The organism is Clostridium paraputrificum AGR2156 (assembly GCF_000424025.1).
GTDB classification, from domain to species: domain Bacteria; phylum Bacillota; class Clostridia; order Clostridiales; family Clostridiaceae; genus Clostridium; species Clostridium paraputrificum.
The window spans coordinates 115,343-218,398 of record NZ_AUJC01000007.1; the positions used below are offsets into that span (position 1 = coordinate 115,343).

Below are 103,056 nucleotides of genomic sequence, written 5' to 3' on the forward strand. Positions count from 1 at the left end.
GTTAAAAACATTGGCATTAGCTCTTTCCATATCTTTATTAGCACCTTTTGCTAGTAAGGTCCATGCCACAGAAAAAGTTAATACGCCAGAAATTATTTCAAAAGCTGGAGTCGTTGTTGATTATGATACTGGAGAAGTAATTTACGACAAAAATGGTAATGAAAAAATGTATTTAGCTAGTACAACTAAGCTAATGACAGCATTACTTTTTGCAGAAAACGCAAAAAAAACAGACCAAATAGTATATACAGAAACAGCTTTAGCACAACCACCATATACTATGCAAAGTGAACAAATGCTTCCTTATGGTAAATCATTCAAGGTAGGAGATACCATTGATGCTGATACAGCTATGAAGGAACTTTTATTATTCTCTGGTAATGATGCTGCATATATGATTGCAGAGCATGTTGGTGGAACCTCAGAAAAATTCATTCAAATGATGAATGACAAAGCAAAAGAGCTTGGATTAATAAATACTCACTTTGAAAACCCTAATGGTTTACCAGATTCCGTAACAGGAAAAGATGTAAACTATTCTACAGCTTATGAATTATCTATTTTAACTAAGAAAGCTTATGAAAATGAATGGATAAGAGAAACTATGGCACTTTCAAATGCTACAGTTACCTTACCTGGAGATACTATAATACACTTAGAAAATAGAAATACTGAATTAGGCAAAAATGGGAATATAGGTGGTAAAACAGGGGTTACTAATGATGCCGGAACATGTTTTGCTGGTCTATATGAAAGAAATGGGCGTAAACTTATTGGTGTAGTATTAAAGTCTGATAGAAACGATAATGATGCTAGATTTAGAGACTTAAATTCTATGATGGACTATAGCTATCCTGCTGAAAAACAAGTTATTAAGAAAGCTGGAGATGAGGTTGGTTCTCTTGAACTTGAATACAAACTATTTGGATTTTTTGGACCAACAAAAACAATAACAGCTAATGTAACCTTAAGCGAAGACTTGAAATTATATAATAATTCGCTTAATGTAAACAACTTGAAAATAACACTAAATCCAGAAAGCAACAACGCTTGGAAACTTGCTTCTAAAAACGATATTCCTTTAAGCGCAACAGTTTTAGATTCAGCTTTAGAAGTAAAAGGAAGCAGTGACTTAACAGTATTTAAGCTTATAAAGGCTAATATGTTTGTATATATTGCTATTGTCCTTGCAATTGTTATAGTAGTAATCTTAGTAGTTCTTATAATTAAGATTATTAATAATAGAAAGAGATATAGTCGTTCAAGACGTAGAAGAAGATATTAAAAAGGAAGGGTTAACCCCTTCCTTATTTTTTTAACTTAAATACATTTACCTCATTTTCGAGATTCTTACCTAAATCTTTAAGCTTACTTGCATAAACAGTAAATTCTTCTGAAGATGCAGATACTTCTTCACAAGATGCAGATACTTCTTCTGTTCCTGCTGCTGTCTCCTCAGCTATTGCAGATAAATTCTGTACTTGATTTACTAAATCATCTTTCTTTTCTGCCATTTCATCTAAAGCATTTGATATGTTATAAACCTTACTTGTAAGCTCCTTAACAGAACTAATAATATTATTAAATATTTTTTCAGCATCTAAGATAACATTCTGTTGGCTTTCCACAGTTTCATTTGTATTTTTAACTGTATCTACTGCTACATTAACTTTTAATGATACTTCTTGAACCACTTCATTTATCTCTTTTGCTGATTTTGATGTTTCTTCTGCAAGCTTTCTTATCTCTTCAGCAACTACAGCAAAACCTTTTCCAGCCTCTCCAGCTCTCGCTGCTTCTATAGCTGCATTTAAAGCAAGAAGATTAGTTTGTTCAGTTATTTGGGATATTGCTTGATTCATCACCCCAATTTTACTTACACTTTCTGACACTAAAGAAATAACTTTATTAACTTCCATCGCACTTTCTTTAGTTTCTGTCGTCTTACTCATTACAACGTTTATAATATTTATTCCATCTTCTCCTAAAGCATTTGTTTCTATAGCTTTATTATTAATATCCTTAGCTTCTTTATCTATATTATTAATATCTTGAGAAACACCCTCTAAATTACAAGATACATTTGTCAAACTCTCTGCAGATTCCATTGTACCTTTTGATATTTCCTCTGCAGTATTAGCAACCTCCCCAATAGCTAAAGCAACATCATTACTCATTTCTGATATATTAATAGACGAATCAGATACATCAATAATTGAGGACTGTACCTTTCCAATTAAATCTGATATCTTATATTGCATAATATTAAAGCTATTTGCTAGTTCCTCAAGCTCATCTCCTGTTGATAAAGATATTTCTTCTGAAAAATCACCTTTAGAAGCTTTATTAACTCCATCTTTAATAATTTTTATAGATTTACCCATTCTTCTTGAATATATACTTCCTAATGTAGTTACTATAACCCAAACCACAATTATAGTAATAATAATTGTAGTAATAAACTTCTTTATATTTTCTGTTAAATCAGTACTTGGAACTTCAAGCATTACTTTCCATCCTGTAATATCTGAAGTTGTAAAGCCAAAATTATATATAGTTTCTGATCCAGCTGTTCCTTTAACTAATCCACTATCCTCATTCTTTATAGTTTCCCACACTTTACTTTCAGAAATATCACTATTTCCAATATACTCCTTATTAGGATGAGCAATTGTTATTCCATTAGCATCAATAATACTACATATCCCATTATTACCAAAAGTAATATTGCTCAAAGCATTTGAAATACTTTCAATATCAAAATCTACGCCCAGAACAGCTTGGACCTCTCCATTTATTATTAGAGCTTTAGATAAAGTAACCATATTCTTTCCAGTCATAATATCTTTATATACATTAGACACTCCTAACTGTCCATTTGCCTCTTTTGCTTTTATATACCACTCTCTTGTTGTAGAATCAAGATTCGAAGGTATTTCAACATGTGGATAAATTAATGTTGCTTTACTTTTAGTTTCATAAATAAATGCAGACTTAGCATCTTTATCCCCTTCTGCTAATAGTATAAGGTCTTTTTCCAACTCTTCTTTACTTGAATTTTTCTCTAATCTTTTTATAACAATATCCATTATATTTTGAATTCCGTCAAACTTTTCATTAACCAATTGTTCTACAGCCATATCAATACTTTTAGCACTCTTCTTAAATTCATTATCACTTGAATTTTTGAATAATATTATTGATGATATACCTAATGTTACTATTGGTATTGAGGTACATATAATTAATAATTTAATTATCTGACCTCTAAAACTCTTTAAATTTGTTTTTAATTTTTTATCTTTAAAAATCATAGAAAAACCTCCCTCTGTATATTTTTCGACATTTTTTTCAAATTCTATATAGAGAACTAATTTATTTACAAAAAATTCATATTTATATGGTAAAATTTATATTATTAATTCGTCTTAAGGTGGTGTTCTACAATGATTTATTCATATTTGATAAAAATCACAGGAATAGTTCAAGGAGTAGGCTTTAGACCATATATATATAATATTGCAAAAAAATTTAGTTTAAATGGATGGGTTTTAAACGATAGTAATGGTGTGGAAATACATATTGAAGGTCATAAAGAAAGTACCTCATCTTTCATAAATCAAATAAAAACCTCCCCTCCAGAATTATCTAGAATTGAATCCATTTCTATTAAAGATGATAAAAACTATAACTTAACCTCATTTGAAATTAAAGAAAGTCTAAAAGCTTGTGAAAATCAAATTTTTATATCACCTGATATATGCACCTGTGAAAATTGTACAGCTGATATTTTAGATCCAAATAATAAGAGATATTTTTATCCATTTACTAACTGCACTAATTGTGGTCCTAGGTTTTCAATCATAAAAAGAGTTCCTTATGATAGAAAAGTAACCACCATGTCTAATTTCACTCAATGTAAAGATTGTTTTAAAGAGTATACAACTATGAGTAACAGACGGTTTCATGCACAGCCTAATTGTTGTCCAAGCTGTGGCCCTAAAATCTTTATAACTGATAATTCAGGAAAAGATATTACTCAAGAAATAATATGGGAAGAAAAAATCAATTCATGGAGATACAACAAAAAACTCATAAATTTCTTTGCTAAAAAAATAAATGAAGGCTCTATCTTTGCAATAAAAAGTTTATCAGGATTCCATCTTTGTTGTACTCCCTATTCTGAAAGCACAGTAATGACCCTTAGAAAAAGAAAAGTAAGAAAATCAAAGCCCTTTGCACTTATGATTAGAGATATCCAAACAATTGAAAAGTTTTGTTATGTAAATGAATCAGAAAAGCAACTTTTATTAAGTAAAGAACGTCCCATTGTTCTTTTAAATAAAAAACAGAATAACTCCTTACCAAATATAGTTGCTCCAAATAATAATTATTTAGGAGTCATGCTACCATCTACTCCTCTTCAAATTTTAATATTTCAGACCACTGATATAGACTCTCTTATTATGACGTCAGGAAATCTATCTGGACTTCCTTTAGAATTTGAAAACAAAAAAGCTATAGATAACCTTGGACAATTTTGCGACTTTTTCCTAATGAATAATAGAGATATATTTTTACCCTTAGATGACTCCATAATAAAATGTACCACTTATGAAAATATGATTATTAGAAGAGGTCGTGGATATGCACCTCTCCCTCTTCTTTATAAAGATTCAAAAGAAATTCTTGCTGTAGGTGGTGACATGAAAAACACCTTTGCTATTTCTAAGGGAAATTATATATACCAAGGACCTCATAATGGAGAACTAATTAACTATGAATCTCTAGAAAGATTTAAAAGCAATATAGAACACTATAAAAAATTATTTGAAATAAATCCAAAATTAATTGTTCATGATTTGCATACTGATTATGAAAGTAGTAAATATGCAAGTTCTTTAAATATACCTACTTTAGGAGTGCAACATCATCATGCTCATATAGTAAGCTGCATGGTAGACAACAAATATAGCAAAAAAGTAATTGGTGTGGCTTTTGACGGAACAGGATATGGGGATGATAACTCTATTTGGGGAAGCGAATTTTTCATTTGTAATTTAAAAGAATATAAAAGAGTTGGACATTTAGACTATGTTAGATTCTTAGGCGGAGATTCAAGTCTTAGAGATTGCTATAAAATTGCCCTATCATATCTGTACAACATAGATTTAAATAGGACTAAGGGGATTTTAGATACTAATTATAAAAAAACTTATGATATTATATATAAATTACTTTCTGACCCTAAAAAATCTTATCCCTCTTCTAGTATGGGAAGATTATTTGATGGAGTTTCATCACTTCTTAACCTTTGTCACAATTCATCTTTTGAAGGAGAAGCTGCAATAATGCTAGAGTCAATTTTAGAAACAGAAGCCTTAGATATTGGATATGATTTTAATATTAAAGATGATAATGGAGTATATATTATCTCTCCACTCCAAATTATAAACTCTATCCTTATAGATATAGAAAATAAAATTCCTATTGAAAAAATATCCTTAAGATTTCATTCAACCATAGTAAACTATATTGTAAAGATGTGTGAATTCCTCAGGTTAGATTTTAATATTAATGTAGTTGCTCTAAGTGGTGGGGTATTTCAAAATAACTTTATACTTAATAATACCTATTATGAACTTAAGAAGAAAAATTTTAAAGTTCTTACCCATAAAGACATTCCTACAAATGATGGTGGAATATCAATAGGACAACTTGTAATAGCTAAAAATAATTTTTAATGCTATAATTTACGGGATAACAAAAGAGTATTAATACAGAGGAGTTTTTATATGAGCAAAATGGATTTCAAAGGAAGTGTAGTTTTAAATCCAGTTCCAGTGGTTTTAATCACTTCTAAAAATAAAGAAGGAAAAGAAAATGTATTTACAGTAGCTTGGGCTGGTACAGTATGTACTAAACCACCAATGCTTTCTATATCTGTAAGACCTCATAGATTATCCTATGAATATATAAAAGAGTCTATGGAATTTGTGGTTAATATGCCCCACTCAAATATGACTAAAGCTGTAGATTATTGTGGTGTTAAAAGTGGTAGAACAAATGATAAAATTAAAGAAATGGGCTTTACAATGAAGGAATGTAGGCAAATTAACGCCTCATATATAGATGAATGTCCCGTTGCAATAGAATGTAAGGTTAAACAAACTATTCCCTTAGGGACTCACGATTTAATTATTGCAGATGTTTTATGTTCACATATTGACGAAAGCTTAATGGATGAAAAAGGGAAAATTCATTTTGAAGAAGCAAACTTAATTAATTATTGTCATGGAGAATACTATCCAATGACAAAAAAGAGCTTAGGTAGCTTTGGTTATTCCGTTAGAAAGAAAAAAAAGAAGAAATAATCATATTGAAACTCAAGGTTAAAACTTTGAGTTTCTACTATTATGGAGGTTACAATGAACTGGATTAAAGAAATTGAAAACTATGTTCCCTTTAACGCACAAGAAGAGTCAGATAAAAAAATAATTTTAGATGCAATAAGAAATCATAGTAATATTTTAACTAGAGACAATGAAATAATGCATATAACAAGTTCTGGCTATATTTTAAACAAAACTAGAGATAAAGTTCTTATGATTTATCATAGAATCTATAATTCTTGGTCTTGGACTGGCGGACATGCTGATGGTGATGATAACTTACTACATATTGCTATAAAAGAGGCAAAAGAAGAAACAGGAATTCAAAACCTAAACCTAATTATTCCAAACATCTTTTCTCTTGATATTCTTACTGTAGAAGGCCATTATAAAAAAGGAAAATTCGTTTCGCCTCACCTTCATCTTTCAGTAGCTTACCTATTTGAGGGAGATGAAAACACTAAGCTTATTCTAAATGAAGAAGAAACTAAGGGTGTTAAATGGATACCTATTTCAGAAATTCATAATGCTTGTACTGAAGATAAAATGATAAAACTCTATGATAAATTTCATCAAAAACTCAATGATTTAATAAAAAGTAACCTCTAGCAACTTTATTGCCAGAGGTTATTCCTACTTTTAATCTATTCACTATCTATCCATTCTTTCCATATTTCAGGTTTATAACCAACTGTGGCTTTTTTCCCATTTCTAACTACAGGTGTAACAATAAGGCTTCCATCCTTTAATAATATTTCTTCTTTAACTTCTGCACTTCTTATATTACCTAAGTTTGATTTTGAATAATTTTTAGCTTTTGTATTAATTAATTCATTAATACCTACAGCTGATTTTACAGAAGAAAGCTCACCTTTACTCATACCTTTTTCTTTCATATCTATTAATTGATACTTTATTCTTCTTTCTTTAAAGAATCTTTCCGCCTTCTTAGTATCAAAACACTTCTTAGCTCCAAATATTTGTACGTTCATATACCCTCCTATACAAGTTCCAAAATATCAGTAGGTTTTTTAACCATATATGTTGGCTTTACATCTAATAAATCTTTAATATCTAAAGCAGTATACTCAACTCCACAAGTAAAACATCCTGCATTTTTACCACATAACAAATCATAACTACTATCCCCAACCATAATTGCTTCTTTAGGCTCTACCCCCAATATTTCACAAGCTTTCATAGCTGGTTCTCCTTCTGGCTTATGCTTTGTAGTAGACTCTGGTGATATTATAACATCCATATATTCAAGTATGCCACCAAGCATCATTCCTCTTTCAGCTACTGCCTTTCTTTTAGAAGTCACTATTCCTAACTTAATTCCTTTACTATTAAGAGTTTGAAGTAGTTCCATAACCCCTTCAAATGGTGCGCACATTTCATCATGATGATCTGCATTATAGGATCTATATTCATTAATCATTCTTTCTAATTCTTCTCTATTGTTTGCATACTTTTCTAAAGATCTCTCTAAAGGCTTTCCATATAATCTAGTTATTTCAGTCTTAGGCAATTCTATATCTAATACCTCTTTAAACATATGGAAAAATGACTTATAAATTAATTCATTAGTATCTAATAGTGTTCCATCTAAATCAAATAATATTGCTTTAATCATTACTCTTCCTCTAACTTTCTGCTACATTTTATTTCTCTTTTATAGATTATAATATTTTTTTATCTTTAATTCAATTGACACAACTTATTCATAAATTAAAAGGAGGAGATTACTAAAAATCTCCTCCTAAAACTCTTCTATTACTTCTATACCAGCTTGTAACATATCCATAAAAGAATATTTGTTCATTTCCTCTGCACTATGACCAGGTGCATCAAAAGTATCTACACAATTTTTAATTACTATAACATCCATATCTAAATTTTCTTTATTAAAGTATGTTTTTAATGTTAAAGTAAATTGTTTTACACAAATATCAGTTACACATCCAGTAACATACCACTTCTTAACGCCTTTATTAATTAAGTCATTTACTTCTATTTGTGTCTCTTCTTCCAAAAATGCATTTGTAGAATTTTTCTTTATAACCTTCATATCTTCTTCATATGCCTTAATTTCATCTACCAATTCACACTCTGCTGTACCTTCTACACAATGAGGTGGAAAACTCTTAAATTCAGCTGCATCCTTTTTGTGACTATCTGTAAATGCCACAATTCTATCCCCATTATCTTTAAATTCTTCTATCACCTTTACTATATTAGGTATTATTTTCTCTACTCGTTCACTTGATAATGCCCCTTCTCTTGCAAAACCATTGTTCATATCAACTATAAATAAGACTGAATCCATAAACACTCCTCCTTTATAACGAAATAAAATTTATTACTTCTTTATTATCAATTATTGATCCTTTATTATATTCAACTTGGAACTTATATTTTCCTTCTTCAATTATATCCTTTTCTCTATACTCATAACATTTTGACACCATATTCAAACATACTTCATACACAAAAATATATAAAATATAATAATCTAATTTACAATTAAGTATTTCAATATTCTTTAAGCCTAGCTTATCCATTCCTACAGTATAGATATCCTGTTTAAAGTTTCCATTCATTCGCATTCTTATGTCCACCCATAATTCAATAGGAAGACTTTCTTCATCTAAACTTACAATTTTATTTTCAAATTCCTCCGGGGACCTTATTGTTTGTATATTATACCAATATACTCCTAATACATTAGTAGAATTTATTATAGCTACTATTACCTTGCTTAGTAAGATACAATTCCTAACTTGTTCATCTAACCTTCCATTAATAGATATAACTAAATGTGCAGTATGCTTACTCATCTTACTTCTTGCTTGTTTAAAGTACCATGCCCTTTCACAAGATTGATTAATCTCATCCCAATCAATTGGATGTGGCATTAACGTTATTATTACCTGTTTATCTTCTATATCTATAGTTCCTATATCCTCTTTCCACTTATTAATAAATATTCTTATGTTAAATTTATCATCTAAATAATCTTTAAAGTTACTTTTGTTAGGAAGTTCTCTATTTTCTAAAGCAACAAATGCAACAGTAGTTATATTTTTATTTTCTTGTTTAATAGTATTACTTTTTTTTCTCTTAAATAAGTTCTTAAACCACATATCCATCACCCTCTATTAATATTATTTTACTAACTTATGTAATATTACTTCTTCTATTTATATTGACAAATATAATTCAAGTAATATAATTGACATTGTTTTGTAATATTTATGTAATATTTTATATACAAGGGGAGGGGATTATTATTAAAACCAGGGATTATTATTTTGACAATCTTAAAGCCTTTTTAATTATTTCTGTAATTATAGGGAACTCTTTAGAACATGCACAACCGTCTTGTTTAAACACACATTACTTCTTACTGGTACTATACATGTTCCATATGCCCCTATTTACATTTGTTTCAGGATATTTTTGCACAAAAAGCAAAAGAACAACTCAAGAAAAAGTAATAAAAATATTCAAGATATATTTATGTGTACAAATTTTCTACTATCTTTTAAATAGATTTGTATTTAGCAGTTCATTAACTCTAGAATTTTTCACACCACAATGGACTATGTGGTATTTATTATCTTTAATATTCTGGTACATTTTATCAGATTATATAAAGGATAAGAAAAAGTGGCTTATACTATCATTAATTGTTTCTTTAGCTATAGGTTTTGATGATAGTGTTGGTAGCTATGCTAGTGTCTCAAGAACTTTTTTCTTTTTACCTTATTTTGTAGTTGGAATGATGTTCAAAAAAGAATACTTAGAAAAGTTAAAAAAATATAGAATTCACTTATTACTGTCTTCTATAGTAGTTTTATTTGTCCTTTACTTATTAAAGGATCAAACTATGCTAGAACTTCTATTTGAATATACTAAATATGAATTCTACTATGATAACCGTCTTTTCCCATTCTTTATTAGAATATTTCATTACGTCGGCTCATTTGTATTAGGCGGATTAATACTAAGTTATACTCCATCAAAAGTAACTAAGCTTCATACTATAGGACAAAATTCATTAATTATGTATATATTCCACGGAGCAGTTATAAAACTTATATATATAACACCACTTGTAAATTATTCAACACCTTTTAGGGTTGTATTATCTGAGATAACAATATTATTAGTTCTATTTATTATTACATTAGGTTCTGTAAAAGCTAAATATCTATATAAATCTAGAAAAATCATAGATAATAGTACATTTACTCAATCTTCTTAGATAAATTAAATAAATAGTAAAAAATCAAAATCTGACTTCTATATTGAATAGCAGTCAGATTTTGATTAAAACAATATACTTATACTATGTTAATTTGTAAACTTAAAAATAGTTTTTGCTTTATATTCCTCTCCCTTTCTAAGTATTGATCCATCTAAAAAAGTTTCATTTTTTCCTATAGGCATACCTTGCGTTTCAAAACATATTGCATAATTTTTCTTTAGAAAACCGCCACTATATAACTCCTTATTATCTTCTGGATAATTTGTAGTATATACAACTACAGCTTCTCTATCAGTATATACTTCCATAGATCTACCAGATTCCTTATCTTCTAATCTCACCTTAACATTATTATTTTTTTCTAAACTCCAAGGATGATCATATCCATTTCCTAATTTCAATTGATTATGTTCTCCATTTATATCTTTTCCTATTTCTTTAGGATAATTAAAGTCAAATTCAGTTCCATTAACATCTATCAATTTTCCTGATAAAGCTCCATCTTCTGTTATAGCAGCAAACTTATTAGATTTTATGGTTAGAAACTCATCTAAAACACTTCTCTTTAAGTTTCCAGATAAATTAAAATACGAATGGTTGGTCATATTAAGCAGAGTATCTTTATCGCTTGTCCCATAATACTCTATTGATAATTCATTATTATTATTTAAAGAATACTTTACCTTTAGAATAACATTTCCTGGATACCCTTCTTCTCCATCTTTACTTACACTTTCTAATATTAATCCAACTTCATCCTGGTCATTATATTTAGTAACATTCCATAGCTTTTTATTAAATCCTATATTACCTCCATGTAATGTGTTATTTCCTGAATTCTTTGATAACTGAAAGTTTTCTTTATTTATAGTAATCTTACCATCTGCAATTCTTCCTGCTGTTCTCCCTACCAAAGCTCCAGTATAACCACTATCCCATGTATAATCTTTATAATTTTTCCATCCTACAACTATATTTTCTAAAATTCCATTTCTATCGGGAACATATATCCCTGTAATAATACCTCCTAAATTCAATATTTTAACTTCAATATTTTTATCATTTCTTAATGTATACTCATATACTTTCCCATTCTTATCTTCAAATACAAACTCTTCATTAATTCTCATAAATACCTCCTAAGAAACCGCTTTCTATTTTTTTCTCTAAATAATATATATTAATCTTCTTGTTTATATAATACTCTTCCAAAACTATTGTTGTAAATATAATTATGTAAACAATTAATTAAATTCTTTTATTTAACAAAAAAGTATTTACTTTTTCATAGTAATCGCTTACTATAAAAGTAAATAAAGGAGGGTATTAATATGGAACTTATTGAAAACTTAAAAAATGACTTTACTGAAATCTTTAATGAAAATCCAACTAACATTTATTTTTCACCTGGAAGAGTAAATTTGATTGGAGAGCATACAGATTACAACGGAGGAAATGTATTTCCATGTGCACTTTCTATAGGAACTTATGGACTAACTACTAAAAGAGATGATAAAAAGGTTAGATTATATTCAAATAACTTTAAAGATATTGGAGTTATAGAATTTGATTTAGATCAACTTAAATTTGAAAAAGAACATGATTGGGCTAATTATCCTAAGGGAGTTATTAAAACCTTTAAAGACCATGGTTTTGATATTTCTAATGGATTTAACGTATTAATATATGGAAATATCCCTAACGGTTCAGGGCTTTCATCATCAGCTTCTATTGAATTATTAACTTCAATAATTCTTAAAGATACTTTCAATTTAGAAGTTGATATGATTTCTATGGTTAAAATGAGTCAGGAAGCTGAAAATAAATTTATCGGAGTAAACTGTGGCATAATGGATCAGTTTGCTATTGGTATGGGAACTAAGGACTGTGCAATCTTACTTGACTGTAACACTTTAGAATATAGATACAGCAAAATCAATATGGATGGGTACAAGCTAGTAATAGGAAATACTAATAAAAAGCGTGGACTTGTTGACTCAAAATATAATGAAAGAAGAGCTGAATGTGAAGAAGCATTAAGAATATTAAAGGAATATAAAACCATATCTTCTCTTGGTGAACTTACAGAGGAAGATTTTGAATCTTTAAAGGATAAAATAGGAAACCCTATCATTAGAAAAAGAGCTAAACATGCTATATTAGAAAACATAAGAACTCTAAAAGCTGTAAAAACTTTAGAAAATAATGATATAAAAACTTTTGGTGAACTTATGAACCAATCTCATATTTCTTTAAGAGATGACTATGAAGTTACAGGAATTGAACTTGATACTTTAGTTGAGGCTGCTTGGGATCAAAAGGATAAAGTCATAGGTTCACGTATGACAGGAGCTGGTTTTGGTGGATGCACAATAAGCATAGTAAAAGAAGATGCTATTGATGAATTCATAAACTACTCTACTGAAAAATATGAAAAAATTATTGGATATAAACCTAGTTTCTACGTAGTAGATATTTCTGATGGAACTAGAAAACTATTTTAGGGGGTTTTAGTATGTCAATATTAGTATGTGGTGGTGCTGGTTACATTGGTTCTCACACAGTTCATCAACTTATAAAAAGTAATGAAGATGTTGTAATTGTGGACAATCTTCAAACAGGACACTTAAAAGCCATTAATTCAAAAGCTAAATTTTACAAAGGTGATATAAGAGATCATGCTTTCTTAGATAAAGTATTCTCAGAAAATAATATTGAAGCTGTAATACATTTCGCCGCAAACTCATTAGTTGGTGAGAGCATGACTAACCCTTTACTTTACTTTAATAACAATGTATATGGAATGCAAGTATTACTTGAAAGTATGGTTAAACACAACATTGATAAAATTGTATTTTCATCCACAGCTGCTGTATATGGAGAACCAAAAAAAGTTCCTATATTAGAAGATGATGAAACAAACCCAACCAATACCTATGGAGAAACAAAGCTTACAATGGAAAAAATGATGAAATGGGTAAACAAAGCTAATGGAATTAAATTTGTTTCTCTAAGATATTTCAATGTTGCAGGTGCTTTAGAAGATGGTAGTATTGGAGAAGATCACTCACCAGAAACTCATCTTATACCATTAATACTTCAAGTACCTTTAAAGAAACGTGAGCATATAACAGTATTTGGTGATGATTATCCAACGGAAGATGGTACATGTATCCGTGACTATATCCATGTTTTAGATCTTGCAGATGCACACATAAAAGCTCTTAACTATTTAAGAGCCGGAAATGAAAGCAATATCTTTAACCTTGGAAACGGTAAAGGCTTCTCTGTAAAAGAAATGATAGATGCAACAAAGGAAGCTACCGGTGAAGAAATAAAGGTTGTCTTAGGAGAAAGAAGAGCTGGTGACCCTGCTATACTTATAGCTTCAAGCGAAAAAGCTCATAATCTTCTTAAATGGGAGCCTAAATATACTAACGTTAAAGATATTATAAAAACAGCATGGACATGGCATTCTAAAAATCCAGACGGATTTAATGATTAAGGAGGTTTTATTATGATAAACCATGAGATAAATCGACTTATAAATTTTGCTCTTCAAAAAGATTTAATCTCAGAAGAAGATAGAATATATTCAATTAACATGCTACTTGGAACTTTAAATCTAAATGAATTTGAAGAAGAAATCGTTAATGAAACTTTAAATAACCCTACAGAAATTTTAGAAAATATTTTAGACTACGCAGTTTCAAAAGCTATGATTGAAAACTCAACTACAGAAAGAGACTTATTTGATACAAAAATAATGAACTGTGTTATGCCTAGACCTTCTGAAGTAATTAATACTTTTTCAAGACTCTATAAAAAAGATCCAAAGCATGCAACTGATTACTATTTTGGTTTAAGTATAGCTTCTAATTATATTAGAAAAGAAAGAACTAATAAAAATATTGTATGGAAAACCTCTACCCCTTATGGTGATTTAGATATAACAATTAATCTTTCAAAGCCAGAAAAAGATCCAAAGGAAATAGCTAAGGCTAAGCTTCAAAAAGCTTCATCTTATCCTAAATGTTTATTATGCAAAGAAAATGAAGGTTTCTACGGAACCTTAAATCATCCTGCACGAGAAACACATAGAATAATTCCATTGAAGCTAAACGAAACAAAATGGTTCTTACAATACTCTCCTTATACCTACTATAACGAACATTGTATTGTTTTAAACAGTGAGCATGTTCCTATGAAAATCAATAGAACTACTTTTGAAAATCTTTTAGGATTTGTAGAGCAGTTTCCACATTATTTTATAGGGTCAAATGCAGACTTACCAATAGTTGGAGGATCAATTTTGTCACATGACCACTACCAAGGTGGAAGATATACTTTTGCAATGGAAAATGCATTATTAGAAAAATCTTATGTCATTCCTGGTTATGAAAAAGTAACTGTTGGACGTTTAAAATGGCCAATGTCTGTAGTTAGATTAGTAAGTGACAATAAGGATGATTTATTAAACTTAGCTGCCCATATTTTATCTACTTGGAGAAAATACTCAGATACTACTGTAGATATTCTAAGTCACACTAATAACGAACCACATAATACTATAACGCCAATAGCTAGATACAAAAATAATAAGTATGAGCTAGACTTAGTTTTAAGAAATAATAGAACTAGTGAAAAATATCCACTTGGTCTTTTCCATCCTCATGAAGAAGTTCATCATATTAAGAAAGAAAACATTGGTTTAATTGAAGTTATGGGACTTGCCGTTTTACCTGCTAGATTAAAAAATGAACTTAATATAATTAAGAACGCTCTTTTAGATGGTGAAAAAGATATATCAACTAATGAAATTGTTTCTAAACACGCTAAGTGGTATAATTACATCATTAACAAATACCCATCATTTACAGAGAATACTGTAATGGAAATTTTAAAAGAAGAAGTTGGACTAAAATTCCAAGAAGTATTATCTCATGCAGGTGTATTTAAAAGGGATGAAAAAGGATTAGAAGCCTTTGATAAATTTATAAAAACATTGTAAGGTGGAATAACTCTATGAACATAACTATCACTGAAGTAGCAAAAAAGGCAAATACCTCTGTGGCTACTGTATCAAGGGTAATGAATGGAAATTATCCTGTTAAAGAAGAAACTAAGAAAAGAGTTCTTAAGGCAATTGAAGAACTAAACTATATACCTAACATGCAAGCAAGGGAACTTACTCAAAGAAAGTCAACTACAATAGGTGTAATAGTTCCTAGTTTAACTAACTTATTCTTCCCAAGCGTTGTATATGGGATAGAATCAGAATTGAAGAAACATTCTTTATCCATTATATTAATGACCACATCTAATGATAAAGATGAAGAAAAAAAATGTGTTAATAATCTGCTTGCTCGAAACGTTGCAGGTATTATAGTAATTGACCCTACTACATCAAATATTAAAAATAAGTTTTATAACGAATTATCAAAAAAAATACCATTTGTATTTATAAATGGCTATACAACTGTTCCTAATATATCATCAGTTTCAAATGATGAATCTACAGGGTGCAAATTAGCCTTAAGATATCTACTTGATAAGAACCACAGAAACATTTTATTTATTCGTGGCAAAGATAGTTATTCTTATGATGTTAAGGAAGAGGTTTATAAAAAACTCATGATGGATATCGGTAACTTTCATCATGAAAACATTATAAATATAGGTGAGGGTAACAGCTTAAAAACTGTAGATAATACAACCTCTATGCTGATAGAACTTTTACCTAAACTAAATGTAACATCTATATTTGCTTGTAACGACCTTATGGGAGTTGGAGCAATAAATGCTTGTAAAAAGCTAAATATAGAAATACCTAAGGCTTTATCTATTATTGGATATGATAATATTCAATTAAGTAGCCTTATAGAACCAAAACTTACTACTATGGATCAAAATATGCACCTACTTGGAACTAATGCTGCTAGCTTAATTAAAGATAAAATTGATTGCAACAATGAATATAGCAAAAGAATTATTTTGAACAATACCTTAGTAGAAAGAGATACAGTAAAAAAATATAACTTTAAGGTATATACTTAACTATTATTCATGTATATACCTTAACTTTACTCACAATATTATTTATTTGTAACATAATTATTTTCTTCTAAAGGAATACTAACTAAGACACCATATAATAAGGAGAGATAATTAAAAATGGCAAGTATAACAGGAACAGTAAAATGGTACAATCAAGAAAAAGGATATGGATTTATTTCTTGTAATGATGGAAAAGATGTTTTCGTTCATCATTCTCAAATAAAAGAAAAAGGTCCTGAAAAAGATTTGCACGAGGGTGAAGATGTAACCTTTGATATACAAGAAGGCGAAAAGGGGCCTATGGCAGTAAATGTTCAAAAATTATAGTAAAAAGGAGCTATTATAACAGCTCCTTTTTTACTTCTTATATTTATATCGCCTATTTATCTAATCATTTCTTAAATTTTATTTTTACTTTAAATAAATCCCCATCAACTTCAACCACAAAACATCCACCTTGAAGCTCTACAAAACTCTTGGCTATTGCAAGTCCAAGTCCTGATCCTTCTGTATTTCTAGACTTATCTCCTCTTGTAAATCTCTCAACAATCTCTTCACCTGTAAAATCTATTTCTGTAGCAGACATATTCTTCAACTCTATATCTACACCATCTTCTTTATTTATAATATCAATAAATACTCTTGAATTTGGCATAGCATACTTAACTATATTTACTAGTAAGTTTTCAAAAACTCTAAATGTCTTCTGACTATCTAGCTTAACAATTACTTTTTCACTAGGTAGGTTCCATTTAAACTTCAATGAAGATTCTTCAATTTTATCACTTAATTCAAATTGTGTTTGCTTCATCAACTCTACTATATCCACGTCTACTATATTAAGCTGAACATTTTTACTAGTAGCTTTGCTCATCTCAAATAGGTCTTCGATCAAGTTCTTAAGCCTTTGAGATTTTCTTTCTATTGTTTCTATATATAATTTTCTCTCTTCTTCTGTAATATTTTCATTCTTTAATAAATCAACATAAGTTATTATTGAAGTCAATGGTGTTTTCAAATCATGGGAAACATTTGATATAAGTTCAGTTTTTAATCTTTGACTTTTCACTTCTTGTTCTACAGCCTTTTTAAATCCCGATTGAATCTTTTCTAGTTCTCCTTTTAGTGGATTAAATAAACCTAAGTCTTCCTTTATTTCTACATCTAAATTTCCTTCTGCAATCTTATTAGTTGCTTCAAGTAAAATATTATACTTTTGTTTTACGTCATCAAAATATTTCTTTAGCACAAAGAATAACACTATTGTATAAGCTATTGATATTCCTATACCAAAAAACCAAATACTGCACATTATACTTAATATAATAAAATTTACACCTAATATTTTTATAAGAGTCTTATTTGATTTATCATTTAAATCTATTTCTACAAGTCTATTATAACCTTCTTTAATCCAACCTTTAGATTTTAATAAGAGCATTCCTATTAATGATTTAGTTTTAAAATACTCTTTAGCTCCAATATAAAATATATTTTTCACTGCTATTATAACTAAATAAATTCCATATATAATAATTGATAAACCTAGTATATTACCAAACATAAATACTATTTCTGACGTTCTTTGGGATACACCTATACTCTTCATTATCTCTATAAAATTACTAATATTATTACCATATTCATATACTAACATTGGCAATAAAGCTATTAGTGAAATCATACAAGTTAATAAAACAACTAAAATTTCAAAGGGTATTCTTAATATATTTTTAATACCAATACATCTACTCCATATTCTTGAAGGAGTAAATAATGCTAAAATAATAATTATTACAGCTAATGCTCCTACATATAATAAAGAAATATCACCATATGCATTTTTGCTACTATTTTCTATACAATAGCTAATAGGATCATTATATTCTAAGAGCTTAGGTATTCCATAAGCAATAGTAACATCTTTAGGGCCACTTACGGTTATACTTTCACCATAACCATACTGTTTCCATTCTAGACCATAAAATAAATTTGTAATAACATCCTTCTCTGCACCTTTAATATCTACTATGGTATAATTACCAACCTCATCATATTTAATAACTATATAATATCCATAATGCTCATCTTCACTTGTCAATTCACCTTTTACTATCTTTTTAATGTTATCTTCACCTTTAGAAATTTCAAAACCACTTTTATTATTTATAATTATATAATCAAGATTTTTGATTCCTTTTTTAAGTAAATCTTCTGCATTATACACTTTTTGATCTATATTTTCTTTATAATCATTTCTATCATAGTTTTCATTTTCTCTATCTTTAATGAAAATATCAGAAGGTACTATATTTTTATCATATTCTTTTTCAAGTAAGTTTTTATATAGAACCATACTACTATCGTACATATATTTTTGAAGAGAATAATCTATATATGGATTTACAGATAAAGATTTCTCCTTAGCCACCCTAACCATTTTAGGATAAAAACTTACCATACCTATTGATACTGCTAAAATAATAATTCCTACTATTACACTTAATAATAAACTTTTCTTATTGTTTTTCAATTTTGTATCCAACTCCCCACACCACCTTTAAATACTTTGGATTCTTAGGATTAATTTCTATCTTCTCTCGTATATTTCTTATATGAACCATTATGGTATCAGTATTTATTGCTTGTTCATTCCACACCCTTTCATATATCTCTTCTGATGAAAATACTCTTCCTGCATTTTTCATAAGTAGATGTAATATCTTAAATTCTATAGGAGTCATTTTCACTTGTTTTCCATCTACAGTAACTTCAACTCTATCAACACTAAGTTCAAGACCTCCTATTGAAAACACATTTTCCTCAATTTCTTTATTGCCAACCAACTTCAAATATTTAGAATATCTTCTAAGCTGAGAATTAACCCTTGCAAGTAATTCTAATGGCGTAAATGGCTTTGTTACGTAATCATCTGCACCAATATTAAGGCCTGTTATTTTATCAAAATCCTCAGATTTAGCTGATAACATAATTACATGAAAATCATGATTTTCTCTAAGCTTCATTGTCATTTGGATACCATCCATCTTAGGCATCATTATATCCACGATAGCTAAATGTATCTCTTCTCTATCTATTATTTCTAACCCCTCTATTCCATTTGATCCTTTAAATACCCTATATCCTTGATTCTTCAAATATATTTCTATTGCATCTGCAATTTCCTTTTCATCCTCTACAACTAAAACATTATATGTATTCATCGCAATACCTCTTTTCTTATTAAATACATAGATAAAGATATCATTTATCGCCTATTAATTAAAGTATAAGTAACATTACTAAAGATAATATCTAGATAAATCTAAAGAATTTCTAAAGAAACTTCTCTAACTCTTTAGAATATTCTCTATAACCTCTTAAATCATCCTTTGTTACCACTCCAAAATTTACAGTATTTATTTTTATACTTGTAAATGGTAATGGTATTGAATATTTATCCCATCTTTTATTTAAGTATATCTTATTAGAATAATCTATTTTAAATCCTATTAATTCTTTACCAGATTCATTTGATAACAGAGGTGCTATTTTCTTTGGTTCACGGAAGGGTCCTAATGGTCCATCAAGAGCAATGGCTAGAGTTCCATTTTCCTTCTTACTTTCTGTTTTAAGTTCTTTTAAAAACCCCTTCATCTTTATACCATCTGGCATCCTCAGTGCTTTCCCTCCATAGTAATTTAGGATATTCTCAATATAATCTCCTCTTTTGTCAGCAGTAACCACAACCTGTAAATCTATATCCTTCGATATTAATTTATTAATTGCTAAATTCATAACATAGCTGTCACCATGCCAAAATCCAATTATACTGTTGGAAAAATCATTTATCTCTCCTTCATATTCAATAGAACTTGTTTTCCATATTAATCTTAAATAGCTTATATAAACTTTACTAAGTAATCTATTCCTATCCAATTTTAAATGCATACTCTTGTCCCCTTCTATAACATTCTAATATTACCTCTTCGTAATAATGTAGGGCCAATTTAGCAATTTTAGAGTTAGAGTATTCTTTTGATGTTCTAAAAGCTCCATCTTTAAGTTTTAACCTTAGATTATTGTTCATTATAATATCCAATATCCTCTTAGCCCAGTCTTCTTTGTTCTCAGTTGTCATATATCCATTAACATCATTCTTTACTACATCCATTACACCTGAAGCTTTAACTGCTACTACAGGGAGCTTTGATGCCATAGCTTCAAGAAGAACTATCCCCTGAGTTTCTGACTTTGAAGAAAAAAGAAATAAATCACATGCACCGTAATAGTCTTTTATCTTTTTATTATCAACTTTCCCTATAAAAGTAACATTATTATGAAGACCTAATCTCTGAACTCTTTCTTCTAGCTCTTTCTTTAATGGACCATCACCAATAACCATAGTATTAAAACAATCACCTATTTTATTTTTTAGTTCTAGTAATCCATCTATAAAAAAGTGTAAGTTCTTCTCTTTACTAAGTCTTGAAACAGTACAAAATAAATATTTATTATCTCCAATATAGGTATTTCTTATTTCTTTACTTTCATTTCCATTTAAATCGAAGTATTCATCTTCTAGTCCAGTAGGTAGTATTTCTATTTTACTTTCCGCACCACTCTGTAATAAATATCCCTTCATCGTTTCTGTGGGTGTAAAAACCAAATCGCACCTATTAACAAAGTGCTTTACTCTATTAGGTATAAACTTTTCTTTACTATAACTTAAAATTTTATCTCCTATCTTGTCTCCTCTACTTTCTAATAACTCAAAAGGTTTTAGGAAATGTAGATATTCTTCATATCTTGTATGATAAGTATATATAACTGGAATATTATATTTTCTTCCTAGATACTGAGCTATGTTCCCTAACAACATTGGATGATGTACGTGAATAACATCAAACTTTAAAGCTTTGAACTTTTTCTCTATTTCTATATCAAATATATTAGGAAGCACAACTCCTCCTGATATTTTTCCTTTTAGGGATTTATATCTTATTACAAATTCCTCATCACACTGATTGTCATAAGTTGGAGCAAAGATATAAACTTCATGTCCAAGACTTCTTAAAGACTTAGATAATCTTTCTATTGATATTGGAACCCCTCCAACAAAAGGCTTATAATTATTGGTTAACATTGCAATTCTCATTTTATATCCTCCTTATAAAAATGTTAGCTTTTGAAATACAGCTTCACCAAATATATATCCTGACCCTACAAATATTAAATTCCACACGAATATTCCTAACCCAGCACTACAAAAATATTTCATAAAATCAATCTTTAATACTCCAGCTGGAATTTCTATTAATGTTCTTGCCATAGGTATTAATTTACTAACAAAAACTCCTACACTTCCCTTTTGTCTTAAGTAGTCTAGTTTGTTATTTATTGTTTTTTCTTGACTAGGAAACTTATTTATTAATTTCTTTAAAAATATTTCTCCACCTATTCTAGCTATTGCGTAAAGAACCAAGCTTCCTAAAAGTCCAGCTATTACTGATATAAAAATAGCTGTAAAAAAACCTATTCCTTCATTAGCTGCCCATACACCTGCAAGAGGCATTACTATACCAGCTGCCAAGCCTGGTACATTTAGATATTCAAGAAAAATTATTATAAAGAAAACTATTAGTCCATATTGCGAAAAATAATTCATTAAGATTTCCATATTCATAGGTATTATCTCCTTCTCTTTCGTTATGTCTTTATTCTAAATAGTATTTCTTAATATATATTGTGAAAAAACTAAAGAAAAACTAAATAGATATTAAAAAAAGTTTAAGGATAATAATCCAAGTTTTTTATGTATAAATCGATAGTGAATTGTAAAAGTTAATATTGAAGTTTTTTTGAAGGGAGATATAACTATGGCTAACTTAAATCAATTAGAGCTACAAAACTTACGTCATTTAATTGGAGCTCACTGCACTATTGAGAAGAAGTTAAACTTCTATGCTCAACAATGTACTGACCCTCAATTAAAACAAATACTTACAAAAGATGCACAAGATGCAAAAACAAATAAAGATAAATTAATGACTTTCTTAGGATAGGAGGAATGTAAAAATGCAAGAAAAGGAAATGATTAGCGATTACCTTGCTGGATTAAATGCTAGTTTAGCAGGATATGGTGGAATAATTTCTCAAACTGAGAACGAACAACTTCGTCAACAAATAATAACTATGAGAAATGAAGATGAAACTCGTCAATATAATTTATTTAAAATAGCTAAAGAAAAAGGATATTATATTCCTGCACAACCTGCTACTCCTGAAGAAATAGCAACTGTAAAACAAGAAATGTCTCAAGGTTAATATAAAAGGACTAAATTAAAATACTTATAATTTTAATTTAGTCCTTTATATATATAAATTCTAATTATGATATTTTTTCAATTTTCTCAAATTATTATCTTCCATCTAAATATGCAACTGCTGATAGTGATGCTATATTCCCTTCACCAGCAGCTTTTATATATTGATATGGTTTTCCAACACAATCTCCTGCTGCAAAGCATCCTTTTAAATTTGTTCTCATATGATTATCAACCATTATATGTCCATCTATCTCTAGAAGTCCAGGCACAAGTTGAGATGGAGAAATTGCATCTTTTAAAAGAAATACTCCATCAGTATCTATTTTATTACTTTTTAATAATATCTTCTTAACCTTATCATCACCTATAATTTCCATAGGTCTGTCTTTTACCACTTCTATATTACTATTAATTCTGTATTCTCCATTATATAATGGAACATAGTATACTCTTTTTGCTAACTCCGATACATAATTAGCATCTCTTTCACCTTCTTCATTAGAAGATACTATTACTACATCCTTTCCACTATAAAGAGGTGCATCACATGTTGCACAGTAACCTACCCCTCTACCTAAAAACTCTAACTCTCCTTTTATAGGTTTAGAAAACTCTACCCCTGTTGCAATTATTATTGCTCTTGCCTCATACATCTTATCATTTACCATTAATGCAAAATAATCACCCATTGAATAAATATTATTTACTCTCTCTTCTGTAATCTCTATTCCCATGGAATTTATATGCTCCCTAAAAGCCATTCCCATTTCTTTACCACTCATGTTGGGAAAACCTAAAAAATTATTTATCTTAGGTGCTTTGGCTATTTTAGGACTTAGATTATTACTTCCAAACAATATAAATGATTTATTTCTTATTTTAGCATTTAGTGCTGCTGATAATCCTGCAGGGCCTGTCCCAATTATAGCTATATCATATCGTTCCTGCAATTTTTACACTTCCTCTACATAATCATTTGAATAATATTTTCTAATGTTTCTTTAGGCTGAAATCCTACTCTTGTAACTACCTCTCTTCCATCCTTGAATATCTTTATTGTAGGAACACTTTGAATACCATAATTCATTGCTAATCTCCTACTTTCATCTATATCTACTTTAACTACTTTTATATTTTCCATTTCATTATCTATACTTTCAAGTACTGGTGTAAGCATCTTACAAGGTCCACACCAAGTTGCATAAAAATCAACAATTACTACTCCTCTTTGGTTTAAAACTTCCGAATCAAATTCTCCTGTATTTATATACCTCATTATTTTATATCCTCCTAATTAATATACTTCTATAAACTCTCTTATTAATATTTATATGAAATAAATGTTAATTAGGCACCTAAAAAAATATATTTATAATTTATATTCCATAACTTTATTTCTTTCAACCATTCCTATGCTTTCATAAAAATTTATTGCTTCTTTATTAAAGGACCATACCATAAGTTCTAAACTTACAGCTCCCTTTTCTCTTAGTCTAAACATAATTTCATCACACAGCTTTTTTCCTATACCTCTTTTCCTACAACTTGCCTCTACACATAACACATCTAAGTATCCAACTTTTCTATCTTTTAGTACTGAATGATTTGAAACTTCCTTTATACTTGCCATGCATAAACCTAAAACCTCATTGTTTTCTTCTGATAATATTGATATACAATGGTTATCTTCTAAGATATTTATGAACTCATTCTTCGACATAGGATTAGACTCCTTATAAATATCATTCCTATTTTCTAAGTGGAGATTATGTACCTGATACATCAATTTACTTACTTCCTTAAAATCCTCTAAAACCATATCTCGTATTTTCATAATAACTCCTCTCATAAATAATTTAAATTACAATTGTTATATTAAAATTAGATTTGATTTTTAATTCCTATAACCCTTTTTATAATTACAACCATACGCTTCAGCTTTATAGGATATTATAACATAGGATAAGCCCCAATATATATTGTTATAAATATAAGAATATATATTTATTTTATTTAAAATTCAAAAAACCAACTGACTAAAAGCCAATTGGTTTTCTTTAGTTATGAATAAGATATAATAACTAAATTCAAAATTAACTACTTCTTATTTGCTTCTTTCCAGTCCTTAATAAATCTTTCAATTCCACTATTAGTTAATGGATGTTTAATCAAATTATCAATAACCATTGGTGGTACTGTAGCTATATCTGCTCCAGCTTTTGCTGCTTCAATAATATGAATTGGATGTCTAACAGAGGCAGCTATTATTTCAGTGTCAATTGAATGAATATTAAAAATCTCACTGATATCATTAATTAAAATCATTCCATTAGACCCTATATCATCTAACCTTCCAAGGAAAGGTGACACATATGTCGCACCTGCTCTTGCAGCTAATAGTGCTTGAGTAGCTGAAAATATTAAAGTCACATTAGTTTTTATATTCTTTTTTGAAAGATATGAAACAGCCTTTAACCCATCCTTTGTCATTGGAATTTTCACTACAATGTTTTTATGAATCTTGGCTAATTCTTCTCCTTCCTTAATCATGTTTTCATAATCTAAACTTATTACTTCTGCACTTATAGGACCATCAACAATATTTACAATTTCAGAAATAACCTCATGTATATCTCTTTTTTCTTTCGCAATTAAAGATGGATTAGTAGTAACACCTGCTAAAATCCCTAATTCGTTAATTTCTTTTATATCTTCAACATTCGCAGTATCTAAAAAAAACTTCATATATATCCTCCTACTTACCATTCAAATAAGTTATATCCTAATTTTCTATCAATATACTTTAACCCCTGTCTCTCATAATACCTAAATAGATAATTATTATTTTCAACAGCATTTAATCTTAAAATTTTATTATGATTCTTCGATATCTCTTTTGCATAATTTACTAATAATTCTCCATAACCTTTCCCCCAGTTATTATCACTAATAACTAGTCTATGTATAAAATAAGCCCCACTACAACTTGTCCATAATTTATAGTCAATGTCCTCCTCATTACCGAAGGACATTGAACCAACTATATTATCAAAATCATCTAATAACACATATAGCTTTTTTCTTTTGAAATCTTCTTCACAAATACTTATATTATAAATATTTAAAAATCTTTCCCACTGTGCTATTCCTCTAGACTGTAATAGCTTAGCAGCCTTAAGAATCATTCTTTCTACGTGGACAATTTCTTCTTTTTTAGCTAGTCTTATTTCCATTTTTCTACAATAGTATTACAGATAATATAAGTGTTGATACAACTCCAACTAGAATTGGAACCGAAGTACGTTTTACAATTTGCATCGGATTTGTACCTGTTATTGAACAAACTACTATTATACATGCTGCTACTGGTGAAATTGATCTAACTAAGTTTGCTACCATTTGCATTGGTAAAGCTATCATAGGTCCTGCAACTCCAACTGCTGCTGCAAGTTCAGGTATCATTTCTACTGAAGCATAGAATACTGATAATCCTCCACCACTAATTAATCCAATTAAGAAGGTAACTCCACTAAATGCAAGCATTAATATTGTTCCTGCACCATGAAGGTTTTGTACTGAATTTGTAATCATATCTACAACACCTAAAGCCTTTAATCCATCAACAAGAAGTGATGCTGCAACAAGTAATGAAACAACCATAGCAAGTCCATTACCCATACCTTTAAAGAACTCATTTATATCATTAGAAACCTTAACAAAATCTTTCTTTCTAATAAGCTCTAAAATTACTGCAACTATTAATGAGATAAATGCAATACTTACTAGTCCAATTTGTACTTCCTTCATAAAGATATTAAAGAATAATACCAAGATTAATGGTAATATTGGTAAAATAGCATAATATTTAGGCGGTAAATTGTTATTTAACTTAGCTAACTTACTTTCATCAATCTTTACCTCAGTAGATAATGATTGTTTTTTATCTAAATATTTTTGCCAGAAGTAATGAGCAACTGCCATAATTACTAAAGTAGGTATAGAAACCTTTGCATGAGCTATAACGTAATCCATAATATTCATTCCAAAAGTTTCAGCTGCAAGTACATTATCAGCTCCTAATGGTGTTGGCATTATTGTAGCTGTAGTTGCGATAACTGCACCAGCAGTTAAAGGTGTAACACCTACCTTTGTTAACACTGGATATAATGTTGCCATAAGTAATACTGCTAAACTTGAAGCACTTGGTACTACTAGAGATAATAAATTACCTAATAAAAATATTACTGGAACAATAAAATATTTTGATTTAATTTTCCCTAATGGTTTTGTCATAATATCAACTGTAACTTCATTTGCACCTATTAAGTTCATATAACTAGAAAAGCCAAATAGTGTCATAATAGTTAAACCTATGTTACCTAAATTCTTCAAGAAAGATATCTCTACCTTTTTAAAAGGATCTAACCACACAATTCCTGTAGTTTCTTCAGGTGATAAAACTGGATGACCTAAAATAACTGCTGCAAAAAGTAATATAATTCCTCCAACAGCTAAAGCAATTGTTGCATTATACTTTTTGTAAATTAAATAACCTACACCTAAAACAACTAATAAAGCAATAATAATCTCTAACATTTATAATTCCTCCTATGTAAAACTTATATATTAATATTTTTAAAAATATTTAACATCCATTCTCTAAATGCTTCTACATTAATTTCAGTACAGAATGTAGCATTATTGGGTTTATTATAAGTTCCTTTAAAATCAACAACCATAAATCCTGATGTATATTCTCCAGAAGTTTCTACATCAACAAAAGTATCAATTTTTTCAAACAACTCCGGCTTATCTAAATAAGCTATAGTTGTTAAATCATGCATCTTTAGCCCCCCCTTAGATACACTGCCTCCTCTATAATGGTTAAACATAGAATAGAACATATCCCCTACTTTATTCATAACTTTTAATTTATTTATTGTTTCTAAATCTAAAGTGGCTACTGATGTAACATCTAATGAACAAACTACTATTTTAACTTTAGACCCAAATACAATCTTTGCAGCTTCTGGATCTACATATATATTAAACTCAGCAGCTGGAGTATGGTTTCCCCTTCCAGATGATCCTCCCATTAAAACTATTTCTTCAATATTTTCTTTAACTTCTGGATAAGTAGTTAATAATAATGCAATATTAGTTAAAGGTCCAATAGGAACTAATGTAACTTTTTCTTTGGAATTTAAAATTACATCCTTCATTGCATCTACTGAATTCTTTGCAATTATTGTTCTTGTTGGTTCTGGAAAATCATACCCTGCCATTCCTGTTTCACCATGAATATTACTGCAATGCTCAACTTCCCTTGTTAAAGGTTTACAAGAACCTTGTGCAACCGGTATATCTTTTCCAAAAAACTCTACTAATTTTAAGGCATTGTTAGTAGTATAATCAATAGAAACGTTTCCAGCAACAGTAGAAATTAATTTTACATCAATAGAGTTGCTAAATACTGCAGCTGCTATAGCAACCGCATCATCAATTCCTGGGTCTGTATCAATAATTATTGGTCTTTTGTTATTCATAATCGTCATCCTCTTTCCCTTATTTATTTAAAATATTCATTTACTTCTTTTAGTGTAGGCATTCCTGATTGAGCACCTAGTTTCCTTACTGATAAAGAAGCTGCTATTCCTGCAAATCTTACTGCCTCTTCAATTTTAAACTCATTTGCTATGCAATGAGCAAATGCCCCATTAAAAGTATCACCTGCTCCAGTAGTGTCTACTACCTTAACTTCTATTGCATCTATAGTAATAACTTTTCCATCCTTCACATAGGAAGATCCATGCTTACCGCGTGTTACTATTAAGTTACAGCTATTATCTTCTTGCCATTTTACCATACTTTCTTCTAGTTCTTCACCATTGTTAAAAGATTGTCCACAGATTATCTCAAATTCAGTTTCATTAGGTGTAATAAAATCTACATTATTAATTATTTCTTTAGATAATGTCTTTACAGGCGCTGGATTTAGTATGGTTTTAACACCATGTTTCTTTGCTATTTTAAGTGCATACTCAACAGTTTCCATAGGAATCTCTAACTGTGTTATCACAACATCTGCGTCCTTTATTACATCTTCATAGGTTTTGATTAAATCTATATCACAAAAATCATTTGCTCCAGGTATCACCACTATAGAATTGTCTTCAGGTGTCTTAAATATTGTAGCTAGTCCAGTAAATGCACAATTATCTTCCCTAACACTCTCTACGTTAACACCGTCTTCCTTTAAATGCTTTAAAATTTTTTCACCAAATGTATCTTTACCAACACATCCTATGATTTTCACATTATCTTCTAGCCTTGAAGCCGCTACTGCTTGATTAGAACCTTTCCCACCAATAAAGTAACTCATCTTATTACCCTTTATAGTTTCTCCAACTTTTGGCATTCTTTCAACTTCCATCACCAGGTCCATATTAAGGCTTCCTACTACTACTACCTTCTTCATTTCTACCTCCAAATAGTAAACCGTTTAAATATTAGCGTTTTATTTTTACAAACATAGTAACTTCAATACCTAACAAACTTTTAACTCAAACAAATAACTCCAATGTGTAACCGGTTATATACATATATTATCATGGTGTTTTTTTCTTGTCAACCTGTTATGTAAACAAATACATATATTTTTTTTGCATAAAAAAAGCAGTGTAAACCACTGCCCATCTATCCTATAGTAGATACTCTTTTTATTAACTTAGCATTTAGTTTTATTTTTTCTTTTGATATATCCTCGTTTCCCTCTATCTTTTTTAACAACAATTCTACACCCTTTTGTCCGTATTCATACATTGGCTGAGCTATAGATGAAATTTCTAAGTAATTTATATTAGACTCTAACCCATCATAACCTATTAATTTAATATCTTTTCCAAGCTCATAACCCATCTCTCTTAATGCTTTATAAGATCCTATTGCTAAAATATCATTTCCAGCAAATATACCATCAATGTTATTTTCCTCTTGAAGGAGTTTTTTAGTAGAGCTATATCCTCCCTTTAAAGAAAATTCATCAACTTTAACCAAATCTGCTCTAAATAGATTCTCTTCTTTTAGCACTTCTTTAAAGCCATTAAATCTATCCTCTAAAGCCTCAATATACATAGGCCCTGTAATATGTGCAATATTTTTACATCCACACTCTAAAAGGTGCATTGCTGCATTCCTTCCACCATCTTTATTATCTCCAGTTATAGAAGGTATTTCATAATTAATAAACTCCCTATCTAATACAACTAAAGGCATACCTCTATCTATTAAAGCCAATAATTCTTCAGGTGTGGCCGTATAAGAACAAATCATAATTCCATCTACTTGTTTGTTAAACAACATCTCATAATATTGCCTTTCTTTTTCCCTACTATTATCAGTATTACAAAGAATTAAATTATATCCTAATTTATTTGCAGTGTCCTCTGCTGCTCTTGCCACCTCTGGAAAGAATGGATTTAATATATTAGGAATAATTAGTCCTATTGTTTTTGATTTTTTTCCTGCTAATCTTCTAGCAACATCATTTGGTGTATAATTTAACATTTTCATTGCATTTAAAATAGCTTCTTCAGTTTCTTTACTTACATAACCCTTTTTATTTATAACTCTAGATACTGTAGCTACCGATACTCCTGCCAATTTCCCCACATCTCTTATTGTAGCCATTTCACTCACCCTCTTTCCTAAAAATTCTATATTAATAAAGAGTTACTTGTCAATAATTTTAACTTTTTACTTGACAGAAACATTTTTTTCTTTTAAATTATGTTTATCAATACAAACAACAAACTTTTCTAACTTAAGCAAATTACTTACAAACTAAAAAGGTAGGTGAATTGCTTAATCTTAAGCATATATTTATGAAAAATCAAAATTTAAATACTATCTGCAAAACAATTCGTACAGATATTATAAAATCTATCGCAAGCGCTTCATCTGGACATCCAGGTGGTTCTCTTTCAGCAGTAGAAATCCTAACAACTCTATATTTTGAAGAAATGAATATAGTCCCTTATAATCCTAACAAACAAGATAGAGATAGATTTGTTCTTTCAAAAGGACACGCTGCTCCTGTTTTGTATGCAACCTTAAGTAATAGAGGATTCTTTTCAAGAGAAGAACTAATCAATTTACGTTCATTAGGTTCAAAACTACAAGGACATCCAAATATGAATTATGTTCCTGGAGTAGATATGTCTACAGGTTCCCTTGGACAAGGTATATCAACAGCTGTAGGTATGGCTTTAGGAAACAAAATAGATAACTCATCCAATAGAGTATATTGCCTTTTAGGTGATGGAGAACTAGAAGAAGGACAAGTTTGGGAAGCAGCTATGTGTGCAAGCCACTATAAATTAGACAATTTATTAGCAATTGTTGACTTTAATGGTCTTCAAATTGATGGAAACATTACAGATGTAATGAATCCTACCCCAATAGATGAAAAATTTAAAGCTTTTGGGTGGAATGTACTTACTGTTGACGGTCATGATATAGATGCTCTTTTAGATTGTTATGAAGAGGCAAAAAACTTTAAAGGAGCGCCTACTGTAATTATTGCAAGAACTATAAAAGGAAAAGGGGTTTCATTTATGGAAAACCAAGCTGGATGGCATGGTGCTGCCCCTAATAAGGAGCAGGTTGAACTTGCATTAAAAGAAATAGAGGAGGCTTTATAATGTCTAAAATTGCAACAAGAGAAGCTTATGGTAAAGCTTTATCTCAACTTACTAAAGAAAATAAAAATATAATTGTATTAGATGCTGATCTATCTAAATCTACAAAAACATGTGATGTAAAAGCTTCTTCACCAGAGTCTTTCTACAATATGGGTATTGCTGAAGCAAATATGGTTGGCGTGGCAGCAGGATTAGCCTCTACAGGTAAAATAGTTTTTGCAAGTAGTTTTGCTATGTTCTTAGCCGGACGTGCCTTTGAACAAATAAGAAACTCAGTAGCTTATACTAACTTAAATGTAAAGCTTTGTGCTACTCATTCTGGAATTTCTGTTGGAGAAGATGGTGCATCACATCAAGCTATTGAAGACCTTGCTTTGATGCGTTCTATTCCTAATATGAAAGTTTTCTCACCTTGCGATGAAAAGGAAACTGAAGAAATTATAAAGTATGTAGCAAACTGTGATGGCCCATGCTATGTACGTTTAGGTCGTTTAGCAGTAGATAGCGTAAATTCATCTAACTATAAATTTGAGTTTGGTAAGGGTGTAACTTTAAGAGAAGGTAATGATTGTACTATAATTACTACAGGTTCAATGGTGCAAGTATCTTTAGAAGCACAACAAAAATTAAAAGCTGAAGGTATCAATGTAAGAGTAATTAATCTTCATACCATAAAACCAATTGATACTGAAATCATTCTTAAAGCTGCAAAAGAAACTGGAAAAATTGTAACAGTAGAAGAACATAATGTTGTTGGAGGACTTGGTTCTGCTGTTTCAGAAGTTATATGTGAAAATCACCCTTCATTAGTAAAAAAAATTGGAATAAATGATATTTTTGGACAAAGCGGAAAACCTGAAGAATTATTCAAAGAATACGGCTTAACATCAGATAAAATTGTTAAAACAGTTAAATCAATAATATAGTTTTTTCCATATGACACATATTAAATGACCACAAATATAAAGAGACAGTATCTAAATAAATCTTATACTGTCCCTTTATATTAACTTAAATAAAAATCAATATCTAATTTACTACTTTTAATAAGAACAAGAAAAGTTTAATATCCCCTATCCAAACAAATCAATTACTATAACTATTTTTGATTAATATTCTTTATCATTTCCACATTTCTTTAACACTCTGACATTATCCGTCATAATATACATCATAAAGCATCTTTAATAATCATTAAGGAGAGGACATACGAACATGAGGAAAAAATCAAAACTAGCACTTTTCTTAGCACTTGTTTTTACCATTAGTTGTTCTTTTATTGGTTGTGGCAAGGAAAAAGAAAATTCAGAGCTACAAAAAGTCCGTCTTAACGAAGTAGTTCGTTCTGTATTCTACGCTCCAATGTATGTTGCTATAAGCGAAGGCTTCTTTGAAGAGGAAGGATTAGAAATAGATCTTTCAACTGGACAAGGAGCGGACAAAGTTATGCAAAATGTGCTTAGCAACAACGCCGACATTGGTTTCTGTGGACCTGAACAAGTAATTTATATCTATAATCAAGGAAGAGAAGATTACCCAGTACTATTTGCTCAACTTACTCAAAAAGACGGTTCATTCCTAGTTGGAAGAAATGACGAATCAAACTTCACTTGGGAACAGATAAAGGGTAAGAAGTTAATAGGCGGCAGACCTGGTGGCGTTCCTGAAATGGCACTTGAATATGTTATGAGGAACCATGGTATTATCCCTGAAAAAGATGTAGAAATGGTAACTAATATTGATTTCACTGCTACTGCTGGTGCATTTAAAGCTGGAAGTGGGGAATACGTAGCTCTATTCGAACCTACAGCTTCAATGCTAGAAAAAGAAGGTAGCGGAAAGATTGTTGCTTCAATAGGTAAAGACTCTGGTAAACTTGCTTATACTTGTTTCTTCTCAACAAAATCCTATATGGATAAAAATCCAGAAACAATAGAAAAATTCACCAGAGCTATCTATAAAGGACAACAATGGTTCCAAAGCCATTCAACTGAAGAAATAGCTGATTCAATTATATCTTTCTTCCCTGGAACTGATAGAGAAATTATGATTAATGTCATCGATAATTACAAAGAGATCGATGCTTTAGCTTCAGATCCAACATTAAAAGAAGAAGATTTAACTAAACTAATGGATGTTATTCAATCATATGACACATCACTTATACCTTCTAGACCTGAATATAAGACAATAGTAAATAACTCTTTTGCTGAAAAAATAGTAAATGAAAAATAGTAGAAATACAGGACGAACAAGTGTGGATGATGGAAGCCTTAATTTTAAGGCTTCCCACATCACATATATGACAATCCACCTATATACATAAAATAAAAAGGTGGTGATTAGATGTCTTTGCTTGAAATTCAAGATATATCTATGAATTATCACTCCTTAAAAGGAGAGACAAAAGCATTAACTAATATAAATTTTGATGTAAGTAATGAAGATTTTATTTGTATACTCGGACCTTCTGGTTGTGGGAAATCCACTCTTTTAAATATACTATCTGGAATATTAGAACCTTCTAGTGGAATAGTACTTTATAATGGTGAGGATATTCATAAAAATTTGAATAAAATTGGGTACATGTTTCAAAAGGATCATTTATTTGAATGGGAAACCGTTTGGACAAATGTAACTTTAGGATTAAAAATAAAGAAACTTATGACCCCAGAAAACAAAGAAAGAGTTGAAGAACTATTAAAAGATTATGATCTTCTAAAATTTAAAAATCATTATCCTAGAGAACTTTCAGGTGGTATGAGACAAAGAGTTGCTTTAATTAGAACCCTTGCTTTAAATCCTGATGTATTATTTTTAGATGAACCTTTTTCTGCTTTAGATTATCAAACAAGATTAAAAGTTTGTGATGATGTAAGCTCTATAATAAAAAAAGAGAAGAAAACAGCAATTATGGTTACTCATGATATAAGCGAAGCAATTTCCTTAGCAAATAGAATTTTAGTTTTAGCTAAAAGACCTTCTACCATAAAAATTGATGTTCCTATGGAATTTCAAAATAAAGATGCTACCCCTTTCCAAAGAAGAAAAGAGCCTGAATTTAAAGGCTACTTTAATTTATTATGGAAGGAGTTGGATGGATAATGAGTAAGGAACATGAGCTATATGTTAAGAAGGTTAAACGTGACAAACTAAAAGTTACCTTTTTTAGATTAGTAATTCTTCTTGGTTTTATATTGCTATGGGAATTAGCAGCAGATATGAAGTGGGTTGATCCATTTTTAACTTCAAGTCCTAGCAGAATGTTTAAATCTTTCCTATCTTTCTATGAAGATGGAACTATACTAAGGCACATTTGGGTTACATGTTATGAGACTATATTAGGCTTCTCACTTGGCACTATCTTAGGTACTATAATCGCTATAGTTCTTTGGTGGTTCCCATTTACAGCTAAGGTATTAGACCCTTATTTAGTTGTATTAAATGCTCTACCAAAGGTCGCTTTAGCACCCATTATAATATTCTGGGTTGGTAATGGTACTAGCGCTATAATTGTAATAGCACTTTTAATATCTATTGTAACCACTATAATAAGTGTATTTACAGGATTCCAGGATGTAGATAGAGAGAAAATTCTATTAATGAAAACATTCCAAGCTAACAAAATACAAATTTTAAAATATTTAATTATACCTTATACTATTCCTGTGTTAATATCAGCTTTAAAGATTAATGTAGGACTATCTTGGGTTGGTGTCATTATGGGGGAATTCCTAGTTGCAAGAGAGGGGATTGGTTTCCTAATTGTTTATGGCGGTCAAATCTCCCAATTAGATATGGTAATGATGAGTATAGTACTACTTTCAATAATTGCATTCTTGATGTATAAATTAGTTGCTATTATAGAAAAAAAATATATTAAAGAATCCTAACCTTTTAAAGTAATAGGCTATGAGAATCCCTCATAACCTATTACTATTACTATTTCTTTTCTATTGTTTGATTTATAATACTATTCATTTGATCCTTTGATAAAGCTCCACTTACATAGCCATATATCTTTCCCTCTTTATCAATCATAAAAGTAGTCGGAAGTGATCTTATGTAATACCTTCCAAATACATCCCCGCTTTCATCAAAAACTGTAGGAAAAGTATACCCATTACTATTTATAAATTCTTTTATACCAGAAATACTTTTTTCTTGCCCTCCAGGCTGAGCTACCCCTAATATAACAACATCATCTTTATTATAATTGTATTTCTTATAAAGTTCTTCTATATTAGGCATCTCCATTTTACAAGGAGAACACCAAGTTGCCCAGAAATTAAGAAATACTACCTTTCCTTTATAATCTGATAACTTATGCGTATTTCCATACTGGTCAACTAGTTCAAAGTCAACTGCACTTGGTGCTTCTTTCTCATCTCCTGCACTATCACTTTCTTTTTCTTCATCTTTAGGCTGTTCCTGTTGAGTGTTCTGATTATTTCCAGTTGAACTTAAATATCCTGTTATATTATTTACCCATCCAGTGAAGGTCATTACACCCATTATAATCATAATTACGCCACCAGCTCTTATTGTATACTTCATTATCTTCTTATTTTTCTTAATAAAATTTAAAGCTTGTGTAGTAAATATACCTAATAATAAAAATGGTATTGTAAACCCTACTGTATACAATAGTACTAACAAATTTCCCAAAGCAGCATTTTTAGCACTAGAAGCTAAAATTAATACTGATGATAACGCTGGTCCCACACAAGGAGTCCATGCAAAACTAAATGTAAATCCCATTATATATGCCATTAAAGGATTTATCTTCTTACCACTCAAATTAAGATTTATCTTTCTCTCTCTTTGAAGGAACTTAAAATCAAATATCCCAATTTGATATAATCCTAAAACTATAATTATAATTCCTGAAATTTTACTAAATAAAGCTTTATTTGTATTAAAGAACTTTCCTAAGGAAGTAAATGATAAACCTAACACAAAAAAGGCTGTTGAAATTCCTAATATAAAGAATATTGTGTGAAATAACACTTTTTTTCTTACATATGTTATACTTCCATCTTCATTTTCTTTCTTTGCATTACCTGCTAAATAACTAATATAAATAGGTATTAAAGGTAAAACACAAGGTGATAAAAATGATAATACCCCTTCTAAAAATACTAGAAAAAAACTTATATTCTCTAATGATGATAATCCGTCAAACATTTTAATACTCCTTTATTTGCATTTTAAATTTGCTTCTCCCCATACTATCATTCTTTCTATTATATCAAGTAGCTCTAATCCATTACTACTTAAATAATAATAAGATTCCAAATTATTATTTATCTCCTGCTTTTCATTAATTACTATATTATTTTCTATAAGTAAATCTAATTGTTGAGATAACACTTTTCTACTACACCCTTCTAAATACTTTTGAATCTCACTAAATCTTTTTTTATCTTCTCTTAAAAACCATATTATATTAAATACCCACTTCTTCCCTAATATATTTGATAAAGATTCAATAGGACACTTAAATTTATTATTATCCATACTTTGTTCATCTCCTATCTTATATATAGCTTGTTTTTAAGTATAACAATAATTATTTATACTATCAATTAGTAACTTTTAAGTAACTAAAACTCACAGCCATATATAGACATAATTAACTGTTTTCCGCATTTTTTCGTGGTTTACATTTATTTTCATAAATGATAAATTAAAAGAGATATAAAATAGGAGGCGCATTATGAAACTATTTAGAGAAGCAATTATAATATTTGGAATTTATCTAATGGGTGAACTAATATCTGGGCTTTTAAACCTCCCTATACCTGGAAACATTCTAGGAATGCTAATTTTATTGTTACTTTTATGCACAAAAGTAATAAAACTAGAACAGATTGAAACAGTATCAACATTTCTTTTAGATCATCTAGCATTTTTCTTCATCCCTGCTGGTGTTGGACTTATGTCATCTGTAGGAGTTATAAAAGATACTTGGTTAAAACTAATAATAGTATGTATATTAACAACTTCAATAGTAATAGCGAGCACAGGATTAATAGTTCAATTTATATCTAGAAAAGTTAGTAACAATAAAGGATGTGAAGTAGATGAACATAATAACTAATAATATTTTATTTGGTATAGTACTTTCACTAGCTGCCTTTGAAATAGGGTTATACATATATAGAAAGACAAACATTCCACTATTTAATCCATTACTTATTGCAATAGGAATTGTAGTAGCATTCTTACTTGCCTTTAATATTGATTTTGACACATATAATCAAGGTGGTAAATTTATAAATATGTTCCTTGGACCATCAACTGTAATACTTGCAGTCCCTCTATATAAACAGTTAGATTTATTAAAGAAACATTCTTTATCAATCTTTCTTGGAGTACTTCTTGGGTCTATTATAGGAATATTTGCAGTAATAGGACTTTCTTATTTATTAGGACTGGATGCTTCAATAATAAAATCACTATTACCTAAGTCAGTTACAACTCCAATAGGAATTGAACTTTCTAATCAATTAGGAGGTATTTCTTCAGTAACTGTTCTTGCAATAATTCTCTCTGGAATAATTGGAGCAGTTATGGGTCCTACAATTTGTAAAATATTCAAAATAAAAGACAGTGTTGCAGTTGGAATTTCTCTAGGAACAGCTGCTCATGCAGTTGGTACTACTAAGGCCTTGGAAATAGGTGAAACAGAAGGAGCTATGAGTGGTCTTTCAATTGGAGTTGCTGGAATAATGACAGTATTTATTGCTCCATTAGCCTACAACATATCTTTATATATTCATAGCTTAATAAAATAAGAGGAGAGTTTTGCCTTTGCAAAGCTCTCCTCTAAAACTTATAAATAAATTATTAAATAGCATTTTTTACAACACTAATTATCTTATCATAACTTGGTTCATTAGCTACTTCATCCAAATATTCTACAAATATAACTTTATTATTTTCATCTACAACAAAAGAAGCTCTTGTTAATAATCCTAGCTCTTTTATATAAGTTCCTGTTGTGTCTCCAAAACTTCTATACTTATAATCAGATAAAGTTGTTACTCTATTAATTCCAGCTGCTCCACACCATCTTGCCTGAGCAAATGGTAAATCCATTGAAACAGTATAGCAATGTACATTAGGTAAACTTTCAATTTCTTTATTAAACCTTCTAACTTCAGTATCACAAACAGGAGTATCAATTGATGGCACAGATAATATTACTCTAATACCATTTGTCTTTGTTAACTCAACTTCATTCAAATCATTTCCAACAAGAGTACAGTTCTTTAATGTATCTCCAACTGATAACTGATTACCTTCAAGAGTTATATCTTTTCCTTTAAAAGTTATTTTTTTCATTTATCTCACCTCACAAATAAATTTCCCTATAGAAAAAACATTATTCAAAAAAGAGAAATTGCAAAGCAATTTCTCTTAAATAAATTCTATCTCCCAATTATATCTTCCAGTTTCTTCATTCTTAATATATTTAAAATAAGCTGAAAAAGTATTTCCCTTTTTACTCTTCAAGTTCCTAAATCCAACCTTACCATTTTGAAGAAGAAGCTTCACCATCTCTTTAGTAACTTGTTTTCCAAAAGAAGCAATATACTTATCATCTTTCCAGATAGTAAACTTACATCCATTTTTCCAATTAGTGCATCCAAATCCCTTTTCTCCTTCTATAACTGGATTTCCACAAGTCGGACATCTTCCTACAACTTCTTTTCCTTCTGGAGCTTCAACCTTAAACTTTGATAATGCTCCTGTATCATTCTTTATCTTATCAACAGCAGTTTCAGTAAAATTACAAATTAAATTCATAAAATCAGATTTTTCAAATCTTCCTTTTTCTATATCTGATAATGTCTTTTCAAGTCTTCCTGTATACTCAAGGTCAAGAAGCTCCTTAACAGGAAATATTTCAACCATTGTCCTTCCAAGTTCAGTGCAAGTAAGACTTTTTCCTTTAGTTTTTATATATCCTATATCCTTAAGCTTTTTAATAGTTTCTGCTCTAGTAGCTGGAGTACCTATACTAAAACCACTTAAGATAGAAGCCATCATTTCCTCCGAGTCCTCTTTGTCCTCTACACCTTTACCACAGGTTTCCATGACTCTTAACAGAGTTTTTTCTGTGTGATATTTAGGGGGCTTTTTAGTAACTTTCCCTATTTTGTTAGCTACAAACTGTACATTTTCATCCTTACTTACCATTGGAAGAATTGTATCCTTTGTATCTATCTTCTCTACCTTTCTCCACCCTTCTACCAATTGAACCTTACCCTTAGCTATAAATTCACCTTTAACTTCTGGATTTTCAGCCTTTAATGTAATCTTAGTTTCTTCAAATTCTGCTATTGGCATAAATTGCATTATAAATCTATTTTTAATTGCATTATATACAATTTCTTCATCCTTACTAAGTCCAGTAGGTTTTATATAAGTTGGCGTTATAGCACTATGACTTTCTACTTTAGAATTATCAAATACCCTTTTTGATTTTATAAACTTAATTTCGTTTTCATAAGGTAAACCTGTTTTTAATGTATTTAATACTTTTCTTGCTCTATCCTCTAAACTTTCTTCAAGAACAACTGATGCCGTTCTTGGATAAGTTGTAAACTTCTTTTCATAAAGACTTTGAGCCACCTTCAAAACCTTATCTGATGTCCATCCCTTATATTTACTTGTTATATACCCTTGAAGATTTGAAAGATTAAATAGATATGGAGGATACTCTCTCTTCTTATCTGTTTGTTTATCAATTACCTTAGCATCTATCCCATCTAATAATGATACAATATTATCTAGTGCCTTCTTATCTTCAAACTTTTCAGATTCCTTTTCATAATATAAAGCATCAAATTCTTCATTTCTTGAAGTTTTAAATGTTGAAGTTAATTTATAATAGCTTGTTGCCTTAAAGTTTTCTATTTCAAGATCCCTATCATAAATTATTTTTAATGTTGGAAGTAAAACTCTTCCTATATTTAAAGTTTTATTTTTCTCAAAATTGTATTTCAAAGTAGTTACTGAAGTAAGATTTATACCTATAATCCAGTCTGTCCATTGCCTACCTATACCTGCATCTTGAAGTGACTTCATCTCAACATTATCTTTAAGTGCAGCCATTCCCTTCTTGACTTCATCCGGAGTCCATTCGTTAAGTAATAATCTATAAATTGGTTTTTGAACACTTAAATATCCAAAAAGTTCATCTGCTATAACTTGACCTTCTCTATCGAAATCCGTTGCAGAAACCACACCATCAACATCACTTCTATTAATAAGGGAACTTATTATATTAATTTGTTTGGCAGCACCTTTATCTTCGGCGCTTCTATTTACATTGTCACACTTTACCTTATACTTAAACTCTTCAGGAATAAAAGGGAATTTCTCCATTCTCCACCCCTTCATATTCTCATCATAATCTTTCGCATCATAAAGTTGAAGCAAATGACCAAAAGCCCATGTTATATAAAATCCTTCACCCTCGAAATATCCATCTTTTCTCTTTTTTATATTAAGGGCATCTGCTATATTTTTAGCTACAGATGGTTTTTCTGCAATAATTACCTTACTCATATAACAATCCTTTCTAAATCAAAAAAATAGGCAACTTAACTTATGTAAGTTAATATGCCTACTCTTATTATACTATAATTTATATTAATCTGACAAACTCACTCTAAATCTCTCAATATGAAGAGCTAAATATGCAATTTCCTCTTCACTTACCTTTACAGCTAAATAGTCTTGAATTATAAGTGCAACTTCTTTTGCTACCTTATATGATTCTTTATATCTAATTTTTATAACATCTGATAAATCATTATGAATCTTTGCTTTATTCATAATTCTTTCTATTGCAAATCTAATATGAGTAATAAATCTTGTATAATCAAGAGATTTTCTATCTATAGTTAAATGTAACCTTTCCTCTATATGTTTTATAATATTTCCACTTAAATAACTATACTTTACAGTATTGGATAATTTCCCATTATTTAATGCAGAATGTACATGTAATGCAATAAATCCAACCTCTCCTTCTGGAATTGCTATATTCATTGCCTTCCCAACTCTATTGGCTACTATTTTAGCTAATTCATACTCCTTTGGATAAAAACTTTCTATCTCTGCTAAGAAAGGATTTACTATCTCTTCTTTATTTTTAAGTCTTTTCACTGCAAAATGAAGGTGATCTATTAGACTTACGTGAATCTTTTCATTCAATTCACCTTCCACCTTTTTTGAAATATCTACAATAGCCTCTTCACAAACTGCAAAAAACTCATTATCAACTTTCTCTACTATTCTTTTTAAATTTTTAGCATTACTTTCATCTTCAATAGAGAATATCTTTTCTACAAAAGTATCCTTACTTATAATTTCTCCAAATTTTTTACCAAAACCTATTCCCTTAGCAAAGATTATTTTCTCTTTGCCATCTACTTTTACTAAGGCAAGGTTATTATTAAAAGCTCTAGTTATGACTGCATCTTTATTTAATACCCTACTCATATTATCCTCTCTTTCTAAAAATCACTTTAATGAAAATACATTTTTAGACTTTATATCATCGTATATAATATCATTTTTACATTATCATGTAAACATTTGATACTTATATATTATTATTCTAAATTTTTATCAAAACAAAAAAGCGCCAACTATCCTTAATCGATAGCTGATGCCTTTTGTAACACGCCATTATAAACTAACCATATTAAACTATATCTAATATTATCACATTCATACACCGAAATCAATAATCACCTATATATACATTTCGTTTTTCCACCAAACAAAGTAATTTAATACAGCTGCAAATATTAACCAAGCCATATAAGGTATAAATAAAAATCCTGCTATCTTATCTAGTTTGATAAATTTAATAAATGTAATCACCACAAATATGAACAGAACTATCAACTCTATAAAAGCCATTCCATATAATCTAAATGAAAAGAATATAACTGGCCACAAATAATTTAACAATAGCTGTATGATATAAAAGAACAAAGATGTTCCAATATCTTTACCACTATCTCTAATCATATATATCCTATATGACGCAAAACCCATAAGTAAATACAATATAGTCCACACAACTATAAAAACAAAACTAGGTGGTGAAAATATAGGTTTATCTAATTTTCCATATATATTTATAGAGTTTCTAATAAGATATCCTATCCCTACTCCACCTATCATTGGTAATATTGTTAGTCCAATAAAAGGCAATATCTTAAACTTACCATTTACCTTAAATATTTTTCCCATCTAATACACCCCAAAACTCCTATATTCTATATATTATTATGTTTATATAGAAAAAATATGCTTAAAGGTATATATCTGAAAATTCCATATCTACTTTTTCTTTTATATCAACCATCTCATGCTTATACTCTGCATTCTCTTCTTCGTAGGATTTAGGTAACTTAATTATAAACTCACTACCTACCTTACTGTTAGATTTAAGTTCAATCACTCCACCTTGTAACTCTAAAAGGGCTTTTACCAAGAATAAACCTAAGCCACTTCCTTCTCTTTCTCTATTTAATGACTTGTTAATTTTAGTGAATTTATCATATATATAAGGTTGCATGTCTTTATCTATAACATATCCATTATTACTAACATGAATTAATACTATATCATCCTCTTCTTCAATATATATATATACTTCCCCCCCTCTTTTACCATACTTCACACTATTTGATAAAAGATTTAACATTATTCTTTCCATCATATCCTTATCACATTTAACACAGATTTCTTCTTCAATAGAATCAAAAGTAATAGTTCCATCTATTTTTTCAAAATAACTTGTACATTCCATAGAAATATTTTCTATAACAGATACTATGTTATAAACCTTCATATTAGGCTTTAAAAAGCCTTCAGATATCCTATTAGTATCAATAAAATTGTTAATTGTTCTTATAAGTCTTAAACAATTTTGCCTAATTATCTTATTTCTTGCCATTAGTGGTTCTATAGATTCTTCCTCTAAATTAATTTCATTTAATTGAAGTGCTGAATAAATGAGATTTATGGGAGTTCTTAATTCGTGAGATATATTAGAGTAGAATTCATTTTTTAGTGATTCTTCCTTTAAATACTCTTCATATTCTTTTCTAATTTTTCTATTCCTATTTATTTCAGTATTATCTTTTATATATAGTAATCTATTATACTTGTCCATTTTTAATAAATATATTTCATACTCTTTATCGTTTCTTATTATATTCTCTATTTTAATATAATTATCTAAAAGCACATTCCCATTATTATCAAAATGGAAGCTATTTTCTGGTATTAACTCTTTAAGTATATACTTTAGCATTCTTCCAGTAACATGTGCATTTTCATTATAATCTAATATTTCTAGAGCTCCCTTATTTATATAAGAAAGCCTATCAAAATAAAAAATTATTATTCCATCTTTTATTGTATCAATTAGTTTGCCATATTTCTTTTCACTTTTTTCTATTTGTGATTTACACTCAATAAGCAGTTTATTTCTTTCACTCAACCTTCTATTTAAATCTACTTGCATTTTTTGTGCTTTTTCTAAGTCCTTCCTTATATCATTGTAAGATTTATATAATACAAATTTAGATATAGCCGCAAACATTATACAATAAGATGAATACTTAAATATTCCAACCTCAAACCCTAAAGTAAATCCACGAAACTCATTAAAAATACTAATTACTTGGCTTAATATTAATAATGTTAAATAGACATAAAGATAATTCCTTTCATTAACATTCAATCTACCTTTATTTTTACTAATGAAAATAAAAGTTATAATTATTAATGTTATTAAAATTATTATCTTCTCAAATTCCATGTTACTTCCTAAGTAGGATTTTTTTGTAGTACAATACATATTTACTAATAATATTGATATACTTATTAATATATATTCCCTTATAGAATCTATTAGATTACTTCTCTTTTTATCCAACCAAAATGACAATATAATTAAAATATAAGATAAACAATATGATGAAAATACAAAAATATCATTTATACTTTCACTCACGTTGAGTACAGATGAATTCAATAGAACTGCATGTATAAATGAAAATATACTTAAAAAGAAGAATCCTATTCCAATATAAAAATAGTAATTAACTTTTTTATCCTTTCTTATAATACATACTAGAAATAAGGCAGCCCCCATAGATGAGCAGAATATTTCTATAAGAATAGGATATAAGTTATAATAACCATCGCCAAAATAATTTAGCAGTATTGAAATTAATATTGGAACAGTAACAAATAAAGATTTTTTATATTTGTTATCATTATTATCATCTTGATACTCTATAGATTTAATTCTATTAAACATATTTCTAACACCTTTCTAAAACTCTATTAAATACTAAATCAAATCTTGTTCCTTCTCCTACTTTACTACTCACAGATATATTTCCATTTTGTATTTCCATCAATCTTTTTACAACAAACATACCAATACCTGTTCCTTTATTGGATTTTGCTTCATTATTTTTTCCCATAGAATATCTGTTGAATATATCTTTTATAAACTCTTCTTCCATTCCTATTCCATTATCTTGTACGGAGACCTCTACTTTCTTATCAGAAGCATGTACATTTATTTTTATCATTCCATTATAATCACAAAACTTTATAGAGTTGGAAATTAAGTTCACAATTATTCTCTGCATAAAATCTTCGTCTAATTCTACATATACCTCTTCTTCATTAGTATCAAAAATCAAATTTACATTATTATTATGAGCATAGTCTACTAATGTTGCGATTATATTCTCTATTATATCTACAATATTTTTAACTTTAAGGTTAGCAGATATATAATCAGATTCTATCCTACTAGTATCTATAAGGTTATTAGCTAATCTTATCAATGAAATACAGTTTTGTTTAGAAATAGTATTATATTTTTTCAATCCACTAATATTACTATTTTTTATTAAACACTCTTCTAGCTGCGTTGCTGAGTATATCACATTAATAGGCGTTTTTAGATCATGGGATATATTTGATAGAAAATCTCTTTTCAAGTTTTCTTCTAACATTTTATTTTGAATAGCTTCTTTCATTGAATCAACTTTAACATTTGATGTAACATCATTTAGTATTACTATTATTTCATCACCACTTGTACTACTATCAATTAACTCTATATCAAAATATTTTAAATCTCCCTTATTAGATATAGACCCCCTAAGTATTATCTTTCCTTCACTATAATTAAATTTATTTAATTGGCCTTCATCTACACTTATTACGGATGTAATTTTCTTATTTATAATACTTTTTAAAGATTTATTTTCTACAATATTAACAAAACTAGAATTTGCAAAAGAAATCCTTTGAGTTCCTTTATTCAAAATTATTAATGGTATAGGAACATTCTGAAAAAAACTCTTAAAAGCCTTCTCCTTTTTCATAACAACATTTTGAGAAAACTCTAATTCTCTATTCTTTTCAATTATTTTTGTATTTAAATTCTTCATTTCTATCCCTTTTTCAAAAAGGTCTTTAAATAATACCTTATAAGGATTATTAACTATATTTTTCATAAGAACTACCGTATACAGAATCATAGTAATTAAAAAAGCCTCATAGACATATATATACGTAGATTTAAAGCTACTTATAGTTATTAAAAGAAATGATATATTTCCTAACTTTGCAATATTTAACTTTTTATCTTCAATGAACTTAAAGTCAGCTAAAGTAAAATAGGATATTACTAACAGTATTATTGAAAGAAGTTTTATAATTATAAAACTTCTTCCAGTAAATTGATTACATATAAATATGACTATTATGAAATAGGATATTATTTTTATTTTTTTATTTTCTCTTTTGCCCATATTGGTATAAACAAGTATCAATGCAGAGAAAAAACACATATACATAAAGCTCTCAAAACCGACTTGTCCAAAAGTAATTTCCTTAAGGTACATTCTATGTTTGGGTAATAACTCTAGTAAAGCGAAAATAACTATTACTATATATAATAAACTGCTCAATTTAACAATTCTCTCAGGTAACAACATTGTTGTATTTATAATTATAATTGCAGAAACTCCAATAATTATTAGAAGTATGCTATTAATCATATCCAATATATCCTTATAATCTATAAATACAATATAAACAAAACTATATATAAAAATCATTATTAGCAAATAAAGTACAACATTTTTTATTTGCCAATAAATAATGTCTTTCCAATTCTCATTATCTAACAAATCATCATCTCCCCACACTCTTATTTTACATTATTTTCTAAAATATGTGAAGTTATGAAGTTTTTTATTATATATAAATTCTTTTAATGTCTAAAATTAGATTTTTTTATTTTTATGAAGACAGTTTAGTAAAAAAGCGTATATATATTTTTTATTATATTTAACATAGCCATAAAAAAAGAGACTCTTAAATTCAGAATCTCTTCTTTAAAGTTTTATTTATTTAAACAATCTTCCTTGTCCACTTTAAAATATCATTTATTACATCATCTTTATTCCATTCATTTAACATTTCATGTCTTCCACCTTTATACAGTTTATACGAAACATCCTCTATTTGAATTTCTTTATATAAATTAAATAAACTTTCTATTCCTTTTCCTTCATATCCTACGGGATCTTTATCCCCTGCAAATATATATATTGGTAAATTTCTTGGTATCCTATTTAATGATTCTTTTTCATGTATCTTCCATAATCCATTAATTAAATCATAATAGAAGGATGAAGAACAAATAAAGCCACACTTTTCATCTGCAATATATTTATCAACTTCTTCATCAACTGAACATAACCAATCATATTGTGTCCTATTAGGTTTAAAATTGCTATTAAAATCGCCAAAAGAAAGCTTATCCATAACTTTACTTATATGTTTTCTTCCATATAGTTTTATTTCACAGCCAGCAATTAGCCTTCCTATTTTAGTTATCTTTTTAGGTATTCCATTTGTTCCTGAAAGTATTAGTCCATCAATTTTATCGCCATAAAGTTGTATATATCTTTGGCTTAAAAAAGATCCCATACTATGACCAAATAATATTAATGGTACATTAGGATATTGCATCTTTATTATATCTGTAAGCTCCTTCAAATCCTCTACCATCCAATGAAATCCATCTTCATCTGCAATATATCCTAATTCTTCTTTTGTGCATGCAGTATTTCCATGCCCTCTATGATCATTAGCATATACCACAAACCCCGCCTCATTTAACTTTTCTGCAAAATAGCTATATCTTAAAGCTGTTTCTGTCATACCATGAGCTATTTGAATAACTCCTTTTATATTTTTCTCTTTAGGTTCCCACTTATAAACATAAATATTTTTACCCTCTGAATCCATAAATCTAAACTTTTCCATAGTTATCTCTCCTAAATTGATTTATAAAAATTAAGATGAAGAAACTCTTCATCTTAATTGCTTAGTGACCTACAATTTCACTTTCTTCTAATTTTCGTGAAAACTTATCTAAAGCTTTATTTAAATATTTTTTCCCTAATACTCCAATTACTAAAAATACTAAGAAAAATCCAGCTAAAACTATTGTATCTCTAGATAATAATTCTGGTACAATTCCTCCTACAGCTTCCCTTAAACCACCAATAGCATACTTAAATGGAAGTAATGGATGTATACTTTGGAAAAATTCTGGCATAACTTCTATTGGATACGTTCCACCAGAAGCAGCTATCTGTAATACAAGTAAAATTACAGCTAAAGCTTTGCCTACATTTCTAAACAGAGAAACTAAAGTATAAACTATTGTAACAAATACAATGCTTATAAAAGCTCCATATACAACAAATAGAATTGGATGTACAACATATGCTTTTAATATAAAGATATCTCCTAATGTTATAACAACAGATTGAAGTACTCCCATGGTTAAGAAGAATAAATATTTGCCTAAGTATTCTTCATAAGGTTTTAATTGTGTACCATCCTCAAAATCTTTAGCATGTGTAGTAAACAATGACAATAATAGCACTGCTCCTATCCACATAGAAAGAGCTGAGAAAAATGGGGACATTCCTGATCCATAGTTTGGAATTGGGAATACCTTAGTTTCATTTACTTGTATAGGACTTGATAAGAACTTACTTTGAGCATTTGCGTCTCCTGTAATTAAGTCTAATATCTTATCTATTTTCTCTTCATCATCAAGGTCTTTTATCTTTTCTACATATCCATGAAGCTTTTCTTTATAGGTAGGCATCTTTTCTTTTAAAACTCCTAGCTTCTCATTACCAAGTTTAGAGCCTTCTCCTATTAATGCTAGTATATCCTTTAAATCAGGTATACTTTTTTCTGCTTCATTCATTAGCATTGAAGTATTATCTGCTATTTTAGTTAACTGAGCTATACCAGTATTTAATGCTGGTACTATTTTACCATCATAATTATCCAATATGCTTGTTAATATTGAATCTATTCTTTCTACTCTTTCTTGAAGGTCCTTAAATTTATCTTTAAAAGCTTCATTATTACCGCTCTCAATTCCTGTATTTATTAAATCTAATACCTTATCTACTTCATCCTTTATTTTAGTTAAATTTCCTATAGCATTATCTAAATCTTTATTATGAATTAAATTATTTATAGACTTTAATAGCTTAATTAATGACTCTACAGAATTGTTTAACCCCTCAACCTTACCTTTTATTGCTGTAAGAACTTCCTTTACTTTTTCAGGTGATGTATTTTCATCAATAGATTGTAATAAGCTATTTATTCCTCCTACTACATTTTCACCAACTATTAAATCTTGTTTAATAACTGGTGATAACTGTGTCAATGATGCTTTTGCCTTATCTAAATACTCCTTGCTTGTTCCTAATACATCTTGACTTGTATTTATAGTATCTTCAATTGTTGGCATTAATCCATTTATCTTATTTACCATTTCATCTACGGTTATAGTTCCATCATATGCCTTATTAATTAATTCTTCAATTTGTGGCATTTCCTCATCTAATTTGTAAATTACATCAATTAATTTTCTTATTTCCGGCTTTGAGTTTGTTACTTCAACACCAATTTTGTTTAATACACTAAAAATAATTCCATCAACTGTCTCCACAACCTGCTCACTTACTTGATCCTTAACAGTACCTACACCTTTATCTGTTATCTTAGGTGCTACAGAATTACTCTTTTCATTAACTGTGTATTCTAATGTTGGCTCTATTATTCTATTTTCTGTTATAGATAAAAGTTTGTTTGAAAAATCCTCTGGCACTATCATACTAGCATAGTATTTTCCTGTCCTAACACCTTCTTGAGCATCTTCTCTATCTACGAACTGCCAACCTATATTTTCATTTTCTTCAAGTTTCTTAACAATCTCTTCTCCTACATTAATTTCTTTACCATCTAATGATGCACCTATATCCTCATTAACTACAGCAATTTTTATCCCTCTTGTATTTCCATAGGGATCCCACATAGCCTTTACATTAAACCAGGCATATAGCGCTGGTAATATTATTAGTGCAATAACTACTACAAGTGCAACCCAATTTGTTAATACCTTCTTTAGATCACGTTTAAAAATCCTTAATGCATTTTTCATATTATTACCTCATCCTTTAGTTAAATTGATGAAATTATTATAACACACTTTTATGACTGTTGGTCATTAATTTTAAAATGTTACAATTTCCTAACAATTTTATTCTTCTCAAATCCATAACAAAAATTCATATTCATACTTAACTTTTGGACAAAAAAGAGAAATTGCTTTGCAATTCCTCTTAATATAATATTTAATTAATAGTTCTTCTCATAGCTATTAATGCATTCAAATTATCAAATGAATATACCTGTAAAGTATTTTCATCCCCAAAAGATCCATAAATATCACTTCTAGGATTTATTACTTGAAATTCCTGAAGTCTTGATAAACAACTATTATAAAGTTCTTTATCTCCAACTTCAGCTGCTATTTGAATTACATTAGAATATATAGATGTAGATTCTATATTACTTAACGCTCTTCCATTACTTACACTATAGGTAGAATATAGCTTTTTATCATTAAGCATTCTCTCTTTTATCCAAGATACACTCTTAGATACATCTTCACCAGCATCAAGTTTATTTAATATTACTATTGTAGATAAAAGCATATCTATATCACCTTCATCATAACTACAATCTTCCCAATTATACTCTTTTTTATATAAAGGTACACTATCACTAATATATCCACCCTCAAGTATATCTAATGATTTTTTATATACATCTTTATAATCACTATCTAGATTAGATAAAAGCTTTATAGTCTGAAGATCTAAATAACACAAAGTCGTTTTTTTACTTTTGTTATATCCATCATTAAAGTCTGATAGCAAGTCATTTTCTAATAGATCTTTTTTTATTCCCTGGGAAATATTTAAAGCCATTCTTCTATAGCTCTGATCCTTCCACTTTTCTGTAGCTAATAATAAAGCTTTAATTATTCTTAGGTCATCAATAGTAGCTGATGTCAACGAAGGCTTATTCCCTTCAACTCTCCAGCTTATAACTCCACTTTCAAGAATCATGTTTTCTTTTATATATTGAAGAGTTCTATTAAAATCTTCTTTACTTCCTCTATGTAAATAGTATATAAGCATTAGCCCCTCTGATTCTGATAAGACAGAGCTTCCTTTTGTAATATCTCCATCTGAATTCTCTTCTGTATAGTTTGTTTTTATTCCACCTTTTTCATCAGTTAATTTATCATTAACAAAATCTAATAATATTTGCTCTCGCTCAGACACCACATTTTCTGACCATACAACCCCACTATTTATTGGTAATAAATACGGCTTAAAATAATACATTCCAAATCCAACTAAAACAACCAATGCTATTAAAACTACTACTGTATTCTTTTTCCTCATATTGCCCCCTATATAATCTATTCATATATTGCCTTATATATTTTGTAATATGAATTTACCCTATCCACATACTTTTTTGTTTCTTTAAACGGTATATAATCTAAGATCTTACCATCTTTTGAATACTCCTCGTTATTTAACCACTTGTTTACATTTCCTCTCCCTGCATTATAAGCTGCAATATAATTATCTAGTACTCCAAACTCAGTTCTTAAGTTATCTAAGTACCAACATCCCATCATTATACTATAATCTTCATCATACAACTTACTTCTATCATAATCCTCAAGTCCCATTTGTATTGCTATCCAATCTGCTGTATCTCCTGTAATTTGCATTAACCCAATAGCACCTTTATGTGATTCAGCATCAGCTTTAAATTTACTCTCTGCCTTAATTACTGCTAATACTAGATATGGATCCAAATTATATTCTTCTGAGTACTTAACAATTGCTTCTTTATGCTTAAAAGGAAATAAATATGTCTTCAATACGAATTCTCCACTAAAATAAACTGCTACTATTACCACTAATATTATAATTAATCTTTTAAGCTTCATTCTTACTCCCTCGATATTATATTATTTTTAAGAATTTAACCAGCTCATCTACCTGATTCTTAGTTTTTACTAACTCTCCATTATTATCAATAAGTATATTGGCATACTTTTTCTTTTCTTCTATTGGCATTTGAGCATTAATTCTACTTATGGCATCATTATTCGAAAGCTTATCTCTTGTTTTTACTCTTTGAACCTGAGTTGTATTATCTGCCCAAACTAAAATTACATAATCCATATCTTCATGAAGATTATTTTCAATTAAAGTTGGTGCATCCAGTATTACTAAACTAACACCATTTTGCTCGTATCTTTCAAAGGCCAAGTTAATTTCTTTCTTTATATATGGAATTATTATATTTTCATATTTAACTCTTAATTTAGGAAATCTAAAAATGTGGTTTCCAAACTCTTTTCTTCTAAATTCCCCTCTCCAATCGAAAAAACCTTCACCAAATTCTATTCTTACCTTATCTAATATTTCGGGATATTGTATTAGTACTTGCCTTGCTACTAAATCTGCATCTAGCACTTTAAAACCTGATGCTATAAGCATTCTAGACACAGTACTTTTTCCTGTACCTATCCCACCAGTAAGCCCTATCTTCAACATTTTCTATGCCCCCTTACTTAGCTTCATACCAAGTGTGACCTTCATTTACATCTACCTCCATAGGTACATGTAACTTAACTGCGTTCTCCATCTCATCTTTAACTAGTTTTCTTACTATTTCTTCTTCTTCTGGCTTTACATTAAGAATAAGTTCATCGTGAACCTGTAAAATCAGTTTACTCTTTAGTTTTTCCTCTCTTAGCCTATTATATACGTTAACCATAGCTATCTTTATAATATCTGCTGCACTTCCTTGAATTGGAGCATTCATAGCTAATCTTTCTCCAAGAGCTTTTACGATTTTATTAGAAGACTTTATTTCTGGTATGAATCTTCTTCTATTTAATATTGTTAAAACAAATCCCTCTTCTTTAGCTTTACTAACAATCTCTTCTAAATATGACTTAATCTTAGGATATCTTTCAAAATAAATATCCATATACTCTCCTGCCTCTTTCTTAGTTATCTTTAAATCTTGTGCAAGAGAAAAATCACTAATTCCATAAACAATACCAAAGTTAACTGCTTTTGCTCTACTTCTCATAAGTGATGTAACTTCTTCAACTGGTACATTAAATACCTCAGAAGCAGTCTTTCTATGAATATCACTATGATGCTTAAATGCATCAATCATATTCTCATCATTAGACATATGAGCTAAAACTCTTAATTCAATTTGAGAATAATCGCATGAAAGTAGGGTATCATTACTTCCTTCTGGAATAAAGACTTTTCTTATCTCTCTTCCCATTTCATATTTAATAGGAATATTTTGAAGATTAGGTTCTGTACTTGATAATCTTCCTGTTGTCGTTACTAATTGATTAAAACTTGAATGTATTTTACCATCTTCATCTATTACATTTTGAAGCCCTTCTACATAGGTAGAATTCAACTTTGTTATTTGTCTGTAATAAATAATTTTTGGTATTATTTCATGTTTATCTGATAATTTTTCTAATACCTCTGCATTAGTTGAATATCCTGTCTTAGTTTTCTTAATAACAGGTAAATCCATCTTTTCAAATAGTATTTTTCCTAATTGCTTAGGAGAATTTATATTAAATTCCTCTTCTGCAAGTTCATAAATTTCTTTTTGAGTTCTATCTATTTCTTCTCTAAACTTTATTTGAAGATCCTTAAGCATATTATGGTCTATATTAAAGCCTTCCTTTTCCATAGCTGACAAAACATATACAAGTGGAAGTTCCACTTTATAATAAAGCTCTTCCATCTTATCATCTTCTATCCTACCCTTAAGTTCAGTATATAACTCATCTAGATATGACGCCAATTTTGCTTCAATCTCTTCAGCTGTTCCCTTTGGATCTTCTCCTAAATACTCATTAACTAATGTATTTAAATTATATTCACCTTTAGATGAATCTATTATATAAGCAGCTATAGCAGTGTCGAACTCTAATCCCTTAAGCTCTATATTGTGCTTGCTTAAAATTGTAATTAAGTTCTTACAGTTATGGATAACCTTCTTTACCTTATCATTTTCCATAAAAGCCTTAATTATATTTAATGCCTCTTCTTTATTCTCTAAATAAATATCATTAAGTAAAATTTCACTTACACTACCTTTAACACCAATAAACATCTTATTTACTTCTATCTTTGAGTATAAAGATGAATCAAATGTATTATAAGATATATATACCTTCTCATTGCATGAAGCTAATAATTTCTTTAATTCTTCTATAGTAGCTACTTTGCTTATTAGTGTACTATCTTCCTTTTCTTCATCAGAATCTATTCCAAGTTTTGAAACTAATGATTTCATCTGTAACTTAAATAGATACTTCTTAAGCTTCTCCCTATCATAACCATCTTTGTTTTTTATATCTTTAAGACTTATATCTATAGGAACCTCTGTCATTATAGTAGCTAGCTTTTTTGAAAATATTGCTTGCTCACTATATGTAGTTAAGTTTTCCTTTAATTTTTTACCACTAATTTCATCAATATTACTTAATACACCTTCAACTGATCCATATGTCTGAATAAGTTTAAATGCAGTTTTCTCTCCAATACCTGGAACTCCTGGTATATTATCAGACTTATCTCCCATAAGCCCTTTTACATCTATAAATTGAGTTGGAGTCACTCCAAATTCATCTATAAATGCCTTTTCATTATATACAGCAGTTTCACTAACACCCTTTTTAGTTATTACTACATTTGTGTGTTCTGATGCTAATTGAAGAGCATCCTTATCTCCAGTAACTATAAAGCTTTCAATATTATTTTTCTCTGATAGTCTTGAAACTGTACCTATAATATCATCTGCTTCAAACCCATCAATCTCATATATATTAATTCCCATAAGAGTTAATAACTCTTTTATTATAGGAAACTGCTCTGCAAGTTCAGGCGGCATTTTTTTTCTACCAGATTTATAATCTTCATACTCTTTATGTCTAAATGTAGGTGCTTTCTTATCAAAAGCAGCAACTATATAGTCTGGTTTAATCTCCTCTTGCATCTTAAATAACATATTTGTAAACCCATATATTGCATTTGTATGAACACCCTCACTATTCGTTAAAGGAGGTAGTGCATAAAAGGCCCTATTCATAAGGGAGTTAGAATCTAAAATTAATATCTTTTCCATATTTTCCTCCAATTCAATAATAGCCTGCTATCTATAGCAGGCTACTATATTTATCCATAGAATAATTATACTATTATTCTAATTTAAAATCATTATACATTTATAAAACTCCCCAAAAAACTCTAGATTAATTCAATACAACTAAAAGATACTTAAATCTAGTTCTTCCGACAAATCTTTTAATACATGTATACCAGCTAAACTATTCCCTTTCTTATCTAAAGCAGGACCGTACACTCCAATACCCATTCTTCTAGGAACAGTAGCTAATATACCTCCCCCTACTCCACTTTTTGCAGGTATACCAATATGAACTGCAAATTCTCCTGATGCATCATACATTCCACAAGTAACCATTATAGTCTTAACTATTCTACAAGTTTCTCTAGACATCAATCTTTCACCATTCCATGGTGTTACACCATCATTTGCTAGAACTGATCCAAACATAGCTAAATCAATTGCATTTGCTTCTATTGAACATTGTCTAAAATATAATTCTAAAATTTCTTCTACATCACCTTGAAGCATTCCATTGCTTTTCATAAAATATGCTAAAGCCCTATTTCTATCACCAGTTCTTCTTTCAGAAACATAAACTTCTTCATTAATTGAAATATTCGGATTATTTGTTGCTTTTCTCATAAACTTAATTATTCTTTCAAGCTTATCCTCCCCATCTTCTCCATAAATTAATGAGGTTGTAGCTATAGCACCTGCATTAATCATGGGATTGTATGGTCTTTTTTTATCCTTTGTTTCTAAATTCACTATACTATTAAAACCATCGCCAGTAGGCTCCACATCTACTCTCTTAAATACATTTGTTCTTCCATTATCTCCAAGGGCTAAAATCAAACTTACCACTTTAGAAATACTCTGTATTGTAAAGTTCTTTTCACACTGTCCTGCATAATACTTTCTTCCTTCTACATCTACTATAGCAACCCCTAAATCATTAGGATTAGCTTCAAGCAATGCTGGTATATAAGACGCTAACTGTCCATCATTTCCATATTTTTTGTTTTTTTCTACTAGTGTTTCAAGTAACTTAAACACATAAACACCCCATTTTCTTTTGTTCTATGATTTTTAATTATATTACTTTACTTTTCTTCATACAAGAAAAAAACTCGCAAAAGCGAGTTTTTTTATAAATCATCATTATATTTAAATTTAATTATTTTCACCTTCATTTGTAGCTGTTTCATCAACTACAACTTCTTCATTTACATACTCTATATTTTGAGATTTTGCTTCTGCTTCCTTAGCAGCTTTCTCTGCTTGTTCTGCTGCTACTTTAGCTTCAGCAATTGCCTTTGCAGCTGCCATCTTAGCTGCTTGTGCTTCTTCCTTAGCTTTTTTAGCCGCTTCTTTAGCTTTCTTAGCTTCAGCTTTTGCCTTTATTTTTGCTTCTTCATCTGCTCTAGATTTAGAGTTCTTCTCAATATTGCTTCTATATCTTTCCAACTCCTCTTCTAATCTTTCTACAAAATATATAAATCTTTTTCTTACTCTTCCTTTAAATAAAACTGATTGAACTAATGTATTAAACCAAGGAAAAATACCTGGTTTCTCATCCTCTTCTATTAGTGTAAGTCGTGTAGTATTTTCATCTATCACTTCAAACTCATATGTAGATGTATATTTAACACTTCCATTAGTGCTTACAATTTGATATAACTCATTTTTTACAAATCCAGTTATCTCAACTTCCATAGTTGTAGCCCCTGCAGAGTATGCCCCTACCTTTTTATTTACCTTACATCCAACTGGATTCTCTTCATTAAATCTTGGGAAGTCTCTTTTTGCTGTTCTTATAAATAACTTGAATACTTCTTCTACTGGATAACTTAATTCCACTGAATTTGAAAAGGCCATATAATTCCCATCCTTTCATAAATACAATATGCATTTATTATAACTTATAAAGAATGCATAAGCCAAGGGCTTATGCATTCAAATTTAAATATTTACTTAAAACTCATTCTTAAGCTTGTTCAGAATCTCCCATTCTGTTTGCAGCTATAACGAATGGTGTCCAAATTACAACTGAAAGTACTAATAATGCTGCTGCAAGGATTGCTGCCTTAAAATCACCAGCAGTTCCGAAGAATGCAGAGATTATTGGTGGAGTTGTCCATGGTAACTCAACACATAAGTAGTTAGCAAACTTAATCTTTTCTGTAAATACCCAAGCTATTGCTAAACATATTGGTGGAGTTATGATAAATGGAACAAAATAAGTAGCATTTAATACGATTGGTAAACCAAAGATAACTGGTTCGTTAATTTGGAATATACCAGGTGCAATTGCTATTTTAGCTAATTCTTTAGCTTCTTGTCTCTTAGAGAATATGAATATAGCAATTATTAAAGCTAACGTACACCCTGACCCACCTGGTTGAGCGTAAACGTCAACGAAGTTTCTAGTTAATGCATATATAGGTTCTTTACCTTGAGCAACTGCATTTACGTTGTCAAGTAAAGCTGTCTTATACATAGTATTTAATGCAGGATCTACCATGTTTGAACCGTGTAAACCACAGAACCATAGTAATTGAGCAATAAATATTAAGAAGATATAAGTGAATGGAGATTGTCCAAGTGCCATCATTGGCTTTTGAACTACTTCTAACATCCAATCAACAAATGGTGTCTTAACAGCTTGTGCGAATATTTCAGCTATAATACCGAAAATAACTAATGTTAATCCTCCTGGAACTACAGCAGCGAATGCTTTTGATACTGCTGGTGGCACTTGTTCTGGCATCTTAATAACCCATCCCTTCTTAGTGAAGGTAACGAATAATTGAGCTGCTACTAAACCAACTAACATTGCTGAGAACATAGCATTTGATCCTAATTGACCAACTGGCATTAATCCCCATGCACCTTCTGTAAAAGTACCATCTTCTGCTTTTGAAAATACACCCATAGCTGTTTGTGGGAATATTGTGAACCAAGATGCTAAAGCTATTAAAGCTGCACCTATTCCATCCATTTCATTTGACTTAGCTAATGAATAAGCTACACCTAATAATATAAATATTGATAAAATTGCTGAAGTACCAAACCAAATATCCCCCATCACTGGAATTGCATATTTTTGTAGAATTGGTTGTACTGATTCATGATATGCGTCAATCTTGTTTAAGTATTGACCTACAAATGAAGTTTCATTAAAGAAAACGTTATTCATCATTGATGCTAATGCACCTGTCATTGATACTGTAAGAGAAGTAATGAAACCATCCCTAATAGCAATCAAGTGTTTTTGTCCACCGATGAATGACGCTACTGGCATTAGATATTTTTCTAATGCTGCTGAAATTTTGTCCATCATTTTTTTGTTCCCCCCTAATAATAATTTAATTTTAATAAATTTATATGAATGTTTCTATACTTTAAAAAACCTTGTGCCTCAGATTTTTTAATATATACAAACATACAAAGCTAAATTATGCTTGTCCATTGTAAACCTTATCTTAAAAGAGATCATATTTTTATAATATATTTATTAACTTTACATCTAAAATAGAACTCTAAATCGTTTCTTCTAAATATATATTATTTTTACTAAAAGCAAATAACCAATGAAATATATATTTAAATCCCTTTAAGTTACTCCCACAACTTAATCTTAATGTTTTCTTAGGCTCTATATTAACTATTTTGGTTGGACTCTTTGTCCCCATTACTTGAATATACATTTCATGTTGTCCAACTGACAAAGAAATAACTTTTCTTTTATTGTTTTTTATGTTATTTACCTCTTTGCCATCTATAATAATCTTGAACTCTTGAGAACTGTATAACTCATGGTAATCTCTAGTTATCAAGATTTCTCCCATATTCTCACCTTTTTCTTAAATATATTAAACTATATATTTTTCAACATCAGGCATAAACTTTTCTACTCTCTTTAAACCAAAATCTGCAGGTTTAATAACTATATATGGAGTATTTTTAGATTCTAAAGTTGATTTTATTTGAGCTTCTACCAAAACTACTTCTGGAGAAATAATTGCCACTTTAACATCTCCACCTTCTATAACATCTAAATACTCTTTATCATTTGCATAAATCCATTCTATAGGAAGATTATTTTTCTTTGTATAATCATCCATAAACCTTTCAAAGGATTTTGATTGTCCTGTTCCCTTACAAATTACTAAAACCTTATTCATTCCCTTCAGTTCCCCCTGTTACCTTTAAACTAAATCTCTTAATACTATATTTTATTAAATAAAATAACAAAGTATTCAACCACGTATGTAAGTTTATTGTATACAAAACAAATATTAAGTTTTGTTATCATTTACATAGTAACACAATTTTCCTCATTTGTATATACCTTTAAGTTTTTTATTTGTAATATCTTTCTATATATACATTTATCCAAATATATATTACCAAATAAATATCACAATCATATTTTATACGATTTTTCTCTAAATGTAAACATTTTTATTATATAATTTGTAAGTTTTTTGTATATTGTATTTTTTATATAGAAATTCTACTTACATTCATTTATTCTATTATTTAGAAACTGTAAGTGTTTTAGTATTTACGAAAGATAGGTGTTTTATGAATATACCTAACTTCAAATAAAATAACAGAGTATAATGTAAAAATACTTCAGATATCTAATCTACACTGTAAGTCTTTCGGAAAAATCAGCACACCCTACTAGACAAAACAGAAAATAAGATGGACGAACTAATAAAAAAAAACTACAACAACTCTTGTATGCTAGTAAATGAATTGACTGATAAATCTCCTACCTATTATCTAACTAAAAATCATGAATGTTATGGTAACTATGCTAAATAAATAAAAGAAGAGCTTTCATCTTTAGACTTAATATTCTTATACAATTAAAGTTCTCATACAAATATAAAAAATATATCCATTAGTATTTGCAGAATTAATGATAATTACTCTTATAATTCTAAAAGCATACTTAAATTTTTAACCTTCAATATAAAAGATTCCCTCATTAACATTCTAGTTCAGAGACCTGAATACTTTAACCAACACTCAAATTATAATACATTTTCAATTTAGGCTATTTAATAATCATGAGTTAGTAGTTCTAGAAATCTCAAGCAAATTAAAATTTTATAATTTCCTTATATAGTAAAAAACATCAAGTTATATTTATATATTTATATATTGTTATATTCTTAAGTTCTTATATTTATATATTAGTTTGCTAATGACTTTATTTGAATATATTAAAAACATAAAAACGAAACTACCTCGGTAGTTTCGTTTTTATATTATAATCTTTCTCTTATAGATTTAATAAACTCTTCACTATTAACAGCCTTAACATTTTCCATTGAGGCTAGTGAAGCTAAATCTTTTGTCATTATACCTTCTTCTATTGTTTGTATAGATGCTTTTTCTAACTTATCAGCAAAATCCATAAGTTCTTTATTCCCATCAAGCTCTCCACGCTTTCTTAAAGCGCCAGACCAAGCAAATATAGTTGCCATTGAATTTGTTGAAGTTTCTTCACCTTTTAAATGTTTATAATAATGCCTTTGAACAGTTCCATGAGCTGCTTCATACTCATAATTTCCTTCTGGAGAAACTAATACTGAAGTCATCATAGCTAATGATCCAAAAGCAGTAGCAACCATATCACTCATTACATCTCCATCATAATTCTTACAAGCCCATATCATCCCGCCTTCCGACTTAACTACTCTTGCAACAGCATCATCTATTAATGTATAGAAATATTCTATACCAACTTCATAAAACTTATTTTTGTATTCCTTATCAAATATTTCTTGGAATATATCCTTAAATGTGTGATCATATTTTTTTGAAATAGTATCTTTAGTGGCAAACCATAAATCTTGCTTTGTATCTAATGCAAAATTAAAACAACTTCTTGCAAAACTTTCAATAGATTTGTCTAAGTTGTGCATTCCTAAAACCACACCTGCTCCATCAAAGTTATGAATTAATTCTCTTTTTTCTTTCCCATCTTCAGATGTAAAAACAAGCTCACACTTTCCTTTTCCTTCCACCTTCATTTCAACATCCCTATATATATCACCATAAGCATGTCTTGCAATTGTAATTGGCTTCTTCCAATTTCTAACGTATGGCTTAATAGGATCTACTATTATTGGAGCCCTAAATACTGTACCGTCCAATATTGCCCTAATTGTACCATTTGGGCTCTTCCACATTTCTTTTAAATCATATTCCTTCATTCTTGCAGCATTAGGTGTTATTGTTGCACACTTAACACCAACCCCATATTTTTTAATAGCATTAGCTGCATCAATTGTAACTTGATCATTAGTGGCATTTCTATATTCAAGCCCTAAATCATAATACTCTGTCTTTAAATCAACAAAAGGAATTATTAATTCATCCTTTATCATGCCCCAAAGGATTCTAGTCATTTCATCTCCATCCATTTCAACCAATGGAGTTGTCATTTTTACTTTCGCCATCATTTTGCCCCCTTTTAAATTAAAACTTTCATTTTATAGCAATATTATACATTACATACACTTTAATAGCAATTAAAATGAAATTATGATTTCTTGAAACTTCATTTTATTAAATCCGAAAATTAATTTAGAATAATCAAAAAGAGAAATCACATAATAATTTCTCTTCTTACTTTTAACTATTCTATTGCATCTTGCATGGTTAATTTTTGGAATAGTAGATTAAACAAATTGTAAAGGACAAACCCAATCACTGAGGTAGCAATAAATAATTCTACAACTCCAATTCCTTCAAACAAATGCGCTAAAGTTGCATTTACAGTCAAGAAATACATACTAATTTTAAAAGTTGCAAGTGTTGTTGCTGCTAACGGAAAGGTTAAACTTGCAAAACCTGCATTAAACTTCTCTTTTAAGCATTTAGGAATTTGAACATAAGAATATAAGGTTATAGAGAATACTATCACTGCCATTAACCCTACAAAATTTCTATTGTAATTTGTAAACACTGTTAAATAACTTATTATTACCAAACTAGGTGGTGCTGCCATAATAACTACTGTAGGATATATTTGCTTTTCGATATCCCCCTTATACAATCTGTATATCATAAAAGGTAATATAAAAAAATATGTTGTTGTACCCCAATAGAAGATAACTTTAGTTAACATAGTTTCATTCATTCCTGTACTACTTACACACGCCACTAGACTTCCTACAAAGGGAATAAAAAAACTAGGCACAAAGGTATTAAAATTAAAATTCTTTATTAAATGTTTATAAATAGCTATAATTGAGATCACACTATAAATTACAATCCCAAAAAGCCACATTGTCTTACCTAATGTATAACTAAACTTTAAATAGTAGTTACCTAAAATCATAATTAACATACCAAATGTAGGGAAGACACTTGCCAGTACTGGCAATTCTAATTCTTTCTTTACTGTTTTAGGGTAAAAAAACAGTTTAAGTAATGCAAACAAAGCCACTATTGCTGCCATGTTCATAAATATATCCTTTAAGAAAGTCAACTCTCTTAAAGCAAATATATTAGATAATGTTGTTGCTCCAACTGATGTTGCAACTGCTCCTATTGGCAGATTATCATGAACACTTCTAAAATTTTTAATAAATGTATTTTTATCTATCATAGCATTCCTCCTAATGATTAATAGCTTTCTGTAGTCTCATTTGTTGCTTTTAGTATACTACTGAAATATTCAAAAGGTAAAATACTTAAATTTGATATATACCATAGGTTTTTACTTATTAATAAATTTTATAAACTCTTTCATATTGTTGTTCATAAACTTATCCTTATGTATTATAAGAATAAGTTCTCTGTTTATATTGCCACAATCCATTCTTAAAGTCTTTAATTCACCTTTTTCAACTTTATCTTCTAAACATCTTTTAGAGATACAACCTACTCCTAAATTAGCTTCTACGCTTTTCTTTATAGCTTCTGTATTTCCAAGTTCCATAAAAATTCTATAATCTATATTTTTTTCTAAAAAGAAACTCTCAACAATTTCTCTAGTGCCGCTACCAAACTCTCTCATTATTAACTTTTCCTTTTTAAGTTCTTTAGGAGTTATAATGCCTTTATCTCCTAAAGGATGTTTAGCACTAGTTATAAATACAATTTCATCCTTCCATACTGGAATCTTATTTATTTCTTCAGATATTATCCTACCTTCTACAAAAGCAAAATCCACCTTATTCTCTAGAATTAGCTTTTCTATATTTGTAGTATTTTCTATTATTAAAGAAATTTCAATTCCTTTATGCACCTCAACAAACTCCTTTAATATATCAGGAAGAATATATGTACCTATTGTTGTACTAGCTCCTATTTTTATTTTTCCCTTTTCTTGATTAGTTATTTCATTGACTTTTTCAGTTGCTTCCTCATATAAGTTAAGAATTCTTCGCACATAATTAAGACAAACTTCTCCTTCATTTGTTAAGTAAATTCTTTTACCTATTCTATCAAATAATCTTGCACCTATCTCCTCTTCAAACTCATGAATAGCTTGACTTACAGATGGTTGACTTATGTATAGTTCCTTTGCTACCTTGGTCATATTTAAACTAGTTGCTGTTGCATAAAAAATTTTTAATTTTCTTATATTCATATAAATTTCCCCTTTTAATACTAATTAAACTCAAAAAAGGATGGCTGTTCAAACCATCCCTATGTTTATCTATTTATTTGTCTACATCTTCAAAATCTACATCTATAGCATTACTTGTATCTACAGAATCATCAACATATACTTCATAATTATTATTTGTTGATTCATTACTACTTCTCTTACTCTTTTTAGAATTAAAATATCCTACAACCTTAGTAACTACATAAATTGCCGCTCCACCTACTAAAAGATATGGAAGTATTGAAAAGAATAAATTAATAACAACTGAAAATATTAAAACACCCAATGCTATATACATTATTGTTCTCAATGTACCTTTGTTCATAATTTTACCTCATAATAATTATTATTTTCTTTTGCTAATCCTATTATACAATTAACTCTTAGATGAATAAAGACTCAAAGCCTTATTTTAAGATTTTATTAAAAATTATGTATTCTTTTTCCTTTTAGCTATTAAAGGTAGTATTAATCCTAATCCTATTAATACAAATGGTGTCACTACATTTAATATAACTTGGAACCACCATTCACCTGAATAAGCTTGAATTCCTGAAGGGAACATTCCCATGATACAAGCAAAGGCTGTAAATATAAAGCACCATACCCCAAATCCTAGGGCTACCTTATCATTCTTAACAAACTTATATTCTGAATTATATCTATCCGAAGCCTTCTTAAGTGCTATAAATGCTAAGAATACCCATAGATATCTCATTGGCATAACTACAGAATTTAACTTTAATAACCAGTTATATAACTCACTCATATCACCAATTCCTAATGCTGGTACAACTATAAGTATTCCAACTAAGATAGCAGTCATTAAGTATCCATTAATAGGTGCTCCATACTTATTTGTCTTAGTTAAAGTTCTTGGTACAAAATTATCATCAGTATCTGCTAAAAGTACTTTTAATGGTGCATCTATAGAGAATACTAAAGCAGAAATTTGTGCTGTCATATTAGCAAGCGCATATATAATTAATAATATATTACCCACTCCATAATACTCACCTAGCATCTTAAATGCATAATATTGACCGTTCATCATTAAGTCCTTAGGAATATTATTTGCATCAAACATAATTCCCATAGCTACTGATCCTAAAATAGCTGATATTGCTACCATGATAGCTAGAGTTAACATTCCTTTAGGAAATTCCTTTGATGGATTTTTTGTATTATTTACATATGGAGATATTTTTTCTGCTCCTCCAACCGCAAACACTAACATTGATAATGTTGTAAAGTAAGTAAAATCAAATCTAGGTATTATAGTTTCAACTGTAATGTTAGCTGTTGCAATATCAGTTCCTCTTATAAATGGTGCTGCAATAACTAATAGTATATAAAGCATTGACATTATAAATATTGATGTTCCTGCTATATTACCTATAGTTTTAAGAGAAGTTATCCCTCTTGAAGCTACCCATAAGAATATTAAAAATATTACTAATGTAATTAATTGAGCTGTTAATGTAGGCATATCACTTACAAGAGTTCCATCACCTTTAACTGCCCATCCTAAGGCTATAAGTACTGCTTGAGGTTTTTGAGCCAAGTATGGAATATGTACAACCCAATAAGTCCATCCTGCAAAATAAGCAAGCTTTTTTCCCATTGTATTTCCTATCCAAGTACTAACTCCTGCTTTACCATCTTTAAAAACAGATCCTAATTCCCCTACCATTAATGCATAAGGTACAAAGTATAATCCTATAATTAGCACCCATGAAACTATAACTTTTAACCCTTGGTTTGCAAAGTTATTAACAACATTACCAAACCCCCATACAGATACAAAGGCCATAAGTGCAAGGTTATACCACCTTAATTTTTTTTCATCTTCTAACATGTTTTTACTCTCCTTATTATCTTTTGTACTTTATACTAATTAATTTAAATCCTTCATTAGTTTACCATCTTTAATCTATTTTTTCAAAGTAAACAAATTGTGAAATTCCTTATAACATAGTGTATGTAAGATGAATATTTTCAAACTAGGATATTATCTTTTAAACTAGAAATTATTTCTTAAATATCTATATAAAAAGAGATTTCGAAATTCAAAACCTCTTTTTCATTACTTATATTTAAATTAAGAACTTAAGTAAAAATATTGCACCTACTATTATAGTTGTAAAGCTAATGTCTTTGGCTTTACCAGCAAATATCTTTAATACTATGTAAGAAACAACTCCAAATACTATACCATCTGAAATACTATATGATAATGGCATCATTATTATTGTTAAGAATGCAGGTATAGCTTCTGTATACTCATTTAATTCTATCTCTTTAATAGGCTCTATCATAAATAAACCTACTAATACTAAAGCTGAACATGTTACAGCTGAAGTTATTGACGCAAATACTGGCGAGAAAAATAATGCTAAAGCAAACATTATACCAGTAGAAACTGCTGTAAGTCCTGTTCTACCACCTTCTGCAACTCCTGATGCACTTTCAACAAATGTACTTACTGTACTAGTTCCTACGCAAGCTCCAAAAGTTGTACCTACTGCATCTGCAAATAAAGCCTTTTTAATATTAGGAACCTTTCCGTTTTCATCTAACATCTTAGCCTTAGTAGCAACTCCAACTAAAGTTCCTATAGTATCAAACATATCCATAAATAATAATGTAAATAGTACTATCAACATATCTATCGAAAAAATATTTGACCATTCAAATTGTAAGAACACTGAGCTTATTGATGGTGGCGCACTAACTATAGTTGTTGGCACTGGTGTAACACCCATTGGAATCCCAACTACAGCAGTAATTAACATTCCGATAAATAAAGCTCCTTTAACTTTTCTTACCAATAATATTCCAGTAATAAGAATACCTATTATTGCAAGTAAAGCTGTTCCACTAGTTATATCTCCAAGAGCAACTATTGTTCCACCATCTTGTGGATGAACTATAATTCCAGCTCCTTCAAGTCCAATTAAAGCAATAAACAACCCAATCCCAACTGATATTGCCTTCTTAATATTAGATGGTATAGAATCAACAATTGCTTCACGTACATTAAATAAAGTTAAAAGAATAAATATAATACCTTCTAGGAAAACTGCTGTTAATGCGAATTGATATGAATATCCCATCCCTAAAACTACTGTAAAAGCAAAAAAGGCATTAAGTCCCATTCCTGGTGCTTGAGCAAATGGTAATTTTGCATATAATCCCATAATTAATGTAGCAACTAAAGCTGATAAAGCTGTTGCTGTAAATACTGCTCCTTGATCCATTCCTGCTGCTGAAAGTATTGAAGGATTAACTATTAATATATACGCCATAGTCATAAACGTAGTAATACCTGCAACCATTTCAGTTCTAACACTTGTATTATTTTTTGATATTTCAAAGAAATTGTCTAAAAGACCATCCTTTTTAAATAAGTTTTTCATTTTACCACTCTTTCATACTTCTGAAATTTGCCCCCGATTTATAATAAGATAACTTTCGACATTTTTCAATAGCATTTACGAATATTTTTTATAAAATTTAAATTTCATATCGATTTTATAAACAAAATCCGGATGTTATCCTTAATCAAAAGGAGACAACATTCGGATTTTTATTCTATAACCAGTTATTAAACTTCTTTATATAAATCTTTTTAACACTTTGCACCAAACCACAATATCCAACTAATATTAAAATAACCATTAAGAAATACACTTTTGGTAATGCAACAAAACCTAAGCCTTCTCCAATAGCAGTAAAAGGAATCATAATCCCTATTAACATTATTGCTGTTGTTAATAATATAACTGGTATAGTTGGTCTACTTTGAATAAATGGAACCTTTTCTGTTCTAATCATATATACAATTAGTATTTGAGATAATAACCCCACTACAAACCAACCTGTTTGAAATAACCCTTGATTCTCAATTGTATTAGCTCCTAACACAAACCACATTACCAAAAAAGTTATAATATCAAACACTGAGCTTAAAGGTCCTATAAACATCATGAATCTTCCTATGTCCTTTGCATCCCACTTTTTGGGTCTTTCTATATACTCTTTATCCATTCTATCCCAAGGAATTGATAGTTGTGAGAAATCATATAATAAGTTTTGTACTAATAATTGAATAGATAGCATTGGCATGAAAGGTAAAAATGCACTAGCCACAAGTACAGAAAATACATTTCCAAAATTTGAACTTGCTGTCATCTTAATATATTTAATTATATTTCCAAAGACTCTTCTACCTTCTTTAACTCCATCAACCAAAACCATTAAACTCTTTTCAAGTAATATTATATCTGCAGATTCTTTAGCTATATCTACACCAGTGTCTACAGAAATACCTACGTCAGCTTCTTTAAGGGCAGCCGCATCATTTATTCCATCCCCCATAAAACCTACAACATGACCTTTTTCTTTTAATACCTTTATAATTCTTGACTTTTGTAATGGTGATAATTTCGCAAACACATTAGTTTCATCAACTGCTATTGACAACTCTTCATCACTCATAATATCCACATTATTTCCAAGAAGTATATAATTAACATCTAATCCAACTTCCTTACAAACCTTCTTTGTTACAGAATCATTATCTCCAGTTAATATTTTTACATCTACACCGTATTTAATTAATTCCCTAATAGCTTCAGCTGCAGATTCCTTTGGTGGATCCAAGAATGCTATATATCCAATTAAAACCATATCTTTCTCATCTTTAACACCAAATTCCATTATATCCTCAATATTATTTTTTTGAGCTACTCCAATTACCCTCATGCCTTCCCCATTTAAATCATTAACTGTATCTAATACTTTTTTCTTTAATTCATCAGTTAATTTAACAACTTCACTATTCATTTCTACGTAAGAAGAAATATTTAGCATCTCTTCAATTGCACCTTTAGTTACAAGCTGTTTCTTTCCAACCTTATCTTCTAAAACAACAGACATTCTTCTTCTAGTAAAATCAAATGGTATCTCATCTACTTTTTTAAACCTCTCTTCTTCTTTATCACATCCTGCTTCTCTTCCATGTTCTAATATTGCAACATCCATTAAGTTCTTTAAGCCTGTTTGAAAATAACTATTTAAATAGGCATGTCTTAGCACTCTTAAATCTTCTTCTCCTTTTATATTTAAGTGCTTTTCCACAACTATTTTATCTAATGTTAGTGTTCCAGTTTTATCTGTACACAAAATATCCATAGCACCAAAATTTTGAATTGCATCTATCTTTTTAACTACAGTCTTCTTTTTTGCCATAGACATAGCACCCTTAGCTAAATTTGTAGTCACAATCATAGGAAGCATTTCTGGAGTTAGTCCTACAGCAATTGATATTGCAAACAAAAACGCTTGTAACCAATCCCCCTTAGTAATTCCATTAATCACAAACACTATAGGAACCATAATCATCATAAATTTAATTAATAGCATACTTACCTTTGAAACACCTTTTTGGAAACTTGTTTCTTCTTCCTTATTAGATATTTCCACTGCTATGCTACCAAGATAGGTATCATTCCCTGTTGATACTACAACACCAATAGCACTTCCACTTATTATACTGGTGCCAAGTAGAAGGATATTATCTAAATCACATATTGCTATCCCTCTATCTCTTTCTTTTAAATGATCCAATTTTTCTACAGGTTCAGACTCACCAGTTAATGAAGATTGCCCAACAAATAAATCTTTACAAGATATAACTCTAATATCTGCTGGTATCATATCACCTGCAGATAAATATAGGATATCTCCAGGCACTACTTCTGCCATATCAATTTCTTTTGCCTCTTCACCATCTCTTTTCACTAAAGTTGTTGTCTTAACCATAGCCTTAAGCTTGTTTGTAGCATCCTTTGATTTTCTCTCTTGAAAAAATTGTAACAAAGCACTTACTGTTACCATAGTTAAAATAACTATTATTGCAGTAAAACTCCTATCTTCAGCCTTTGGAATAATTACATCTGTAAAAGTAGATACAATTGCTAATATAACTAAAACTATATTAAAAGGATTTATAAATGATTTTAACAACTCTATAATCCATGGTGCTTCCTTTTCATGTATTACTTCATTCTTACCAAACTTATCTCTTCTTTCTTCTACCATCTTATTTGATAATCCATTTATATTGGTATTTAATTCATTAAATAATTCAGCCTTAGACATTCTGCCTAATGTAATTAGTCTATCTGTTAATATTCTTTCCTTTAACATTTTTCTTTCCTCCTTACTAAATCAATCTACTTATCGCCTAAAAAAGGCAATAAGAAACTAAGGGTTAAAAATTCTATTTTTTAACCACAGACTTTGTTTTTTGAATTTGAAAATTTAGTAACTTGGATAATGTTCGTTTTAGAATTGAAAACAGAAAGGTGTTAAAAGGGTAAAAAAGAAAGGATCTTTATCCAGATACACATCACTATCTTCAATTTTAATACTTCCATTTTCCGTACTGCCATTTCCAGATTCCATTCTTTTTCACCTCCTGATTTTTCAAAAAATAATAAAAGCCTCCGTCAACTCAAACTGACGAAGGCATAATTAACTATAATAATACTTTCTCGTTTGAGTTTTGGCTCTGCAAGGCAATGAAATCGCATTAAGTTAAACCTTCTTTGTTCGGCAAAACCTGCTAACCAGTTAAAAATGTTTCCATTCTTTTACGGCAGCGACCCGTATCCTTGTAGTAACCTCACCTACCGAGGCCTATTAACTTTTATACTATCATACTATGATGTATTCAATAATTTGTCAACACAATTTGCAAAATATTAATATTCAACAAAAGATTTAGCTATTGGTGCAAATCCATCTTTTTTTAATACATCAATAATCACACCTATAATTTCATAGCTAGAGCTTGGATTATCATTTTTTCTAATGCTTTCTAACTTCTTGCAAATATCTTCAACTAGTATTTTAATATCTGACTCATTTAATGCAATCCCCTCTACATCTTTAGATGCATTATCTAAACTAGTAAAAATCTTTTTCTTATCAAACTCTTGCAATCTACCATCTTTTTTTATAATCTTCATAAATTCACACATCCTTTTTATTTTATTATACTTTAATTTATAATATATACAACTTTGTTATTTTAATCTTTTTGATATAATAAATTAATATTGAAAGGAAGACTAAAATGAAAAATATATTAAAAATAACTCCAATAAATAGCCTAAATAACTCTACATATAATATAACCATTTTCCATAAAAAATACTTTTTAAAAGTTACAAAAAGGAATAATACGAAGCTTATTAAACTATTAGAAGATAAGGATATTATACCCAAAGGAATTTTCACTTCAAAGAAAATTTTATTTAACAAATATATATCCAATGCAAATTTAGATGAAAAACTGCAAAATACAGAAACTTTTTTAAAATCTATATCATCAGAATTAAAAAAGTTACACTCTATTTCTATCAATACTTATAATAATCCTTTTGAAAAAATCAAAAACAATTTCTCTCATTTAGAAAAAATAAATTTTTCTCTTCCTCCATACACGAAATTTATAATTCATAAATTAAATCTCTTAGAAGAAGAGCTTTCTAAAGATATAAACTTAGGATTATGCCATAACGACTTAAATCCTTCTAACATCTTATATAAAAATAACAAAGTCTACTTAGTTGATTTTGATTTTATAGGAATGAATGATATTTACTATGACCTAGCTACACTATCATGGTTTTTATCCAAGGACATAAGAAAGAAACTATTATTCTTTTACTTTGGAGATTGTACTTCTTACCATGTAGATAAATTAAATAAGTATATTTTTATAGCTAAGTTATGGAATGCCACCTGGAGCTATAATAAATCTATAGTTTCAAATTCTGATTATAACTATAGGCTTGGTGGAGATTTGATAATGGAAGACTTATATAATTACATTTCTAAAAATACTTATTAAAAAGCACACTATTAGCTTATTCTAATAGTGTGCTTTATATATTCCAACTAAGTAAAGACTACTTGTTCATTCCTTCTTCAACAGCAACAGCAACTGCAACAGTCATACCAACCATTGGGTTGTTACCAGCACCGATTAATCCCATCATTTCAACGTGAGCAGGAACTGAAGATGATCCAGCGAATTGTGCATCTGAGTGCATTCTTCCCATAGTATCAGTCATACCATAAGAAGCTGGACCTGCTGCCATGTTATCTGGGTGAAGAGTTCTTCCAGTACCACCACCTGATGCAACTGAGAAGTATTTCTTACCTTGTGCTATACATTCTTTCTTGTATGTTCCAGCAACTGGGTGTTGGAATCTTGTTGGGTTAGTTGAGTTACCAGTTATTGATACGTCAACACCTTCCATGTGCATTATAGCAACACCTTCTCTAACGTCGTTAGCACCGTAGCATCTAACCTTAGCTCTTGGTCCGTTAGAGTATGCTTTTTCTCTTACTACCTTAACTTCTCCAGTGTAGAAGTCAAATGAAGTTTCAACATATGTGAAACCATTAATTCTTGATATTATCATAGCAGCATCTTTTCCAAGACCGTTTAAGATAACTCTTAATGGTTGCTTTCTTACTTTGTTAGCTTTTTCAGCTATTTTAATAGCACCTTCAGCTGCAGCGAATGATTCGTGACCAGCTAAGAATGCGAAACATTCAGTTTCATCTCTTAAAAGCATAGCTCCTAAGTTACCGTGTCCTAATCCAACCTTTCTGTCATCTGCAACAGATCCTGGTATACAGAAAGCTTGTAATCCTTCTCCGATTGCTTCAGCAGCATCAGCAGCTTTCTTGCAACCTTTCTTTATAGCTATAGCAGCACCTAAAACGTAAGCCCATCCAGCATTTTCGAATGCGATTGGTTGAGTTTCTTTTACTATTGCATATGGATCAACACCGATTGATTCACATACTGCTTTAGCATCTTCTAATGTTTTCATACCGTACTTTTCTAGTACAGGTGTTATTTGTCCTATTCTTCTTTCATAACTTTCAAATAATGGCATGATTATTCCTCCCTATCAATTAATTATTCGTGTCTTGGATCTATTAATCTAGCAGCGTCGTCTACTCTTCCGTATTGACCAGATGCCTTAGTTAAAGCTTCGTTTGCATCCATACCTTTTCCGATCATTTCCATCATCTTTCCAAGGTGAACAAACTTGTATCCAGTAATTTCGTTATCTTCATCAACAGCAACCTTAGTTACATATCCTTCTGCCATTTCTAGGTATCTAGGTCCCTTAGCTAAAGTTCCGTACATAGTACCAACTTGTGATCTAAGACCCTTTCCTAAATCTTCAAGACCTGCTCCGATAGGTAGTCCACCTTCTGAGAAAGCAGTTTGAGTTCTTCCATAAACTATTTGTAAGAATAATTCTCTCATAGCTGTGTTAATAGCATCACAAACTAAGTCTGTGTTTAAAGCTTCTAATATAGTCTTACCCGGTAAGATTTCTGAAGCCATTGCAGCTGAGTGAGTCATTCCTGAACATCCTATTGTTTCAACTAATGCTTCTTCAATAATTCCATCTTTAACATTAAGAGTTAATTTACATGCTCCTTGTTGAGGTGCACACCAACCAATTCCGTGAGTTAAACCTGAAATATCCTTTACTTCTTTAGCTTGTACCCATTTACCTTCTTCAGGTATTGGAGCTGCTCCATGATTTGGGCCTTTAGCAATTACACACATTTCTTCAACTTCTCTTGAATACATCATATTGTTTTCTCCTCCCTAATTATTATAACTATAAAAAAGTTATATTATATACTAGGTCAAAAATTGTCCCGCTAGGGTTAATTTTATCCTAGTTATATTCTAGCAAATGTCCACCATTACCACAACATAAAAATATAAAAATTTTGCCTATAAAGGTTGAATTTTTTATCTATTGAATTATTCTTCTACTTATGGTAATATAATTACGTTCTCAAAAAAACATGCCGCCATGGCGGAACTGGCAGACGCACACGACTCAAAAGGAAAAGTGTGTTTTTTTATGCCAAAAACATAGTAATAATGCCGTTTAGCGGCTATTTCACTCATTCTTAGAATATAACATACGCACACAACCTTTTACAGTTTTCTGTAGGATTGTGTGCGTATTTTTTATATGTTTTAGGAGGAGAAAAATGAGAAAAAAGATTACTTTAAACAAGAAAGAAAAAACATTTGAGGAAGGTTATAAGGAATTTTTAAATTATTGTAAAGTTAAAAATTTAAGTCCACAAACAATAAAATCTTATAATAATACAATAGTTTATAGATGGTATAAATTCTTTGATAAAGATAATTTAATAAGTTCTATAACCAAAACTACTGTAAATAACTTTATACTAGAAGCTAAAGAATCTGGAATTAAACCCGTATCTGTTAATTCTCTGATAAGAAGTTTAAGAGCAGTTTTATATTACTTCATGGAACTTGAATATATGCCTACCTTTAAAATTAAGATGTTGAAAATAGATAAAGAGATAATAGAAACATATACTGATGCAGAAATTAAATTATTACTTGCTAAACCTAATATGAAGAAATGTAACTTTGCAGAATATAGAAACTGGGTAGTATGTAATTTTCTTTTAGGTACTGGATGTAGAACATCTACTTTATTAAACATAAAAGTATCTGATGTTGATTTAGATAATGGAATTGTTACTTATACACATACTAAAGGAAGAAGGCAACAAATAGTTCCTCTTTCTAAAACATTACAATTAGTATTAACAGAATATATAAGCCGCATAGATAATAAAGGCTATCTATTCCCTAATAGTTTTGGGGAGCATATGACACCATCTACATTAGGTCATAACTTAAATGACTATACTAGAAGGCGTGGAGTAAATACTACTGGCTTACATAGATGGAGGCATACTTTTGCTAAGAATTGGATTCTTAATGGCGGTGATGTTTTTAGACTTCAAAAAATGTTAGGTCATACTGATATGACTATAGTTAGAAATTATGTAAATATGTTTGATGATGACTTAAAAATGAATTTTGATGATTTTAACCCATTGGAAAAAGTGTGTATAAATAAGAAATCTATAAGATTGAGATAAAATGAAAATAAGGCTATACTTTACTAAATACTAGTATTGTATAGCCTTATTATATTATTGTTCCTCTTTTAAGTTTTCTATATCCTTAATATCTTTATAGCTATTAGCTACTTCTTTTATTTCTGCAACTAATTCATCTTTGTAATAAACTAACCCAGCAATTAAAAATCCATAAATAGCATTTTGAATATAAAAATATCCAACTATTCCACCTACAATTAATAAGATTAAAGCTATCCATTGTCTTTTTATTGGCGGCTCAAATTTATTAAGCCATAACCCTAAAATAACTAAAGCTAATGTTAATACTATATAATTAAATCCTAATTCCATTATTAAAACCTCTTTCTAAATAAAATTAGCCTTGATAAGCTACCAAGAAGCTATCAAAGCCTTTTTCTTTTAATTTCTTTTGTTGATTAATAGCATTTTCTTTATTCTTATAGCTACCTACGCATACCCTATAGTAAGTATCATTACTTGGATTAGATACTACTGGCTTTATATATTCAACACCAGTAATTCCTTTGAATAGAGCCGCTGCTATCTTTTCTGTATTCCATTTATCCATATCAGCTTTAGAATCACAAAATCCTAATTCAACTAGACAAGCTGGAGCTATAGTCTTTCTTATTACATAAAAATCAGCTTCTTTATTGCCCCTATTTTTCCATCCAATCCTATTAACTAATTCTGTTTGTATTCTCTTAGCAATAGCTTTACCCCCAGATGTTGAAGTAGTATAAGTTTCTACCCCCATATCAGAATTAGTTGTCTTATAAGCATTAAGATGAATAGATATAAAAAAGTCTAATTTTTGCTTATTTGCTATAGCAACTCTTTCAGCTAAATTATTATTGCTCTTATCTACAGTACAATTAATAACTTTATGCCCCTTTTCTTGGAGCATCTGAATTAATCTTTTGCCTACTTCTCTATTTTTTACTGTTTCTGAAACAAACCCATTTGCTCCAGTACCAGCTCCAGATAAAGTATGCCCCATGTCTACACCTACTATCATTTGAAATATCCTCCTTAAAAAATATTTTTATATACAAAAAAAGAGAAGCTATAAAACTCCTCTTTCATGTAAAATCTCTTTAACTTTGTTTATATATTTATCTGGTACTTTCTTAATACCATTATCACCATCAAGGCTTCTTTCTCCAGCTTGTACTAAATCTGCATATATTTCAGCCATATTATAATAAACCTCCTTCTACTATTTCAGCTAAAGCTAACTCTATATTAAGTATTTCATTATCTTTCTGCTCTGATAATTCAGCAATAGCTAATTTAATATCCAACAATTCTTTTGATACTTTAGGATTATCTTTATCACTTTCAGCAATAGAAACAAATGTTTTTGATGCTTCATCATACCTCATGTTATAATTAGTAACTACATCTTTTTCATCAACTATCAACTCTAAATAATTAGGAAACATTTCTGGAGAAGGCTTAAATCCCCCATCTTGAAAAATTATTTTTTCAACTAAATTATTAGTTAATTTATTTATTAATACATATCTCATAACACACCTCTAATAATATTCTATTAATGCTGTTAAGTTATCACACACATTAGTAGCATGGTCAAGATATACCATAAGAGTGTTAAGTTCTCCTATATATAGTTTAGAAGCACCATCACACCTTCTTGAACCTATACTTTCTCTATAAGTGTTAAATACACTAACTTCATAAAGCCATACAGAACCATCAGGCTTAATCTTTGTAAAGTCAAAAACATATTTAGCTTCTTGACTCATAGTCCAGCCATCTGTCCATTTACCGTTTATAGCATAATGCCAAGAATCTGTACCCATTTTGTTGCTAGTCATAAAAGATACTTTGACACCATTCTTTAATTTAGTTTTATCAAAAACAACTGTTCCTGACTTCACATTTCCTAAAAATCTAATTTCTCTATTTGCTTCAGGGATTGCTCCTATTTCTGTTGGAGTTGGTTTATTTCCTTCATGATATATCTTTCTCCATGGATTCCAAGATGTTCCTATACCTGCTCTAAATTTTAATTGTTCAGAAACTACAGTAGATGAAGGATTAGACAATTGCCAAGCACAATATCCATCACTCCAGCCTTTTATAGTTACTCCACTTCTCCAACCATCTCCATATTGATTATTGAAAAATGTACTTATAGCTCTATCTCCATAATCATTAGGAGTAGGATTTGTATTTCTAACATCAGAAACCGCTATTGAAGGATGTGAATGGCTTGATGAAGCTGCACCTATATCCGCTGGTGTTGGTTTTCTTCCAGTATGATAAACATTGTTACCACCTACTTGTACATTTGTAGCATTTAAAGTTCCTGCAATATTAGCATTTCCTTTAACCTTTAATGAATTACTACTATCAGCAGCAACACCATTAACTCCTACCCCATATTTATTTATAAACATAATAGGTAGATTTGCACTAATTTTAATAGTTGTTACTTTATTAGTTACCATATATCCAGTATCATCATTATAAGTAACTTTTAAATCATAAGTATTTGCATCAGTTAATCCAGTTAATTTAAGAGTTTGTGAAGTTTGAGCTACTGATAGATTCCCACTAGATATTACTGGAGTGGTTGTACCAGATTTATAAACTGCCCATGTTCCTTTAGTATTAATATTAGGAATACTTGAATTTGATTTTATAGTAACTATAACATCAGCAGTAGTTGCTGCTCTTGTAATTGTCCCTTGTGTCAAAGATGGCTCATTGTAATAATGAAGAGTTTGTGCAGATGTTGTTGCTTCTGAAAAGTTATCTGAATTATAAGTAGATATTACTCTAACCTTATACTTGAATTGTTGAGATACTGTCTGAACTGGTACTGCATGATTATAATAAGTTGTTCCAGTAGGTAAATCTGCAATTTTAGTCCATCCTCCAGAGCCATAAGCTACATATACTTGATAAGTTACTGCTTCTCCTAATTTACCAGTAACTGAACTCCATTTAACTCTAGTAACCCTAGTGCCATCTGGAATAAAGTATTTATTTGTTGTACTTGATGCAATACTCAAATAGTTTGTAGATTCAGTTTGTACTAATGATATAGAAGCAGAAGTATTATTAGGATTAACTTGTAAATTAACATTAATAGCCTTTGATGAAGTCTTAGTAGTACCATTAGAGTTTTTACTTGTTAGTGTAAAATTCAGAACTCCTTTACCTTTATTAGTAGTTGTAGCAAATACTTTTTTAATATCATCAAATTTCACATAAGGCGTTGAAGGTGCAGTACCACTTTTATAAATAGTTAAATTAATAGGTGATGCAGCAGTTATATTAGGATTATATACAGTTATCCCATTATCACAACTTAATATTTTTGTAATTGTAACACCACTTTGAGTATTAGATGCTCCAGAATAAGTAAATGCAATGGTAGTTGTACCAAAAGCAATTGAAGATGTTGAAGAAATATTATCTTGTATGAATTTATTCTTAGTTATTGTTGGAGAATAAATATTAGCACTCCAAGCTCCTACACTATCATAAGCATCTACTACATATTTAAAAGTAGTACCTTCTCCATAACCACTAATATTATGAGTATAACTAGTTGAAGATCCCCTATAAATTTCAGTATAACCTCCACCATTTACAGACACTCTAAATCTATATCCAGATAAATTTGTATCAGATGCAGCAGGAGTTTTTATAACTAATTGAGTAGCATTTTCTGAAATAGTTCTATTTGAAGTTGAACCATCTATAGATACAGTTCCAGATAACGAAGGAGCAACATTAGTTTGTGATACTGTTAATGAACCAGTTTTAGAAAAATCCCAATGACTATAACCTATACTATCAGTTTCAATTCCTACTGTTATTGATTTAGAACTAGTAGTACCAACATTAGTTGTAGCAGTATACGTAAATGTTCTAAAACCATCAGAACCTCTCCAAGCTTCACCGCCTTTTACAGACATCCACCCACTCCAAGAACCATTTACATTAGCTCTCCATTGAACAGGATAAGCGTAATATGATGTACTATATTGACCTGCTTTTAATTTTAATGTTATTTTTATTGTTCTATTATTACCACTCCCTGCAGTTTGTTCTGCATAAAATTCATAAGACATTCCAGGACCGCTTCCATGTATTCCACTTGCTATTAAGGCCATATATTTATCTCCTTTCTAAATCCAAAATAAAAAGGAAGGCTTATAACCTTCCCTTAATTAGCATAAAATCCCCAGCCATCCCAGCTAGAATTTTTAACACTTCTCATTTCAATTTGTTGAATTGTTGAATTAATCTTCTCACATATAGTTAAATCTCCATCTATATCAACTTTGCACTTTTCGGCATAGTTTTTCCTAGTGAAGCTAAAATCTCCTCTTTGTCCTTGGTTTCCTTCTGCATCTATAACTAAAGTTCCCAACTTATCAGAAGCGGTCGACCCTCTAAAAATATGATGACCTTGTGAACATCCAATAATATTTAAGCCACCATATGCTCCAGAACCCTTATCTATTGATACAGAAGCTTGGGCAGAATTAACCATAAAATTAGTATCTTTTAATTCTAAAGAATTGTTACCAGTAGAATATTTGACTTTATTATTAATAGTAACATCTGTATTAAAACTACAACTTGTTTCTGATAGCTTTACTTTATCCTTAATAGTTAATATACTATCTTTTACGTGTAAGTTATTACTTTCTATCTCTCCATATAGAATACCCGCTAAAGTTGCATTAGTGGCGTATAAATCACCATTCTTATTAACTCTGAATTTAGCAGATGCTCTATTTTCATAGCTTCCACCAGCCCATATCCTAACATCTGTTGCAGCAGTACCAGTATTAGTTACTCCAGCATCCAATACATCTAAAGTACCTCTAATAGTTGCTTGATTAATTTCCGCAGTTCCATCTGTATTTATACTATATCCAGACTTACCTTTTACATAGTTAGAAGAATGTAACCACCCATTAATCTCTACTGTACCTATACCATCTTCTCCATCTACTTTACCTATAGCAAATACTGGTTTACCATCTGCTCCATTTACAGTTAATCCAGATAATAAATCTATTTTATCTGCCTTTATAGTATTAGCAGCTATCATCCCACCATTTATATAAGTTTTATCTCCTTGAACATCAAATATAGGTTGAAGTGTTTTATCTAATGCATCAAAAGAAACTAATCCATTTATATCTAATCTTTCAGAGCTAATCTTACCAGTAGTTATATTTGCTGCGTCAATTTCAACTGCCTTTAAGCTCTTAATAAATGCATTATCACCTACAAATAATTCATCTATATTTAATTTTGAGCTTCCTATTGCTTCATCTCTAATTTTATCTGTAGTTACTACATTGTTATTTAAGCCTTCTGGAGCTAATACCCCTTTTTCAGAATCAAAGATAGCTTGACCAGATGCATTTAAAACATATATTCCATAGTTACCTCTTGCATCTAATCCTATTTGTACTCTTGTTTTAGGAGTAGTTTGATTATCTTTTATAGTAATTGTGTTATCCGCTATTGATAGCTTACCACTTGTTGAACTTATATTAACCTTTGTTGCATCAATTTTACCAGCAGTTATTTTATTTGCATTTAAACTTTTAATAGATGCATCTGTAATAGTTGCCTTTGCTATTTGAGCTTCTGAAATAGATGCTTTTGCTATTTTTGCTCCAGATATAGTACCATCTACTATATTTGCATTGCCTACTTTAATTTCACCAGATGCAATTTTGTTAGCAACTAATTCCCCAGCACTTACTTCTATTGCAGAAATGGTTTCTGAATTTATTTTAGTTGCATCTATACTCCCTGCTTTTATTCTATCAGCAGATAAAGTACCCGTAGTTATTTTACTTGCATCTAAATTAGCTATTTTGGCAGAGCTTATAACTGCATCCCCAATAGTAGCATTTACTGCATTTATTGCATTAGCTTTCATTCTATCTGTAGATATATCACCAGTTGTTATCTTATCAGCACTTAAATTACCAATCTTAGCACTATTTATTGTTGCAGTATCTGTTGATAAATTAATTGCACTTATTACCCCTGCTTTAATCCTATCAGCAGATAAATCACCAGTAGTAATTTTATGTGCATCTAAATTGCCTATTTTAGCAGAATCAATAGTTGCATCACCTATATATGCATTAATAGCATTTATTGCATTTGCCTTTAATCTATCTGTAGAAATATCTCCAGCAGTTATCTTTTCAGCACTTAGATTTTTTATCTTTGCATCTGTAATTGAAGCATTTGCTATATTAGCTTCTCCTACTGCCAATTTACCTATTTTAGCATTTGTTATAGCCGCATCCTCTATCTTGGCAGTTCCTATTGCAGCGTTTTGAATATGTGCAGAATTTACCGCTAATTTATCAATCTTGGCACTATCTATTGCTGCATCTTCAATCTTTGCATTTGTGATAGCTCCATTAGCTATTTTAGCAGTTCCTATTGCTAAATCATCTATGATAGCACTATTAGCAGTTATTGTACCCGCAGCTATGTGACCAGCATTAATTGCTCCAGCATCTATCTTTTCAGCAGTAACTGCTCCTGCATTAAGTTTATCTGTAGTTATTGCATTTGCTGCAATTTTATTAGCAGTAATAGAACCATCCTCTATAACAAAATCTGCATCTGGCAATCCATCAACCTTAGAACCATTTATAGTACCATCTTCATTGATGAACCCATCTACAACCTCTTGTGTTTCTTCCGCTTGTTTTTGTAAATCTTCAAAACTTAATTGAGTATTTGCTATTATTGCATTATTCTTATCTGGCTCTAACGGATATCTAGTAAGCTCAACTATTCTTTGTTTATCAGAAAATTTATCCTTACTACTTAATAACGTTATTTCATCACCTAAACCATATGACAAAAAGCTATATTCTGGATGAATAGATGCTAAATCCAAAATATCAACATCATAAGACTTCTTAGGTTTACATATATCCTTTATCTTTAACTTAGCATCTTCTAACATAGATTCTTTATCTGTATATCTTCCATCACTCCATAATACATTTATAATCTTATTAGAATAGCTAAAATCTTCTACATAATCCTTGCCATTATTTATATCTGAAAAAGTTAGTCCATCTTTCCCTCTTACATACATCCTTGTCGCAAAATCTAACGTATCAGATGCAGTATTAAGAGCCTTTAAGTTTAATTGGTCTGAAAAATAAACTCCTTTATTATTTCCAAATTTCTCTTTAACTATAATCATCTTTTCTTTAGTATTAAATCTAACTTCACAACTAAATTTCTTAATTGCTTTTTCAATTATATCTAATGCATTAGTTGCATCTAATTTCAAACTTCTTTTTCTTGCTGGAGCTTCTTTATCTTCTACACTCCATCCAGTACCAGCAATAGCTAATCTTATAGTTTCTCCAACTGTTAAAGTAACGCTATTAAATCCCTCCAGATGCAATTTACTTTTTAATTCCTCTAAGTCTAATTTACATTCATATCTAGTCAACGTGCTTTGCTTTTTAATAGCTTTTACAATATATCTTTGTTCTTTTGTTTCGACATAACATTCTTCCTCAACTAAATTATTATTTTCATCACTAAAAGAAAGAGAGAAGGCAAGAACCTCCTCTGTGTTTATCTTTTCCTTAATATAATAATCCTTTAATTGAGTTAGAGCTGCTATCTTTACTTTGTTTTTATCTAGTAAAATTAACATCCTCTAGCCTCCTTTAATTCCAGCATGGATTATATTTTATTTTTACATCTACTGTAGTTAAACTTTGCGTGATAGTGTTATCTCCAGCTTTTAATATAGGGAATTCCCATAATTCAACATTATTAAAGAAATTTGAGCCGTCTACAGTAACTTTTTTCTTTATACCATCTATAATAACTGTCTTATTTTCTGGTATATTCTTAATGGTTAAATTGTTAATAGTGAAAGAAGCTACTGCAGCACTTGGAGCAGTAACTTCTATGATACATTCAGTGTCAACATTACCTTTAACATTAATAGTTTGAGTTAAACTCTTAGCCAATGTTATAGTTTCTAAATCATCTTTTTGTATAGCTTTAAAGCTTATAGTTACCTCTATAGCTAGCCTATTTATATTCTTAAAACTTATAGATTCTAATACCCCATCATAAAGATATTTTGAATCCTTGAATTTAATAGTAGTTTGTTTAAGGTCTTTAGCTAAATTACTCTTATATAACTCTAATGATTCTCTATTAATGGCTTCCATTAGAAGGTAAGCCTTAACCTCTTTATATTTATTAGAATCAAAATAAACTAAAGGAGATAATGCTCCCTTAGTCCATTCAATACCTTTTTGTGTTTCAGATGCCCCTATCTCATACTTGATAAGAGAGCAGCCATATAAATTTATATCCTTATTATTAATTAACATTAGTTACCCTCCTATCTTGTATTCCATGCTAATTCTTTAGATATATAAGGAGTTGTTACTCTAGCAAATTCTCTACCATCTATATTAATTACATTTTCAATAACAGAACCAGTAGCACTAGATACATCTTTTATACCTTGTAATAAGTCTTTAAGACTATCTAAGCCATTATTTTGTCTTGGGATATTAAAGTTAAAGCTCTTTCTAGTTGCCCCAAAAAACTCTGGAGTATCTAATGCAGCTAATGGACTTCTACCCCTACTTCTACTTAAAGGATTAGCTGAAAACATAGCAGCATCTGGAGCTTGTAATCCATCTGTATCTATTTCTGGTGTCATTCTAAAGAATCCACCTATTATAGGGATGTTTTCCATCTTACTTGAAATCCATCCAGTAAATGAACCCCACATAGATTTAACTCCATCCCAGATAGATTCAACTATCATTTCTCCTATATCCCAAAAGCTTCCCATAAGGTCTTTAAATCCTTCCCATAAACCATCTAATAAATCTCCTCCAGCTTCTATTAATTCCTTTCTGTTATCCCATAAACCTTTTATTATAGACTTTAATAAATCCCATCCAGCCTTAATAAAGTCTGGTAGTTTCTCTATAATCTTTGCTATTATATCCTTTAGTAGTTGCCCCACCTTAGACAGAATTGCAGGGAAGTTATCTTTAAATCCTTTAGCCATACTAGATACAAATTCTATTCCTTTTGAAATAAATTCTGGCATCCTAGCAGTTATATTATTAATAATAGTTGTTATTCCATCTATTATATTTCCTATAAATTCTGGGAACTTTGCTATAGCTCCATCAAGAAGATTTTTGATAAAGTTATAACCAATTTGCATAAATTGTGGGAAGAAGGTTATTAATATTCCTAACATAGCAAAACATAGATTTACTAAAGTTTCTAATACCATTGGGATAGCAGTAACAATACCTTGTATTAAATTAAATAGCATTTCTGTACCCTTAGCTAAGAACTGTGGAAGAAACTCAACTATTTTTTGTAACATATAATTAATAGCTAATGATAACTTTGTTGGAAGCTCATTTAAAACTTGTTGAGCATTTTCATTTAAGCCAACAAAAGCAAGAGCTGCTACTCCTAATCCTCCAGCTAATAACCCAGCAGATATAGGAAATGATGCAAATAATACAGTTAATTTACCTACTATCCATAGCGTAGGTCCTATGGCTGCTATTGCTCCAGCTATGGCAACTATAGTAGCTGCTAATTTAGGATTTTCTTTAGTGAAAGTCAACACTTTATCTAATACGCCACTTAATACTTTAACTATCTTATCTGCTGCTGGAAGTATTACTTTGCCTATTTCAACTCCAATTTCAGATAATTGCCCTTTTAATCTTTTAACCATATTAGTAAAGCTATCAGATGTTTTTTCCGCATCTCCTATAGCATTAGAACTTTGTTTAACTGCTTCTTTATATCTTACTTGTGCTTTTTCAGCCATTGATAGCTCTTTCCAACTCTTACCCGTTGCCTTAGTAAATTCTGATGTTTCCATAATGGTATCTGTTAAATTTACTCCTAACATCTTGGCAGATTCAGTTTCACCCATAAGAGCTTTAGTCATAGCATCAACTGCTTGGGCATCATTAACATTATTAAAGGATGCTAAGTCATAACCCAATGTAGTAACTTGCTTGGATAACTCATATGCTTCGTCCGCAGTAAATCCCATACCATAATATAAGTCAGCTTGATTAGAAATAGCTTCTTTTATTTCATATTTGCTTCTACCTATTGCATTAGCATAAGTAGTTGCCCATTCATCCGCTTCTTTACTAATGTTCTTAAATACAGTATCAAACTTACTCTCCATTTCAGCTGCATCTGCTGCAGCTTTAAGAGATGCAGTTCCAATACCTACTATTGGAGTAGTTACCCCTAATGTAAGAGATTTACCTATAGATGCAAGACTTTCTCCTTTTTGTTTAAGGCTCTTTAATCCCTTTTCAGCTTCCTTTGTGTCAGCTTGTACATTAATTCTAATAGCACTTAAATCTAAAGCCATTACATCACCTCCTTATTTAGTTCTGGAGAAAAGTTAGTTATCAACCCATCTAAATCTATTGATGATGTTTTAAGTCTTTCAATATCTTCTAATTGCTTTCTTCCTTCTTCTGTTTGCATTAATTGCTCTATAGTTGCATGTTTAAGCATTAATTTAAATACATCACATGGAAGGTCTAAAGCTTGATAAAAAGAAAGATGCCCATAATCCATTACCTTTTTAATGGAGGGCATCATTTCAAAATCATCATTACTATTCTTTTTTACTTTACTGCCCACGTTAGGTAACGTAGGCAATTCTAGTTTGGGTCTGAATTAATTTTAGATACAAATTGCATATAATCTTCAATTAGAGCCATACCAATACTAAAGTCAAAGCTTTCTGCTATCCATTTTCTTGTAAACTTCTTACCATCTGCATTGTTATTTAATATATCAAATAGAATATCTATAAAAGCATCTAATATACCTTTTTTATCTTCTAAGTCTTTTAATTTATCTTCATATCCCATCATTTCTATAACCATCTTTTGAGAAGGTCTTTCTATTCTTAAAACTTCACCATCAAACATTTTAAGCTCATAATATTTATTTTTAAGAGTTGATAAATCTAACATATACATTTCTCCTTTATATATAAAAAATTAAGCCTACTAATCAAAGTAGGCTATTGATTATTGTTCTGTTTCTTGTTCTATGATTACTTGGTTACCTTCTGTATCAAAAGCCATAGCCTTAAATTCAGCATCTATAACAGTTTCTTCTTCTGGATTAAACTTCAATTCAAAACCAGCAGATGCAGTACCAACTATAGTAACTCTAATCTTCTTACCATTATCCATTTTGTGTACAAATCTGATAAGATATTGTTCTATAGAACCATTTGCTCCTATCTTTAATGTACTTGTATGCTTTTCTTCATCAGATGAAAGACTTCCACCTAAAGTAAGCATCTTTAAAGTATCTAAATCCCATGTTAAGATACCAGACTTAAAAGTAATTTCTTGCTTAGTAATAAATCTCTTTAGACATAAGCCTTTATCATCTATAACCTCATAAACCTCTGGAGATACAGATAAAGAAGCTCCACCTTTTATTGAACCTATTTTATTTTCATCCACTTCTAACACTTCATGTTCTGGTATAGAAGAAGTAAACTTTGCTATATATAAATCCCCAGAGCCTAAAATTACATTTCCTTTAGCCATACTTGACTACCTCCTATAAATTAAATTAAAAAATAAAAACCTATGTACTGTATTAGTACCTAGGTCTTGCATAGTTCCTCCTCCAGTAATCTTTATACTGGATAAACCATCTATTTTATTGTTATCTCCTATATCTAATAAGAGCTTTCTTATTTGTTCATCTATTTGCTCTGCCTTTTTTAGACTAAAAGCAATTATTCTTATTTCTAACCTTGATTCTTTTCTTACCCCATTATCTGAAATAGGTACTAAATCATAAACTAAACACTCCTCACCTGCTGGAGCTGAAAAAGGATAAGTAAATAATCCAGTTTCTTCTCTTAATAACTTTAATATATCTGGTACTATCATCCTTTTAACCCCTCCTTTATAAGTTGTGGTATTTTATCTTGTAGCTTATCAACGGATTTTTGTAAAAATGGATTAGGTTTACTTCCTGCAGTTCTTACAAACTTTCCATTTTTATCTTTATAAGTCCATGGTACATCTTTTCTACCATCTCCATTTACTGCATATAATCCAGTACCCTGATGTACATATACTGCATATTCTAATCCAGAGCCTACATAACCATTTATCTTACTATCTTTTATTTCAGTATCATGCGTTAAAGAAGCTCTTAGAATACCTTCATCAAAAGGACAATTTTCTTTTGCTTGTCCTTCTACTGCTATACAAGCTCTTTCCATACCATTTTTTAATCCATTAGGAAGAAGATTATTAATATAATTATTTAAATCAGCTTCAAAAGCAGATAAATCAACTTCAACTGCTGCCATATTATATAACCTCCTCTAATGTTATTTGTGCTAATCTACCAAAAGGATTAACATATTTAACTAAGTATTTAGATACTCCATTCATTACTATATAATCTTTCTTTATTTCTTTATCTGTACTCAATCCAATATGCGTAGCCTTTAGGTATCTTATATCATTCTCAACATTTGAATAATCTTTATTATTTATTGCAATTTCTATAGTTCTTAAAAAAGTTAGTTCTGGAGTTAATTCTCCATATTCATTTCTATTACCAGCATTTTTATATAGCTTATATTGTTTCATTGAATTATTAATCATTATAATAACCTTGCTGGTCTTTTAAACCTATTTAAAGCTTTATATATATCTGGAGTATAATCTACATTAATAGCTTCTGATACTCCAGAATAGGATTGGGAGCTAAGAGCTTCTGCCCCTAGCTTCCCATATTTGAATCTAACCATTTTTATAACTATAGAATCTAAAGAATCTTTATAATCATCCAAATTGCAATAATTTAAAGCATCCTCTTTTGCTTCCTCTATTAGTAATGTTAGTAATGCATCCTTATTAGCTTCTATACCTAACATTACCTTAACTTTTTCTAACATATCCATTACTAACTTTACCTACCTTTTATACTACTTGCTTTTGCTTTTTAAACTCATTTCAAGTCTTGCATTTTTCCCTTTAACTAATGCACCCTTCTTGCTATTAAGGACAAAAGCATCATAGTATACTCTACCTTCAACTATAGAACCATTAACTCCTACTGGATTCATATGGATTACATAGTCTGCTAACTTATCAGCAGCAACTGTAGCAGCTGGATGACAAGCAATAAACTTAACATCTGTTGGTAAGTAAGTATTAGGCACTTTGATTACTGTATAGCCATCAATTTCTCCTACTTGTCCCTTGAACTTAATTTCCATACCAGCTTCTGATGCTAATACAAAAGAAGGGTCTAATTTAATATCCTTGAAGAATGAGTTTGAAACATATAAAACTCTTCCTGCTTGTGGCACTAAAGCTTCATCTAGTTTCTCTGTGGCATCTAAAATAGCTTCATAAGCTTTCCCTGCTTCTATAGTTACATCTGCTGCTGCAGTAGCCATAACATTAAATCTATGCTTATCTACTTCTGGGATTATAACCTCATCAATTTGTCTTGCTAACGCTTCTGATGCCTTAATCTTAGTTTCTTCTTCATTCATTTTGTCTAAAGTGAATGTAAATGCTCTATCCTTAGATAGTGTCATTTCTTGTACTGTGTTTTGTAACTCTGTAGCAGTACCATATCTGTTTAATCCTTCTCTGCTATAGTCATTCATAGCTACAGTAGGAACTGATGTTACTTTAATTGTCTTTGTACCTTCAAATGAATAGTCCTTATTTACTCCAGCACCAGATAATGCTCCTACCTTAAATTTTTCATCTACTTTGTCTGCAAATTTTTCTGTTAATATAATAGCCATATTTAGCTACCTCCTTATAATTAATAATTTTTGTAATAAAAAAACAGATTGGATTTACCAACCTGCCTTATTGAAAGCTTTTAATAGTGGGTCTGTTTCATCTAAACTTGATACAGTTTTAGGAGCTGCTGGAGTTGTACCAGCTAATGCCTTATCAACTGCATTTTTTAATGCTACATCCCATAAATTTTTAAATTTCTTAACATTGTATAACGTAGATTCTTCATCTTCACCTATAAGAAATTCACTAAATGAATTATCTACTCCATAAGCTCTTAAATTGGAAGATGCTTTGTCTTTAAGTTCAGCTACAAGAGCTTTTCTTTCAAACTCTTTAAGCCTATTAGCTTGTTCTTCCATATCAGCTCTAAGTCTTTCTTCTGCACTCATTTCAGCTAATCTCTTTTGTTTTTCTTGTTCTTTTTCCATCTTAGCCTTTTCTCTAGCTAATCTCTTAGTAACTATTTGCTCTACATCCTCTTGTGAAAAAAACTTTTGTTCTTGTTTTTCCTCTGTAGCAGCAGTAGTAGTTGTTGTTTCTTGTTCTTGTAAATTTAAATTTTCTTCCATATTAAATTCTCCTAACCGTTTAAAGTCCGTATGACTATTAAATTAAATCCATGTTGTTTCTTTAATGCCTAACTCCAAGTAAAAAAGGCATAAAAAAAGAAGTCTTAGTTATTAAGGCTTCTTGAATACATATTAAATTATTTCCATATTTCATTTAATAGCTTTTCTGCTATTATATCTTCTCCTAATGCTCTAATATCTCTTATAGCATCCTCTTGCTTATAATCACCATCTTCTGGCTTAATATCATTGGTCAATTCATTCAATATACTATATACTTTGTCTAAGTTATCTGGATTCTTTACCCATTCCATAGGAATATAATACATTATTTCACCCCCACTCTATTTATTACAATAGATAACACTCTTTGAAATACAAACTTATCATTACCATCTAAATTAAGTTCTTTATCCACTTTTTTTATTGCATATTCAAGGTCATCCATCATGTTAGGCTTATACTTTTTATATTCTGGTATATTCTCTAGCATTACATCTATTAACTCTTCTTTATTTTCTTTGATATAATCTAAATAGTGTTTTTTAGCATATCCTATATAATTATATCCTTGGCTCTTAGCTTCTCTAAAAAGAGTTGCCCATTCAGAACCAGCTCCATTTAATCTTTCTTCTAATGCAATTTTACCAAAATCAGCTATAGTATTACAATTCTTAAACTTAGGTAATTTTTTAAGTCTTGGAAGCATTTCTATAAGCTTTTCTGGGTAACTTGGAGCTATATCTTTATTAATCCCCATTACTTTAGTTAAATAGTGTGCTGCACTTTCTGCAAAAGTTTCTTCTATTTCTAACCAATGTTTATTAATGTGATAATCTGTTTTCCTGCCAGTAGCTAAAGCATGAAATGCTTCATGAAAAGCAGTTTTAATTTGATACTCTTTAGCTCTTATATCATTACTTTTTAATACATAATTGTCTAAATAAGCTATATTATTTTTCACTTTAAGTGTGCAGAATCCATAATCTTTTATATCATCTATCATTACATAAGTTTCATTTAATCCTAAAGTATCTAATATATCTCTACCTAATTTTCTTTTGTTTGTATAGGATTCTACATCTAATCCTTTTAATTTATTAATCATATTTTCTCTATCTTCTGGAATATCTATTACTGGTATATAGGTACATCTGCAACGTGGATGTGCTGGTATGATAGGAGCTTTATCTATTGCATATTCTTTATTATGCATAGCTCCACATACACTACAACGCCTTTCATCTGTAGCAGTAAACCATTTAACTTTTTTAATTCCAGCTTGTCTATAACTCTCTTTAGCACCTTCATTGAAGTAATGCATTGTTTCAGTTCTTGCTAATGTGTAAGCTCTACCATAGGAGTTATTCATTTCCTTTGCTATATTCTTAGCTATCTTGGCTATAGTTTCTCCTTGAATAATTCCACGCTTCAATACATCATTTAATGTAAATTCTAGGTTATTTAATTCTTTCCACACCCTTTTAGAAAAATCTTCTCCAATCCAAGGGGAAGATACCATTTTATCTATAACCTTCTTATTTAGTAATGCAAAATTACTATCTAAAGAAGCTCCTGCTTTAATAGCATCCTTTATAGTGCTATTCATATACTTAATTTCTTCCTTACCTAATTGTTTTAAGGTAGAGTTAATTTGCTTCTGGAGCTTAGATAACCTATTGTAATTATGAAAGTCTGTTAGAGTTGCTTCTTCATTATCAATCTTTTCATATAATTTCAATATATCTATTTGAATATCATCTAAGGCTTTCTTATATGCATTTATTAGAGCCTTATCCTTATCTTTTTTAGATAAAAAGGTATTTTTAGCTGCTTCTATTCTCTTTTCCCAATACTCTTGATTAGCTTCAAAATCAATATTATTCATCTACATTCTCTTCTTGTTCTGGAATATCAACTTTAAAATCATCTAGGGAATATGGATTAGCAGCCGTTTTTTCTTCCTCTAATTGTTCTAATTCCGCATCTACATCTTGAATAAATGGAAGCATTGCAAGTTGTGTTTTATGAGATATAATACCAGTAACATTATTAACATTTTGGATAAGTTCTGTGGTATTTATAGGTAGATTTGCTTGGAATTTTATTTGTAATTCCATTAAATCTATAGATTTGTTATATTTAGATAAGTAAGAATTAATCATTATAAATCTTTTAATTAGTCCTTTATTAAACCATCTTTCTTTTTCTTGTCTTAACTGTTCTAAGGCTTGGAATTTGTATTTAATAGCTACACCAGTAACATTTCCTGCAAAAGCTTCATCTGTAAGGTCTGGCGTGAATGAGAATTTATGAATATCATGTTTAAGTCTATTCTTTACATTTTCATTATAAGTGTCGTTTATATTTTTAATAAGCCATTCTGCCGCTCCATCTCCATCTACTAGCATTACCTTATTTTCATTAATGCTATCAATATCCTCTTGGGTAGCTCCAGATAAGTTCTTTATTACTAAAATTGAATCTGTAAAATCCTTAATATCATCTATGCTGGAAGATGTAACATCATTATAACTATCTATGAGAGTTATTATATCTTCAAAATCACTCTTCTTATTCTTATTATTTCTGTATTCTACTATAGGACAATAACCTATTCTGTGTAGTTCTTCTTTCTCTAAAGTAAAAGAAAAGTCTGTAGCACTATTTCTATCTTTAATATACTTATAAGTATGGCGTGAAGTAGAATCATATACCTCCATAATTACCTCAATCTTATTATCTTTTAGCTCTTTTTCATCAAAAATAACTGCATCAGTTATTTGTGGTTTAATTCTACCATCATCTATCACAATAACGTTTCTAGGGTCTACAGAAGCAAAACAATATTGTGATGTTTCATCTAGATAATTAAGCTCATATCCTACCCCATAAATACTCATATCAAGAGCAATTTCTGCATTGTGGGAGGATTCATAATTATATTTAAAAATCTTTTCAACCTCCTCCAATTTATCCTTTTCTTGATAAATATAAGTAATAGGATTTCCTATAAAATATCCAGTAGTTATAGTTGATATATATTTAGCATAGTTATTAACTGCTCTTGTAGGCTCTTTTCCATTATCCCTTGTCTTTTTATTAAGAATTGCGTGATTAGCATTATAATAATTGTTAAGTTTTTCCAATCTAGGTCTTTTGTTTAATCTAAAATCTTCATACAACTCTCTTGCTTGTTCAAAAGTAATCATTATATTATCTCCTTTCTATTTTTGGGCATAAAAATAAGTGCTATATTCCTAAAGCACTCTTGGTAATAGTTCTTAAATTGTTTTTTGTGTTAAATTGTTCCGCTGCATATCTAATAGCATCAATGGCATGGTTGAATTTGTCTATTGGCTTATTTATATATTCATCAGTTTTTTTGTCTTTCTCCCATGTATAATTCTGTAACTCTGTTAATACATTAGAGCATTTATTATCTATAACAATATTCCTTGCTTGTAACCATGTAATACCATGAAGAATAGAATCAGAGCCTTTTTTAGCGGCTTCTATTTTTAATCCCATTAGTTTTAACTCTTTTATTAATCTAGGGTCTGCTGCATCTGCAATTATCCTATATTTATCTAATCCTTTTGCTTTAATAGCATTATATATATCATCTGTAAGCATATTAGTCTTATATATTTCATCAAGTATATATAAGTTGTTTGTACTTTGGGAATATCCTATAAGAATTGCAGTAGTAGGGTCATTGGTAAATCCAAAGTCCATTCCTACAACTAATCTAGTATCTGCAGGAAGCTCTATATCTTGCTTTATTTGATATTTATTAAATATAAGTTTATTTAACGTTCCAAATTCCCCTAAGCAATATACCCTATAATGTACATCATCTGTATATTTAAGATTTTCTAAAACACTTATATTGCTTTCTGGAAGAAATCTATTATCCTTATAAGTAGTTTTTAATATTCTTATATTATCTTTTATTTTGTTTTCCCCAAAAAACTTTTTATAGCACCAATTTTGCTTACTTATTGGATTAAACATTAAAACCATCTCTTGATTAAGAGCTTTAGGATGTCTTAATCTTATATCTAACTGTAAAAAATCCCCTTGGTTTAATTCCGTTGCTTCCTCTATGATAATGTCCGTTAAATCTGGAAGAGATTTTATTTTTTCTGGGTCATCTATTCCTCTTAACAAAAAAATAGAACCATTAGGTAGCTCTACATTCATCATAGTCTGATTTATTTTGCAATACTTCTTTATATTAAAGAACTCCAATGCAGTTATAAGCATTGTAAAGCAAGTATCTCTACATTTAACCGCATTTTTTCTTATAACTAATATTTTACGTTTATCATTAAGGGCTTTAATTACCATCCGTTGGAATACAAAATGGCTTTTTCCACTTCCTGCTCCTCCATAAAATATACAATATCTGGAAGAATAATCAAAGAGAGTAGGCAAATATGCTTCATTAAATATATTTTTAGAAATTTTTAAATCTATATTCATTCAATTATTCCTCCAAAGATATATTTATAATTACATCTTTATCTTCTTCTTCTGGAGTAAACATTCCATACTTTTGCATTAATAACTTTGCTGCTCTTAATTTATCCACATCTTTGCTATATTTGCTTCTTAATATGGCAGTTATGGTCTTTAATATTTCCTCTTGCTTTGCTATAGCTTCGTTATCCAACTCTTTAAGTCTTTCATCTATATAATTTTTAATTTTAGTATTTTTTAGTAATTTATCTGTATTTGTCGCTGCATATTTAGCATTGTAACCCGCTTCTACTGCTGCCTTAGTGGCATTGCCAGTTTCTAAATATATATCTGCAAATTTCTTTTGTTTAATAGTTAAACTCATGGCATTTATGCCACCTCCTTATGTCATTATGTATATAAAAAAAGAACCCTTATAAAGAGTCCTTAACTATCACTTTTATTTAAATAATGCATTATATTTAATAAATATTCAGTTCTTATATCACCATTAAAATGATATACCTTTATATCTTTTCTCTGTAATGGATTCATATTACAATCAGATAATATAATACTATCTCCTTTAACCATTAAATGATACCCTTGTTTTTTATATTTCAATAAGTCTATTGAAATTTCATCAATTACTTTTGTATTAAGTATGCAAAAATCCTCATATCCCTTATTAATTATCATAATTCTTCTCCTTACATTGTGTTTATACTAATAGAACTAACATCAGATTCTATATTATTTATAGAAGAGCCTAGCAAAACAATTTCATCTCTTATCTCTCTTAAACAATCTTCTTGATTAGATAATCTACTTTCTAAATCCTCTAACTTATTATAAATAGCTAATAAAACTTTTAATACATCATCCACTTTATTCACCCCCTTTTATTTACATTTCTACAAAAAGAGGTAAATTCCTTCTATGCTTGTTGTTTTTTATCCCATTTTATATATAGGTATATTCCTGCTACTCCTATAATTAATCCTTTTATAATCTCTACTGTGGTAACCATGCCTTATTCCTCCTTTATGCATTAGCAAAACACTTATAATTAATTGCATCTAGCACATTAAAACATTCTTTATTAAAGTTAAATATATTATCTTGATTTAAAGGTATTTTAAATCCCGCCTTATTTCCTAGGTTAGGTATGCTTTTAATAAAATTACTCTTATCTACCTCCAAAGGATTTATTAAACAATATTTATTATGATAGGTGTCTAATAGTAATAAGTAATTAATGTCGTTACTATCATTTATTTTATGCTTTTTAATAAATATAGAATTTTTAGTTAAATCACCACATTGTAGTTCTAGGGTATAAGCTCTCTTATTCTTATCAATAATTAAGTAATCTGGAAGTACATTAACCTTATAAGTTTCTTCTTTTGTCGTTGCTGGTTTAGATTTTCCTAATCTATGTAAAGCTTGTACGTTGTTATTATTCTTCATAATCACCTTTAATATTTCTTCCAGCTCATTGTTGGTTAATATTTCTTCCACAAACTCTCTAGGAGAGCGTGTGTCATGTTGATATTGATATCTTACATTATTTATATCTTGTCGCTTATTATAATAGTATTCAATTTCTTTTCTTAGTTTCTTTTCTAATCCTTCTTGATTAACAGATACATTGAAAATTTTTGCTATCTTATTAATGTTCTTTAATGTATATCTTGCTTTCTTACTTTCTAAATTTATCATAATAATTTCTCTCCTTTGTAATGTTTTCTTGTCTATCCATTACCTAGGAGAAATTTCTTTTTACACATTTTGGAGTTAAAAAAGATTAAAAAAAATTGCCCCCAAGAACTGGAGGCATTAAAAAAGGAGTGAAAAAATTATTTATTCTTTGAATATGATTATACTAATAAGTATATAAGCAGGTAGAACTTTTTTAGTATTTATTAGTACAATTTAGTAAAAAAATAAAAAGGGACAAAAAGTCCCCTTCTGAAAACTAAGCTATATTCTGCTTTAGCCATAGTTTGTATTCTAATTCTCCTAACTTTTTTTGGAATAATAACGTTAGCTTAATTGTAGTATCTAAATTTAGTATATCTACTTTTCCATGAATAAAGTTTGTTATATTCTTCTTATCTTCTACAGATGTCTTATTAGAATATATTATGTCAACTACTACATCTTCATCTATATATTCTTTTAATGCATTATAAAAGTTTCCATTTAATAACTCTTCTAAAATCTCTATATTATTATCTAACTCTATTTTCTTTAAATTGCTTGTGGAATGTAATGCCGCATATTTGCTTAATGCTCTTTTTGCTATATTCTTTTTATAGTGGTATGCATTATCCTTTCTATATCCAATGCCTCCAGCATTAATAAATTGTAGTTGCTGCTTAGTTAATATTTCTTCTTTATTCTCATTAAACCATTTTACAAAAGGATTAGATGTATCTTCTCCCTCATACAATTTACTTTTATTAAATAGAAAATTATCAATTATTTCTGCAGCAGTTGCATCCTCTAAGCTTGTCTTATCCTCTATTGTACTAAATAGTAAATAGTCTACTTTTCCGCCTAAAATATCTTCTGCAGCTCTCTTTTCTCTATGCTTCAACTCATTTCTTATATGCCTTTCTAATACAGTTGAAGCATATCCCCAAAATTTGCATAGAGTTTCATCTTCATAGTTATATATATTATCTATTAAATGCTCCATAGTGGCTTGTTTTGTTTCCACAAAAGTTTTAGCAGCTTTTATGATTACAAATGCTACCTCTTGCACACAATCCTCATAAACGTAATAATCTGAATCCATGCATATGCTTAAAGCTCTTTTATTAAGCTTTTTAACCATTAGATGCTTTGCTTGTAAGCTAAATCCTATTTGTTCTTCTTTTCCAAAATTAGTAGTCTTAGTTTCCTTTGTATTGTATAGTTTACTCATTAATTCATTCATTTTTTCTATCCCCTTTTAAATAATAAGATAGCTGCTATCTTTGCAACTTCACCAATCCTATTACCCATAAAGGGGAGCTATTTACACATATCAACTAAAAAAATTTTACAAATTATTTTTCATACGTACAATACGTATATTAAGCAGCTTTGAGCAGATGCCCGTATCTAGCTAGAAGTTTAGCTCCATACGGACTTAATAATTCTCTTTTACTCATTTTTAGTAATGGATTATCTTCTGGCTTCACATTCTTATATGCTCTATAGTAATCCGTCTTATCTATTTCTACTTTTCCATGCATCTCTACTATCTCACCTTCAACTTCATCATTAACATTTAAATGCTCTTCTATAAATTTAATGGTTTCGGCATCTATACATGGTATAGTTCTTTTTATTGGCTCATAATTTTCTATAGCTTCTTCTAAAGCTTCAATGCTTAATATCATTCCTTCATCTTTATTCTCTTCTGTATCTTTATTCTCTGGAAATACTAATAAATTATCTTCAACGTATTTTAAATCTTCTTCATTAAATACTATTACTTCCTTTTCTTTTGGCACATAAACCTTTATAGCATCTTCTAAAGCTTCAAGGGTCAATATACCCTCTTGTTGTTCTTCTAAGGCTTCTAATTCAGCTTCTATAACTTCTAATTCCTTTAATAATTCTTCTTTTCTATTTAATAATTCTTCTCTTCTCATTTCTTTCTCTCTCCTTTAATTTGTTTTTATAAATCTAATTCAAGTCCACCAAAAACTATATATATACTTTTTAGCAGTTCTACATCATCATTATCATTCAAGTCAAATTTTTCTTTATCTACAATTATTCCTTGCTTTGCTAAAGCATTTTCTAATCTTATTCCTTCTAAATTTATAACTTTACTCATTCTTATAACCTCTCTTTATATTAAGCATATTTTTTAACTCTTCCATCCCAACCAGTTACATAAACAAAATCTTTTAAAGTTCCTACTCCCTTTAATTCTATCTTTTCAATTAATCCCATATTGTCAACTAGCTCTGCGGTTTCTTCTAAAATTATTTTATAAGGCTTCTCTGTTCTAATTAATTGGAATATTAATTCTATTTTAGATTCATACATTATCTTTTCTTGGCTTCCTTGTAGTCTATTTATTCTTTTCCTTAAATCTTTATCTAGTTTTATTAATTCTGCCATTTTCTTCTTTTCTTCTGTAACCATTTTTTCCATTGGATTTACATTAGGTCTTGCCCCTATTTTAATTTCCTTATTATCAATATTCTTTTTAATAGCTTCAACTTTATTCTTTTTAGTTAATTTAGCTTTTTCTATTGTCGCAACTTCCTTAGAAGTATTTTCTTTTGGGAATATATAACTATTAGCCTTACTACTAAAATTACTTCCTTTAACCCAATCTAAATATCCAGCTTCTTTTAATTTCCTTAGATTATCCCTTACAGTTCGTTCTCCAAAGCCAGTTTTTTCTGCCAAATTAGCTTGTGTTACAAAACATTCTCCAGTTTTTCCGTTTCTGTGTCCTAAAATTATTACATATAAAAACGCTGCACTTGGATTAATTTCCTTTCCTATATTTTCTATTGTTTCTGCATTTGCTATAACCATTCTCATATCCATCTCTCCTTTTTAATTTATAATAGACTTTAATTTTCTTTGCCTCACACTCTAATATTACTTAGTGCATATTTTATATACACATATTAGTTATAAAATTTTATAAATATTTGTTAAAATTTTTCCGTTTTCATCTCTTCTATTAATTATTTCTATATATCCATTATCTTTTAAATCCTTAATAGCCCTTCTTATAGTCCTACCGCTCATATTTAATATTTCTTCTAAATCTTCTACTTTTAATTCAAATTCTTCCTTCTTGTCCTCTAAAGCCATATTAGCTAATACATCAAATACAACATATGTTGTAGTATTAGTCTTTCTTAATAATTCTAATTTCTTATATATATTAAAATTCATTTTTAGCACTCCTCTTTTCTTATCATATTTACATAATAATACCTTATGACAAATATGTCAATAGGTATTTCACCTCTCATATTAAAAAGTTTTTCTAACTTAAAATCAATAACTTAATGACAAATATGTCTTATAGTCTTTTATTACATAACATTTAGGAAAAATATTGCCTATTAATAAATATGATAGCGGCAATTTAACGTATTTATATAGGCAATTTAACGTAAAAATAGCGGCAGTATATTGCCGCCTAACATATAATACAATATTATATGTTCCGCTAAAGCGGAAACATATAAAACAATAAAGAAAAATAAAAGAAGTTGATTAGCACTTTTGGTTATATTCATTTTTGCCTTAATGGCAAATGAATAACCAAAGAATAGGTAGCTTAAAGAATAGTAATGGAAGCCATGTATTAAAGTAGGTTAAACTGTCTTTGCAGCTCTTAGCGGCTGCGTTACCCCTTAGCCGCTAGAGTATGTTGATATAATTCCGTATGTCTACTTTCTACTACTCTTTTTCTTAATCCTTATTTAAGATACATATAATATAGGTTAATTATTATATATGTATCTTAAAATATTCTCTTTTGGCTCTGTAATGTATGTAGTGTGCTTTAAGCTATTAAATAATGTATAACTACTAATTTAATAGTAATATCTCTTAGGAAGCTTCTAAAGCTAAAGTAGAGGTATCTATTATTGTAGGTAGTATATATCATCTAAACATATCCTTGGTTATAAAACCAAAATAGATTATATTCCGCCCCAGCCGCATCTCATATAAAAAATGTTACGACACTAAAATATTTCCCCGCTTTAAAGCTCCTACAATGTTTTTAAGACACTTTAAGATAAAAAATAGTATAAACATACCTCTTTTAGTTTTCTTGTCCTTAGAATCTCTCTATAACACTTTTATAGTCATAATGCTTTGTAACGCTTTCTAATAAGCTTTAAATTATAAGTAGTATGTTTATACTCCCAAATATCTTAACTGCTCTTAAAATGCTTCTAAATCAAATTATGTATTAATAGATGTAGTAGAAAGTCAACTTACCTTAATTATATGTTTCTACTCTTGGAGCTAAGGGGAAACGCAGCTCCAAAGAACTATACTTATTTCTTAATAACTTATATTATTGACAGGGACTTGGTGTCCACCTCAAATTATTATCTAATAATGTATATTCCAAATGCACACTACAAAGGATAGTATGCATAATTTATTTTGTTAAGTTTTCCTTGTAAAGCAAGGCAGAATGTGCTATTATAATTTTGCAACAAAAAAAGGATTGTGTGCAGTTTTTCTAAAAAGAACGTGTGCAGTTGTTGCATAAATGGCTCTATTACTTGCTTCATGCCGCCATGGCGGAACTGGCAGACGCACACGACTCAAAATCGTGCGGGAAACCATGTGGGTTCGATTCCCACTGGCGGCACCAATAATTAACAAGAATGACTTTATCACTTGCTTCAACTAGTATTTGATAAGGTCATTTTTATTTATTTACCACTTCTTTTCCCACTTCCAAACAAAAAAGAACCCTACTCTAGAGTTCTTTTTAATATTCTTCGTATATCAATCAATATAAATATTTATTAAATATCTATATAATTACTATTAGTTATACAAAAATAATATGTATATACATATGCTATTCTAAATATCTCTTCATTGTATTTTTATTTAATAATCGTAAATATTTAACAAAACCTATCTCTTAAGTTAAATTATATCCCTAAATATTCTTTTAATTTCTCTATTGCCATTATACAGATACTTACAAACATAGGAATCAAAATAAAAAACACACCAAATTTTAAATACACTAAATATGTCGCATATATAAAAATAAGCCACATCCCTGCTTCTATTCCATAAACTGAATACCTATATATTAACATATAATCACTCAATCTCGGAATTACCCGTATATAGGCAAAGAATAATCCACAAACAATCATAGCTATTGCAAAAAATATAACAAATCCACTCCATGATGCAAAGTAATCCTTAATTATATTATTATACATTTCAATCTCTTTGGGCAAAGCAATAGTATGATTATTTAACAACTTCTTTATCTCAGCATTGTTTATTGCAAACTCATAAATTGAATTAGCTCCTAAATAATATAATTCAAACATCCAAATCACTTGAAAGATTGTATGTAAATTTACTTTTTTAATTCCTCTATTTAAATATTTTTTTAGTCCTTCATTTATTTCTTTTTCTATAATATCTCTAATATCCTTCTCTTCCACTATATTCTCCTTTCTATATTTGTTCTACATTAATAATACTTTCTAATTTAGTTTTCTTGTATTGTACTTTACCCCCCCTCCCTTCACTCAATATAATTCTATAAATATTAATACTTTCCTTTTCAATACTTACCTAAGAACTCTTTTCCATAAAATAAAAAAGACACCTATATTTCTATAGATGTCTTAACGTAACAAATCAAGTTTATAATCAATATTATTCTCCTGGTAATAATCAATTATCTTTTGCTCTGCCTCTTCTAAACTATAATACCTTTTACTATCATCTCTAAACACTATACCTAGATTGACATAAAACTTGAATACTGTATATAGATTTACCTTTGCAAATATAGGTCTCTTTATCTTTCTACCAGTAGTAGCATTACATTGAATAAAGCCTAAATCCTCAAAGCTGACACTTATATCAGCATTATTAAGACGCTCTAATGCTTTATCATATAACCTTTCTCTCATATATATCGACTTTTTGCTTAAATTAATTAATGATTCCATATATACACCACCTTATTTATACTTTGTCTAGTTTTGACAAGCTCATTAATTCAATCATAAATGAAGAGGATATATATTCCCCACCTGTGGAGAATGGATCATATAGCTTCACCAATAATATTGGTGAACCCCTTCACGTTCTAACCTTAACATTTCTTAACATAAAATAAGTTACCTACTTTTAGTCGCTAACCTTACAAAACCCAACTTTTAAACTTAACAAAAGTTTACATTTAAATATACTAAGTTTTTCTAAGTTTTAATCTTAGGTTTTCTTAGTATATATTTGCAACACTATCATTTGATATCATTATCTATAAAGTAAAATACCTTCTTTTTAAGGTCTCGCAAATCTCGCAATCACCTTTTAGGGTGTTCAAAAAGTTAAATATATCCCTTTTAGGGAGTCAGAAATGTCAGTATACTTTATATATCTATTCTCAAAACCCTAAATACATCTAGCAACTCCTATTATATATGAATTGCAACGCTATCTTTTTAGGGACTCCGAAAACTCCGAATACTTTATATCCCTAAATACAATCCATCTATATATCCAAGCTCTGCAAACTCTCTCCTATTCTTTTTGGCCCACATACTATTCCTTAATCTTCTCATTGCCTTATCCTCTATACTCTTTGCCTTATCCCTTGTAATATTAAATATATCTGCTATATCATTTAAACTCATTGGAGAGGTATTCCAACCATACTTAAACTTCAATACTTCTCTTTGCTCTAAGGTGTTATGAGATTGCATAACTTCCTCTAATTCCTTCCTTAAATTCATCAGAAATAGTTTTTCCTCTATATTCTCAAAGCCATAATCTATATCCTCTATAAGTTCTCCAAGCTCCATATCATTTTCCTCGCCTATAGGTATATTAAGACTTGTACAACTATTATAGAGTTTGTTATTACCTATATGCTTACTACTACCACCATTAACACCCCTATGTATATATCTATCTATATAGTGAACTGCATAAGTAATAAATTTAGCTTTCTTTTCAATATCAAACTTATACTTTTTAGCTGCTGCAATAAGTCCTAATACTCCATTTTGATATAAATCCTCTAGTTCTAGCTCTCTATTTATTCCATTGTACTTATTTGCTATTTTATATATAACACCTTCATTATCCAATATAAGCTCCTCTAAGGCTTTATTATCTCCATTTTGATATAGCTTTACTAACTCCTCATTATTCATATTAAATCACCATCTTTTGATTTAT

General features: G+C 29.5%; 103 protein-coding genes, 1 tRNA gene and 1 riboswitch (1 of these 105 running past the window's edge). Of the genes, 22 read left to right on the forward strand and 82 right to left on the reverse strand.

All coding sequences use genetic code 11. The features are described from left to right. Positions 1 to 1,285, forward strand: partial view of a D-alanyl-D-alanine carboxypeptidase family protein gene (locus tag G594_RS0108505; protein ID WP_027098198.1) — the 3' portion only. Its footprint begins 17 nt before the window's first position; the window shows 1,285 of its 1,302 coding nt (coding positions 18-1,302); its start codon lies beyond the left edge, outside the window; its stop codon occupies positions 1,283 to 1,285. 22 nt (positions 1,286 to 1,307) lie between these two features. Here the strand turns inward: G594_RS0108505 and G594_RS0108510 are convergent, their stop codons facing one another. Then, positions 1,308 to 3,314 carry a methyl-accepting chemotaxis protein gene (locus tag G594_RS0108510; protein ID WP_027098199.1) on the reverse strand — a complete coding sequence of 669 codons (2,007 nt, stop codon included), beginning with the start codon at positions 3,312 to 3,314 and terminating at the stop codon, positions 1,308 to 1,310. A gap of 132 nt (positions 3,315 to 3,446) precedes the next feature. Between G594_RS0108510 and hypF the strand changes: the two genes are divergently transcribed. The 3 genes from hypF to G594_RS0108525 are packed head-to-tail and all read left to right on the forward strand — an operon-like array spanning position 3,447 to position 7,001. Further along, positions 3,447 to 5,744 (forward strand): carbamoyltransferase HypF, encoded by a 2,298-nt coding sequence (gene hypF / locus G594_RS0108515; RefSeq protein WP_027098200.1) that lies wholly within the window; start codon positions 3,447 to 3,449, stop codon positions 5,742 to 5,744. A 51-nt stretch (positions 5,745 to 5,795) separates the two neighbouring features. Further along, complete coding sequence (locus tag G594_RS0108520) at positions 5,796 to 6,374, forward strand: flavin reductase family protein (RefSeq protein WP_027098201.1); 579 nt, start codon at positions 5,796 to 5,798, stop codon at positions 6,372 to 6,374. 54 nt (positions 6,375 to 6,428) lie between these two features. Then, the gene (locus tag G594_RS0108525; RefSeq protein WP_027098202.1) at positions 6,429 to 7,001 is read left to right on the forward strand and encodes an NUDIX hydrolase; all 573 of its coding nucleotides are present in this window, start codon (positions 6,429 to 6,431) and stop codon (positions 6,999 to 7,001) included. Positions 7,002 to 7,036: 35 nt separating this feature from the next. On the opposite strand, the gene G594_RS0108530 is transcribed toward G594_RS0108525, so the two are convergent. The 4 genes from G594_RS0108530 to G594_RS0108545 all read right to left on the reverse strand — a co-directional run bounded on the left by G594_RS0108530 (position 7,037) and on the right by G594_RS0108545 (position 9,538). Continuing rightward, the gene (locus G594_RS0108530) at positions 7,037 to 7,384 is read right to left on the reverse strand and encodes an arsenate reductase family protein (RefSeq protein ID WP_027098203.1); all 348 of its coding nucleotides are present in this window, start codon (positions 7,382 to 7,384) and stop codon (positions 7,037 to 7,039) included. 8 nt (positions 7,385 to 7,392) lie between these two features. Then, complete coding sequence (gene ppaX / locus G594_RS0108535) at positions 7,393 to 8,028, reverse strand: pyrophosphatase PpaX (RefSeq protein ID WP_027098204.1); 636 nt, start codon at positions 8,026 to 8,028, stop codon at positions 7,393 to 7,395. Between the two features lie 126 nt (positions 8,029 to 8,154). Beyond that, on the reverse strand, positions 8,155 to 8,721 hold the full coding sequence (locus tag G594_RS0108540) for a cysteine hydrolase family protein (protein ID WP_027098205.1): 567 nt from the start codon (positions 8,719 to 8,721) through the stop codon (positions 8,155 to 8,157). Between the two features lie 13 nt (positions 8,722 to 8,734). Then, positions 8,735 to 9,538: a hypothetical protein gene (locus tag G594_RS0108545; protein ID WP_027098206.1), complete on the reverse strand. Its 804-nt coding sequence runs from the start codon at positions 9,536 to 9,538 to the stop codon at positions 8,735 to 8,737. A 95-nt stretch (positions 9,539 to 9,633) separates the two neighbouring features. On the opposite strand from G594_RS0108545, the gene G594_RS18625 reads away from it, so the two are divergent. Beyond that, on the forward strand, positions 9,634 to 10,662 hold the full coding sequence (locus G594_RS18625; RefSeq protein ID WP_207734569.1) for an acyltransferase family protein: 1,029 nt from the start codon (positions 9,634 to 9,636) through the stop codon (positions 10,660 to 10,662). Positions 10,663 to 10,751: 89 nt separating this feature from the next. On the opposite strand, the gene G594_RS0108555 is transcribed toward G594_RS18625, so the two are convergent. Beyond that, the gene (locus G594_RS0108555; RefSeq protein WP_027098207.1) at positions 10,752 to 11,795 is read right to left on the reverse strand and encodes an aldose epimerase family protein; all 1,044 of its coding nucleotides are present in this window, start codon (positions 11,793 to 11,795) and stop codon (positions 10,752 to 10,754) included. A 201-nt stretch (positions 11,796 to 11,996) separates the two neighbouring features. Here G594_RS0108555 and G594_RS0108560 point away from each other — a divergent pair, with 201 nt between their 5' ends. The 5 genes from G594_RS0108560 (at position 11,997) to G594_RS0108580 (ending at position 17,049) form a co-directional block, all read left to right on the forward strand. After that, positions 11,997 to 13,169: a galactokinase gene (locus tag G594_RS0108560; protein ID WP_027098208.1), complete on the forward strand. Its 1,173-nt coding sequence runs from the start codon at positions 11,997 to 11,999 to the stop codon at positions 13,167 to 13,169. An 11-nt stretch (positions 13,170 to 13,180) separates the two neighbouring features. Then, positions 13,181 to 14,170, forward strand: a complete 990-nt coding sequence (gene galE, locus G594_RS0108565) for a UDP-glucose 4-epimerase GalE (protein ID WP_027098209.1) — start codon at positions 13,181 to 13,183, stop codon at positions 14,168 to 14,170. A 12-nt stretch (positions 14,171 to 14,182) separates the two neighbouring features. Next, positions 14,183 to 15,676, forward strand: coding sequence for a UDP-glucose--hexose-1-phosphate uridylyltransferase (gene galT, locus G594_RS0108570; RefSeq protein WP_027098210.1), 1,494 nt, complete (start codon positions 14,183 to 14,185; stop codon positions 15,674 to 15,676). Positions 15,677 to 15,690: 14 nt separating this feature from the next. Beyond that, positions 15,691 to 16,722, forward strand: a complete 1,032-nt coding sequence (locus tag G594_RS0108575) for a LacI family DNA-binding transcriptional regulator (protein ID WP_027098211.1) — start codon at positions 15,691 to 15,693, stop codon at positions 16,720 to 16,722. Positions 16,723 to 16,839: 117 nt separating this feature from the next. Further along, positions 16,840 to 17,049: a cold-shock protein gene (locus G594_RS0108580; RefSeq protein ID WP_027098212.1), complete on the forward strand. Its 210-nt coding sequence runs from the start codon at positions 16,840 to 16,842 to the stop codon at positions 17,047 to 17,049. A 64-nt stretch (positions 17,050 to 17,113) separates the two neighbouring features. Here the strand turns inward: G594_RS0108580 and G594_RS0108585 are convergent, their stop codons facing one another. From G594_RS0108585 to G594_RS0108605, 5 genes are all read right to left on the reverse strand, one after another. After that, entirely contained in the window at positions 17,114 to 19,255 is a 2,142-nt protein-coding gene (locus G594_RS0108585; RefSeq protein ID WP_027098213.1) for a sensor histidine kinase, read from the reverse strand. Beyond that, positions 19,242 to 19,946 carry a response regulator transcription factor gene (locus G594_RS0108590; RefSeq protein WP_027098214.1) on the reverse strand — a complete coding sequence of 235 codons (705 nt, stop codon included), beginning with the start codon at positions 19,944 to 19,946 and terminating at the stop codon, positions 19,242 to 19,244. The genes G594_RS0108585 and G594_RS0108590 overlap by 14 nt, the downstream gene beginning before the upstream one ends. A 112-nt stretch (positions 19,947 to 20,058) precedes the next feature. Continuing rightward, positions 20,059 to 20,673 carry a lysophospholipid acyltransferase family protein gene (locus G594_RS0108595; RefSeq protein WP_034866239.1) on the reverse strand — a complete coding sequence of 205 codons (615 nt, stop codon included), beginning with the start codon at positions 20,671 to 20,673 and terminating at the stop codon, positions 20,059 to 20,061. Then, a complete protein-coding gene (locus G594_RS18630; RefSeq protein ID WP_034866277.1) occupies positions 20,654 to 21,880 on the reverse strand; it encodes a glycosyltransferase in 1,227 nt (408 codons plus the stop codon). Before G594_RS18630 ends, G594_RS0108595 begins: the two co-directional genes overlap by 20 nt. A gap of 12 nt (positions 21,881 to 21,892) precedes the next feature. Continuing rightward, positions 21,893 to 22,408, reverse strand: a complete 516-nt coding sequence (locus G594_RS0108605) for a DedA family protein (RefSeq protein ID WP_027098216.1) — start codon at positions 22,406 to 22,408, stop codon at positions 21,893 to 21,895. A 193-nt stretch (positions 22,409 to 22,601) separates the two neighbouring features. Here G594_RS0108605 and G594_RS0108610 point away from each other — a divergent pair, with 193 nt between their 5' ends. Then, complete coding sequence (locus G594_RS0108610; protein WP_027098217.1) at positions 22,602 to 22,787, forward strand: hypothetical protein; 186 nt, start codon at positions 22,602 to 22,604, stop codon at positions 22,785 to 22,787. Positions 22,788 to 22,800: 13 nt separating this feature from the next. Then, positions 22,801 to 23,049 (forward strand): spore coat protein, encoded by a 249-nt coding sequence (locus G594_RS0108615; RefSeq protein ID WP_027098218.1) that lies wholly within the window; start codon positions 22,801 to 22,803, stop codon positions 23,047 to 23,049. A gap of 94 nt (positions 23,050 to 23,143) precedes the next feature. Here G594_RS0108615 and G594_RS0108620 read toward each other — a convergent pair whose 3' ends face one another. From G594_RS0108620 to G594_RS0108660, 9 genes are all read right to left on the reverse strand, one after another. Next, positions 23,144 to 24,001 carry an NAD(P)/FAD-dependent oxidoreductase gene (locus G594_RS0108620; RefSeq protein ID WP_027098219.1) on the reverse strand — a complete coding sequence of 286 codons (858 nt, stop codon included), beginning with the start codon at positions 23,999 to 24,001 and terminating at the stop codon, positions 23,144 to 23,146. Between the two features lie 14 nt (positions 24,002 to 24,015). Then, positions 24,016 to 24,330, reverse strand: a complete 315-nt coding sequence (gene trxA / locus G594_RS0108625) for a thioredoxin (RefSeq protein ID WP_027098220.1) — start codon at positions 24,328 to 24,330, stop codon at positions 24,016 to 24,018. A gap of 90 nt (positions 24,331 to 24,420) precedes the next feature. Next, positions 24,421 to 24,885, reverse strand: coding sequence for a GNAT family N-acetyltransferase (locus G594_RS0108630; RefSeq protein ID WP_034866243.1), 465 nt, complete (start codon positions 24,883 to 24,885; stop codon positions 24,421 to 24,423). A 263-nt stretch (positions 24,886 to 25,148) separates the two neighbouring features. Next, entirely contained in the window at positions 25,149 to 25,796 is a 648-nt protein-coding gene (gene fsa, locus G594_RS0108635; protein ID WP_027098222.1) for a fructose-6-phosphate aldolase, read from the reverse strand. Positions 25,797 to 25,810: 14 nt separating this feature from the next. Then, positions 25,811 to 26,284: a GNAT family N-acetyltransferase gene (locus G594_RS0108640; RefSeq protein WP_027098223.1), complete on the reverse strand. Its 474-nt coding sequence runs from the start codon at positions 26,282 to 26,284 to the stop codon at positions 25,811 to 25,813. Positions 26,285 to 26,288: 4 nt separating this feature from the next. Continuing rightward, a complete protein-coding gene (gene dcuC / locus G594_RS0108645; RefSeq protein WP_027098224.1) occupies positions 26,289 to 27,647 on the reverse strand; it encodes a C4-dicarboxylate transporter DcuC in 1,359 nt (452 codons plus the stop codon). A gap of 23 nt (positions 27,648 to 27,670) precedes the next feature. Next, a complete protein-coding gene (gene rihC, locus G594_RS0108650) occupies positions 27,671 to 28,597 on the reverse strand; it encodes a ribonucleoside hydrolase RihC (RefSeq protein ID WP_027098225.1) in 927 nt (308 codons plus the stop codon). Between the two features lie 23 nt (positions 28,598 to 28,620). Then, positions 28,621 to 29,529, reverse strand: a complete 909-nt coding sequence (gene rbsK, locus G594_RS0108655) for a ribokinase (RefSeq protein WP_027098226.1) — start codon at positions 29,527 to 29,529, stop codon at positions 28,621 to 28,623. Between the two features lie 218 nt (positions 29,530 to 29,747). Further along, complete coding sequence (locus G594_RS0108660; RefSeq protein WP_027098227.1) at positions 29,748 to 30,740, reverse strand: LacI family DNA-binding transcriptional regulator; 993 nt, start codon at positions 30,738 to 30,740, stop codon at positions 29,748 to 29,750. Between the two features lie 194 nt (positions 30,741 to 30,934). On the opposite strand from G594_RS0108660, the gene G594_RS0108665 reads away from it, so the two are divergent. From G594_RS0108665 to G594_RS0108685, 5 genes are all read left to right on the forward strand, one after another. After that, positions 30,935 to 31,753, forward strand: a complete 819-nt coding sequence (locus G594_RS0108665) for a transketolase (RefSeq protein ID WP_027098228.1) — start codon at positions 30,935 to 30,937, stop codon at positions 31,751 to 31,753. Then, positions 31,750 to 32,679 carry a transketolase family protein gene (locus tag G594_RS0108670; RefSeq protein WP_027098229.1) on the forward strand — a complete coding sequence of 310 codons (930 nt, stop codon included), beginning with the start codon at positions 31,750 to 31,752 and terminating at the stop codon, positions 32,677 to 32,679. Before G594_RS0108665 ends, G594_RS0108670 begins: the two co-directional genes overlap by 4 nt. A gap of 289 nt (positions 32,680 to 32,968) precedes the next feature. Continuing rightward, positions 32,969 to 33,988, forward strand: coding sequence for an ABC transporter substrate-binding protein (locus G594_RS0108675; RefSeq protein ID WP_027098230.1), 1,020 nt, complete (start codon positions 32,969 to 32,971; stop codon positions 33,986 to 33,988). 111 nt (positions 33,989 to 34,099) lie between these two features. Then, positions 34,100 to 34,858: an ABC transporter ATP-binding protein gene (locus G594_RS0108680; RefSeq protein WP_027098231.1), complete on the forward strand. Its 759-nt coding sequence runs from the start codon at positions 34,100 to 34,102 to the stop codon at positions 34,856 to 34,858. Continuing rightward, positions 34,858 to 35,646 (forward strand): ABC transporter permease, encoded by a 789-nt coding sequence (locus tag G594_RS0108685; protein ID WP_027098232.1) that lies wholly within the window; start codon positions 34,858 to 34,860, stop codon positions 35,644 to 35,646. The genes G594_RS0108680 and G594_RS0108685 overlap by 1 nt, the downstream gene beginning before the upstream one ends. A gap of 49 nt (positions 35,647 to 35,695) precedes the next feature. On the opposite strand, the gene G594_RS0108690 is transcribed toward G594_RS0108685, so the two are convergent. Continuing rightward, positions 35,696 to 36,940, reverse strand: coding sequence for a redoxin domain-containing protein (locus tag G594_RS0108690; protein ID WP_027098233.1), 1,245 nt, complete (start codon positions 36,938 to 36,940; stop codon positions 35,696 to 35,698). Between the two features lie 12 nt (positions 36,941 to 36,952). Continuing rightward, positions 36,953 to 37,273, reverse strand: coding sequence for a winged helix-turn-helix transcriptional regulator (locus tag G594_RS0108695; RefSeq protein ID WP_099327923.1), 321 nt, complete (start codon positions 37,271 to 37,273; stop codon positions 36,953 to 36,955). Positions 37,274 to 37,472: 199 nt separating this feature from the next. Here G594_RS0108695 and G594_RS0108700 point away from each other — a divergent pair, with 199 nt between their 5' ends. Both G594_RS0108700 and G594_RS0108705 read left to right on the forward strand, forming a co-directional pair. After that, a complete protein-coding gene (locus tag G594_RS0108700; protein ID WP_027098235.1) occupies positions 37,473 to 37,856 on the forward strand; it encodes a CidA/LrgA family protein in 384 nt (127 codons plus the stop codon). Then, the gene (locus G594_RS0108705; RefSeq protein WP_027098236.1) at positions 37,840 to 38,553 is read left to right on the forward strand and encodes an LrgB family protein; all 714 of its coding nucleotides are present in this window, start codon (positions 37,840 to 37,842) and stop codon (positions 38,551 to 38,553) included. The genes G594_RS0108700 and G594_RS0108705 overlap by 17 nt, the downstream gene beginning before the upstream one ends. 52 nt (positions 38,554 to 38,605) lie before the next feature. On the opposite strand, the gene tpx is transcribed toward G594_RS0108705, so the two are convergent. The 25 genes from tpx to G594_RS0108835 all read right to left on the reverse strand — a co-directional run bounded on the left by tpx (position 38,606) and on the right by G594_RS0108835 (position 71,164). Next, entirely contained in the window at positions 38,606 to 39,103 is a 498-nt protein-coding gene (tpx, locus tag G594_RS0108710) for a thiol peroxidase (protein ID WP_027098237.1), read from the reverse strand. 75 nt (positions 39,104 to 39,178) lie between these two features. Then, positions 39,179 to 41,335 carry a type IA DNA topoisomerase gene (locus G594_RS0108715; RefSeq protein ID WP_027098238.1) on the reverse strand — a complete coding sequence of 719 codons (2,157 nt, stop codon included), beginning with the start codon at positions 41,333 to 41,335 and terminating at the stop codon, positions 39,179 to 39,181. 84 nt (positions 41,336 to 41,419) lie between these two features. Continuing rightward, complete coding sequence (locus tag G594_RS0108720) at positions 41,420 to 42,274, reverse strand: PRD domain-containing protein (protein ID WP_027098239.1); 855 nt, start codon at positions 42,272 to 42,274, stop codon at positions 41,420 to 41,422. A gap of 255 nt (positions 42,275 to 42,529) precedes the next feature. Beyond that, on the reverse strand, positions 42,530 to 43,036 hold the full coding sequence (locus G594_RS0108725; RefSeq protein WP_027098240.1) for a TspO/MBR family protein: 507 nt from the start codon (positions 43,034 to 43,036) through the stop codon (positions 42,530 to 42,532). Between the two features lie 61 nt (positions 43,037 to 43,097). After that, a complete protein-coding gene (locus tag G594_RS0108730) occupies positions 43,098 to 45,119 on the reverse strand; it encodes a sensor histidine kinase (RefSeq protein ID WP_027098241.1) in 2,022 nt (673 codons plus the stop codon). 4 nt (positions 45,120 to 45,123) lie between these two features. Continuing rightward, positions 45,124 to 47,016, reverse strand: coding sequence for a sensor histidine kinase (locus G594_RS0108735; protein ID WP_051195950.1), 1,893 nt, complete (start codon positions 47,014 to 47,016; stop codon positions 45,124 to 45,126). Positions 47,017 to 47,239: 223 nt separating this feature from the next. Next, positions 47,240 to 48,160 carry an alpha/beta hydrolase gene (locus tag G594_RS0108740; RefSeq protein ID WP_034866254.1) on the reverse strand — a complete coding sequence of 307 codons (921 nt, stop codon included), beginning with the start codon at positions 48,158 to 48,160 and terminating at the stop codon, positions 47,240 to 47,242. Positions 48,161 to 48,221: 61 nt separating this feature from the next. Further along, entirely contained in the window at positions 48,222 to 50,372 is a 2,151-nt protein-coding gene (locus G594_RS0108745) for a YhgE/Pip domain-containing protein (protein ID WP_027098244.1), read from the reverse strand. Between the two features lie 193 nt (positions 50,373 to 50,565). After that, positions 50,566 to 51,687 (reverse strand): glycosyl hydrolase family 8, encoded by a 1,122-nt coding sequence (locus tag G594_RS0108750; protein ID WP_027098245.1) that lies wholly within the window; start codon positions 51,685 to 51,687, stop codon positions 50,566 to 50,568. A gap of 17 nt (positions 51,688 to 51,704) precedes the next feature. Then, the gene (locus G594_RS0108755) at positions 51,705 to 52,247 is read right to left on the reverse strand and encodes a lytic transglycosylase domain-containing protein (RefSeq protein WP_027098246.1); all 543 of its coding nucleotides are present in this window, start codon (positions 52,245 to 52,247) and stop codon (positions 51,705 to 51,707) included. 16 nt (positions 52,248 to 52,263) lie between these two features. Next, positions 52,264 to 52,860, reverse strand: coding sequence for a dephospho-CoA kinase (gene coaE / locus G594_RS0108760; RefSeq protein WP_027098247.1), 597 nt, complete (start codon positions 52,858 to 52,860; stop codon positions 52,264 to 52,266). 13 nt (positions 52,861 to 52,873) lie between these two features. Then, positions 52,874 to 55,480, reverse strand: coding sequence for a DNA polymerase I (polA, locus tag G594_RS0108765; protein ID WP_027098248.1), 2,607 nt, complete (start codon positions 55,478 to 55,480; stop codon positions 52,874 to 52,876). A gap of 141 nt (positions 55,481 to 55,621) precedes the next feature. Beyond that, complete coding sequence (gene glsA, locus G594_RS0108770) at positions 55,622 to 56,539, reverse strand: glutaminase A (protein ID WP_027098249.1); 918 nt, start codon at positions 56,537 to 56,539, stop codon at positions 55,622 to 55,624. Between the two features lie 117 nt (positions 56,540 to 56,656). Further along, a complete protein-coding gene (locus G594_RS0108775; protein WP_027098250.1) occupies positions 56,657 to 57,361 on the reverse strand; it encodes a DUF3284 domain-containing protein in 705 nt (234 codons plus the stop codon). A 109-nt stretch (positions 57,362 to 57,470) separates the two neighbouring features. After that, positions 57,471 to 58,826 (reverse strand): PTS sugar transporter subunit IIC, encoded by a 1,356-nt coding sequence (locus tag G594_RS0108780; protein ID WP_049179270.1) that lies wholly within the window; start codon positions 58,824 to 58,826, stop codon positions 57,471 to 57,473. A 199-nt stretch (positions 58,827 to 59,025) separates the two neighbouring features. After that, positions 59,026 to 59,334 carry a hypothetical protein gene (locus G594_RS0108785; protein ID WP_027098252.1) on the reverse strand — a complete coding sequence of 103 codons (309 nt, stop codon included), beginning with the start codon at positions 59,332 to 59,334 and terminating at the stop codon, positions 59,026 to 59,028. Between the two features lie 24 nt (positions 59,335 to 59,358). Next, positions 59,359 to 59,670 carry a hypothetical protein gene (locus G594_RS0108790; RefSeq protein ID WP_027098253.1) on the reverse strand — a complete coding sequence of 104 codons (312 nt, stop codon included), beginning with the start codon at positions 59,668 to 59,670 and terminating at the stop codon, positions 59,359 to 59,361. Between the two features lie 1,098 nt (positions 59,671 to 60,768). Then, positions 60,769 to 61,965 (reverse strand): NADP-dependent isocitrate dehydrogenase, encoded by a 1,197-nt coding sequence (locus tag G594_RS0108795; protein ID WP_027098254.1) that lies wholly within the window; start codon positions 61,963 to 61,965, stop codon positions 60,769 to 60,771. 179 nt (positions 61,966 to 62,144) lie between these two features. Continuing rightward, positions 62,145 to 63,119 (reverse strand): TDT family transporter, encoded by a 975-nt coding sequence (locus tag G594_RS0108800; RefSeq protein WP_027098255.1) that lies wholly within the window; start codon positions 63,117 to 63,119, stop codon positions 62,145 to 62,147. Between the two features lie 111 nt (positions 63,120 to 63,230). After that, the gene (locus tag G594_RS0108805; RefSeq protein ID WP_027098256.1) at positions 63,231 to 64,106 is read right to left on the reverse strand and encodes a LysR family transcriptional regulator; all 876 of its coding nucleotides are present in this window, start codon (positions 64,104 to 64,106) and stop codon (positions 63,231 to 63,233) included. Positions 64,107 to 64,179: 73 nt separating this feature from the next. Next, positions 64,180 to 64,452 (reverse strand): hypothetical protein, encoded by a 273-nt coding sequence (locus G594_RS0108810; protein ID WP_027098257.1) that lies wholly within the window; start codon positions 64,450 to 64,452, stop codon positions 64,180 to 64,182. Between the two features lie 105 nt (positions 64,453 to 64,557). Next, positions 64,558 to 65,985 (reverse strand): amino acid permease, encoded by a 1,428-nt coding sequence (locus G594_RS0108815; RefSeq protein WP_027098258.1) that lies wholly within the window; start codon positions 65,983 to 65,985, stop codon positions 64,558 to 64,560. A gap of 238 nt (positions 65,986 to 66,223) precedes the next feature. Beyond that, positions 66,224 to 67,546, reverse strand: coding sequence for an NCS2 family permease (locus G594_RS0108820; protein ID WP_027098259.1), 1,323 nt, complete (start codon positions 67,544 to 67,546; stop codon positions 66,224 to 66,226). Between the two features lie 175 nt (positions 67,547 to 67,721). Beyond that, the gene (mgtA, locus tag G594_RS0108825; protein WP_027098260.1) at positions 67,722 to 70,340 is read right to left on the reverse strand and encodes a magnesium-translocating P-type ATPase; all 2,619 of its coding nucleotides are present in this window, start codon (positions 70,338 to 70,340) and stop codon (positions 67,722 to 67,724) included. 335 nt (positions 70,341 to 70,675) lie between these two features. Next, positions 70,676 to 70,837: riboswitch (M-box (ykoK) riboswitch) on the reverse strand. Between the two features lie 60 nt (positions 70,838 to 70,897). Beyond that, positions 70,898 to 71,164: an ATP cone domain-containing protein gene (locus tag G594_RS0108835; protein ID WP_027098261.1), complete on the reverse strand. Its 267-nt coding sequence runs from the start codon at positions 71,162 to 71,164 to the stop codon at positions 70,898 to 70,900. A 107-nt stretch (positions 71,165 to 71,271) separates the two neighbouring features. On the opposite strand from G594_RS0108835, the gene G594_RS0108840 reads away from it, so the two are divergent. Next, positions 71,272 to 72,051 carry a phosphotransferase gene (locus tag G594_RS0108840; RefSeq protein ID WP_027098262.1) on the forward strand — a complete coding sequence of 260 codons (780 nt, stop codon included), beginning with the start codon at positions 71,272 to 71,274 and terminating at the stop codon, positions 72,049 to 72,051. Positions 72,052 to 72,109: 58 nt separating this feature from the next. Here the strand turns inward: G594_RS0108840 and G594_RS0108845 are convergent, their stop codons facing one another. Both G594_RS0108845 and G594_RS0108850 read right to left on the reverse strand, forming a co-directional pair. After that, on the reverse strand, positions 72,110 to 73,111 hold the full coding sequence (locus G594_RS0108845) for a GGGtGRT protein (protein ID WP_027098263.1): 1,002 nt from the start codon (positions 73,109 to 73,111) through the stop codon (positions 72,110 to 72,112). 23 nt (positions 73,112 to 73,134) lie between these two features. Continuing rightward, complete coding sequence (locus G594_RS0108850; RefSeq protein WP_027098264.1) at positions 73,135 to 73,827, reverse strand: iron-sulfur cluster assembly scaffold protein; 693 nt, start codon at positions 73,825 to 73,827, stop codon at positions 73,135 to 73,137. Positions 73,828 to 74,240: 413 nt separating this feature from the next. On the opposite strand from G594_RS0108850, the gene G594_RS0108855 reads away from it, so the two are divergent. Continuing rightward, entirely contained in the window at positions 74,241 to 75,173 is a 933-nt protein-coding gene (locus G594_RS0108855) for a tyrosine-type recombinase/integrase (RefSeq protein WP_027098265.1), read from the forward strand. A 54-nt stretch (positions 75,174 to 75,227) separates the two neighbouring features. Here the strand turns inward: G594_RS0108855 and G594_RS0108860 are convergent, their stop codons facing one another. The 30 genes from G594_RS0108860 to G594_RS0109015 form a co-directional block, all read right to left on the reverse strand. Then, a complete protein-coding gene (locus G594_RS0108860) occupies positions 75,228 to 75,506 on the reverse strand; it encodes a hypothetical protein (RefSeq protein ID WP_027098266.1) in 279 nt (92 codons plus the stop codon). A gap of 25 nt (positions 75,507 to 75,531) precedes the next feature. Beyond that, positions 75,532 to 76,194, reverse strand: a complete 663-nt coding sequence (locus tag G594_RS18635) for an N-acetylmuramoyl-L-alanine amidase (protein WP_051195951.1) — start codon at positions 76,192 to 76,194, stop codon at positions 75,532 to 75,534. A gap of 48 nt (positions 76,195 to 76,242) precedes the next feature. Further along, complete coding sequence (locus G594_RS20635) at positions 76,243 to 76,374, reverse strand: CD1375 family protein (protein WP_271818756.1); 132 nt, start codon at positions 76,372 to 76,374, stop codon at positions 76,243 to 76,245. 1 nt (position 76,375) lies between these two features. Beyond that, a complete protein-coding gene (locus tag G594_RS0108875) occupies positions 76,376 to 76,708 on the reverse strand; it encodes a hypothetical protein (RefSeq protein WP_027098267.1) in 333 nt (110 codons plus the stop codon). Between the two features lie 9 nt (positions 76,709 to 76,717). Next, on the reverse strand, positions 76,718 to 79,330 hold the full coding sequence (locus G594_RS0108880; RefSeq protein ID WP_027098268.1) for a hypothetical protein: 2,613 nt from the start codon (positions 79,328 to 79,330) through the stop codon (positions 76,718 to 76,720). Positions 79,331 to 79,383: 53 nt separating this feature from the next. Beyond that, positions 79,384 to 82,890 (reverse strand): phage tail spike protein, encoded by a 3,507-nt coding sequence (locus G594_RS0108885; protein ID WP_027098269.1) that lies wholly within the window; start codon positions 82,888 to 82,890, stop codon positions 79,384 to 79,386. Between the two features lie 13 nt (positions 82,891 to 82,903). Further along, positions 82,904 to 83,584: a phage distal tail protein gene (locus G594_RS0108890; RefSeq protein ID WP_027098270.1), complete on the reverse strand. Its 681-nt coding sequence runs from the start codon at positions 83,582 to 83,584 to the stop codon at positions 82,904 to 82,906. Positions 83,585 to 83,595: 11 nt separating this feature from the next. Continuing rightward, positions 83,596 to 85,632 carry a phage tail tape measure protein gene (locus G594_RS0108895; protein WP_027098271.1) on the reverse strand — a complete coding sequence of 679 codons (2,037 nt, stop codon included), beginning with the start codon at positions 85,630 to 85,632 and terminating at the stop codon, positions 83,596 to 83,598. After that, on the reverse strand, positions 85,632 to 85,910 hold the full coding sequence (locus tag G594_RS18640; RefSeq protein WP_155849298.1) for a hypothetical protein: 279 nt from the start codon (positions 85,908 to 85,910) through the stop codon (positions 85,632 to 85,634). Before G594_RS18640 ends, G594_RS0108895 begins: the two co-directional genes overlap by 1 nt. Positions 85,911 to 85,930: 20 nt before the next feature. Next, positions 85,931 to 86,248, reverse strand: coding sequence for a hypothetical protein (locus tag G594_RS0108905; protein WP_027098272.1), 318 nt, complete (start codon positions 86,246 to 86,248; stop codon positions 85,931 to 85,933). Positions 86,249 to 86,305: 57 nt separating this feature from the next. Then, on the reverse strand, positions 86,306 to 86,839 hold the full coding sequence (locus G594_RS0108910) for a hypothetical protein (protein WP_027098273.1): 534 nt from the start codon (positions 86,837 to 86,839) through the stop codon (positions 86,306 to 86,308). Between the two features lie 6 nt (positions 86,840 to 86,845). After that, complete coding sequence (locus tag G594_RS0108915; RefSeq protein ID WP_027098274.1) at positions 86,846 to 87,190, reverse strand: hypothetical protein; 345 nt, start codon at positions 87,188 to 87,190, stop codon at positions 86,846 to 86,848. Then, entirely contained in the window at positions 87,187 to 87,618 is a 432-nt protein-coding gene (locus G594_RS0108920; protein WP_027098275.1) for a hypothetical protein, read from the reverse strand. Before G594_RS0108920 ends, G594_RS0108915 begins: the two co-directional genes overlap by 4 nt. 1 nt (position 87,619) lies before the next feature. Then, positions 87,620 to 87,904 carry a hypothetical protein gene (locus G594_RS0108925; protein WP_167539558.1) on the reverse strand — a complete coding sequence of 95 codons (285 nt, stop codon included), beginning with the start codon at positions 87,902 to 87,904 and terminating at the stop codon, positions 87,620 to 87,622. Between the two features lie 14 nt (positions 87,905 to 87,918). Beyond that, a complete protein-coding gene (locus G594_RS0108930; RefSeq protein ID WP_027098277.1) occupies positions 87,919 to 88,218 on the reverse strand; it encodes a head-tail connector protein in 300 nt (99 codons plus the stop codon). Positions 88,219 to 88,242: 24 nt separating this feature from the next. Further along, positions 88,243 to 89,079, reverse strand: a complete 837-nt coding sequence (locus G594_RS0108935; protein WP_027098278.1) for a N4-gp56 family major capsid protein — start codon at positions 89,077 to 89,079, stop codon at positions 88,243 to 88,245. A gap of 54 nt (positions 89,080 to 89,133) precedes the next feature. Further along, positions 89,134 to 89,649, reverse strand: a complete 516-nt coding sequence (locus G594_RS18645; protein WP_051195953.1) for a DUF4355 domain-containing protein — start codon at positions 89,647 to 89,649, stop codon at positions 89,134 to 89,136. A 137-nt stretch (positions 89,650 to 89,786) separates the two neighbouring features. Beyond that, complete coding sequence (locus G594_RS0108950) at positions 89,787 to 89,978, reverse strand: hypothetical protein (protein ID WP_027098279.1); 192 nt, start codon at positions 89,976 to 89,978, stop codon at positions 89,787 to 89,789. Then, the gene (locus G594_RS0108955) at positions 89,978 to 91,537 is read right to left on the reverse strand and encodes a minor capsid protein (protein ID WP_027098280.1); all 1,560 of its coding nucleotides are present in this window, start codon (positions 91,535 to 91,537) and stop codon (positions 89,978 to 89,980) included. Before G594_RS0108955 ends, G594_RS0108950 begins: the two co-directional genes overlap by 1 nt. Beyond that, entirely contained in the window at positions 91,530 to 92,861 is a 1,332-nt protein-coding gene (locus G594_RS0108960) for a phage portal protein (protein WP_027098281.1), read from the reverse strand. Before G594_RS0108960 ends, G594_RS0108955 begins: the two co-directional genes overlap by 8 nt. Before the next feature lie 40 nt (positions 92,862 to 92,901). Then, a complete protein-coding gene (locus G594_RS0108965) occupies positions 92,902 to 94,137 on the reverse strand; it encodes a PBSX family phage terminase large subunit (RefSeq protein ID WP_027098282.1) in 1,236 nt (411 codons plus the stop codon). A gap of 4 nt (positions 94,138 to 94,141) precedes the next feature. Beyond that, positions 94,142 to 94,498, reverse strand: coding sequence for a terminase small subunit (locus G594_RS0108970; RefSeq protein WP_027098283.1), 357 nt, complete (start codon positions 94,496 to 94,498; stop codon positions 94,142 to 94,144). 62 nt (positions 94,499 to 94,560) lie between these two features. Beyond that, positions 94,561 to 94,812 (reverse strand): hypothetical protein, encoded by a 252-nt coding sequence (locus G594_RS0108975; protein WP_027098284.1) that lies wholly within the window; start codon positions 94,810 to 94,812, stop codon positions 94,561 to 94,563. Positions 94,813 to 94,823: 11 nt separating this feature from the next. After that, positions 94,824 to 95,000: a hypothetical protein gene (locus G594_RS20105; RefSeq protein WP_155849300.1), complete on the reverse strand. Its 177-nt coding sequence runs from the start codon at positions 94,998 to 95,000 to the stop codon at positions 94,824 to 94,826. Between the two features lie 157 nt (positions 95,001 to 95,157). Next, positions 95,158 to 95,835, reverse strand: coding sequence for a hypothetical protein (locus tag G594_RS0108990; RefSeq protein ID WP_027098285.1), 678 nt, complete (start codon positions 95,833 to 95,835; stop codon positions 95,158 to 95,160). Between the two features lie 256 nt (positions 95,836 to 96,091). Beyond that, a complete protein-coding gene (locus G594_RS0108995) occupies positions 96,092 to 97,057 on the reverse strand; it encodes a hypothetical protein (RefSeq protein ID WP_027098286.1) in 966 nt (321 codons plus the stop codon). Between the two features lie 139 nt (positions 97,058 to 97,196). Continuing rightward, positions 97,197 to 97,760, reverse strand: coding sequence for a hypothetical protein (locus G594_RS0109000; RefSeq protein ID WP_027098287.1), 564 nt, complete (start codon positions 97,758 to 97,760; stop codon positions 97,197 to 97,199). A 26-nt stretch (positions 97,761 to 97,786) separates the two neighbouring features. Then, positions 97,787 to 97,948: a hypothetical protein gene (locus tag G594_RS20110; protein WP_155849301.1), complete on the reverse strand. Its 162-nt coding sequence runs from the start codon at positions 97,946 to 97,948 to the stop codon at positions 97,787 to 97,789. Positions 97,949 to 97,968: 20 nt separating this feature from the next. Continuing rightward, positions 97,969 to 98,670 carry a helix-turn-helix domain-containing protein gene (locus tag G594_RS0109010; protein WP_027098288.1) on the reverse strand — a complete coding sequence of 234 codons (702 nt, stop codon included), beginning with the start codon at positions 98,668 to 98,670 and terminating at the stop codon, positions 97,969 to 97,971. 93 nt (positions 98,671 to 98,763) lie between these two features. Then, positions 98,764 to 99,033, reverse strand: a complete 270-nt coding sequence (locus tag G594_RS0109015; protein WP_027098289.1) for an HTH domain-containing protein — start codon at positions 99,031 to 99,033, stop codon at positions 98,764 to 98,766. 1,364 nt (positions 99,034 to 100,397) lie between these two features. Here G594_RS0109015 and G594_RS0109025 point away from each other — a divergent pair. Continuing rightward, positions 100,398 to 100,480, forward strand: a tRNA-Leu gene (locus G594_RS0109025). 289 nt (positions 100,481 to 100,769) lie between these two features. Here the strand turns inward: G594_RS0109025 and G594_RS0109030 are convergent. From G594_RS0109030 to G594_RS18655, 3 genes are all read right to left on the reverse strand, one after another. Then, positions 100,770 to 101,303 carry a hypothetical protein gene (locus G594_RS0109030; RefSeq protein ID WP_027098290.1) on the reverse strand — a complete coding sequence of 178 codons (534 nt, stop codon included), beginning with the start codon at positions 101,301 to 101,303 and terminating at the stop codon, positions 100,770 to 100,772. Positions 101,304 to 101,489: 186 nt separating this feature from the next. Further along, positions 101,490 to 101,819 (reverse strand): hypothetical protein, encoded by a 330-nt coding sequence (locus tag G594_RS18650; protein WP_051195954.1) that lies wholly within the window; start codon positions 101,817 to 101,819, stop codon positions 101,490 to 101,492. A gap of 525 nt (positions 101,820 to 102,344) precedes the next feature. After that, the gene (locus G594_RS18655; RefSeq protein ID WP_051195955.1) at positions 102,345 to 103,031 is read right to left on the reverse strand and encodes a sigma-70 family RNA polymerase sigma factor; all 687 of its coding nucleotides are present in this window, start codon (positions 103,029 to 103,031) and stop codon (positions 102,345 to 102,347) included. Between the last annotated feature and the right edge of the window lie 25 nt (positions 103,032 to 103,056).

What these genes read in the sequence shown, in the direction of transcription:
- G594_RS0108510 (WP_027098199.1), bottom strand. Translation starts at nt 3,314, where the DNA reads ATGATTTTTAAAGATAAAAAATTAAAAACAAATTTAAAGAGTTTTAGA.
- hypF (WP_027098200.1), top strand. Translation starts at nt 3,447, where the DNA reads ATGATTTATTCATATTTGATAAAAATCACAGGAATAGTTCAAGGAGTA.
- G594_RS0108520 (WP_027098201.1), top strand. Translation starts at nt 5,796, where the DNA reads ATGAGCAAAATGGATTTCAAAGGAAGTGTAGTTTTAAATCCAGTTCCA.
- G594_RS0108525 (WP_027098202.1), top strand. Translation starts at nt 6,429, where the DNA reads ATGAACTGGATTAAAGAAATTGAAAACTATGTTCCCTTTAACGCACAA.
- G594_RS0108530 (WP_027098203.1), bottom strand. Translation starts at nt 7,384, where the DNA reads ATGAACGTACAAATATTTGGAGCTAAGAAGTGTTTTGATACTAAGAAG.
- ppaX (WP_027098204.1), bottom strand. Translation starts at nt 8,028, where the DNA reads ATGATTAAAGCAATATTATTTGATTTAGATGGAACACTATTAGATACT.
- G594_RS0108540 (WP_027098205.1), bottom strand. Translation starts at nt 8,721, where the DNA reads ATGGATTCAGTCTTATTTATAGTTGATATGAACAATGGTTTTGCAAGA.
- G594_RS0108545 (WP_027098206.1), bottom strand. Translation starts at nt 9,538, where the DNA reads ATGTGGTTTAAGAACTTATTTAAGAGAAAAAAAAGTAATACTATTAAA.
- G594_RS0108555 (WP_027098207.1), bottom strand. Translation starts at nt 11,795, where the DNA reads ATGAGAATTAATGAAGAGTTTGTATTTGAAGATAAGAATGGGAAAGTA.
- G594_RS0108560 (WP_027098208.1), top strand. Translation starts at nt 11,997, where the DNA reads ATGGAACTTATTGAAAACTTAAAAAATGACTTTACTGAAATCTTTAAT.
- galE (WP_027098209.1), top strand. Translation starts at nt 13,181, where the DNA reads ATGTCAATATTAGTATGTGGTGGTGCTGGTTACATTGGTTCTCACACA.
- galT (WP_027098210.1), top strand. Translation starts at nt 14,183, where the DNA reads ATGATAAACCATGAGATAAATCGACTTATAAATTTTGCTCTTCAAAAA.
- G594_RS0108575 (WP_027098211.1), top strand. Translation starts at nt 15,691, where the DNA reads ATGAACATAACTATCACTGAAGTAGCAAAAAAGGCAAATACCTCTGTG.
- G594_RS0108580 (WP_027098212.1), top strand. Translation starts at nt 16,840, where the DNA reads ATGGCAAGTATAACAGGAACAGTAAAATGGTACAATCAAGAAAAAGGA.
- G594_RS0108590 (WP_027098214.1), bottom strand. Translation starts at nt 19,946, where the DNA reads ATGAATACATATAATGTTTTAGTTGTAGAGGATGAAAAGGAAATTGCA.
- G594_RS0108595 (WP_034866239.1), bottom strand. Translation starts at nt 20,673, where the DNA reads ATGCATTTAAAATTGGATAGGAATAGATTACTTAGTAAAGTTTATATA.
- G594_RS18630 (WP_034866277.1), bottom strand. Translation starts at nt 21,880, where the DNA reads ATGAGAATTGCAATGTTAACCAATAATTATAAGCCTTTTGTTGGAGGG.
- G594_RS0108605 (WP_027098216.1), bottom strand. Translation starts at nt 22,408, where the DNA reads ATGAATATGGAAATCTTAATGAATTATTTTTCGCAATATGGACTAATA.
- G594_RS0108610 (WP_027098217.1), top strand. Translation starts at nt 22,602, where the DNA reads ATGGCTAACTTAAATCAATTAGAGCTACAAAACTTACGTCATTTAATT.
- G594_RS0108615 (WP_027098218.1), top strand. Translation starts at nt 22,801, where the DNA reads ATGCAAGAAAAGGAAATGATTAGCGATTACCTTGCTGGATTAAATGCT.
- G594_RS0108630 (WP_034866243.1), bottom strand. Translation starts at nt 24,885, where the DNA reads ATGAAAATACGAGATATGGTTTTAGAGGATTTTAAGGAAGTAAGTAAA.
- fsa (WP_027098222.1), bottom strand. Translation starts at nt 25,796, where the DNA reads ATGAAGTTTTTTTTAGATACTGCGAATGTTGAAGATATAAAAGAAATT.
- G594_RS0108640 (WP_027098223.1), bottom strand. Translation starts at nt 26,284, where the DNA reads ATGGAAATAAGACTAGCTAAAAAAGAAGAAATTGTCCACGTAGAAAGA.
- dcuC (WP_027098224.1), bottom strand. Translation starts at nt 27,647, where the DNA reads ATGTTAGAGATTATTATTGCTTTATTAGTTGTTTTAGGTGTAGGTTAT.
- rihC (WP_027098225.1), bottom strand. Translation starts at nt 28,597, where the DNA reads ATGAATAACAAAAGACCAATAATTATTGATACAGACCCAGGAATTGAT.
- rbsK (WP_027098226.1), bottom strand. Translation starts at nt 29,529, where the DNA reads ATGAAGAAGGTAGTAGTAGTAGGAAGCCTTAATATGGACCTGGTGATG.
- G594_RS0108660 (WP_027098227.1), bottom strand. Translation starts at nt 30,740, where the DNA reads ATGGCTACAATAAGAGATGTGGGGAAATTGGCAGGAGTATCGGTAGCT.
- G594_RS0108665 (WP_027098228.1), top strand. Translation starts at nt 30,935, where the DNA reads ATGAAAAATCAAAATTTAAATACTATCTGCAAAACAATTCGTACAGAT.
- G594_RS0108675 (WP_027098230.1), top strand. Translation starts at nt 32,969, where the DNA reads ATGAGGAAAAAATCAAAACTAGCACTTTTCTTAGCACTTGTTTTTACC.
- G594_RS0108680 (WP_027098231.1), top strand. Translation starts at nt 34,100, where the DNA reads ATGTCTTTGCTTGAAATTCAAGATATATCTATGAATTATCACTCCTTA.
- G594_RS0108685 (WP_027098232.1), top strand. Translation starts at nt 34,858, where the DNA reads ATGAGTAAGGAACATGAGCTATATGTTAAGAAGGTTAAACGTGACAAA.
- G594_RS0108690 (WP_027098233.1), bottom strand. Translation starts at nt 36,940, where the DNA reads ATGTTTGACGGATTATCATCATTAGAGAATATAAGTTTTTTTCTAGTA.
- G594_RS0108695 (WP_099327923.1), bottom strand. Translation starts at nt 37,273, where the DNA reads ATGGATAATAATAAATTTAAGTGTCCTATTGAATCTTTATCAAATATA.
- G594_RS0108700 (WP_027098235.1), top strand. Translation starts at nt 37,473, where the DNA reads ATGAAACTATTTAGAGAAGCAATTATAATATTTGGAATTTATCTAATG.
- G594_RS0108705 (WP_027098236.1), top strand. Translation starts at nt 37,840, where the DNA reads ATGAACATAATAACTAATAATATTTTATTTGGTATAGTACTTTCACTA.
- tpx (WP_027098237.1), bottom strand. Translation starts at nt 39,103, where the DNA reads ATGAAAAAAATAACTTTTAAAGGAAAAGATATAACTCTTGAAGGTAAT.
- G594_RS0108715 (WP_027098238.1), bottom strand. Translation starts at nt 41,335, where the DNA reads ATGAGTAAGGTAATTATTGCAGAAAAACCATCTGTAGCTAAAAATATA.
- G594_RS0108720 (WP_027098239.1), bottom strand. Translation starts at nt 42,274, where the DNA reads ATGAGTAGGGTATTAAATAAAGATGCAGTCATAACTAGAGCTTTTAAT.
- G594_RS0108725 (WP_027098240.1), bottom strand. Translation starts at nt 43,036, where the DNA reads ATGGGAAAAATATTTAAGGTAAATGGTAAGTTTAAGATATTGCCTTTT.
- G594_RS0108730 (WP_027098241.1), bottom strand. Translation starts at nt 45,119, where the DNA reads ATGTTTAATAGAATTAAATCTATAGAGTATCAAGATGATAATAATGAT.
- G594_RS0108740 (WP_034866254.1), bottom strand. Translation starts at nt 48,160, where the DNA reads ATGGAAAAGTTTAGATTTATGGATTCAGAGGGTAAAAATATTTATGTT.
- G594_RS0108745 (WP_027098244.1), bottom strand. Translation starts at nt 50,372, where the DNA reads ATGAAAAATGCATTAAGGATTTTTAAACGTGATCTAAAGAAGGTATTA.
- G594_RS0108750 (WP_027098245.1), bottom strand. Translation starts at nt 51,687, where the DNA reads ATGAGGAAAAAGAATACAGTAGTAGTTTTAATAGCATTGGTTGTTTTA.
- G594_RS0108755 (WP_027098246.1), bottom strand. Translation starts at nt 52,247, where the DNA reads ATGAAGCTTAAAAGATTAATTATAATATTAGTGGTAATAGTAGCAGTT.
- coaE (WP_027098247.1), bottom strand. Translation starts at nt 52,860, where the DNA reads ATGTTGAAGATAGGGCTTACTGGTGGGATAGGTACAGGAAAAAGTACT.
- polA (WP_027098248.1), bottom strand. Translation starts at nt 55,480, where the DNA reads ATGGAAAAGATATTAATTTTAGATTCTAACTCCCTTATGAATAGGGCC.
- G594_RS0108775 (WP_027098250.1), bottom strand. Translation starts at nt 57,361, where the DNA reads ATGGCCTTTTCAAATTCAGTGGAATTAAGTTATCCAGTAGAAGAAGTA.
- G594_RS0108780 (WP_049179270.1), bottom strand. Translation starts at nt 58,826, where the DNA reads ATGATGGACAAAATTTCAGCAGCATTAGAAAAATATCTAATGCCAGTA.
- G594_RS0108785 (WP_027098252.1), bottom strand. Translation starts at nt 59,334, where the DNA reads ATGGGAGAAATCTTGATAACTAGAGATTACCATGAGTTATACAGTTCT.
- G594_RS0108790 (WP_027098253.1), bottom strand. Translation starts at nt 59,670, where the DNA reads ATGAATAAGGTTTTAGTAATTTGTAAGGGAACAGGACAATCAAAATCC.
- G594_RS0108795 (WP_027098254.1), bottom strand. Translation starts at nt 61,965, where the DNA reads ATGGCGAAAGTAAAAATGACAACTCCATTGGTTGAAATGGATGGAGAT.
- G594_RS0108800 (WP_027098255.1), bottom strand. Translation starts at nt 63,119, where the DNA reads ATGATAGATAAAAATACATTTATTAAAAATTTTAGAAGTGTTCATGAT.
- G594_RS0108805 (WP_027098256.1), bottom strand. Translation starts at nt 64,106, where the DNA reads ATGAATATAAGAAAATTAAAAATTTTTTATGCAACAGCAACTAGTTTA.
- G594_RS0108810 (WP_027098257.1), bottom strand. Translation starts at nt 64,452, where the DNA reads ATGAACAAAGGTACATTGAGAACAATAATGTATATAGCATTGGGTGTT.
- G594_RS0108815 (WP_027098258.1), bottom strand. Translation starts at nt 65,985, where the DNA reads ATGTTAGAAGATGAAAAAAAATTAAGGTGGTATAACCTTGCACTTATG.
- G594_RS0108820 (WP_027098259.1), bottom strand. Translation starts at nt 67,546, where the DNA reads ATGAAAAACTTATTTAAAAAGGATGGTCTTTTAGACAATTTCTTTGAA.
- mgtA (WP_027098260.1), bottom strand. Translation starts at nt 70,340, where the DNA reads ATGTTAAAGGAAAGAATATTAACAGATAGACTAATTACATTAGGCAGA.
- G594_RS0108835 (WP_027098261.1), bottom strand. Translation starts at nt 71,164, where the DNA reads ATGAAGATTATAAAAAAAGATGGTAGATTGCAAGAGTTTGATAAGAAA.
- G594_RS0108840 (WP_027098262.1), top strand. Translation starts at nt 71,272, where the DNA reads ATGAAAAATATATTAAAAATAACTCCAATAAATAGCCTAAATAACTCT.
- G594_RS0108845 (WP_027098263.1), bottom strand. Translation starts at nt 73,111, where the DNA reads ATGCCATTATTTGAAAGTTATGAAAGAAGAATAGGACAAATAACACCT.
- G594_RS0108850 (WP_027098264.1), bottom strand. Translation starts at nt 73,827, where the DNA reads ATGATGTATTCAAGAGAAGTTGAAGAAATGTGTGTAATTGCTAAAGGC.
- G594_RS0108855 (WP_027098265.1), top strand. Translation starts at nt 74,241, where the DNA reads ATGAGAAAAAAGATTACTTTAAACAAGAAAGAAAAAACATTTGAGGAA.
- G594_RS0108860 (WP_027098266.1), bottom strand. Translation starts at nt 75,506, where the DNA reads ATGGAATTAGGATTTAATTATATAGTATTAACATTAGCTTTAGTTATT.
- G594_RS18635 (WP_051195951.1), bottom strand. Translation starts at nt 76,194, where the DNA reads ATGATAGTAGGTGTAGACATGGGGCATACTTTATCTGGAGCTGGTACT.
- G594_RS20635 (WP_271818756.1), bottom strand. Translation starts at nt 76,374, where the DNA reads ATGGCTGAAATATATGCAGATTTAGTACAAGCTGGAGAAAGAAGCCTT.
- G594_RS0108875 (WP_027098267.1), bottom strand. Translation starts at nt 76,708, where the DNA reads ATGAGATATGTATTAATAAATAAATTAACTAATAATTTAGTTGAAAAA.
- G594_RS0108880 (WP_027098268.1), bottom strand. Translation starts at nt 79,330, where the DNA reads ATGGCCTTAATAGCAAGTGGAATACATGGAAGCGGTCCTGGAATGTCT.
- G594_RS0108885 (WP_027098269.1), bottom strand. Translation starts at nt 82,890, where the DNA reads ATGTTAATTTTACTAGATAAAAACAAAGTAAAGATAGCAGCTCTAACT.
- G594_RS0108890 (WP_027098270.1), bottom strand. Translation starts at nt 83,584, where the DNA reads ATGTTAATTAATAATAAGGATATAAATTTATATGGCTGCTCTCTTATC.
- G594_RS0108895 (WP_027098271.1), bottom strand. Translation starts at nt 85,632, where the DNA reads ATGGCTTTAGATTTAAGTGCTATTAGAATTAATGTACAAGCTGACACA.
- G594_RS0108905 (WP_027098272.1), bottom strand. Translation starts at nt 86,248, where the DNA reads ATGTTAGATTTATCAACTCTTAAAAATAAATATTATGAGCTTAAAATG.
- G594_RS0108910 (WP_027098273.1), bottom strand. Translation starts at nt 86,839, where the DNA reads ATGGCTAAAGGAAATGTAATTTTAGGCTCTGGGGATTTATATATAGCA.
- G594_RS0108915 (WP_027098274.1), bottom strand. Translation starts at nt 87,190, where the DNA reads ATGATAGTACCAGATATATTAAAGTTATTAAGAGAAGAAACTGGATTA.
- G594_RS0108920 (WP_027098275.1), bottom strand. Translation starts at nt 87,618, where the DNA reads ATGGCAGCAGTTGAAGTTGATTTATCTGCTTTTGAAGCTGATTTAAAT.
- G594_RS0108925 (WP_167539558.1), bottom strand. Translation starts at nt 87,904, where the DNA reads ATGAAACAATATAAGCTATATAAAAATGCTGGTAATAGAAATGAATAT.
- G594_RS0108930 (WP_027098277.1), bottom strand. Translation starts at nt 88,218, where the DNA reads ATGGATATGTTAGAAAAAGTTAAGGTAATGTTAGGTATAGAAGCTAAT.
- G594_RS0108935 (WP_027098278.1), bottom strand. Translation starts at nt 89,079, where the DNA reads ATGGCTATTATATTAACAGAAAAATTTGCAGACAAAGTAGATGAAAAA.
- G594_RS18645 (WP_051195953.1), bottom strand. Translation starts at nt 89,649, where the DNA reads ATGGAAGAAAATTTAAATTTACAAGAACAAGAAACAACAACTACTACT.
- G594_RS0108950 (WP_027098279.1), bottom strand. Translation starts at nt 89,978, where the DNA reads ATGTATTATATTCCTATGGAATGGGTAAAGAATCCAGATAACTTAGAC.
- G594_RS0108955 (WP_027098280.1), bottom strand. Translation starts at nt 91,537, where the DNA reads ATGAATAATATTGATTTTGAAGCTAATCAAGAGTATTGGGAAAAGAGA.
- G594_RS0108960 (WP_027098281.1), bottom strand. Translation starts at nt 92,861, where the DNA reads ATGATTACTTTTGAACAAGCAAGAGAGTTGTATGAAGATTTTAGATTA.
- G594_RS0108965 (WP_027098282.1), bottom strand. Translation starts at nt 94,137, where the DNA reads ATGAATATAGATTTAAAAATTTCTAAAAATATATTTAATGAAGCATAT.
- G594_RS0108970 (WP_027098283.1), bottom strand. Translation starts at nt 94,498, where the DNA reads ATGAGTTTAACTATTAAACAAAAGAAATTTGCAGATATATATTTAGAA.
- G594_RS0108975 (WP_027098284.1), bottom strand. Translation starts at nt 94,812, where the DNA reads ATGATAATTAATAAGGGATATGAGGATTTTTGCATACTTAATACAAAA.
- G594_RS0108990 (WP_027098285.1), bottom strand. Translation starts at nt 95,835, where the DNA reads ATGATAAATTTAGAAAGTAAGAAAGCAAGATATACATTAAAGAACATT.
- G594_RS0108995 (WP_027098286.1), bottom strand. Translation starts at nt 97,057, where the DNA reads ATGAATGAATTAATGAGTAAACTATACAATACAAAGGAAACTAAGACT.
- G594_RS0109000 (WP_027098287.1), bottom strand. Translation starts at nt 97,760, where the DNA reads ATGAGAAGAGAAGAATTATTAAATAGAAAAGAAGAATTATTAAAGGAA.
- G594_RS20110 (WP_155849301.1), bottom strand. Translation starts at nt 97,948, where the DNA reads ATGAGTAAAGTTATAAATTTAGAAGGAATAAGATTAGAAAATGCTTTA.
- G594_RS0109010 (WP_027098288.1), bottom strand. Translation starts at nt 98,670, where the DNA reads ATGAGAATGGTTATAGCAAATGCAGAAACAATAGAAAATATAGGAAAG.
- G594_RS0109015 (WP_027098289.1), bottom strand. Translation starts at nt 99,033, where the DNA reads ATGAATTTTAATATATATAAGAAATTAGAATTATTAAGAAAGACTAAT.
- G594_RS18650 (WP_051195954.1), bottom strand. Translation starts at nt 101,819, where the DNA reads ATGGAATCATTAATTAATTTAAGCAAAAAGTCGATATATATGAGAGAA.
- G594_RS18655 (WP_051195955.1), bottom strand. Translation starts at nt 103,031, where the DNA reads ATGAATAATGAGGAGTTAGTAAAGCTATATCAAAATGGAGATAATAAA.